This window comes from Rufibacter immobilis, assembly GCF_003721565.1.
Classification (GTDB): domain Bacteria; phylum Bacteroidota; class Bacteroidia; order Cytophagales; family Hymenobacteraceae; genus Nibribacter; species Nibribacter immobilis.
This window is the reverse complement of record NZ_RJJE01000009.1, coordinates 230,687-343,420: the sequence shown is the minus strand read 5'-3', so window position 1 is coordinate 343,420 and position 112,734 is coordinate 230,687. Positions and strand designations below refer to the sequence as shown.

The following is a 112,734-nucleotide window of genomic DNA, read 5'->3' as shown; positions in this document are numbered from 1 at the left end:
TTTGCAGCTGGGTTTCGGGACAGACGAGCGCGACTATGGGGTGGGCGCGCAGATTCTGCGCGACCTGGGCGTCACCAAAATGCGCTTGCTCTCCAACAATCCGCGCAAGCGCACCGGCCTCATTGGCTACGGGCTGCAGATTGTGGAGCAGGTGCCCATTGAGATTGCCCCCAACGCCCATAACCAACGTTACCTTACCACCAAACGGGATAAACTGGGGCACCAGATCCTGAAAAAATAAAAGCAGAAAGGCGGAAGAACTTCTTCCGCCTTTCTGCTTTTAACACCTCCTGAACCATTGGCAGCCGGCTTCTAAAAACACTATTTTTCTGTACTGTTGGGCCGATGAAAAGAAGAATTGAGTTAAAGCCATAGCGGGCGGGCAGGGGCACAAGAAAAAGTGGTTCCAAACGTTATAAAGTCCTGAAGAATAGACAACCTTCTATGTTTATTTGAAGTATATTTTTTTTAGAAAGTAGTATAAATTTACTCAGGCAACTTTAAGGATGAAGAAGATGGTAAGAAAAGCGATCGGGCTTTTGGTGCTGGGGTTTCTGTGGGCCGCCAACACCATGGCGCAGTCTTCCGGTCTGGTGGACGAATGGCCGGCGGGAAGGGTCTACTTAGCCACCGGCGACTCAGTGAGCGGTAAAATCACCTACCACCGCACAGAGGATTTAATCAGGATCAACAAAGCAGACGGAACCACGGTGGCGTACTCGCCGGTGGCGGTGCGCGGGTTTGAGGCCATTGACAATGATGGGCGTTACCGCCGGGTGTTTGTGACCCAACGCTGGAATTTCGGGAATGACTACAGTGATTTTCTGGCTCCGGCGTTTTTTGAACAGATCGTGATTGGCAAATATGGCCTGCTGAAACGTGAGACCATGACCCGCCGCGACGTGAGCCGTGACCCCATGTACCGGAACAGCTACTACCCGTATGGCTACGGGTACAGAGGCTACCCGGTGGGTGGCCCCATGTACGTAGACCAGCGCCTGGACAGCTTCTTTATTCTTCTGCCCAACGGTAAGGTGAAGGAACTGCGCAACGTGAAGAAAGACATGGAAGTGATCTACGGCAAGAAAGGCAGCGTGATGAAAGAGTACATCAAGCAGAACAAACTCAAGTACACCAGCCTACCGGATTTGGCTAAGATTGTGAGTTACTTCGGGGCTATTTCCCAACCAGAAGTCAAAACCTCCTCCCTGGATATGTAATATATCTACTAACCGCTTGCAATCTAAACGCTTGCAATTCACTATAAAAGCAGAAGGCCGCGCCGCATGTACTTGCGGCGCGGCCTTCTGCTTTTATGTTTTAGAGCCTTTTTTGGAAAAAGAGCCGCTAAACGCCTACAAGTCCCGCATTCTCAATATTTGGTAGCTCAGGAAGCAGAAAAGAGATACATACAAGACTACCGGCACCGTGGCCTGCAAGGGGGTAAGGAAATCTGATGCGCCCAATACCATCTGCTCCAGCTCCTTATGCGGATTTTGCACCAGCGCGCCCATCGCTTTCATAGGAAAATACTTGTCAATGGAATCAGGCATCTGCCATTGGATGAGCCGCTCAATGATCAGGCTGTAGGCCATAAAAGCCAAGATGGCCAGCCCGGTTTTGCGGAGCAGAAACGCCACCAGCATGGCCATAGACATGTAGCCCACCAACTGCACCAGATAATATAAAATACTCTGCGCCTCTGTGAACATACTGCCCCCGCCCGAAGACGGGGAGAAGTACAGCCCGAAGCCCAGGCCCAGCAGCAGCAGGTACAGGCTCAGCAAGACCGCCACCAGCAGCACTACCGCATATTTGCCCTGTACCAGGTTGGCCCGCGAGAACCCGTCAATGACCTGTTGGCGCAGGGTCCGGAAGGTGTATTCATCGGTGACCAGGATGATGATCAGAATAGCCGGAATCAGGTTCAGGAAACTGGAGACGTAGGTGAGGTGCATCCAGAGTTTAGGAAACTGGTACAAGGTAGCGCCGGCCATCTGCCCGTTCACCTGCACGTGGCCCCGGGCGTAGAAAAAGATGAACAGCAGGCTGCACTGGAGCGCCAGCAAGATCCAGAACGTGGAATAGGTCAACAGTTTCCGGAGTTCAATACGAAAGAGGGAGGTCATACTTGGTCTGCTTTAATGATTTCCATGAACTGGCTTTCCAGGCTCTTTTTGCGCACCACCAGCTGCCCCAGCGCGATGCCCTGCGCAAAGAAGGCGCGGTTCACCGCGGAACCGTCTGTGTTGGGGTGGAGGGTGAGCTGTATCTGTTGGTGCACGGCGCGGGCATCGGACACGAAGGGAAGGGTGCGCGCCACCTGGAGCAGTTGTTCCAGAGGAGCCCCACCGTTGATGAACACCAGGTCATTGGTGGCCATGATGGAAGAGACGGGTCCCTGCACTTTGAGTTTGCCGCTGCGCAGAACGGCCATGTGGGTGCAGACTTTCTCCACTTCGTCCAGCAAGTGACTGGCCAGAATAATGGTTTTCCCCTGCGCAGAAATATCCAGGATAAGTTGCCGCACCTCGGCAATGCCCTCGGGGTCCAAGCCGTTGGTGGGCTCATCCAGCACCAGTACCTCGGGGTCGCCCAAGAGGGCGGCGGCAATGGCGAGCCGCTGCTTCATGCCCAAAGAATAGCCTTTGAACTTGCTGTGCTTGCGCCCGGCCAGCCCCACGGTTTCCAGCACCGCCGGAATGCGGCTATGGTCTATTCGTTTCACGTCGGCGGTGATGCGCAGGTTTTCCTCGCCGGTGAGGTACGGGTAGAAGTTGGGCGTTTCCAGGAGCGCGCCAATGCGGCGTTTGGTACTTTTGGACAAAGGCTGCCCAAACCATTGGAACGATCCGCCGGTGGCGTTGAGCACATCCAGCACAATGCCCAGCGTAGTAGTTTTGCCGCTCCCGTTGGGGCCCAATAAGCCGTAAATGCTGCCTTGGGGCACACTAATGCTCAGCTGGTCCAGGGCCTGCACGCTGCCGTAGCGCTTGCTCAAGCCTTGTATGTTTAGAATGTCTGCCAAATCAGTTGTGAATTGAAAAATGGTGTCTTACAAAGCTAGAAGGATTTAGGTGAAATGCTAGAATCTCTTGTGGCTTGGGCAAAAGAAAAGCCTCCTGTAAGGGAGGCTTCTCTTTTGCTGCGTTTAGGGCTGTTTTTGGAAAAAGAGCCTCTAAACAGCTCTTTACTGTACAGGCAGATCTCCACCCTGCCACCGAGCTACTGGGTACCGCATATGGGTATTCTCATAGTGGGGCGTGTTGCGGTAGATGAACGTGAGCTGGGCCTGGGCGCTCTTGGTCAGATTGGGGTCTTTGGCTTTGGCTTCCTCCAGAGCGGCTTTCAGCTTAGGGTCTTTCTTGAGGTATTCGGCGGCCAGGTCTTCAAACACATACGCTGAGAAATATTCTTTCTGCCCAAGAATGGAGTCAAAGAAGTTCCAGGCGAAATACGAATCTGGGGCCTGGGGCTCCAGGGTCTCCACCAGAAAGCGGTTGGCGGTCTGGTTCAGGTACACCACGTAATCGCCGGCAAAGTACCGGATGGGCTGCTGCACTTTCTTCACCTGTACCTCAGAGTGCAGGTAATGCCCCTCGTACGGGCGCGGACTGGTTTTATAGTCGGTGATGTAGTAGGTTTCCGGGGTTAAGACGGTGTCTTTGCTCAGGCGTTTCAGCTCCACCTGGTTTTGTTGCAGCCGCTCAATCACCTCGGTCCAGGCCTGCGGAATAAGATAGGCCACGGGTTTGAAAACGGTAAGCGTGGGGCGGAACGTGTCAAAGAACTTCACGGGGCGGGTGAACGGGGCTTTGCGGTCATAGTACAGGCGCTCCAGGCCGCTCACCTCGCTGGATTTGTATTTGGCTTCGTAGCCCCTGAACTGGATGGTTTCTACCTGCGTGGTGTCAGGCGCCCAGTTCAGCACAAATTCCTGCTGCGTGAGCAGGGCAGCGCGGTCTTTCTGCCGGGCAGCCTGAATGGCTTTCCCGTTTTTGGCAGTGTAGTCCAGGAACTCCAGCATGAGGTCATAGGTAGAGGCCACGCGCTTGTCAAACGGCTTGAGCATGTGGGTCTCCGGGATAAAGCCCAGCGTCTGGAACAGCGTGGTGTAGCCGCTGGCGTAGCGGGGCAAATCACTGAACCCGAAGATGCCGGTCTCCGGGGTTTCGCCGCGCGAGTTCACGTACGGCACCAGCGGCCATTTGCGTTTCTCCATGCCTTTGTACAGCGCCGGAATCATTTGTTGCTTAAGCAGTGTGCCTAATGCGCCGCCCAATTTGTTGTGCTGCGTGGGAATGAGCGTCATGGTGTACTGGTAATCGGCGCCGTTGCTGGTGTGGTTGTCCACGAACACCTCGGGGTCCCAGGTCCGGAAAATGGTGGCGAAGGTTTTGGCGTTCTTGGAGTCTTCCTTGATGAAATCGCGGTTAAGGTCCAGGTGGCGGGCGTTGCCCCTGAAGCCGTAGCTCTCGGGCCCGTTCTGGTTCGTGCGGGTGTGGCTGTTGCGGTTGAGGGCACCACCGATGTTATAGACCGGGATGATGACCAATACCACGTTGTCCAGCTGCTTCTTTAGTTTCTTGTCCTGCATGAGGTTGCGGGTGAGCATCATGGTGGCGTCAATGCCTTCGGGCTCGCCCGGATGGATGCCGTTCTGCACCAGTAGCACGGTTTTCCCTTTCCGGTGGATAGACGCGGGGTCAAAATCACCATCGGTAGACACCACCACGGTGTGCAGGGGTTTGCCTACATCGGTCATGCCAATGGCGGTCATTTTGATCTCGGGATAGGCCTGGTCCAGGCGCTGATAATAGTCTATGCACTCGTAGTACGTGGCGGTTTGGGTGCCTTTGCTTTTTTCATAGGGCGTTTGCCAGTCTGAGGGCGGAGTGGTGGGCCACAGCGCGGCAAGCGTGGTGAGCAGGGTAAGCAGCATGGGGAGGATGGGTGTAAGATTGAGCTTGTAATGTTACTTATTCTGGCGGGAAATGAAAAACAGCGTGGTGGTTGCCGTTGGCTGATGCCTTGGCTTAGCTGTTTGTCTATAGCTTTATGGGCGGTGTGGTTTCATCTTTTCTGGTAAGCGCTCACGGCCGCGGGGCCTCGTCTTCCCCTCTCGTAAGCCCTTGCGGCGATGCTGTGCAGTTGGCGTTTAGTTTCTTTCTTACTTGGCCACAAGCGAGGCGCTCTAGGGAAAGACTGGAATAGGTGCGTTTAGCAGAGGCTGTTGCAGGTTGAGACCGAGCATGGCGCGAGTCTCCGGACTCGTGTCTTTGGATGAAGGGGAGTCTCCAGACTGCCCTCGCTGCCACGCAGCGAAACCGGGGCAGCAGAGAGAATCAGCGGCTAGAAGAGAATGAGCTGGTAAGCAAAATGCGTTTAGGGGCTGTTTTTCTGAAAACAGCCCCTAAACGCATTTAAATTAAAAATGTAAGCGAAGACTAAAGCCGGTTGAAGCTGCGGGACCCGAAGAAGTTGTTGTCCAGGCTGTAGCGGCCGGGGCCTATGAAGAACAAGCTGATAAAAAGAATGGCCGCTTCCAGGGCGTGGGAATAGCCGGCAAAGCCGTCGCCGGAGGTGTAATGCATGTAGGAGGCTACCAGCATGGTGAAGAACATGAGCAAAGTGGCCGGACGGAAGAACAAGCCCAGCAGCAGCAATAAACCGCCCCCTGCCTCCGCGAACGAAGCCATAAAGCCCCAGAAGGTAGCACCGAACGTGATGCCCAGCGTACCCATGGCACCCCCTACTTTCGCCCACATCTCGGGGCCGCCGGTGATCTTGGGCCAGCCGTGCAGAATAAACATAATCCCAATGCCTATGCGCAGAAGCAACAGGCCAGCGTCTTGGTAACGGTACGTGTTTCGGAAGAAGTCCATGGTTGTTCAGTTAGATTGGATGATTGTTATTGAGCCTTTTACGGATGCGGCTCCAAAATAATAGAAACTGGCATAGGTTGGTGCAACCTCTCCTGATTTACCGAGTCTTTCTGACAGAATCTCACCATAGGTCACTTTAATCCTAAACATAAACCTCTAGAAAGATGAAGAACAGAAGCATGCTTTTTCTCCTGCTTTGGCTGCTGCTGCCCGCCCTTGTCTGGGCGCAGACCAATGTGCCCGCCGCTGAGGTGATCGCTAAGATTAACCGGGGCGAGGCCGTTAGTTACCAGAACGTAACCATCACCGGTGATCTGGACCTGACCCAATTGGCCAACAAAACCCTGCAACCAGCTAAAGGCGGCCAGGGCAACTGGGAGAGCAAAGAATACGTGAGCACCGTTACCGCTCCGGTCTCTTTCATTAACTGCACCTTCAAGGGCAACGTGCTGGCCTATTTCAACCCTAACTATGAAGACGGCAAACCCAAAATCTCGCTAAAGTCTGAGCTGAATGAGGTCTACAACACCAACTTTGAGAAAGACGTGCGGTTTGAGGAATGCGTGTTTGAACGGCGCAGCGATTTCAAATACTCGCAGTTCAGAGGTATTGCTTCTTTCGCGGGTAGCACTTTCCAGGAGGAAGCCCTATTCAAGTACAGCAAATTCAGCAACGGGATTGATTTCAGCAAAGCCAGGTTTAGGGAGGAGGCCAATTTCAAATACGTGAAGTTCCCCAGCGCGGTGCAGTTCAAGGGAGCTTCCTTTGAGCGCGAAGCCAACTTCAAATACGCTGCCTTCCCAGAGGGAGCCGATTTCCAGAAAGCCACGTTTCTGGGCCTGGCTAACCTGAAGTACGCCAGACTCGCCGACCCGGTGCAGTGGAAAGGAGCAGTCTTCAAAGGCGGCCAAGACCTGAAATACGCCTCCATGAACAACAGCTCGTTCAGCAACTACGCCTTGCAGGAACTGACTAGATAACACATACCTGTTCTCGCTGGGCGGCAACAGCAAAGGCGTTTAGCGGCTCTTTTTCCTGAATTTGCCCCAAAACAACGCAGCTAAAAGGAGCCGTAACCTCGCTGGCCAAGAACACGCGCTTCTGCTCTATCTTCCCAAAACAACGCAGCTAAATGGAGCCGTAACCCAGCAGCGCCGGCATTTGCCGGCGCTGCTGGGTTAAAGTAGAAGCCAATCAGATTTAGTACACCAGAATCTCTGAGACGGGGGTGTTGTCTGGCACGTCTTTCACCTTCAGGCTGCCCCATTTCCCAGCGGGGATGCTGGTGGCGTTCAGGGCGAAGCTCATCTTGGCCTCCTGGGAAATGGCGTACAGTTTGCCTTCGCCGGCGCTGATGCTGGTAATGGGGAAAGACTTCTTCACATCTGCCAGGGTGCTGCCAATGCCTACGCCGCCCGGGGTTTTGAAGGCTGGGTTGATCACCTTGATCCGGAAGACTCTGCAATTGGTGCCGGTACATTCCTGCTCCACCACCATGTCGGTGCGGCGGCGTTCGCCCAGCACTTCAAAGGCTTTGGTTTCGGTGCCTTCCTGCAAGAGCGTGGTTTCCCTGAACTTGGTGTTGCCGTACTGTTTTCGGGCCTCGTCAATGGGCATTCCCACGCGCACGGCACCTACCTGCCCCGGCCGAAGGGTGAGGTTGAACAATGGATTAGCCGATGACGGCGGGGTAGAGGCGGTAGAAGTGGCGCCCGGCAAAGGCTCTTCGCTCATGGCCTCAGATTGGGAAGTGGACGGAGCGGCGCCATCCGGCGTCTGGGGAGTCTGCGCGTCCAGGGCTTCCTCGTCCATGGCGCCGGCGGCTTCCTCCAGTTGGGCTTCTTTGTTGTCTTGGGCGTCTGAACTGTTCTGCTTACAGGCGGCCAGGGCCAGAAGGCAGGAAAAGAGAAGGACGGTCTTTTTCATGTACGTAATGGTTTACAGGGGCATAGGTAGGAGTTCTTTGCGCATAACGCAACCCATAGGCACAAGTTGCCCTCCACATTTTTGGCGATGGTGCGTATTCAAGGTAATTTGGCAGCGCAAAATAACTTGAACTATGGAGAAGAAGCCCTTAATTTTAGTTTCAAACGATGACGGCATCACGGCCCCCGGTATTCACACGCTGGTGAAGGTGATGCAGCGCATAGGCGAAGTGGTGGTGGTAGCCCCAGACGGACCGCAGTCGGGTATGGGCCACGCCATCACCATCGGGAACACGCTCCGCCTGGACAAATCCCTGGCTTTCTCAGACGTGGAGTCCTATGAGTGCTCCGGCACCCCCGCCGACTGCGTGAAGCTGGCCAAACACCACGTGCTCAGAGACCGCAAACCTGATCTGGTGGTGAGCGGCATCAACCACGGCTCCAACTCCAGCATTAGTGTGCTGTACTCGGGCACCATGTCGGCGGCCATTGAGGCGGCCATTGAGGGCCTGCCCGCCATTGGATTCTCCCTCTGCGACTACGGCCATGACATTGACTTCTCCCACACCGAGGAATATGTGGAACGGATTACCCGTCAGGCGCTCGAATTCGGGATTCCGGCCGGGGTAGCCCTCAACGTCAATTTCCCCAAGAAATCTGAACAGCCCATTGCGGGCATCAAAGTGTGCCGCCAGGCCCGCGCCAAGTGGGAAGAGGAGTTTGACGAGCGCACAGACCCCCGCGGCCGAAGCTATTTCTGGCTCACCGGCAACTTCGTGAACTTTGACAAAGGCGAAGACACCGATGAAGCTGCCCTGGCCCAGAACTATGTGTCTGTGGTACCTTGTCAGTTTGATATGACCGCCAACCACGCCATCAGCCTGCTCAACAATGAGTGGAACCTCAACCCCGCCGCCAAACCCACGCCAGGCTCCAAAACCCCAGAAAGCGGCGCTGCCGAAGGATAAGCTGTTTTTAACCCGTTTTCAGAAAAAGAGCCCGGAAACGCAAAATGTTTCCGGGCTCTTTCATTTGGGGAAATATAAAGGAGAGTGACGGCTTTGGCTGTAGCAGTTTATTTTGACGCAATGGCAGACAATGGAAAGGCGTAGCCCAGGGTGAAACTGAGTACCCGGCTTTTTTGGTCGGCGTCTAGGTGAACGTTTGTGGTAAAGGGTTCTTCCCCCGGAATGTCAATAGAAATAGGGCCATCAAACTCTTTCACAAGGTGCGTTAAACCAAAGAAGTACCGCGCATCCAGAAGCAGAGTGCCGCTGCCCAAGGAGACCCCAAAACCTGCCCCTCCCTGCAAACTCAGCTCCAGACGGTTGCTCTGGCTAAAGTTATAGTCTGATTTTAGGTCCCCTGATTTGGATTTACCTGCCATGGCGTAGCCCAGCGAAGGTCCTGCATTAAGGTAAGTACACCATTTCGTTTTTTGAAGCGTGGCCTTAAGAAGAATGGGTACTTCCAAATAAGACAGCCTTCTCTTCTGCTTCATGAAGGCAACCTCTACCTCAGGCAAGAATGGGAGTGTCTCAAAAGTTTGATACCCATGCCTTTTATGAAGAAAATTGATTTCTGGCTAAACGGACAACCATGGCCATCTGGTGACGGGTATGTTCAGGGCCACGCCCGCCACAACGCCTGGCTCATACGTTTCCTCTACCCGCTGCTCAGGAAAGCGCCCAAATGTATAACTGGTAAATGTGACCCCGGCTTTAGGAAGAAGCGTGATTTGGGCATGAACAGCTCCAAAAGGTAAGAATAGAAAGAAGAAGAGGTACGTAATTTTTTTAATCATAAAAGGTTTAGGATAGAATGTAGAATAACCAAGCGCAAAGTTGGGGAATCTTGGCAAGCAAAACTATTGTATAACAGGCGTTTTGCCGTGTTTTCAGAAAAGGAGCCGCTAAACGCAAGCCCGGCCAGTTAAACGCAACAAGTCCTTCCTGTTTGTGCAGGAAGGACTTGCTGTTGTAAGGAAGAAGGGAGGCCGGAAATTAACCTACTGTCTGAATTTTTGACTTATCCAGATTCTCAATAGGTCCGAAGTGGGCTTTCTTTAGCGTGATGCCCGCCACGCGCAGTTGAACCTCCACCGGAGCCAGTTTTTTGGTGATGTCTGAGGAAATCACTTTGCCGTAAAACTCTTTCGCTTCTTTGGCGGCCCCTTTCTCAAAAGAATGGGTAGAGAGTTTCTTGGTGATAGGCAAACCAGGGATGATTTGGTAAGTGGTGCAAACTACCTGGTAGGATGGCAAGAAGGGCGTGATGGCCTTTTTTAGCAAACGTTTCATGTAAAAGTTATAGTATGGAAGGTCTATTTGGTAGGTTAGACAAATATAAACTATAATTTGTTCTTTTTTACACCAAATTAAATTTTCCTGCAAAACAGAACTTTTCAAATAAGCTTAGCCGTGGTAAAAACTGGATTAGGTGTAGCAGGAAGCCTTTTTTACAGCGGAAAACAATTCTTGCGAAGCCTGAATTGGCTGATATTTCTTTTGCGTTTAGCGGCTCTTTTTCTCAAAACAGGGCTAAAACGGCACCGCCCCTGGAGTTAGACCAGGGGCGGTGCCGTTTAGGAAACGGGAAGGAAACAGGAATTAACTTTTTGCCTTTTTAGCGCTTACCACTTTTTCTGCCAGCACCAAGGCATTGTAGGCATTCACCAGCCCCCCAGTAACCGACAGTTCAGAAAGCTTGATTTTCTTTCTGGCCTCGGGCTTGTCACTAGGGGAGAGGGCGGTTTCCTTGGGGTACGTGTTTACCGATTTCAGGAGGACGTCTTTCAGTTCGGCGGCGGTCAGTTCTGGGTAATGTGACCAAACCAGGGCCGCTACTCCGCTTACTACCGGGGTGGAGAAACTGGTACCGTCCATCTTGTTGTACTGGTTCTGCGGCGCCAAAGACACAATGTCTACGCCGGGCGCAAACAAGTCTACGGTCTGCTTTCCGTAGTTGGAGAAACTGCCCACCAGGTCTTTGCCCAGGGCTTTGGAAGTGGCGCCCACTTCAATCCAGCTTCTGATTTGGGAGCCGTTTTCCAGGGTTCTGGTGGGGTAGTGGGGCACCTCGTCATTGTTGGAGGCTTCGTTGCCGGCGGCGTGCACCAGCAGCACGTTCTTAGACTCGGCATATTTCACGGCTTCGTCCACAAACTGCTTCTGCGGCGAGAACCCCTTCCCGAAACTCATGTTGATGATATGGGCCCCGTTGTCTACCGCGTACCTGATGGCCAGGGCAATGTCTTTGTCCCGCTCATCGCCTTCGGGCACGGCCCGGAGCGCCATGATCTGCACGTCTTCGGCAATGCCGTCTATGCCCAGGTTGTTCCCGCGCACACCGGCAATAAGCCCCGAAACAGGCGTGCCGTGGTTAGGTCTGGGACCCGCCACATCATTGTTGCCGTACTTGCGGTCTGTGATAGACTCAGGATTGTCTGCGATGACCGCGCGGGGGTTGAACTCCAGGTTAAGGTGCTTGTCCAGGAACGTGTCTACGTGTTCTTTGTATTTGTAGAAGGCATCTGGGGTGAGGCCCTGGCTCTGGGTGCCCATCATCCATTGGCGGGCCCGCATCACGTTGGGGTCTTTAGACGAAATGCGCTTCACGTCTTCCAGCGTGAATTCCTTCGTCTTGAGGTGCTCGGCTAACACGGCCTGGACGGCCAGCAGGGACTGCTCAAAATCTGCGAGCGTGGCCCGGGTTTTCTGATAATTGGCCAGCTGTTTCTCGTAGGCCTCTTTGCTGCGCAGGTAGGTTTTATATTCCGGCTGCTGCGCCAGCGGGACTTCTGAGATAGAGCTTACATTTTGGTACGTGGGAGCCAGTTTGCGCAGCAGGCGCACGTATTCATAGGTTTCATAGCGGATGTTCTCGCCTTGGGCGTTTCCCAGAAAGCCCCAGCCGTGCACATCGTCTACGTAACCGTTGTTGTCATCGTCCTGTCCGTTGCCGGCTACCTCTTTGGTGTTGGTCCAGATCTTGCCTTTGAGGTCTTCATGGAAAATGTCTACGCCGCTGTCTATCACGGCCACTACAATGGTTTTCTTCGGTTTTTTATTAACGAGGAGTTCTTTGTAGGCTCTGTTCACGCTGGCACCCTGCACGTTGTCTTGCACGGGATCCAGGTTGTACCAGTTCAACAGGCTCTTGTCAAACGCCGAGACTGAGCTAACCGGGTCGTCCTGCGCCAACGCTGGGTGCAGGGTCACTCCCAGAAGGAGCAGACTCAATGACACCCCTGCTATTTTTTTCTTTGGAGTTTTCATGCTGTAGTTTGTATCAAATACCAAGCCTGTTTTGTGGAGCGGCAGGTTTCTGAGAAGTGGATTTATTCTTTCTGAAAAGGTACAAAGTTTCATAGAAACCCCCTTGTACGCAGGCGCCTTTATTTTAGGCCTGTTTTAGGAAAAAGAGCCGCTAAACGGGAGCAAAGCGGCCCGAAATGGTGTTGTCTGGCTTTCGGGATAGGAAATGTGCTTTTGCGGCGTGGCGGAGCCGCCTTAAACCGGAAATTTATATCGTATCTTTGTGTTCCTATTTTTATAACGCACCATGATTTCAGTTGATTCGGTCTCCGTTGAGTTCAACGGCGCGGCTTTGTTCAGTAACGTCACTTTTAACATCAATGAAACCGACCGTATCGCCCTCATGGGCAAGAACGGCGCCGGTAAATCTACCCTGCTCAAGATCATTGCGGGGGTAAACAAGCCTACCAAAGGCAAAGTGTCGGCGCCCAAAGATGCCGTGATCGCTTACCTGCCCCAGCACCTGCTCACCAAAGACGAGAGCACGGTGTTTGAGGAAGCCTCCAAAGCCTTCGGGAATATTCTGGAGATGAAAACCAGAATGGAGGAGCTCAACACCCAACTGGAAACCCGCACCGACTATGAGTCTGACGACTACATGAAGCTGATTGAGGAGGTTTCTGAACTGAGTGAGAAATACTACTCCATTGAGGAAATCAACTTCGATGCCGAGGTAGAGAAAACCCTCTTGGGCCTGGGCTTCCTGCGCCCCGATTTCACCCGCAACACCAGCGAGTTCAGCGGGGGCTGGCGCATGCGCATTGAGCTGGCCAAAATCCTGCTGCAGAAACCAGATTTGATCCTGCTGGATGAGCCCACCAACCACCTGGACATTGAATCTGTGCAGTGGCTGGAGGATTTCCTCATCAACAACGCCAAAGCCGTGATCGTTATTTCCCATGATAAAACCTTCGTGGACAACATCACCAACCGCACCATTGAGGTAACCATGGGCCGCATCTATGACTACAAGGTGCCGTACACCCAGTATTTACAGTTGCGCAAAGAGCGCCGCGAGCAACAGCAGCGCCAGTATGATGACCAGCAGAAAGAAATTGCCGACATCACGGCGTTTATTGAACGTTTCAAGGGTACGTACTCCAAAACCCTTCAGGTACAGTCCAGGGTGAAGATGCTGGAGAAAATGGAGCTGATTGAGGTAGACGAGGTAGATACCTCGGCGCTGAGCCTCAAATTCCCGCCCGCCCCGCGTTCCGGTAATTACCCGGTCATTGTGGAGGAACTCACCAAGAAATACGGCGACCACACGGTATTCAAAGATGCTTCTCTGACCATTGAGCGCGGCGAGAAAGTGGCCTTTGTGGGCAAGAACGGCGAGGGGAAATCTACGCTCATCAAAGCCATCATGGGCGAAATTGACTACGAAGGCAAGCTGCAACTGGGCCATAACTGCCTGGTGGGTTACTTCGCGCAGAACCAGGCATCCTTGCTGGACGAGGACCTGACCATCTTCCAGACCATTGACCAGATTGCCGTGGGCGAGGTGCGTACCAAGATCAAAGACATTCTGGGAGCCTTCATGTTCAGCGGCGATGCCGTGGAGAAGAAAGTGAAAATGCTGTCTGGCGGGGAGAAAACCCGTCTGGCCATGATCAAACTGCTCCTGCAACCCGTGAACCTCTTGATTCTGGATGAGCCCACCAACCACCTGGACATCAAAACCAAGGACATCCTGAAAGACGCGCTCAAAGCCTTTGACGGCACGTTGATTCTGGTTTCCCACGACCGTGACTTCCTGGACGGCCTGGCCGAAAAAGTATTTGAGTTCGGGAACAAGCGCATACGGGAGCACTTTGAAGACATCAACGGCTTCCTACGCAACAAGAAAATGGAAAATCTTAGAGAGATTGAAAGAAAGACTGTAGCCAGCTAAGCCTGAAACTGATTAGATATGAAAACTCCTCATCTGCCTTTGGCAGGTGAGGAGTTTTATATTTGATACAGTTGCACCGTAACGGCGTGTGTTTATGAAATAGAACCATCCCAACAGTGACTGTAAATTGTGCTTGCCGCATTTCAATTTCTGGCGTCTGTGTTGTAACTCGCGGTTCAGATTCTTACCTCACAACAAACATGCTTTATTCCCTCAGAAAGATCGCCTTGGCGGCGGCCATCAGTTTGCCACTGGCGGCCAGTGCCCAGAACCAGGACTCATTGCACATCCGGAAAATCTATGACATGGCCCTTAGCCAAGGACAGAGCTATGAACAGTTGCGCTACCTCACCAGCCGCATTGGGGCCCGGTTAAGCGGATCGCCGCAGGCTGCGGCCGCCGTGGAATGGGCGCGCCAGGAGATGGGTGAAATGGGGCTAGACCGTGTGTACCTGCAAGAAGTGATGGTGCCGCATTGGGTGCGCGGCGAGAAAGAATACGCGGCCATTGTGAACTCCAGAATTACGCCTACCCGTGAAGTGCAGGTGCTGGCGCTGGGTGGCTCCGTGGCCACGCCTGCCAACGGGCTTACCGCCGAGGTAGTGGAGGTGCAAAGCATAGACGAACTAAAAAAGCTGGGCAAGAAAAAGGTGCAGGGCAAGATTGTGTTCTTCGGGAGGGCCTTTGACCAAACCCATATCAATACCATGGATGCCTACCGCGGTGCCGTAGACCAGCGTTCCAGCGGCCCGTCTGAGGCAGGCCGTTTAGGGGCCGTGGGCGTGGTGGTGCGTTCCATGGCTTCCAATACCGACGATTTTCCGCACACAGGTGGTTTACGGTACGCCGAGGGAGCACCCAGGATTCCGGCCGTGGCCATCAGTCCCAAAGGTGCAGATCTGCTCAGCAAACTGCTCAAGGAAGACGACAAGTTGCAGTTCCATCTGCGCATGAACCCGCAGTGGCTCCCAGACGTGCTCAGCTACAACGTGATTGGCGAAATCAAAGGCACGGAAAAACCAGATGAGATCATTGTGGTAGGCGGCCACCTGGACAGCTGGGACATTGGCGAAGGCGCCCATGACGACGGCACCGGCTGTGTACAATCCATGGAGGTGCTGCGCCTCATGAAGGCCATGGGCTACAAACCCAAGCGCACCATTAGGGCCGTGATGTACATGAACGAGGAAAACGGTCTGCGCGGCGGTACCAAATACGCAGAGATAGCCAAGAAGCAGGGCGAGAAACACATTGCCGCCATTGAGTCAGACGAGGGAGGCTTTACACCGCGCGGGTTCGGGATTTCCGCTCCTACCCAGGCGGCTTTCCAGAAGGCCCTTTCCTGGAAGAATTTGCTGGCTCCCTACGGCCTCCACGACATTGAACCCAACGGCGGCGGTGCCGACATTGGCCCGCTGAAAGATGACCGCGTGGCCCTCATCGGGTTTCTGCCAGATTCCCAACGCTACTTTGACATCCACCACACCGCCAACGACACCTTTGACAAAGTGAACCGCCGCGAACTGGAACTAGGCGGCGCCTCCATGGCCGCGCTGGTTTATTTGATTGATCAATACGGGTTGTAAGTATTTTACCTCCTTAAGAGAAATGCGTTTAGGGGCTATTTTTGGAAAAAGAGCCCCTAAACGCATTTCTATCTTAGAATGGAAGCGTCAGGCGTTGATGGAAGTTGCGCAGAGAGAGACATAAGCCAGCGTAAGCAAATAACCCCAGAAAACCCGTACCTTTGCCCATGGTAAAAACGGAGTTCGCTTGAAAAAAATCCTCATCATCCGGTTCTCGTCCATTGGCGATATTGTGCTCACCACCCCGGTCATCCGGTGCGTGAAGGAGCAGGTGCCGGGCGCCGAAGTGCATTTCTGCACCAAAGCCGCCTTCCGGAATATCATCGCCAGTAATCCGTACGTAGACAAAGTCTTCTGCCTGGAGAAGTCTTTGAAGGACCTGTTGGCGCAACTCAAGGCCGAGAACTATGATCTGGTACTGGATCTGCACAACAACCTGCGCACTCGCATCCTTAAAACCCGTCTGGGCCGCCCCGCCCGCAGTTTTGATAAGCTAAACTACCGCAAGTGGCTGCTGGTGAAGTTCAAAATCAACCGGATGCCAGACGTGCACATTGTGGACCGCTACCTAGCCACCGCGGCTCCGCTGGGCGTGAAAAATGACGGCAAAGGCCTGGATTATTTCATCCCGGAGCAAGACGAAATAGACCTGAACACGCTTCCCCAGACGCACCAGAACGGGTACTACGCCATGGCCATTGGGGCGCAGCACTACACCAAGCGCCTGCCCGTGGACCGACTCATTGAGCTCTGCGCGAAGATCAACGGACCTATTGTGTTGCTGGGCGGAAAGGAAGACCTGGAGGTGGGCAGAATGGTGGAGATGTATTTTTCCTCTGAGCCCTATAGCTCCCAGGCCTCTGAGGGAGGGAAGCAAACCTTCATCTATAACGCCTGCGGGAAATACAACCTCAACGGCTCGGCCTCTTTGGTGCGGCAGGCCCGCGCCGTGTTCAGCCATGACACGGGGCTCATGCACATTGCGGCAGCCTTCCAGAAGAAAATCTACAGCATCTGGGGGAATACCGTTCCGGCCTTCGGGATGTACCCCTACACGCAGGATTATGAGGTGATGGAGGTGAAGAATCTGTATTGCCGGCCATGCTCCAAGATTGGCTATTCCCAATGCCCCCAGCGGCATTTCCGCTGCATGCGCGAGATCAACTTTGACTTTACCTTGCCCGTGCCGGAACAGCAGCGCTAAGTGCAACCTCAGTTCCTGTTTTTTAGCCGGTTCCTCTTTTCGCACGTAAACAAAGGCAGAACAACAGAAACTGCTATGGCTGCCAAACCCATTCTGTACGGAGCCGATTGGTGCAAGAAGACCATCGCCATCCAGGACTACTTCAAAACCCATGACGTGGCCTACGACTACATCAACGTAGAGCAAACCGACGAAGCCATGCAGGCCATCAAAGACATGAACCGCGGCAAAGTCCGGTTCCCCATGGTGGTGGTAGGAGAGCAAGCTCCCCTGAAAAATCCCTCACCCGATGAACTGGACAAAGCCCTAACCACGGAGTAATCACGGCTGAAAATACCAAAGCACGTTTTGGCGCTAATTCAGGAAAAAGAGCCCCTCAACGCTTACTTACTGGCGGAAGCGGCCGCTCGTGTCGCTGTTCTTCATGGTGCTTTACCAAAACAAGCTAATTTAGAAATAGACATAGCCAGGCACAAGCGGTGCATGCACCATATAGAGTAAATCACAAAACGGCTCGCCTATCATGCTTTGAAGCGCGCAGTTTATTTCTGTATTAAAAGAACAGCTTTCTATCACGCTTCTGGGAGTGTTCATTGCGCTGAGTAAAGGTTTGCTGTTGGTGGTACGGCTTTGTCATCCCCCTACCCCCTTCAAAGGGGGACATAATGTGTGCAGGGAATCCGATCAGATCTTAGCGGAGGGAGAAGCGCAATGTTAAGCGACTGCTTATTGTCAATGTGTACACATTCTCTTGGCTGATGTGCGCAGCACGAGTGACTTAGGCTAGCGGAATGGAGATAATTACCTACTAAGCTTCCCACCCATATGAAGCCGCAACAGTAATGAAACCATTCCAGTCTTTCGGCCGAGCGCCTAGCACTCTTGCGGTGCCGCGGCAGCGGCAGGCCCGGAGGGGCCAGCTTGAGGGCACAGCGCGAGGGCGGAAGACGAGGCCCCGCGGCCGTGAGCGCTTACCGCCAAAGATGAAACAATACTGCTAGTAAAACCATAGAAAAGCGGCTCTTCCAAGGCAACAGCAAACTACATGCACAATAACTATCGGGAGACATCAAGACCTCTTCAAAACAAGAAAAGCGTTTAGGGGCTGTTTTTCCAAAAACAGCCCCTAAACGCTTTAGCAGAAGCAGCGGGTAAAAGTTTACTTCGTGATCATCTCAAACCCAGTATAGGCATGCAAGGCCTTCGGCAACTTAATGCCTTCAGGTGTCTGGTTGTTCTCCAGCAAAGCCGCCACAATTCGCGGTAAGGCCAAAGCACTTCCGTTAAGCGTGTGCAGGAGTTGGGGCTTACCACCCTCGGTGCGTTGGCGCAGTTTCAATCTATTGGCTTGGTAGGTTTCAAAGTTAGAGACAGAGCTTACCTCCAGCCATCGGCCTTGGGCCGCAGAATACACTTCCATGTCATAGGTGAGGGCAGAGGTGAAACCCATGTCGCCACCGCAGAGACGGAGCACGCGGTATGGCAGTTCCAGTTTCTGGAGCAGGTTCTGGATGTATTGGCTCATTTCCTCCAGGGCCTCATAAGACTTCTCCGGGGTTTGAATCTGCACAATCTCCACTTTGTCAAACTGGTGCAGGCGGTTGAGGCCGCGCACATCGGCCCCCCAGGAACCGGCCTCTCTTCTAAAACAGGGCGTGTAGCCTACGTTCTTGATGGGCAGTTTGCCTTCAGCGATGATCTCATCGCGGTAAAGGTTCGTGATGGGTACCTCAGCGGTGGGGATGAGGTAGAGGTTGTCGGCGGTGGCATGGTACATCTGGCCTTCCTTGTCGGGGAGCTGGCCGGTGCCGTAGCCAGAGGCTTCGTTCACCATAATGGGCGGCTGCACTTCGGTGTAACCGGCTTTGAGGGCTTCCTCTAAGAAGAAGTTAATGAGCGCGCGCTGTAGACGGGCTCCCTGGCCTTTGTACACCGGAAACCCGGCCCCGGTGATTTTATTGCCCAGGTCAAAGTCTATGATGTCATACTGCTTGATGAGGTCCCAATGCGGGTGGGCGCCTTGCGGCAAAGCAGGGATGGTGCCGTGTTCCAGTACTACCTCGTTGTCTTCAGAAGAGCGGCCGGCGGGTACGCTGCTGTGCGGGATGTTAGGCAGTTTGTAGAGAGCCTGCTGCACGGCCTGTTCCAGGTGCTGTACCTCGTCGTCCAGAGATTTAGTGCGCAGTTTCAGCTCGGCAGTTTCGGCTTTCAGGGCTTCGGCCTGCTCTTTCTGGCCGCTTTTCATGAGGCCGCCTATCTCTTTGGCCAGGGCGTTGGCGCGGCCCAGCAGTTCATCGCGCTCGGTTTGCAATGTGCGGCGCTGTTGGTCCAGGTCTAGCAGAGTTTGTACTTCCTGGGCGGCATTGGGGAAATTCCTTTTCTGTAAGCCGGCAAGGACCAGGTCAGTTTGTTCGCGTAAAACGGGTATCTGTAGCATGGTGCGTCTATTTATGAGTATGCAAAAATAGAATATTTTGAATAGGCTACGCCAAAGGGCACTTTTTTATGGGAATTTGTGTAACATTATATATAAAACTTCTCGTACTGCTTGTAAATTAGAACGAGGCTGTCTAACATTGCAGTACATTTTCTGAACAACCGCCATCCTGGTTCTTCATTATTTCTTACACACCAATTTTTTCCTGTTTATCCGTCTGCCCGTTGCGCTCTGCAACCGCTATGCATTTAAACCGAATAGCTAAATTATTCTATGTACAACATTGACGAGTTGAAAGATTCTCTTCTTTCAGAGCTCAAAGAAATTGCTGAAAACCTCGGCGTCACGAACTTCAAGAAGCTTAGCAAACAAGACCTGATTTATAAAATCCTTGATCAGCAAGCTGTTACTCCGGTTGAAAATCTCCCCAAAAAATATAAAAAAGCTTCTAAGAAAGCAGACGAGCAGGAAAATACTCCTGCCGTGGCGGTAGAGGCACCAGAAGTATCAGATGTACCCGTTGCGGCTCCGGCACCGATGGCAGAAGTCCCCGCGCCAGAAGCCGAGGCCGCCGCACCCGCCAGACCGGCCAGAACCCAGGCAGAGCGTCCCGTTCGCAGCGAGCGCGGTCCGGCTACGGTACGGGAGGAGCGCCCACGGTTAGCAAGAGCGCCGCGGGAAGAAGCGCCCCGTGAGCCCAGAGAGCAGGCACCAGCCCGCCCAGAAGCCCGTGAGCCACGTGAGAACCGGATGGAAGCCTCCCGCGAGAACCGTCCGCAGCAGAACCGGGAGTTCCAGCCCCGTGAACCACGCGAGAATGCCCCCAGGGAAAACCGTGAGCCCAGAGAGCAGCGCGAACCAAGGGAGTTCCAGGCGCGTGAGCCCCGTGAAAACCGCGAGAATAATCCTAATTGGCAGAACCGCCGGGAGCAGAACCAGAATCCTAATCAGAACCGCCCACAGCAGCAGAACAACGCCAATAACCCCAATTTCAGAGAGTTTGACGGCGTGATTGCCAATGAAGGTGTTCTGGAATTGATGCAAGATGGCTACGGTTTCCTGCGCTCTGCCCATTACCACTACCTGGCCAGCCCAGATGATATTTATGTGTCTCCCTCGCAGATTAAGCTGTTCGGCTTAAAAACCGGCGACACGGTGAAAGGAACAGTACGGGCTCCTAAAGAAGGAGAAAAGTACTTTGCCTTGTTAAAAGTGGATTCTGTGAATGGACGTACTACCGAAGAGATTCGGGACCGCATCCCTTTCCAGCACTTGACACCGCTTTTCCCTGAAGAGCGCCTGAAATTAACTACCCGTTCCAGCCAATACTCTACCCGCATCATGGACCTGTTCGCGCCAATAGGGAAAGGACAGCGTGGATTGATTGTGGCCCAGCCGAAGACGGGTAAAACAGTTCTCCTGAAGGAGATCGCAAACGCCATCACGGAGAACCACCCCGAGGTGTACCTCATGATCTTGTTGATTGATGAACGCCCCGAGGAGGTAACGGACATGGCCCGCAGCGTGAAAGCCGAGGTTATTGCCTCTACCTTTGACGAACAGGCCGACCGCCACGTGAAGATCTCCAGCATTGTCCTGGACAAAGCCAAGCGCATGGTAGAGTGCGGCCATGACGTGGTGATCCTCCTGGATTCCATTACCCGTCTGGCCCGGGCCTATAACACCGTGGTGCCGTCTTCCGGTAAAATCCTGTCTGGGGGGGTAGATGCCAACGCGCTGCACAAGCCTAAGCGTTTCTTTGGCGCGGCCCGTAACGTGGAGAACGGCGGTTCATTGACCATCATAGCCACCGCCCTCATTGAGACCGGTTCTAAGATGGATGAGGTGATCTTTGAAGAATTCAAAGGAACCGGTAACATGGAGCTTCAGCTGGACCGTAAACTGGCCAACAAGCGCGTGTACCCAGCCATTGACGTGCCCGCCTCCGGTACCCGCCGCGAAGACCTGCTCATGGACCGCGACGAGCTCAGCCGCGTTTGGATCCTGCGCAAATTCATGTCTGACATGAACTCTGTAGAAGCCATGGAGTTTCTGAAAGACCGTATGAAAGGCACCAAAGACAACGAGGAGTTCCTGATTTCCATGAACGGTTAAGTAACCAGACTATATTTTAGCAAAACGAAGGCCAGCAGAGAAATCTGTTGGCCTTTGCTTTTTAGCTAATCTCCCGTTTAGGGGCTGTTTTTAGAAAAAGAGGCTCTAAACGGAAAGGAACTTCTTTAAGCGGTTAGGATATAGTATCTTACCTCACAGACATGCGTTTATATGCCGCTACAGGATGTAAACTGTATGTTTTGGTATAGATATATTGGGGATAAATGCACTGGTGCATTTATCTAGATGTTAGCGCCAATGTAAAAATGATAGAAAACGATATTCCGTATTTTGAAATTAAGGGCAGCGGCGATTTCATTAGAGTTGAACTAGCTCATCTTTCGCATCCAAATGCTGGACATGAATGGGATAAAAATTGGGTTAAATCCAATGTAACTGTTAAAGCAGGTGGATTCTCTGGGAAATTTACCTGCGACTTAATGACGACCGACTTTGCAAGGTTCCAAGAACAGGTCTCTAGGCTTTACAACGAGTTGGATGGGGCAGCGGTTTTTGACACAATTGAAGAACAGGTAAATATCAAAATAAAAGGGGACGGGTTCGGCCATTTTGAAGCTGATTGTGTTGTGATGGATTTTGCCGGTACTGGCAACACTCTAGAATTCCTTATAAACTTCGACCAAACAATAATTCCACAGGTCGTAAGGCAATTAGCTAACATAGCAAAGGACTTTCCAGTAACGGGGACTTAGAAACTTAATAAGAATAAAAAAACACAGGCGCTAACACTGTATAAAAATCATGCTTCGGCCGACGGCCTCACACGTTTTTTATACTAACCGTTGCCTGTAATTTAAATTATTATAAAGCTCAATTAAAATTCTATATGATTTAATTAATTGAATATGGATTTGTTTGTAATAATTATTGTAATCCTTTTTTTTAATCTTGCCTTCTTAGCGATGCTGTTTAGGTTGTCGACTTGGTATAACATTAGAAAAGAGGGTTACGGTTATCATTTGGTCTGTTTAAATTTTGCGGCCTTGCTAATTTTTATAAATGAACAGATAAGCTTTTTTATTGATTACCCATTCATAATTAAGGTGATTGTTGCTTTGTCCATCCCTTACTTAGCATTAGGTCTTTTCAAGAAAAGATTAACCGACTTTGTAAATAGTTTATTAGGAGACTCAAGAAAGTAAAGAATGAATTTGGCTCGACTATTACAATAAGCTTAAGAGAACTTAAAACGTTTTCGAGCAGATTTTGGGAAAACACGCCGGAAATAAGAAAAAACCGCAATGCTTAAAAGAAAAACAAGAACTAACACTGTATAAACGTTACCTCAGCCGGCGGCCTCGCACGTTGTTTATACTAACCGTTCTAACAAAAATTGGTTTTATTAATTCAAAGCTTCAGGTATGACCAATCATTGCCCTAGTTCGGGTAAGCTTTCCTCAATCCCTGACAAGTCCATTGAACAAATAGAAGTCACTTATAGAGTTATAAAAGACATCGCATACGGTTTAGATAATGACCAAACGATGGATATGTATATCTCCGCAGATGCCAAAAACCTAGGAGGTGAAAATTTTACTGTCGTTTTCCTGCATGGTGGCGCTTTTTATCTCAGTGATAAATCTCTTGAGGAAAAGTACATTCAACCTTATCTCAGCAAAGGGATGCATGTGGTAAATGTGAATTACCGGCTTAAGCAAGGGATACCTAAAGCAACAGAAGATTTAGCAATTGCTCTCAATTTTCTAGAAGCTACTAATGCCAAGAATACTTTAAACTTAAGCAACGTTATTCTGGCAGGCTTTTCAGCGGGAGCACATATTGCCAGCACGGTAGGGCTTTCAGTTAATCATCCTGAGTCTCCTTATAAGTTAAATGAAGGAATCAGGATTGCTGGAATCATTAATTTCTCTGGGTTAGTAGATGGATTAGACCTGGTGGAAAGAAGGTTCATGGACCATGGAGACCAGTGGATGAAAGATATTGGAGAGGCTCTGTTTCCTTTGAGCCACGGATATACCCCTAAAGAGATTATTTCCAGGTATGAGCCTATTACCTACTTTGATCAAGATGACCCGCCCTTCTTTTTGTGGTACGGTGGAAAAGACGACCAAATTCCACCTAGTACGTTTGAGCAATTTGTGCAATTGCTTTATGAGAATAAGGAAAAGAATGTAGTTATGTATTCACCAGAAAGTAGCCACTTCCCCAATGCAACGGAACGGAAAGATATCTACAATAGAATTTTTGATTTTCTGGATAAACTAGGGCAAGCCACCTCCTGATAAGACCATACTTATAAGTGCATCCGTTACGTTTTACAAACCCGGCTAATGCGTGAAGGAATTAGTTTACCATCATCCCCTAAAAATGAGGCTGCGGCCTATCAATAAATTGTTGAGCGCCCACTAAAACATACCTACTCCTTGCATGAGAAAACGTAACACTATTTTACTGGCAGTTTTCGCTGTTGTTTTCTCATCGTGTCAGCAACAGAAGTCCTATTCCTTTAAAGACATTCCTTGTCCTTATGCAGAGACACCAACCTGGAGCGGGGGCAAAATCTCTTCCTTAGATAATCTGGCGGGTAAGGCCAAAGTGAATGCCTTGCGGGAAGAGGAGGTCAGACCGCATCTTCAAGCCCTGCCGACAATACATCTACAGGGCCCTCTTTAAAGCTCCAGACGGCACGCTTCTCTCAGACAGCAGAGTATGGCTGATGGCTACCGGAAGAGCATGGCCTGCCCAACCAGAGGTACAGGATGAGGTTGCGCAACAGTTTGAAGTGCGGGACGAGGAGCTGGTAGAACTTAGAAAGCACTTTGTCAATAGAAAACTTGCTGCGCTTGACGTGATTACTACCCAGGAAACCACCGGTGTTATTGAAAACAGCGAAGAGGTCTGGATGCACCCGTTCAGGTCCAATCAGTTTGATTTCACGGAGGTGGCCGGCTTTCCGGAGGTGCAGTTGCCGCTGGAGATAGGCAAAACCTGGACCAGTTACATCCATCCCGGCAAGGGGTGGGGAGATTGGGAAAATACTACCGTCACCAGTGTCTACCGCGTGAAAAAACAGGAGAAACTTAAAACTGCTTTCAGGGAGTTTGAGAACTGCTGGAAAATAGCCTGTGTAAGCACCGCTCCCTTCGGTGATTCCAAGCATGACTTCTGGTTTGACGCCCACTACGGGTTTGTGCGCATGGAATACACCAACTACCAAGGCCAGACCCTCACGTTTGATCTGGAAGAAGTGATTGAGAAATAGGGTTGCCTGTTGTTGGCTTACTAATCCCTTGTTAAACATTCTCCTTTAGCTTCAATAAAATGGAAAACCGGTTTCAAGAATTCTTGTAAGACCAATTTCCTGACGCTGAGAAGAAGCACAGGATGCACTCGTTTGTGCAGCCAATCCAGCCCCTCGGAAAAATAATCTTCCTCTGCTTGTGATTTTCCCGGAGCTTCAGATACTAATTGGTTGAAGTTCGATTTCTGATGGATATACAAAGCAGATTTACCAAAGTTATCAAAGAGAATGACGGCCTTATTTTCAAAGTCGCCACGCTTTACACCAACAGCCACCAAGACAGAAAAGACCTGTACCAGGAAATTGTCTATCAGCTTTGGAAATCCTTTGGCTCCTTCAACGGACAGGCGAAACTCAGCACCTGGATGTACAGAGTAGCTCTTAACACGGCCATTTATTCCCTAAAGCAAGCCAAAAGGAGAATTGACACCATTCCTTTTGACGTAGAAAAAGATCAGTTTCCTGAGGAACTGGATAAGACCGAGGAGGAACGGATCAAAATGCTTCATGAGCACATCCAACGGCTAAATCTCCTGGAGAGAGGGATTATTCTTCTGTATCTGGAAGGGAAAAGCTATGAAGAGATTGCCACTATTATAGGGATTACCACCAGCAACGTGGGTACCAGAATTTCAAGAATCAAAGAGAAACTAAAATCTAACATTACAAAAAACCAATAGCCATGGAATTAGAAGAAATGGAAAGAGCCTGGGGTGACCTCAGCAAGAGAATAGAAAAACAGGAGCAACGCATAGACAGTGCCGTAAACACGATGATTCAGCAAAAATACCGCTCCAGGTTAGATAAAATAAGGTATGCAGAATCTATAGGCACTTTTATCTGCTATGCAGGAGCAGCCTATGTAAGCCTGAATTTGACCAAGATAGAGGGAGTGATGATGCAATTAGCAGCGGCCCTTTCTATTATGCTGCTGCTGTTGCTTCCGGTTATTTCTCTTCAATCAGTAAGGGCAATCAAGAGTGCAGATATCTTGTCTAAAACGTACCTAGAGGCAATCCAGGATTTTTCCAAGCAGAAGATCAAGTTTCAGCAGCTGCAGAAAATAAACGTCTGCTTAGGTTTGGTGCTCATGCTGCTGGCTTTACCGGTGCTGGCAGCCATTCAGGGGAAGAGCCTCACGCAAATTCCGTACTTTCTGACGCTTATTTTCCCTCTCTTGGTGGTATTCGTGCTGGTCTTTGCCTTTTGGGTATTGAGACACTATAACAAAGTGCTGCGGGAAGCTGAGAGAATGTTAGATGAAACCAATCCTGTCTCATCTTTCTAAGGGGCGCTCCTTCCACCCATCAACCGCCAAAACTCCCGTATCGCACGGCTTTTTTCTGCTCTGGGTCATACACCAGCAGCCGTCCGTCTTCCTTGCCCAGCAGGTACTTGAACCCAACCGCCTTGTGGTTGGCCTGAATCTTTTTCCAAGCGGTTTCGCTTACAAACGAGGTTTGCGCCGGTGTATTGGGCGCTATGGCCGGGGAGATAAAATCCTTAGGCTCCACAAATTCCTCCATGCGCTTCAGGATATAGGCAGCGCGCTGCTCCTGGGTAACGGTTGAGCCCTCCATCTCATATACCAGGCTGGCTTCCAGGTCAGCGGCCGGAAAATGTTCTTCATGGATCAGGCGGCCATCTTGGGTGGTAATGGTGAAGTGCACCTGCCCTTGCGTGATGGAATCTCCGCGCAAAACCAGCCGGAAATAGTCTGGGCTTTGGGGAGAGGAGAAAAGGTGGGTCCGTTGCACAATGTGCTGGATCTGTCTGGGTTGCCCCAATGCCGGTTGTCCTTTCTCCTGGCCTGCGGAAGCGGAAGAGGTGGCCGCGGTTTCTTCCTGCGTAGAAGACTGGCAACTGGCCAAAGCCGCCAATAGTACCACAAAATACGTTTTGCGCATGTTTTTAGAAAAATAGCCTCTAAACGTGTACGTGCGGTGCGCTTAGTGGTTTGTGTAGAGCTGCCACAGCAGGATAAGCCCAAACGCGAAGCTCATGCTCAGGGAAGAGACTTTGTTCATGCGCATGGTATTCTCAAAGTTAGCCTCGCGGGCATTTCGCCGCACCTTCCAGAGCCATTGCCCAAATACCCAAACCACCGGTCCAGTACCCACCAGAAACAGGACACCGTGCAGCAACTCGGCGCGCCGCCAGTAGGTGTAGAAGAGTACTGCGGTGGCCGTGAGCAGGCTGGCCGCCGCAAAGTAAAAAGTCCCCCACAACCCTAAGAGCAAGCTCAGGGTCTGGTCGCCGCGGCGGGCATCTTCCTCGTGCTGGTATACTTGCGTGAGCGGGTAGGAACCGCACAGAAACAGCGAGCTCACCAGCGCCAGCAACAGGTTGTTGGTGTGCAACAGATCTTGTTCGGCGTAGCCGATGCCCACCTGCACCATCAGATACGTGAACGCCCCTTGGAACACCACCACCACCGCCGTGCTTATCAGCGGGTACTTCTTGAGCCGGATGCCTTTGTAACTGTAGGCCTTGGATACGAGCAGGTACAGCAGCACCATGGCGGCAAAAGTCACGGAGAGGAACAGGGAAAACAGCACAGCCAGTCCGTCAAAAAGCAGCACGAGCCAGTACAGGGACTGCGTCACTTTGGGCGGATGCTTGAGGCCGCCAATGCTGCCTTCGTCGCGGTCATAGTAGGAGTTGTAGCCGTTGCTGGCGGGGTACACCAGCAGGTGCAAAATCAGGAACACAGCCAAGGCTTTCCAGAAGGAGATCTCTGGGGCGGCGGCACTCAGCGCGAACCAGTAAATGGGCATCAGGAAGAGCGAGAACGGGATGCGGAGCAAACGCCAGGCATCTGACCAGGATGAATTCATGCCCACAGTTTACGAAGGATAACCTATTAAATACAAGACCCCGGTGCCGCTCCAGTGCCGTGCCCGCCCAATGTGCCAGGTGTAGTTCGGGGCATCTAAGCTGGCAACCATGCGGTGCAGGTGCGCGGGCGTGTACAGGCGCAGCAGGGAAACGGTACCGTCCCAGACGGTGCCCAGCGGAATGAGCGGGACAAGGTACGTGAAGAAAAGCCGGCTCCAGGTAAAGGGCCTGATGAACGGAGTGATGAGCAGAATGAGCCACGGAAACACCAGCCACACCAGCAAGAGCTCGTGCCAACGCTTGCCAGCTCCTTCAAACACACCAATGCCCTGGTTCTGGCGCACGGCATCAGCTAAGATGGCGGTGGCCGTCTGGGGCTGGAAATGGTGGAACGCCGAGAAAACCGTCCGGAAACCGGGCATGTCCGCGGGCACGGCGGTGGCGTCTATAGGCTGTGTTTCAAAAGTGAGCGCCCCTTTGGTTTGCTCCGCCAGAAAACGGTAGGCCTCCAGGTTGGGGTATTTATCGGTGAGGGTGATGCGGTAAGGCTGGCTGCCCTGTTTTTCCAGCTCCTGCCAGATCTGTTTGATGCCGCCGCCCGCGCCGGAGCAAAGATCCACCAACTGGGTTTGTTTGGTTTTCTCCAGAGCCTCGCGCAGCAGCGGCACCACCGGTTTGTAAATGCCCAATGCCGTAATGAGAAACCGGAGCACGTCCATCATGCCCTGGCGCACCGCGTGCGGAAACCAAGCCTGGTCTTCCAGTTCAAACAGCTGCCAACGGATTTTCAAAGTCTTCGGGTAAAGGTGAACGGTGGGTATAGTACGGGTAGTGCCAACTTGCGTTTAGCGCCTGATTTCGGAAAAACGGCCCCTAAACGCACTGGGGCTGTTGGTTTGTCAATGAAGTTTGAAATGATAGATGGGTAAGGTGCTTAAAATCAGACTTTCATAGCGTTTGTCCTAGGAGGCATTCAAGGAGTAAGCTACCCTTAAGAAACAGGAACTACAAGCTTAGAAGACATAAAAAAGCTCACCCAACGTGTATGGGTGAGCTTGTGCGGTCTTGAAACAACTACTCTGCCTTCAAGGTGAGGGTAGAGCCGTCTGGGGCCTGCAGTTTCATGTCATCTTCGCTCAACTCGGCTACCTTGAAGTTCTCGCTCACGTTGTTGTTGGCGTAAGTGAGGCTCAGGTTTTTGTTGGCGGCGTCATACATCCAGGTGCCGTTGGCCGACTGGCTTTCTGAGGTCTGGGTGAAGTTGCCGTTGGCGAAGAACTGGATTTGCTCCTGTTTCTCCTCTGAGGTGAGTTTATCTTTATCGCCGGAGGCGGTGGTTTCTTTGCTGGCTTTCCAGACTTTGCTGTTGGCGCCCGAAATCATCTGGGAGTTGCCGCCTTCAGACTTCTTGCCGCAGCTGCTAAAGGTGAAGGCGCTTAGCCAAACCAGGCACACAAGCGTGAATAGACGGTTGGCCGGAGATGCAATTTTCATTTTCATAGTGGTAGGTGTTAGTACGGTGTAAAGTAGGGTCTATTAGGTGGTAAACCCGTGTTTCATACGTGGCATTTTTTACACAGTTCTATGAAAATAAACAAACTTATGAAAGGGTGCCTCGTAAGAACTAGCTTGTAAACCAGTTGTATACTACAGCTAGGGCACAGACACGAACTTAAAAATACAACTATGGGATTATTTGATTTTTTAAAGAAAGGGGAGGAGAAGCCGGTGCAGAAACCAGTGGCCCAACCGGCCGTGAAAGCGCCGGTAGCCGCCCAGCCCGCCCCGGCGGCGGCACCGCAGCAACCCGCCTATGACACCTACACCGTGAAAAGCGGCGACTCCCTCTCTAAAATAGCGAAGAACTTCTACGGCGATGCCCAGCAGTGGCACAAGATACACCAGGCCAACCTGGACAAGATCAAAGACCCCAACCTTATTGATGTGGGCTGGCAGTTGAAGATCCCAAAAGCATAAATAAAGAATTAGGTTTGTTTGTAGAGAGAAAAGAGTCTGGGCTTGAGCGCAGGCTCTTTTTCTGTTTAGGGGCTCTTTTTCTAAAAACGGCCCCTAAACAGAAAAGGCAGGCGTTGGTGCCTGCCTTTTCTGTTTGTTTCTATGGTGGGTTAAAGCGGGTGTCTTTCCAGGTATCGGGCCACGGCCGGGCAAGAGGCTCTCACCTCCAACCCTTTGGAGGTGGCATAGTCAATGCCGTGCTTGATGAGCTGGTCGGCCAGCCCTTTGCCCCGGTACTCTTCCTCCAGAAACGTGTGCTGGAAGTCAATGGTCTCAGGGTCTGGCAAGGCATAAGCCAACTCCCCAATGTCTTCGTTTTCCATGAGCGCCGTGAACTGCTGCGCTTCCTCGTCGTGGCGAATGTCTAGTTTCATAAGATAAAGGATTCAGATACAAACCAATGGCTCCGGAAAACGAAGCCCTTCCTAATACCTGATCCTGGAGCAAAAGGTTAGCGCCTTCTGCTGGGTTGGTCGTTTTTTACGGTATTCGGCACCGCGCGGGCAGATAAAAAAAGGGAGCCTATAAGGCTCCCTGAATAATCTCATCCACCACCGGTGGGTCTAGCAACGTACTGGTGTCGCCCAGGTTAGAGGTGTCTCCTTCGGCCACTTTACGCAGAATGCGGCGCATGATCTTGCCGGAACGGGTCTTGGGCAGGCCGCTCACAATCTGGATTTTATCTGGCTTCGCGATTTTTCCAATCTGGTCTACCACGGTTTCAATGACTTCGGCCCGCAGGTTCTCCGGGTTTTCGGGGGCTTCCTCGCCGCAGACCACAAAAGCATAGATGCCCTGGCCCTTCACGTCATGCGGATACCCCACCACGGCGCTTTCCACAATGTGGCGGTTCTGGTTAATGGCGTTCTCAATCTCGGCGGTGCCGAAGCGGTGACCAGACACGTTGATCACGTCATCTACGCGGCCAATGATGCGCCACAGGCCGTCTTTGTCGCGCTTGGCACCGTCGCCGGTAAAGTACAGGCCTTTGTAGGAACTGAAATAGCTCTGGCGGCAGCGCTCATGGTCGCCGTAAGTGGTGCGTATGATGCCCGGCCACGGATATTTCACGCACAGGTAGCCTTCCACCTCGTTCTCCGTGATTTCTTTGCCTTCCTGGTCTACCAGCAGGGGCTGGATGCCCGGCAGCGCAAAGCCGGCGTGGCTGGGTTTCATGGGCGTGACACCGGCCAGGGAGCTGAGCATGATGCCCCCGGTTTCAGTTTGCCACCAGGTGTCAACTACCGGACAGCGCTCTTTGCCCACGTGGATGTGGTACCAGTGCCAGGCTTCTTCATTGATGGGCTCCCCTACAGAACCCAGCACTTTGAGCGAGTCCAGGCTGTAAGAAAGCACGTGGTCCAGCCCGGCGCCCATGAGCGACCGGATGGCGGTGGGGGCGGTGTAGAAGATGTTCACCCCAAATTTGTCTACCACTTGCCAGAACCTACCGGCGTCTGGGAAGGTAGGTACGCCCTCAAACATAAGGGTGGTGGCCCCGGAGAGAAGCGGCCCGTAAAGCAGATAAGAGTGACCGGTAATCCAGCCAATGTCGGCGGTGCACCAGTAAATGTCACTTTCCTCGTACTGGAAGACGTTCCGGAAGGTATAGTCTGTGTACACCATGTAGCCGCCGCAGGTATGCACCACGCCCTTGGGTTTGCCGGTAGAGCCCGAGGTGTACAGGATGAAGAGCATGTCTTCAGCGTCCATTTCCTCGGCGGGGCAGTTTTTGTCTACGTGCTCCAGTTCCTCGTGGTACCACACGTCACGGCCTTCCACCATGTTCACGGCCCAGCCTACGCGGTCTACCACAATCACTTTCTCCACGCTGGGGCAGGTTTCTAGGGCTTCGTCTACCACGCGCTTCACCGGAATCTGCTTGGGTCCGCGGTTGAGTCCGTCTGAGGTGATGACTACTTTGGCCTGGGCGTCATTGATTCTATCGGCCATGGCCGTGTGGGAAAACCCGGCGAAGATCACCGAATGCACCGCCCCAATGCGGGCGCAGGCCAGCACACTGAAGGCCAGCTCCGGGATCATGGGCATATAAATACAGACGCGGTCGCCTTTCTTTACGCCATTGCGCTTAAGGATATTGGCCATCTGGCACACTTTCTCGTGCAGTTCACGGTACGTGAACCGGATGAAGCGTTCTTTGGGGTCGTTGGGTTCCCAGATCAGCGCCAGTTTGTTACCCCGTTTCTCCAGGTGGCGGTCCAGGCAGTTCTCCGTGATGTTGAGTTTGCCGTTCACAAACCATTTCACGTTGGGTTCCTCAAAGTTCCAGTCCACTACCTTGTCCCACTTCTTCCGCCAGGTGAAGTTCTCGGCAATACTGCCCCAGAATTCCTCGGGCTGCTCCACACTTCGCTGGTAGGCGTCCTGGTACTCCTCAAAAGATTTTATGCGGTACTCCATTTTGTTTGTTTGGTGGGTTTGAGGGGCTAAATATAGAAGTTCTGCCGGAGGAGGCAAGAAACTGGGGGAAAGAGTGGCGTTTAGGGGCTCTTTTTTGGAAAAATGACACAAAATAGAGTGGTTTTGTGCACTTTTTTGAATCAGAAGGTTGAAGTGGTTTTGGCCTTGGACTTGGCGGTTTGTCTAAGAGTTTACGGGCCGTGTTGTTTCATCTTTGGCGGTAAGCGCTCACGGCCGCGGGGCCCCGTCTTCCCCTCTCGCACTGCCCTTGCGGCCATGTCAAAGCAGCTTATTCTTAGCTTCTGCCTATCTGTGGCCACAAGCGAGGCGCTCTAGGGAAAGACTGGAAAGGGTGCGGGTAGTAAAGGCTGTTGCAGGATGAGGCTGAAGTTCTAAAGGTGTAAACCCACCCCTGCCCCTCCCAGGAGGGGAGTTTTGTCGCATAGCTAAAGCTAAAGGTTAGCACTAAGTTTAGCTTTTGTCTTAACAGCTAGATAAATTACTTCCCACTCTAGCAGATACTCCCCTCCTCGGAGGGGTAGGGGTGGGTTCTTCCGCCTGCCGCCGCTTTACCGTTTGCTCCAAAAGGCCTCGCAGCGTCTGGAGGACCTGCGAGTGTCTGAGTCAATTCCGTTAAGGGGGCTTTTTCCAGAATTAAGCTAAAACCAGAATGCCCGGCTATCCCATGGAGAGAGCCGGGCATTGAGAATGGATTTGCGTTTAGGGGCTGTTTTTGGAAAAACGGCCCCTAAACGCTTTTATGAGTAAGACGATAGCTGTATCTATTCAGCGCCCACACCCAGATAGGTCCGTAGCTTTTCGCTCTCGAATTTGGCGGCGGCCCCTTGTTCCGGTTGCAATAGAGAAACAATGATGCCCATCAGGAAAGCGCCGGACATAGACACCAGAGCCGGGTTTTTAAGCGGGAAGATGGCTTCGGGGTAACCCATGATGTCTACCATGATGGTAGGGCTGAGCACAATCAACACCAATGACAGCAGCGCGCCGGTGGCGATGCTCCAGACCGCTCCTTTGGTGGTGAACCGTTTCCAGATAATGGACATGAGCAGCGCCGGGAAGTTGGCGCTGGCGGCAATAGAAAACGCCAGGCCTACCATGAATGCCACGTTCTGGCCCTTGAACACCAGCCCCAGTAACACAGACAGAATGCCCAGGCCCACCGTGGCGCGTTTGGCCACTTTCATCTCGCCTTTCTCATTGGAAACCCCATTCTTGAACACGTGCACGTAAAGGTCGTGCGAGATGCTGGAAGCCCCAGATAAGGTTAAACCTGCCACCACGGCCAGAATGGTGGCAAAGGCTACCGCGGCAATGAAGCCCAGGAAAGCCGTACCGCCGGTTTGTTCCGCTAACAGCAGTGCCGCCATGTTACCGCCTTTGTCTATGCCTTCAATGGCGGGTTTGCCCACCAGCGCCATTGCCGAAAACCCGATCAGGAAGGTGAGCAGGTAGAAATACCCGATAAAACCGGTAGCCACAAACACAGATTTACGGGCGGCTTTGGCGTCTGGCACGGTGTAGAAGCGCATGAGAATGTGCGGCAGACCGGCTGTGCCCAGCATGAGGGCCAGACCCAATGAAAGCGCATCAAACGGGTTGCTGATGTAACCGCCCGGGGCCAGCATTTCCTGCCCGTAGTTGGTGCTCACAGATTCCAGTAAATTGCCCGGGCTAAAGCCGAATTTCGCCAATGACAGCAGCACCAGCACCGTGGCCCCGCTCAGCAGCAGCACGGCTTTTATAATCTGCACCCAGGTAGTGGCAATCATGCCCCCGAAGAGCACGTACAGCGTCATGACAACGCCCACCACCACTACGGCAATCTCATATTCCAGCCCGAAGAGCGTTTTAATAAGGCCGCCCGCCCCCACCATCTGGGCAATAAGGTAAAAGGCGATGGTCATGAGCGAACCCACCGAAGAAACAATCCGGATGGGGCGCTGCCGTAGCCGGAACGCCACTACATCGGCGAAGGTGTATTTGCCCAGATTACGGAGCGGCTCGGCAATGAGGAACATAATGAGGGGCCAGCCCACCAGAAACCCGATGGAGTAGATAAGGCCGTCATAGCCTTTGGTGGCCACCATGCCCGCAATGCCCAGAAAAGACGCGGCACTCATATAGTCGCCGGCCAGGGCCAGGCCGTTCTGGAAACCGGAGATACTTCGGCCTGCGGCATAGAATTCTGAGCCGGTCTTGGTTTTCTTGGCGGCCCAGTACGTGATGTACAGCGTGACCGCCACAAAAAGGAAGAACATGCCAATAGACACTGGGTTGGCCGTGCCCAGCGTAGAAGCGGTAGGGCTGGCCTGAAGAAGGAGCAAATGCATAAACCTGTACTGTTTGTTAGGAGGGGAGAAGGTTAGGAAAGCTTGTTTTTCAGTTCTTCCACTGATTTGTCATACCGGGAGTTGGCCCAGAAAACATAGATGCCCGTCAGGACCCAGGCAAAGAGAATGATGCCCAATCCTACGGGAATGGCCAGGGTAGTGTAGTCGCCAATCTTGGTGGCCAACGCTTGTTTGTTGAAGGCCACCGTGAGCAGAAACCCGAAATACACCAGCAACATGGTAAACGTGAGCACCAGGGAGACAGACCAGCGCTGTTTCACCAGTTTTTTGAAGGCAGGGCTAGCTAGTAGCTCATGGGGGGAAGAGGAAAGCGGTTTCATCTAGATTTGCTGTTAGTGAAGGTAGAAAGAACAAATGCCCCAAAACAGCTGCTACCACCTGTTTTGTAATATTTTGGCTCCTGAATATAAGAAGATAATCCTGGATGACGCTGCCCGGGAAATAAATTTATGAGCGGCCTCTTCTCCTGTTCCTGCTGGTTTTCTGCTACGGCAGGAAAACAGCAGGAACGGGAGTGTAGATCAGGTACTTTGTTTAAGCTGTTAAAGCAAGAAGTAAAGCAAGACCGTTGGAAGGGGGGAGTAGTTAATTTCAGGAAAAGGAGTACCTTGCTTATGAATTCCTCGGTCAGTTTTATGCTGTATGTCCCATCCCGTTCATAAGAAGTTCCTGGTTTGTCCTAACTGCCGCCATGAACTACAGGAGGCAGATAATTACTGCGCCTCCTGCGGTCAGGAAAACCATGACTATCGGCTGCCTGCCGGTCATCTGTTCCTGGAACTGTTGGAAAACACGCTGCACTTTGATACCAAGTTTTTCAGCACGGTCAACTATCTGCTGCTAAAGCCCGGCAAACTCACCCAGGAATTCATCCTGAACCGGCGCGCTTCCTACGTTCCGCCTTTCCGGCTGTATGTGTTCATCAGTTTCTTTTTCTTCCTGATCTTATCCTTCGCCGTAGGGCACTCAGAAAACAATACTCCCGCCAATCCGTCCGTTTCCTCTGGCCAAACTCTGGATACCAACGGGAAAAAAACGCGCTCCATGTTTTTCGGACTGATCACCTATGACCTGGAGACCCAAAAAGACAGTACCGCTGGCCCTGACAAGCAAGAGTCAAAAAGTAGATATACTCTGTTCATGGAGCGGCAGGAAACCAAGTGGTTACAGAAAAGTGATCACGAGATAGACCAGAAGATATTGAAAACAGTCTCTATGCTCATGTTCTTCCTGATGCCCCTCTTTGCCCTCATCCTCAAAGTGTTTCACCTCCGGCAGAGGCGGTTTTACATAGAGCACCTTATCTTCTCCATCCATTTCCATTGTTTTGTCTTTGTGCTCCTTTCTGTGGTGGCGCTACTGTCTAATGTAGTGCAGGCAGAATGGCTCGTTAAGGGAACATTTGCGGTGGTCTTCATCTACCTGTTTATGGCCCTGCGGCGGGTTTTCCAGGAAAAGGTGTTCACCGCTTTCCTCAAAGATCTGCTCATCCATGCCTCTTATCTGGTGGTGCTGATACTCTTCTTGTTCCTGGCGTTATTTGTGAATTACACCCTCGCCTGATTTGGGGCTAGGAATTTTTAACCCAGTTATAGCACGCCGAGAAAGGGTAAGAAAGAATTATTTCAGTTCTTTGCCTGTTTCAGGACAGGATTAGCTAAATAAGTACCAACATGCTCATTGCAAACCACAGCGGCAACGTACTGGAGGCCGGTCTGGACGAAGCCGGGCGCGGCTGCCTGGCCGGGCCGGTGGTGGCCGGTGCCGTCATCTTACCGCCCGATTATTTTCACCCTTTACTCACAGACTCCAAGCAATTGAGCGCGAAGCAGCGGGAGCAACTGCGCGAGGAAGTTTGCCGCGAGGCCGTCCATTGGGCCGTGGCCGAGGTGAGTCCGGAGGAAATAGACCAGATCAACATCCTCAACGCTTCTTTTCTGGCCATGCACCGGGCACTGGACCAGTTTACGGTAACTCCTGAGTTCCTTTTGGTGGACGGTAACCGGTTCAAAGCGTACAGAGACGTTCCGCACGCCTGCATGGTTAAAGGCGATAGCCGTTTCTACAGCATCGCAGCCGCCTCTATTCTAGCCAAAACCCACCGCGACGACCTCATGACTGCTCTGGGCCAGACCCTCCCACACTATAATTGGCAGCAAAACGCCGGCTACCCCACCAAAGCCCACCGCACCGCCATTGCCCTGCACGGGGTATCACCGCACCACCGGTTAACCTTCCGGCTTCTGCCCGCCGCAGATTCCCTGGTGCTGGAAGGGTAGAACAGTACTAGTCTATACCAGAAAAGCTTGGGGCGTTTAGGGGCCGTTTTTTGGAAAAACGGCCCCTAAACGCCCCAAGGCTTTTTAAATGCGGAAAAGGTTGCCGCAGACTACTGTGGCTTCAGTTTGAGTAGGTCCAGGAAAAGGCTGAAACTGTCCAGGCTGGAGGCTCCGTCATTGAAGGTGTCAAAGGTGAGAGGCTTCACAATATAGCCATTCACGCGCAGGTTCTGGGCGGCGTGGCGGTCAGAGTCTTCGTTGGAGGTAGTCATGATGAAGACATTAAGGTGCGAAAGGAACGGGTCTCGGCGGATTTCTTCCAGAAACTCAATCCCGTTCATCTTAGGCATGTTAATGTCCAGCAGGATAATAGTAGGCAGTGGGTTTAACTTAGGAGTACCAGGCTCCCCGCGTAGCATCGCCAGGGCCTCGCGTCCATTCTTGGCTTTGTGTAGGGGCACCATCACCTTGATTTTTCTTAACTCACGTTCCACGCTCATGGCGTCAAGGTAATCGTCTTCCACTAACAAAATGCTTGGCTGCGAATCACTCATAGTTACTTGTTTTGGTACTGGTAAAGTTCAAAGATAACAGGAAATCAGGCTTTGGGCAATTTTACTTTAGGCCAGGTAAAGGTAAACGTAGAGCCTTTGCCCACAGTAGAAGAGACCCTGATAGTGCCGCCGCGGTGCTCAATGATCTTTTTCACGATAGCCAGCCCCACTCCAGTACTTTCTACCGCATCGCGCTCCTGTAGGGTCTGGAAAAGCACGAAAATGCGATCGTGGTACTCTTTTTCAATGCCCGGGCCGTCATCTATCACGGAGAATTCATGCATCTCGGGCAGTTCCTGGTAGAAGATGGTCACGTTGCCCTTGGTATCATGGTGGTACTTAAGGGCGTTGCTGATGAGGTTGGAGAACACCTGCTGCAACTCTACCCGGGCCGCCTGTAGCACCGGCAACTTGTCTGGTATATGGAATCGGAAGCCGGCCGGCGGGTTGAGCATGTCTACGATCTCATACAGCAGGGTCTGCACGTCTACCATTTCTTCCTGCAAGGCAGAACGCCCAATGCGGGCCAGGGCCAGAATACCGTTAATGAGGTTTTCCATGCGGTGCACGCGTATGCGCATCATCATGAGGTATTCCTGGATGTGCTCCGGCAGCTCCTTGCCCATGTCTTCCTCCACCCAGCGCGAGGCGTTCTCTATGCCGCGCAGGGGGGCTTTGAGGTCATGTGACACCACGTAGGCGAATTGGTCCAGTTCCTTGTTCTTGCTCTCCAGCTCCGTAAAGGTCTTGTCAATGGTGGAAGACATGCGGTTGAGGGAGTCGGTGAGGCGAGTGAGTTCGTCATTGGCATCGTCCTCAATCTGGGTTTTGTATTCGCCGTGGGAAATGCGGTCTGCCAGGTTCACCATTTTCATGATGCGGCGCGAGATGAGGCGGGTAATGTAATAGGCCCAGCCCAACCCCAGCAGCACTGAGATAATAGTTAAGGTGGTGGAAATGCGGCGGGTGTTTTCAATACTTTTCTCCAGGCGGGCTTTTCTTACCTCACGCACCCGGTACTCAATGCTGTTGAAGTCTTTGAAGTAGATGCGCATCTGGTCAGTCATGCGCTTGCCCTCCTCGTTCAGGATCATGATGCCGTGGTCCAGGGAGAGCAGGTTGCGGGTGGTGCTGTCTTTCTCAATAGACTTTTCTTTCTCGGCAATCAGGAGCTCCGCAAACTCATACTGCCACTTCCGGTGCATGTCCTGGATTTCCTTGATTCTCCTGAGCTGGTCAGGCTTTTCCTTCATGTATTCCTTGAGCAGGTTGAACTGGCTGGGCAGAAGCTCGGCCGCCGTGTAATAGGGCTCCAGAAACGTCTTGTTACCCGTGAGCAGATAGCCCCGCATACCGGTTTCCATGTCAATGAGGCTCCTGTGCAGGGTGGCGGAGGTACGGGTGATGTTCTGGGAATCGGTCACGAAGTTGGAGTTCGCGATCACGTCCTCAGACAGGCGGTAATTCACAATGGCCACCGCGGTGAACAGAAACGAGATGAGAACGAAGCCAGCGAAGAGCTTGGTTGAAAGATTCATGTAGGGAGCGCTAGGAACCGCGAAAACCGCCGTTCAAGGTACAAAACAGAGTGCCGGCGCAGGGCCAGCTTCACAAAAATAGCCTTTTTACGGTAGTTCCATAATTTGGCTGCCTGGTTCAGGCAAAGAAGGCAGGGCGGTGGCTAGATTGCGCAGACGCTGCCCTGGGTTTAGAAACCCATCCAAATTTTATACTTTTGCCTATCCTTACACGCTACTTCCTAAATAGAACATACATGGAATTAAAGAAAATAGCCCTCAATGATGTGCACGAGGCGCTGGGCGCTAAAATGGTGCCTTTTGCCGGTTACAACATGCCGGTACGCTACAGCTCAGACCTGGACGAGCACCACACCGTACGCAAGGCGGTGGGCATCTTTGATGTGTCGCACATGGGCGAGTTCCTGGTGTCTGGTCCCAAAGCCCTGGACCTGATCCAGCGCGTGACCACCAATGACGCCTCCAAGCTTACCCCGGGCAAAATCCAGTATTCCTGCCTGCCCAACCAGGAAGGCGGGATTGTGGACGACCTGCTGGTGTACTGTCTGGCCCCCGAAGAATACATGCTGGTGGTAAACGCCTCCAACATTGAGAAAGACTGGAACTGGATCAGTCAGTTTAACACTGAGGGCGCTGAACTGAGAAATATCTCTGATGAGATGTCATTGTTTGCCGTGCAGGGCCCTAAAGCCGCCGAGGCCTTACAGTCTTTGACCCCCGTTGACCTCAAGAACATGGTGTACTACACCTTTGACAAAGGCACTTTTGCCGGTCAGCCAGACGTGATCATCTCCGCTACGGGCTATACCGGTGCGGGCGGCTTTGAGATTTACGTGCCCAACGAGAGCGCCAAAGAGGTGTTTGAGCAAATCATGCAGGCTGGCGCCGAGTTCGGGATTAAGCCTATTGGCCTGGGTGCCCGTGATACCCTGCGTCTGGAGATGGGCTACTGCCTCTACGGCAACGACATCACCGATTCCACTTCTCCATTAGAAGCCGGGCTGGGCTGGATCACCAAGTTCAACAAAGACTTCACCAACGCTGATAACCTCAAAGCCCAGAAAGAGCAGGGGGTAAGCCGCAAGCTTATTGGGTTTGAGATGATGGAGCAGGGCATTCCGCGCAGCCACTATGAGATTGTGAACGCGGAGGGAGCCACTATTGGCGAAGTAACCTCCGGCACCATGTCGCCTTCGTTGGGCAAAGGCGTGGGCTTGGGCTACCTCCAGACGGAGTACACCGCTCCCGGCACCGAGGTTTTCATCAAAGTGCGCAACAAGCAACTCAAAGCCCAGGTGGTGAAACTGCCGTTCTACAAACCAACTGTATAAGTTCTGATTCTTGAGTCCAAAGTCCTGAGTTGAAAACTTTAAGATTCAAGATCCAGAACCATCATTGGCGTTTAGGGGCTGTTTTTCCAAAAACAGCCCCTAAACGCCAACTTTTTTAATCCAACTCAGGACTCAGTACTCAAGACTCAGAACTAAAAGAATGCCTTCCATAGACGTTTGCTTCAGCCCAGAGCTGTTGCCTTTGTATAATTTAACTGGCAAGATTGCCGTGGCGGTAGATGTGCTGCGGGCAACCTCCAGCATGGTCACGGCCCTGGCCAACGGCATCACCCACATTGCCCCGGTAAGCGAGTTGGAAACCTGCTTAGCGTACCGTGAGCAGAATTACCTGGTGGCCGCCGAGCGGGACGGTGTCAAGGCCGAGGGGTTTGATTTGGGTAACTCGCCGTTCCATTACCTGGAGGAAGACCGCACGGGCCGCATGCTGGCCATTACCACCACCAACGGTACCCAGGCCATCCGGCTGTCCCGCGCCGCCGATGAGGTCTTGGTAGGTGCTTTCCTCAACGTGGGCGCCGTGGCCGACTATCTGCGCCGCGCCGGGAAAGACGTGGTGGTGGTGTGCGCCGGCTGGAAAGGCCTGTTCAATCTGGAAGACACGCTCTTTGCCGGCGCCCTGGCCGAGCGGTTGGAAGGAGATTTCACCCTCAACCATGACGCCACCCTGGCCGCGTACCATCTGTACCAAACCGCCAAAGCAGATAAACTGGCCTTCCTCTCCAAGTCTTCGCACGTGCAGCGGCTGGAGCGCCTGCACATCCTTAAAGATATAGAGTTCTGCCTGCAGGAAGACACCTACACCGTAGTTCCTGTCTTGCAGGGCGATTTTCTGGTGGCCGCCCAATAGGGTAACCCCGATGATCTTCTTAAGCAAAAGCCGTTTAGGGGCCGTTTTTCCAAAAACAGCGCCTAAACGGCTTTTGAATTGTAACACGCTTGTAGCCCTCTGGACGAGGAAACGTTACTGGTACCCAGACAAACATTCCTTTACCGCAGCTTGGGGTTGTTCTGGTGGCGGTCTTTGTCGCGGGAGGTGCGTTTTTCCATGCCTTTGGCGAAGGCCTCCGTCAGGTTCACACCGGTCTGGTTCGCCAGCGCGATGAGCACGAACAGCACATCGGCCATCTCGGCGCCCAGGTCCACCTCCTCATCGCTTTTCTTAAACGACTGATCGCCGTAGCGGCGGGAGATGATGCGGGCTACTTCGCCCACTTCCTCGGTGAGAATGGCCAGGTTGGTGAGTTCAGAGAAATACCGCACCCCCACGTCTTTGATCCAGGTGTCTACGGCTTGTTGCGCTTCTTCTAAGGTCATTGCTTTCTTGTTGATTGTCAATTGTTGTTGGGTAGCGGTCAGGACTAAAACAGGTAATGCGGCTGTGGCTGTTTAGAGGCTCTTTTTCTGAAAATAAGCGAAAATCAGAGCAAAAAAAATAATCAACCATCAGCAACCAGCAACCAATTTACTCCCGGTTCTGCGAGTCTATGGTGATAGTGACGGGACCGTCGTTGACCAGCGCCACTTTCATGTCTGCCCCGAAGATACCAGTAGGCACCGGTTGGCCCAGCTCTTTCTCCAGCACCTGGTGGAACTGCTCATACAGCGGAATGGCCACGGCGGGCGGCGCCGCGTTCATGTATGAGGGGCGGTTGCCTTTCTTGGTGAGGGCATACAGCGTGAATTGGCTAATGAGCAGAATGCCGCCGCGCACGTCCTGCACGCTCAGGTTCATCTTGTCTTCGGCATCAGAGAAAATCCGGAGCTGCACCAGCTTTTTGGCGGTCCAGGTTAAGTCTTCGGGCGTGTCTGAGGAGGTGAAGCCCGCCAGCACCAGCAGCCCCTGTTCAATCTGACCATGCACGGCTCCGTCAATGGTCACCGAAGCCGCAGACACCCGCTGTATCACAACGCGCATATAAGTTGAGTTTAAAAGCCTTTGGCCGAGCAGGGGGGAATAATTCAAATAAATATTTCCTTCTTTACACGGCTTAGCCAAGGCTTGTCCTAGAAAAGGCAAGTTAGGAAGAAATGCGGCAGGGAAAGCGCCTGAGCAGACATTCTTCAATTTCTGCGGGCCAAACGCTGAAGCGGTGGTTTTTCCGTTATTTTTGTGATTCCTAACCCTTCAAGGATGCCGAAAAAGACGATTTACTGGCTGTGCGGTGTGGTAGTGCTGTTGGCGCTGGGCTTCTATGGGTTCTCAAAATGGACAGAGGCGCGCGAAAAAGTGAGCCTCTGGACGCTGGTACCCGACAATGCCGTTTTTGTGGCGGAAACCAACAACGCCCCTCGTTTCCTGGACCACCTGCGGGAGACCGATATGTGGGCCACGGTGTCACAGATGCCGTACGTGCTGCGCCTGGACGACCAGATCACCCTCATTGACAGCCTCTCTAACGGGCGCACTCCCTTGCGTAGCTTCCTCACCAACAAAAACGTGCTGATGTCTATGCACGTGATGGGCCGCACGGAGTACGAGATGATTTATTATGTGCCCGTGAGCACGGTGGCCCAGCACCGCTACATCCGGACGCTGGTGGAGAACCTGGGCAAGACCGGTCTTTACCACCAGGAGGTGCGCGATTACCAGGGCTTCCAGATCACCGACATCACCCACCGGGACAACAACGATAATTTCTCCTTTTTCAGTTTCCATAACAACCTGGTCATCAGCCCCAGCCCGGTGCTGGTGGAGGAGATCATAAGGAAGATCAACCGGGGGCAGCTGGAGTCGCCGGCCAAAGATTACAAGAACACCAATTACCTGAGCCAGCCAGAGGTGTATGCCAACGTCTTCATCAATTACCAGCACCTGCCAGACCTGCTGGGCATTTTCCTGAAGAAAGACCTGCATGATGACGTGAACCTGCTCAGCAGTCTCTGCCGAAACAGCATGCTGGAGCTGAAGCTGGAAAAAAACCGCCTGTTCCTGAACGGATTTTCGTACCCAGAAACCCTGGAAGGCTCTCTGTACAGCAGAATAAAAGGACATCCGGCCAAGTCTTTCAACTTGCGCGAGGTGCTGCCGGTACGGGCCGCGGTGGTGTTGCACATGGGCCTGAACCAGATGGGCAGCCTCCGGAAACAGCCCGGCCAACCCGAGGCCACTTATCTGGATTCGCTCTCCGGCTCCTTTGCCGGCGAACTGGGCTTGTGTTACCTGGAGGCTTATGACACCAAAACCAGTCCCGAGAAAATCCTGTTCGCGCAGACCTCCAACCCGGGCTTAACCCAAATGCTGCTCAACCGCCTGCAACCCGGCCGTACTGCGGGCACGGAGGAAAAGCACGGCAAGAACATCATCCGGTTGTTAACCACCAGAGAATTGCCGCAGCAGCTGTTTGGGGAGGTGTTCAAGGGTTTTGAGCAAACTTATTATACCACGCTGGGCAATTACATCCTGTTCACCGATGACGTGGCCACCATCCGGACCCTGCTCTCTGATGTGGAAGCCGGTAAGGTCTGGAGCAAGTCTGAGGCGCTGGAGCCCTTGCTCACGCAGTCGCAGCAGGAAGATAACATAGGTCTGTTCATTAACACCACCCACGCCTGGAACCTGCTATTGCGCGCCATGAGCCCACAGCAACAGGCCAGCCTCATCCGCAACGCCTCCGTCATTAAGAAGTTCAATTACCTGAGCGTGCAGTTCAGCGCGGCCAAAGACCAGTATTATACCAGTTACCTGTTTCGGCACCAGGAAGAATCCTCGGTACGGGCCGTGATCGCCAATGAGGGCATCAGGCAGGAGAGAACCTTTGACTTCAACAGCCGGCTCATTTCTACGCCCTTCCTCACCCAGTTTCCGGTAGACAACAGCCAGGAGGTGGTGGTGCAGGACTCGGCGTTGGTGCTGCACGGGATTGGGACCGAACAGGGCCGCCGCAACTGGACCGATACGCTTTCCTCACGGGTGATGGGGCCGGTGCTGCAATTGCCCTACGGGAGAGACAAGCGCCAGAAATACTTCTTCGCCACGGCCAACAACATCCACTGCATAGACAAGAACGGCAAAGAGGAAGAGAATTTCCCATTCACCTTGGGAGATTCCCTGCGCCTGCAACGCCTCACGGTGTTTGACTATGACAAGACCGGCGCGTATCGGCTGGTAGCCGATGATAATTTAGGCAATATCTTCATGCTGGACATGCAGGGCAATGTGCAGCCGGGGTGGGGGCCAATGCGCTTAGACGGAAGGCTGGCGGCCCCGCCGCAGCACGTGAAGGTGAATGGCCGCAACGTGATTATAGCGGTGCTGGAAAACGGGTTTATCTATGCTTTCAGCGAGCAGGGGGAGCCCTACCCTGGTTTCCCTTTGAACCTGGGGGCCAATTTAAAGTCCGGTCTGTTTCCGCAGGTGGGCATTTCGTTCCGGCGTTCGCTTTTCACTACTGTGACCCAGAGCGGCGAGGTAGTATCCTTTGACCTTACCGGCGAGATTACCCAACGCAAACAACTCCTGCGCCCCGACCGCCGCAGCACCTTCAAACTAGTGCCCGAAGCCACGGGTAAATCCTTCATCATTGCCCGTTCAGACCCGGGACGCGTGGCTTTGTTTGCACAGGACAGCAAACTGCTGCTGGACCGCAGGTTTGTTACATCGTCGGCCAAAGAGGTGCAGTACTTCCATTTTGGGGGAGACCGCAAGCTGTATGTGATCTGGGAAACCGGTCCGCGAAAGGCCTATCTGTTTGACGTGCAGGCGCAGCCGCTGGGGCAGCAGCCTATCAACACCAGCTATCCGGTAAGTGTGCAGTACAATGAGGTGGAGAACCAGTACACGGTCTACTCCTCGTTCAACAAACTGCTGCAAAAGACAGTGGTACAAGGACGTAATTAAGGCCGGGAGCGTTTCCTGCGTTTAGGGGCTGTTTTTCCAAAAACAGCCCCTAAACGCAGGAAACGCTTTTTTGCTGGGTTGCTTCAAAGAGCGGGAGAGAAGCTCATTTTGAGGAGGAGAAAAATTTTATCGCTAACATATGTATATACATTATTTGTTTATACATTTGCATCACTTAACCATAAGTAAAAGCAAAAATGAAACTAAGAAACACTGTCCTGGCAGCGCTGGTAGCGTTGGTGACATTTGCCTTCGCGGGCAAAGGAGTAGACTACAAAGTAGTGAACAATCAGTCTAAGGTGACCTGGAAAGGTACTAAGGTAGCGGGTGAGCACACCGGGCTTATCAGCATTGCTAACGGTAAACTGAACAGCGATGGCAAGAACATCCTGGGCGGCTACTTTGAGATTGACATGAACTCCATTACCTGCACAGACATCACCGATGCTAAATACAACCAGCAGTTGGTGGGCCACCTGAAAAACGATGATTTCTTCGGCACGGACAAATTCCCTAAGTCTACCCTGCAAATCACGAAAGTAACGCCTACTAAAACCAAAGGCCAATACCTGGTGAACGGTGATTTGACCATCAAAGGCATTAAGAAACCAGTACAATTCCCGGCTACCGTTACTTTTGCCGGTAACCAAATCAAAGCCAAAGCCAACATCAAAGTAGACAGAACCAAATATGACATCAAATACGGTTCAGGTTCTTTCTTTGACAACTTAGGCGACAAAGCCATCAGCAACGAGTTTGACCTGAACGTTGATTTAGTCGCTCAGAAATAAGCGTACCTTTTTTTACATGAAAAACCCCTGCAGTGAAGGCGAAAGCTTTCTGCAGGGGTTTTTTCATGTAGAAGCTAAGAGTATCTGTGCCTGATTAAACAGCCCATAGTTGGTGTATTCATGGATTGTCCAGTTTCTGCGTTTAGGGGCTGTTTTCAGAAAAACAGCCCCTAAACGCAGAAATAAGGCTGGTTCTCTTGTGGAACACTTCAATTGGCATAAACCAATGCGCACGTAGTCTCTTGCATACAACCGGATGAACTATAGAAGTGAAAGTAATGTTTATGATAGTATTGCTATTATATGTAATTACATTAGTATATTTGCTGCAAGTATTACGGTAATTGAACTTCATGAGCGCTACTATAAGGATTGAGTTAAACGGGAAGCTCTTCTTGCGGGATCCGGAACAGACGGAACTAGGCAGAACCATTGTGAGAGAGAGCATTAGGTTGATTGATGAACTGGGCTTTGAGCATTTCACCTTCAAAAAGCTGGCGCAGCACATCACGTCCACAGAGGCATCGGTGTACCGGTATTTTGAGAACAAGCACAAACTGCTGCTCTACCTAGTGTCGTGGTACTGGAACTGGCTCGATTACCGGATTAGTTACCACACCCATCATGTGGCCGATGCTGCTGAAAAGCTCAGGACGTTCATCCGGATTCTGGCCGGGAGCCATGGCAGTGAGCCGCTGGAAGCGAATGTAGATGTACAGGCGCTGGGCAGAATAGTGGTGCTTGAGGCCTCTAAAGCCTATCTCACCAAAGAGGTAGACACCGACAACAAAGCCGGTTTGTTCCAGGACTACAAGAACCTTTGCCATAAGATTTCTCTGGTGGTGCTGGAGATAAATCCGGTCTATCCTTTTCCGCATGCGTTGGTGAGCACGCTGTTTGAAGCCGCGCGCAAGCACCTGTTCTTCGCGCAGCACCTGCCTTCCCTCACAGAAGTGAGACTGGAGAGCACCGGTGAGAACACCTTAGTGGGTTTCCTCAATCATCTGGCGTTTAGTTCCCTTTCAAAAGAAGCCTCTACGGTAGGCGCTAGTCTTTAACACACATGGCACAACAAGCATCTGGTAAGCCCAGTCCCTTCAGGAGGTTTGTGGAATTACTGTCCTCTGAGCGGAAAGTGATTGGCTACATCTATCTGTACGCTATTTTTTCAGGCATCGTGAACCTGTCGTTGCCGCTGGGTATTCAGAGCCTCATCGGGTTTGTCTCCGGGGGGCAGTTGGTTACCTCCGTTTCGGTACTTATTTTTTTCATAGTGGTAGGCGTGCTGGTAGTGGGAGGGTTGCAGGTGATGCAGCTTTCGCTGGTGGAGCATATCCAACAGCGCATCTTCGCCACCAAAGCCTTTCAGTTTGCCACGCACCTCACCAAGATCAAGAGCAATCAACTGGGGGCCCACAACCTGCCCGAGATGATGAACCGGTTCTTTGACGTGATCTCGCTCCAGAAAGGGTTGGCCAAGATGCTCACCGATTTCTCGGCGGCCGCCATCCAGATTTTGTTCGGGCTAATCCTGCTTTCCTTCTACCATTCCTACTTTATCTTCTTTGGTCTGGTGCTCATTCTGCTGCTCTTCCTGATCCTGCGGCTCACCAGCCCCAAAGGCATGCGCACCAGTCTGGAGGAATCTAAATACAAGTACCGGCTGGTGCACTGGCTGGAAGAGATGGCCCGTAACATAATGGTGTTCAAATCGGCCTCCAATGAAAAACTGTCGCTGGAAAAGACCGACTATTATACCTCTGGTTACATAAAGGCCAGGGAGGCGCATTTTAAAGTGTTGATTACCCAGTACATTGGGTTTGTAGGCTTTAAAACCGTGATCACGGCTGGTCTGTTGCTCATGGGTAGTTTGCTCCTGGTAAACCAGGAAATTAACCTGGGGCAGTTTGTGGCCTCAGAGATCATCATCATCCTGATCATAAATGCGGTGGAGAAACTGCTGGTGAAACTGGATGTGGTATATGATGTCTTAACCAGCCTGGAAAAACTGGGTGGCGTCACAGACCTGCCCATGGAAGAGAACAAGGGGCTGTCAAGAGAGCTTCCGGCCCAGCACCAGGCAATTTCCGTGCAGCTGAAAGACGTGGCCTTCCGGTACGCCGGCGCTAAGAAACCGGCCTTGCAGGGCGTGAATCTTTCCATCTTGGCCGGCGACAAGATTTGCCTAGCGGGTTCTGAGGAAGCCGGTAGGTCTACCTTGCTCCAGATTATGGCCGGTATCCATACTGAGTTCGAAGGAACGGTAGTATTCAATGGTCTTTCGCTGCGCGATTATGACCCTGAGGTTGTGCATGAGCAGATTGGCTTTTACCTCTTGCCGGGCCGCCTGTTTGAAGGAACTATCCTGGAGAACATCACTATGGGGCAGCCTGACGTGAAACTGGATGATGTGCTGTGGGCGCTGGAGATGGTGGAACTCTCCAATTATATCCAAGCGCAGCCGGAAGGACTTCATACGGTGATCCATAGCTACTCCCCCGGAGTGCCCGAAGGCGTTCTGCAGCGACTGGCCTTGGCCCGCAGCATCGCCCGCAAACCCAAGCTGCTGCTGCTGGACAATTTCCTGTCCTCGGTGAAGAATACCCTCCGGGAACGGATTGCCAAACGTCTGGTCAATTCTGAAATAGCCTGGACCGTGATTCTCATCTCCAATGACCCAAGTATCATGCGTCTCTGCAACTGGGTGGCCCTGTTGCAAGATGGGAGGGTGGTAAAGGAATTAGTAAGTGAAAGAGCAACTCCAGAGGAGCTAAACAATATTGTGTAATGGCAAAGCAAACTTCTAACCATCCGCTCCCGCACACCTGGGAGCAGTTCAACTCCTTCCAATTGGTGAGCAAACCCCGTCTGGCCAAGGTGATGGCCTACTGGAGCGTGGCGTTGTTTGGGTTACTGTTCATCTTCTCCCTGTTCCCCTGGACGCAGAACATCCGTTCCGCAGGGTCGGTCACCACTCTGCAGCCGCAGGACCGTCCGCAGACGGTGCATAGCACCATTGCCGGCCGCATTGAGCAATGGCAGGTGCAGGAAGGCCAGAAAGTGAAGAAAGGCGATACGCTGGTGGTGTTGTCTGAGGTGAAGGAGAAGTACTTTGACCCACAGTTGCTCAACCGGATGCAGGAACAGTTGCAGGCAAAGGGAGGAAGCATGTCGGCCACCCAAGCCAAGGCGGAAGCACTGACCAATCAGATTAAGGCGCTGCAGGAAGGGTTGCAGTTCAGTTTGCAGAAGGCCCGCAACAAAACCCGCCAGGCTTACCTGAAAGTGCAGAGCGACAGCGCTGACCTGGTGGCCATCAACGCCGAGTACGAGGTGGCCCAGGCGCAGTACGCCCGCCAGGAGAAACTCTATGAGCAGGGGCTGAAGTCCTTAACCGAGCTGGAAAGCCGCCGGCTTAAGTTCCAGGAAGTGCAGGCAAAGCGTCTGAGCACGCAGAACAAACTCAACATCAGCCGAAATGAGCAGCAAAACGCCCGTATTGAGCTGTCTTCGCTGGAAGCGGAATACCAGGACAAAATCTCCAAGGCACGCTCAGATCTCAACTCCACGCAGGCCTACATCAATGATACCAAAGGGGAAATCTCCAAGATGGAGAATGAATACGCCAATACCCAGATCCGGAATTCCTTTTACCAAGTAACTGCACCGCAGGACGGGTATGTGGTGCGGGCGCTCAAGGCAGGGATTGGCGAAACCATCAAAGAAGGGGAGGCCATCTGTAGCATTATGCCGGCCAATCCGGAGTTGGCGGTGCAGCTGTACGTAGATCCTATTGACATCCCGCTGCTGGAGGTGGGGCGCAAGGTGCGTCTTCAGTTTGAAGGGTGGCCCGCGCTGGTGTTCTCCGGATGGCCTAATGTGGGCTTCGGGACGTTTGGGGCTAAGGTGGCCGTGATTGACAACATAGACAGCCAGGGCAAATACCGCATTCTGGTAGTGCCGGACCCTAGCAGCAACCCGTGGCCCGAAGCCATTCGGGTAGGTTCGGGGGCCTATGGCTGGGCCATGCTCAATGACGTGCCCATCTGGTATGAACTATGGCGGCAGCTGAACGCCTTCCCGCCAGATTACGTGATGCCCATGAACAGTGAGCCGAAAGAAGGAAGCAAAGACAAAGGAACAGGAGGCGAGAAATGAGACGGAGGCACTTTTGCTACGGGCTGGTGACAGGTTTGCTGCTGTTGCTGGCCGGTAGGGCAACCCAGGCGGCAGACTCCACCGCGGTCTTCACCATCCAGGACCTGATGGGCCAGATGGCGGTGCACCACCCCGTGGCCCGACAGGCGCAGCAACTCTCTGAGCAGGCCTTGCAGGAGATACGCATGGCCCGCGGGGCCTTTGACCCGGTGCTGGCTTCCAAATTCTACAACAAGGAGCTGGGCGGAAAAAATTACTTCACCCTCTGGGATAACGTCCTGAAGGTGCCGCTCTGGGTGGGAGAACTCAAAGCCGGGCATGAGCGCAATGTGGGGGCAAACGTCAATCCGGAGAACGTAACCTCGCGGGACGGCCTAAGTTATGTCGGGATTTCGGTTCCACTGGGGCAGGGCCTCCTGATAGACGAACGACGGGCAACGCTGCAGCAGGCGAGACAGGCCCAGGAACTAGCGGAGGCTGACCGCGTGAAGAGTATCAACAAACTGCTGCTGGAGGCCGCCAAAGCGTACTGGGACTGGGCGTATGCCCACCAGCGATGGCAGTTGCTGGAGCAAGGTTACCAATTGGCCCAGGTGCGGCTGCAGGCGGTGAAAGAGCGGGTGCGCCAAGGCGATCTGGCAGCCATTGACTCCGTGGAAGCCGCCATAGAAGCGCAGAACCGGTTGGCTATGCTGGGGCAGGCCCGCGTGGAGAGCCAAAACTCCGCGCTCATGGTCTCTAATTTCCTGTGGGGGGAAAACAACACGCCTTTGGAAATACCAGCTGGAGTGGCCCCCTCCCTGGCGGGCACCGACCTTGAGCCCATCTCGCCCGGTGAACTGACCGACCTGCTGGCAAACGCTCAGGAACGGCATCCAGAGGTAATCAAGCTACAGGTGAAGTTGAGGCAGTTGGAGGTGGACCGGCGGTTTTCACAGAACAAGTTGCTGCCCAAGCTGAATGTGGAGTATAACTTGATTGGCAAGGGCGGCACGGCAGGTACCCAATGGCTGGAAGGGAGTTATGCCACCAATAACTATAAACTGGGTGCCAGTTTCAGTTTGCCTCTTTTCCTGCGGCAGGAACGGGGGAAACTGCAGGTGACTCGCCTCAAGATCAACGCGGCGCAGATGCAGTTGCAGCAGACGTCGCGGGAGAACCAGAACCAGGTGCAGGCGGCCTATAATGAGCGGCAACAGCTGGAAGAACAGATTGTGCTGCAGGAGCAGATTATTGTTAATAACACCCTCATGCGTAATGGGGAGCAGCAGCGGTTTGAGAACGGGGAGAGTTCCCTCTTCCTGATCAATACCCGGGAGATGAACCTGCTGACCCAACAGATCAAACTCCTGGAGCTCAGAAGCAAGTACGGCAAAGCTAAATACAACCTGCTGTGGGCCGCCGGAAATCTGGCCGCCAGCACTACAGAGGGGGCTTTGTAAACTTTTGCCTTCGGCTTAATAAGTGCACAAAGCACAGTGAGCCTCATTGGCCGCATGAAAGGGGGAAAGGAAAGTAGGCGGGGTTAATCTTTGGAAAGCCAGCCCTTGCGGTAGAAGTAATAAACCATGCCCGCCACCACCAGCGCCATAAAGCCCAGCAGCGTCACGTAACCGTAGGGCTGGTACAGTTCTGGCATGTTCAAGGGATTGAGGCTGCCGTCTGGGTTCTCACGGGAAAAGTTCATGCCGTACAGACCCACAATAAAGCTTAAGGGGATGAACACCGTAGAGATGATGGTCAATACCTTCATGACCTCGTTCATGCGGTTGCTCACGTTGGAAAGGTACAGATCGGTGAGGCTGCTGGTGGTCTCGCGGTAGTTGTCTATGAGGTCTATGAGCTGGATGGCGTGGTCATAAAGATCTTTGAAGTAGATCTTGAGGTCCTGGGGCACCACGCTCTCGTCCAGGCGCAGAATTTCGTTGATCTTGTCGCGCTCGGGCCAGACAATGCGCCTGATCTTGACTACCACGCGCTTCAGGTCCAGAATCTGGCTCAGGAGCTGCTTGCTAGGTTGCTCAAACAGACAGTCTTCCAGTTCCTCGGCGTATTCGCCCAGTTGGGCCATGGCCGGAAAATAGTAGTCCAGGGTAACGTCCAGCATGGCGTAGGCCAGGTACATGACGGGTTTCTTCCTGATGGAGCCTTTGCCCACTCGTATCCGCTCGCGCAGGCTGTCCAGGCAGTCTTCGTAATCGCTTTGGAAAGTGAGCACGTAGTTGTCTCCGGTGAAGATGGAGAGCTGGTCATCGTCCAGGGTATGGTCAGGCAGGAACGCGATCATGCGGGAGACAATGAACAGTCCGTTGGGACCTTCCTCCACCTTGGGCCGCTGGTAATCATTGATCACGTCTTCCATCTGCAGCGGGTGGATCTGGAAATCGGCCATGATGCGTTCCAGCAGGGGCACGTTGCCGTAACCGCGCACGTCTATCCAGTGGCGGGCCTGCGGAGCGCTCCGGAAAGCCTCCATCAACAAATCATAGTCCGTGAACTCCAGCGCCTCATAATAGTCCTGGTCAAAGGAAACAAGGAACAGTCTAGGTGTGAGCGCATCCGCTGACACGGAGAGCGAACCGGGCTTCTGGCCCACGCTTCGGTCTAAGATGCTTTTGGAAGGTAGTTTGGGCGAAGGAGTGAGGCGCATGTAACGGTACGGAGATTGGATGGATTAAACTTGCGGAATGGGCCTATTACGTAAACCGGCCGCTGAACGATGAACTTGTTTTGGCCCTGTTTCCGGAAAAAGAGCCGCTAAACGCACTACGCCTCCAGCGCGGCACCCGCTTTCTGGAACATAACCTCGGCCTGTGGGGCCAGGCTGGTGCGCACCTCCACCGTGAGGCGGCACGCCAGGTTGAAATCCTGCTGGCGCACGGGCAGGTCCAGGTCTTTCACAACTTTCATGACCTCGTTCATCTGCTCGTAGCCGAAGTGCACCGTAAGCAAGGTAGTCTCGTGGCGTTCTTCCACCTGGGCTTGTTCCAGGGCCTCAGTGGTGGCGGTTTTGTAGGCATGGATGAGCCCGCCCACGCCCAGCTTCACGCCCCCGAAGTACCGAATCACCACCACCAGCACGTTGCTGAGGCCCAGGGACCTGATCTGCCCCAGAATAGGATCTCCGGCCGAGTGGTTGGGTTCGCCGTCATCATTGGCTCTATAAGTGGCCCGGTCGGCACCCAGCAGGTAGGCGTAGCAGTGGTGGCGGGCGTCAAAATACTCTTTCCGGAGGGCCTGCAGAATCTCCTTGATCTCCTCCTCAGAGCGTACGGGGTATGCCTTGGAAATGAACTTGCTGCCCTTCTCTTTGTACAACCCCTCCACGGGTGCGGCTATGGTGCGGTAGGTGTCCTCCCTCATGGAAGGCAAAAGTACGAAACTGTTTAGAATAGCCACTGGTGCTGGTTTAAGCCAAATTCCGGAAAAAGAGCCGCTAAACGTACCATCTGCGGAGAAAACGGAATTCACTGCGTTTGCGTACCTTCGCCGGTAATGACGACCCCAGAACCTCAGTTGCTCCCGTTGCGGCACTTGCCCGATGCCGCCGGTACCCTTGTCTCTACCCAAGATACTACGGGGCTGCCGTTTGCCGTGCAGCGGGTTTTCTGGGTTTTTGCCTCTGCCCAGGGGACCCAGCGGGGTGGGCACGCGCACCGCACCACACAGGAGTTGTTGGTGGTGGTACAGGGCACGGTTCGGGTAGAGACGCAAACCGCCCAAGGGCGAAAGACCTTTGAACTGACCGGCCCCACGCAGAGCCTGTACATTCCGCCGCTTTGCTGGATTACGGTCCATCCCTCGGCGAACGCCGTGCTCTGCTGCATGACCTCCACGGTGTTCAATGAAGCCGATTACATCCGGGAGCATGCCGTCTTCCAAAACGAGATAAACTAACAACATGGCGGGTTGGGAAACAGAATCAGGCTATGAGCTACGCTGCCTCACCACCCCGGCGGAGCGGCAGGCCCTGCCGCCTTTCTCCTTTGATGTGTTCCTGTTTCTCCAGCCCGCGCACGTAGCCTTGCAGGCCGGCCCTGATTGGCAGATGTTCGTGCTGGTGAACCGGCGCACTGGTTTGGTAGACGGCGTGGCGCATTTTTTCCAGGAGGAACGTAATGTCTTTTCGCCCTGGCGCGCGCCTTTTGGGGGCGTACAGCTGAACCTCACCGTTCCCGAAGAGGCAGTCCATCACTTTCTCCAGAATCTTCACCAACAGCTGCGGCACAAAGGGCTAAGGGAAGTGAAATGGCTCCAGTGCCCAGATGCGTATGCCCCCCAGACGAACCAATTACTCCGCGCTACGCTGCCTGCCTTCGGGTATACCACGCGGTACGACCAGCGTAACCACCATGTCCCGGTCTCAGCGGTGCCCTTTGCCGCCCAGGCGCATCCTTCTATCAAAAGACGGCTGATGAAATGCCAACAAGCTGGCTTTACCTTCCAGCAGGAAACCCTGGCGGAACTCCCCGAAGCCTATGCATTCCTGAAACAGTGCCGTGAAGAGAAGCAGAAGCCGCTTTCTTTGTCCTTGCCCCAACTGACCCGCTATTTTGAGCTGTTCCCGGAGCGCTATTTCCTGTTCACCGTCCGGAGGGAAGGGGAACTGGCGGCCGTGGGCGTGGCGGTGCTGGTGAGCAACCACATCCTGAACCATCTTTACCCGGCCAGCCCGAGGCGGTTCAATGCCTATAGCCCCAGTGTGTTGCTGAACGCCGGGCTGTACCAGTTTTGCCAGCAGCGCCAGATTCCAATGTTGGATTTGGGGGTGTCGGCGCCGGTGCAGGAGGACGAGGCTGAGTATGCCGGGCTGTTCACGTTCAAGGAGCGCCTGGGCGGGGTAGAATCCCTTAAACCTACCTTTGTGCGTAGTGCCGAAGAAGATGCACCACCGAAGACCACCTCAGTTTAGCGCTGATTTTGAAAAAAGCGCCCCTAAACGCAAATTAGGGTTTAACTTGCTGCTCCGTTATCTGTTGGTTTATGCGTTCAAGGCTTATGCACGTTCCTTTCTTCACATTCAGAGATTTTCCCCTTGGGCTGGAGGCACAGGTAGAGGCAGCGTTGGTGCAGGAATGGCGCAATAAACAGTTCATTCTGGGGCCAACCGTTAGCCGATTTGAACAGGCGTTCGGGCAGTACCTGGGTGGCCCCGAAGTGATTGGCGTAGGCAATGGCTATGATGCGCTGGTGCTCAGCCTGAAGGCCTTGGGCATAGGGCCTGGTCATGAAGTCATTGTGCCGTCCAACGGGTACATTGCCACCATCAACGCGGTGCAGCAGGTAGGCGCGAAACCGGTGTTCGCGGAACCAGACCCGCAGTCCTATAACCTCACTGCCGCCACGGTGGCGCCAAAGCTCACGCCCCAGACCAGAGCCGTGTTGCCCATTCACCTCTACGGCCAAAGCTGTGAGCTGGACCCTTTGCTGCAACTCTGCCAGGAACACGGCCTGCATCTGGTGGAAGACTGCGCCCAGGCCCACGGCGTGCGCTACAAAGATCAATTGGTAGGCACTTTTGGGGCGGCCAACGCCTTCAGTTTTTATCCCACCAAGAACTTAGGAGCCCTTGGCGATGGCGGAGCGGTGGTTACCCAAGATACCGCAGTGGCAACTTGGCTGCGGCAGTACCACAACTACGGGCAGTCCAAACGATACCAATACGCGCAGGTAGGGGTGAACTCCCGCTTAGATTCTATTCAGGCCGCGGTGCTGCACGTGAAGCTCCTTCACCTGGAGACCCTGAACGCTGAGCGGCAGCGGCTGGGCCGACAGTATCATGCGCTTCTGGACGGAGTAGGGGATTTGGTGTTGCCTAAAGTTGCCTCATCGGCCACGGGCCACGTGTACCACCTGTACGTGGTGCGCACGCGGCACCGCGATGCCCTGCAACAGTACCTGGCCCGGCAGAACGTGCAGACGCTGGTGCATTATCCGGTGCCGCCCCATTTCCAACCGGCCTACCAGCACCTGGGCTACCAGAAAGGCGATTTGCCGGTGGCCGAGGCGTTGGCGGCCACCAGCCTCAGCCTGCCTTTGTTCCCCGATCTTACTCAACCCGAGCAGGCGTATGTAGTGGAACAAATCAAAAGGTTCTTCTCCTGAACTCTGCTTGCCCTGCATGCGTTTAGCGGCTCTTTTTCCCGAATTAGGCTCAAAACAGCTTGCGAAAAGAAGCGGGGATACCCCTGCCTAGGGCTCTATTGCAGGATTTTCTTCGTAGTTTGCACCATGGCGCGAAAGCAGCACTTGCGGCAATTTTTGGGTAACTCTCTCTGGTCTGGTCTCTCCACGGTGGCCCGGGCGGTGAGCGGATTGGCGGTGAACAAGCTGTTTGCGGTGTACTACGGGCCGCAGGGCATCACGCTGTTGGCGCATTTCCAGAACCTCATCGCCTTGCTTACCCAGCTTCCCAACGGGGGCGTCAATATAGGGCTTATCAGGCACCTGGCGCAACCTTCCCCCGTGAGCCAGCAATACCGTGCCTACTTCTGGGCGGGCTTTTTCCTCAATGTGCTTACGTTTATAGGCGGCGCGGTGGCCGTGATGCTGTTCCCGGGCTTTTTCTTAGAGCGTTTTGGAGAGATGCTGCTGTTTCAGGGTGGCCCTGTGCGGGTGTGGCTTCTGCTGGGTTTGTTTGTGCTGTTGCTGCTGCATTTGTTCTGGCTCTCTTTGCTGCTGGCGCGGCAGGCCTTAAACTGGTACGTGTGGCTGAGCCTGCTCAGCAGTTTGGTGAGCGTGAGTGCCACCTGGTGGGCGGTAGGCCGATTAGACCTGCCACTGGCGTTGGTGCTGTACCTGACCGGGCAGGCCATTGGCGGTCTGGCCGGACTGGCCGTGGTGCTGTACAAAGGACTGATCCCGACCTGGCGCTTTAAACTACCCGCCACGGTGGTGCACGACCTGGGCAAGTACCTAGTCATGGCCATGGCCACGCTGGTAGGAGCCAAGCTGGTGGATTTTGTGGTGCGTGAGATGGCCATCCGGGAGTTTTCTGTGCTGGAGACGGGGCTGTGGCAGTCAGCAGTGAAGATTTCTGATAGTTATACCATGGTGTACATCTCCGTTTTGGGCATGGTGTATTACCCTAAGATTGCGTCTCTGTTGCCCCAGCCGCAGGCGTTAAGGGAATACGTGCGCAGCATTTTCTTCCTGCTGTCACCGGCGGTGGCTTTGGCGTTGCTGGTGTTCTGGTGGCAGCGCGATTTCTTTATCCAGCTCCTGTTTCACCGCGATTTTCTGGCCGCCCGTGACCTCATGGACTACCAGTTGCTAGGCGATTTCCTGAAGATGACCGCTTGGGTGCTTTCCTATATTGTGACGGTGCAGGCGCGGGTGAAACTCTACATCCTCACGCAGCTTGTCTCTGGTGTTGTGTATGTGGCTCTGGTGGCCTGGCTTATGCCGCTGCTGGGGCTGGATGGATTGCCCATGGCCCATGCGCTGCGGTACGGGCTGTACCTGGTGTTTCACCTGATCTTGTTCCGGTCTTACTTCACTGCCTCATGACCCCACCGCTGGTTTCCATTATCTGCCTCTGTTATAACCACGCGCCATTTCTGCATGAGGCGCTGGATTCTGTGCTGGCGCAAACCTATCCTAATGTGGAGGTGCTGGTGGTGGATGATTGCAGCACAGACCAGAGTGTGTCCATCATAGAAACGTACGTGCAGCGGCATCCGCAGATCAAGTTTATCCGGCACGCCCAAAACCAGGGCAATTGCGCGTCATTCAATGAAGTCCTGCAACTGAGCCAGGGGGAATTCATCATTGATTTCGCCACCGATGACGTGCTGCACCCGGAGCGCGTGACCCGGCAAGTGGAAGCCTTTCTGCAACTGCCTGCTTCCTACGGTGTGGTCTACACCGATGCTGAGCTGATAGACGAACAAGGCGTTTCGCTGGGCTTTTTCTATAAACGGGCTAGTTCTGGAAAACTAAGCCCAAAACCCGCTACCGGCGATGTCTTCGCGGAGGTGCTGGGCCGTTATTTCATTTGTCCGCCTACCATGATGATGCGCCGCCGGGTGCTGGAGGAGTTGCAGGGCTACGATCCAGACTTGGCTTATGAGGACTTCGATTTCTGGGTAAGATCTGCCCGCCATTGGCAGTATCATTTTCTGGACGAAGTGCTTTGCCAACGCCGGATGCACCCACATTCGCTTTCCAGAAAGGTTTACCAGCAAGGCGACAAGCAGCTGGCCTCTACCGTGAAGGTGATTCAGAAAGCCCAAAAGCTGGTGAGGACGCCGCTGGAGAAAGAGGCCCTGAAAGCCAGAATCAGGTACGAGGCGCGGCACGCCTATTTCACCGCTAATTATTCAGAGGCTACGGAGCTTTTGAAGGTGCTGGAGCAGGAGCAGGGTATGACATCGGTTTACCGAATCCTGCAAGTGCTTACCCGCCAGAAGGTGCCGCTGCAGTTTCTGCGCCGGTGGTACCACCGCTGGAAGTACGGGCATATCGCTGCATAAAGTTCTCCAGGATTTTAGTGAACACGTTATCGGTCCCCAGCCCCGAACCGCTCTGGATAGACCCGGTGTTGAGCACTGCGTGCTGCGCAGACAGCTCTGTGAAGGTGATTTCGCCGCCGCCTGCGCCATTCCAGGCTGGGTCATGTTCCGTGTACCTGTCGATAAGATGCTCTGATTTGGCTTTGTTGAGGCCTTTGGCCAGCACCACGGTGTGGGGAGGAGAACTCCAGGTGGTTTTATCGGTTTCGTCGCCGCAGATGGGCAAATTATCCAGGCCGTGCTCCCCAAACATATCATCGGCTTTCAAGCCCGTTCCCGCCAGGAGCCAGTGTTGGGGTATTAGCACTTGATAAGGAGCGTAGGTGTTCATGCCAGCTTCTGAGAACTGAGCGCCCAGCAACTGTGCCTCGGGGTGTGGCGTGTGCCGCCAGAGGCTGCCCCGTTTTGCTTCGTTTTGGAAAAAAGAGCCGCTTTTGCGGCATTCCAGCTGGGTGAAGTTCTGATGCCAGCGCACCTGCCAATACACCTGATTCCCGCCCAAAGCCACCAGTGATTTCTGCTGGTTCCGGACCAGGTCTCGGAGGGCCGTGTACATGCACTCAGAGAAATACTCAGCGTGGTAGGCTAATACGATAACCTGATGCTTCTGGAATATTTCCGGATGAGCTTCCAGATAATAATCGGGGTAGAGGGCTGCCTGGTAGTGCCGCGAAAACCAATGGAAAATGTTGGCCTCAATGCGGAGGTTGTGCTGGAGCGGATGCGTGCAGGAGTACGTGAGGGCGGTGTTCGGCCGAAGGGCAGAGAGAAAGGAAGCCTCGCCTTCGCCCAGTGCGTTGCGGTAGAAAGACTGTCCGGCGTAGGCATTGTAGGCCAGCCAGGTGGTGACGGGGGCCAGTACGGCTACCTGTGAGGTGGGGGAGGAAGCGCCCACCAGGAAATGGATCTCGGCGGCTTTCTCCAGGGCGGGATTGGTCAACAAGGCCCGGTAATAGCCGGGAAGCGCTGTCGTCGGCAAAGGGTACTGCCACCCGATGGTCCAGTGGCAACCTTCCTGTGTTTCGTTTAGCGCCTCTTTTTGCGAAATCGCCCCGAAAACGTATTCCGTGATCTCTTCCCATTCCTGATCGGCCACGCTGCGCTGTAACCGGAGGTGGTTCTGGGGCAATTCTGCTTTGAGGTGGAAAGAAATCGTCTCACCTGGGGTGTAGAAAAGTTTGTCGGTGTATCCTTCCAGGGGCTGGGGGAGCATGTCTGGGGTGACCAGGGCAATTGGAACTGGCTTTTTAGGGAGAAGCAGGCGGAGAAAATGCTTGGTGGGGCCAATGGCTTTCAGCAACAGCGGCCTGAGCTGCTGGAGCAGTCGGGTTCCTCTCCGGTACGTCATGGGTGCAGTTGCCGGAGGTTAGAACGCAGGGAGAGGAAGGCGAGCATTTTCTTGGGCTGGGGCATGTAGGGCAAAGCTTCTGCCCAAAGATAAAGATTGCAGGGTAATTCTCCCCGCCCAGATAAATACTGACACCCTCGCTTGCTTTTTTACGTAGTACCTAGTTGAGAAGTATCCGGGGGAAGGTCTGCGGCGGCTAGTTTTAGAGGAAACGAGCGGGTGCCGGGCTTTCTGTTTTAAATGTGATATATTTGCTCTTCCATATCTAAAAGAACTTATGTTAGAAAAGGCCATAGCCACCCGTACGGAGGTGATGAAATACTTAGAGAACTTCCTGGACACAGCCCTGCCGGAGTTCCTTAAATCTGTGGAGGATAGCTGGCAACCTGCCGACTTTCTGCCAGATGCCCGTTTGGATTCGTTCTTTGATGAGATCCGGGAGCTGAAAGAGCGTGCCCGTGAATTGTCTTATGACCTGTTGGCGGTTCTTATTGGTGACACCATCACCGAGGAGGCCCTGCCTACCTATGAGAGCTGGATCATGAGCATCAAAGATGTGAACCGTAACCCTGATTCTTCCTGGATGAAATGGAACCGCGGCTGGACCTCTGAGGAAAACCGCCACGGCGACCTGCTCAACCGCTATCTGTACCTGACCGGCCGCATTGACATGCGCCAGATGGAAGCTTCCACCCAGTACCTCATCGCCGACGGCATGGACATCCAGACTGATGACGACCCGTACCGTAGCTTCGTGTATACTTCTTTCCAGGAAACGGCTACCAACGTGTCGCACCGCCGTGTGGGCGCTTTGGCCAAGAAAGCCGGAGAGACCACCTTGTCCCGTATCTGTAACTTTATTGCCGCCGATGAAGGACGTCACGCCAAGGCGTACAAAACCTTCGTGAAAAAAATCTTTGAGGTAGACCCCTCTGAGATGATGATCGCCTTTGAAGACATGATGCGCAAGAAGATTGTGATGCCGGCGCACTACCTGCGCGAACTGGGCATTGACCAGGGGCAGACCTTCGGCCACTTCACAGATGCCGCCCAGCGTATTGGTGTCTATACCTCCTCAGATTACGTGGAGATCATGGAAACCCTCATCAGGGAGTGGAAAATCTCCAGCATGACCGGTCTTAATGAAGCCGGCGAGCGCGCCCGCGACTATTTAATGGCCCTGCCCAACCGCCTGCGCCGCGTGGCAGACCGTCTGCGCGTACCAGAACTGCAGTACAAATTCAAGTGGATTGACTCCTAGCACCTAAAGCCGTTTAGCGGCTCTTTTTCCAGGATTAACGCGAAAACGCCCGGCAGATACTTTTGCCGGGCGTTTTACATTCAACGCTAACCTTTTATATGAACTATGGGTAAGTGGCCGTGATGGTCAATCCCTAATTCTTGCCTACTACCTGCACCCCTTTCCAGAAAGCGATAAAACCCTCAATCTCCTTTACTTTTTCCTCCTGGGGCTTGGGGTAAGTCCAGGCGGCGTCCTGGTTTTCGAAATGGCCTACCTGTACTGAGTAATAAGAAGCCTCTCCCTTGCGGGAGCATACGGAGTGTCTGGTACTGGGCTTAAAGAACTCCCAGCGCAGAGAGGAAGGCGGGAAATAATGGTTTCCGTCTACCTCAATGGTAGTATCACTCTCCGCTAGAATCGTATTTTTCCAGATAGCACGCATAAGTAAGATTGGAATGGTATTAAAGTAATAATTTCATTGCATTATTTGCTAGTGTTTACTCATTTTTTACCAGAAGGTTACCTTTCTGAGAACATTTGCGTTAACACGTTGTTAGCTAAAGACACAAGATACAGGACGTAAGACCTCAGATTCTTGAATATCCCTCATTAAGAAAGTTCCATTAGAAGGAGGAGAGGCGGTGTGCAAAAGCATACTACTCTGTGAACTGTCTTGTGTCTTACGTCTTGTATCTTGTGTCTTTTTAAAAACCAGAAACATGGCAGCCGGATATAGATTCACAGATTATGTGCCGGAGGAACCCAAAGACCAGGGATTTGAATCTTTGCTCCAGATTTTCCTCCAATTGATTACCCTCACCGCCGGAGACGTGGCCGAAGCCATGTCCTGGATGAGTGAGTTAGACAAGCGTTACAACCTCACCAATGACTCCTATGGCTTGGGCGATTTCTTTGAAGACCTCAAGAAGAACGGCTACATAGATGACAAAGGCCCAGACGGTAAGTTTAACCTGCAGGCCAAAGGCGAGCAGAAGATCAGGAAAAGCGCGCTGGAAGAAATCTTCGGGAAACTGAAGAAAGGCGGCCGCGGCAACCACACCACGCCCAAAGCCGGTATTGGTGATGAGCCTTCGGCCGATAGGCGGGAGTTCCGTTTTGGTGATGCGCCCGAGCAGATTGAGCTCACGGAGTCCATCCGCAACGCGCAGATCCAGCACGGCATCGCAGATGATTTCTTTCTCACGGAGCAGGACCTGGAGGTAACCGAACGCGAGCACAAGACGCAGACCAGCACCGTGCTCATGATTGACATCTCGCACTCCATGATTCTGTACGGCGAAGACCGCATCACGCCCGCTAAAAAAGTAGCCATGGCCCTGGCCGAACTGGTCAAGATCAAGTACCCCAAAGACAACCTGGACATTATTGTGTTTGGCAACGATGCCTGGCAGATCAGCGTGAAAGACCTGCCCTACCTCATGGTGGGGCCGTACCACACCAACACCGTTGCCGGGCTGGAACTGGCCATGGACCTGCTGCGCCGCCGCAAAACCAGCAACAAGCAGATTTTCATGATCACAGACGGCAAGCCCACCTGCTTAAAAGAGGGCCTCAAGTACTATAAAAACAGTTTCGGGCTGGATAGGAGAGTGGTGAACAAAACCCTGAACCTGGCAGCGCAGTGCCGTAGGCTGGGCATTCCCATCACCACGTTCATGATTGCCTCAGATCCGTACCTGCAGCAGTTTGTGGAAGAATTCACCCAGGTAAACAACGGGCAGGCGTATTACAGCAGCCTCAAAGGTCTGGGTGATCTGGTGTTTAGAGACTACGGCCGTAACCGGAAGAAGAGAATGTGAGGCCATTGCGTTTAGAGGCTCTTTTTCAGAAAACAGCCCCTAAACGCCATTACTCATGCTCTTTCTTTAGGGCCTTCTTCTTGAAAGAGCCGGCCACAAAAGACAAGATAATGCTAATCCCGAAAATGAGATAGAATACTGGCCGCTCAATCACATGCGTCATGCGTAAAGCGGCGGCGGCTACCACAAGAACCGTGGCCAATAGATACAGGAGCGAATAATTCTTCATAGTAGTACAAGATAAGGGCTACAATACAAACTTTTGCGTTTAGGGGCTGTTTTTCCAAAAAGAGGCGCTAAACGCAAAACATCAGGAGAGGAGACGTTTTCTTATCCAGGGAGCCAAGTTCAACAATCCGCCGGTGAAAATAAGGCTTAAGGCAAGGTAGACGTTGTCATCCTTGGTCAGGATCATGAAAAGACCGGCAAACGTGAGCAGACGGGCCAACACCGAAAGTAAAAACGAACGTGACTTGAAGCGCATCATAACCTTGTTGTGCTAGAGTTTTTTCTTCAAGATACGTACTTTAAAAATCAATCAGCAATCAATCAACCAGCAATAGAAAAATGCTTTATTCTGATATACCCGCAGAGCAACTGCAAAAGATCAAGACCCTGGGCCAACTGAAGGCCGCCGGCTATGAGCCCCGGAGCGTGAAAGAAGAACTGCGCGCCAACCTCATTAAAAAACTGAGCAGCGGCGAAGAAGTGTTTCCCGGCATTTATGGTTACGAAGAGACCGTGATCCCAGACCTGCAACGCGCTATCCTGAGCCGCCACCACATTAACCTGCTGGGCTTGCGTGGGCAGGCCAAAACCCGCATTGCGCGCCTCATGGTGCAGCTCCTGGACGAGTACGTGCCCGTGGTGGTTGGTTCTGAGCTGAACGATGACCCCTTTCAGCCGCTTTCGCGCTACGCCGTAGACCAGATCGCCCACCACGGCGATGATACCCCTATTACTTGGCTGCACCGCGACGAGCGCTACACCGAGAAACTCGCCACCCCAGACGTGTCGGTGGCGGACCTCATCGGAGACGCCGACCCCATCAAAGCCGCCACGCTCAAACTGCCGTACTCAGACGAACGGGTCATTCATTTCGGGCTGATCCCAAGGGCGCACCGCGGTATTTTTGTGATCAATGAGTTACCAGATTTGCAGGCGCGTATCCAGGTGTCTCTGTTCAATATCTTGCAGGAAGGCGATATCCAGATCAGGGGTTTCAAGATCAGGCTTCCGCTGGACATCCAGTTTGTGTTTACCGCCAACCCAGAGGACTACACCAACCGCGGTTCTATTGTGACACCGCTCAAAGACCGCATAGACTCACAGATCATCACGCACTATCCTAAGAGCATTGAAGTAGGCAAGCGCATCACCAAGCAGGAAGCCCGCATCACAGAGGCCCAGCAGGAGCGCGTGAAAGGCCATGAGCTTATCCATGACCTGGTGGAACAGATCGCCTTTGAAGCCCGCGAGAGCGAGTACGTAGATGCCAAAAGCGGGGTGTCGGCGCGTCTCACCATCTCGGCGTATGAAAGCGTGATCAGTGCCGCCGAACTGCGGGTGCTCACCAACGCTGAGGCCCAGACCCACGTGCGTGTGTCAGACTTTCTGGCGGCGGTTCCGGCCGTGACCGGCAAGGTGGAGCTGGTGTACGAGGGCGAGCAGGAGGGAGCCGGCGGCGTGGCCTACCGCTTAATGGGCAAAGCCATCAGAACGCAGTTCCTGAACTATTTCCCAGACCCAGACAAATTCAAGAAGCAGAAAGACAAAGACCCATACAAGAAAGTGACCGCCTGGTTCTCAGACGGCCATACCCTTGATCTGTTAACCGATGCCTCAGACGCCGAGTACAAGCGGGTGCTCAACCAGGTGCCGGGCCTTTCAGACGTGGTGGATAAATATCAGCCCAAGGCCAAAGACGAAGCCGAGCACCTCTTCTTCATGGAGTTCTGCCTGCACGGCCTGGCCGAGTACAGCCTCATTTCCCGCAACCGCCTCACCGCCGGGCTTCAGTTCAAAGATTTATTGAGCAGCATGTTCTCCGGCGGCGGCTTCAGCCTGAGTGATGACGAGGACGAAGACGAGGATGATAACGACCGTTTCTAAGCCGTTTTTCTGAAAACAGGCCCAAAACGTATTCCAAAGCCGAAGCCGCACAGCTTCGGCTTTTGTTTTTTTAAGGCTCGTCTGCCACTCCTGTTTTAGCCCCGATTTTAGAAAAACGGCTCTTAAACGGAAACACATCTGCCCGCGGAGATCTTCCGTTCGTTCAGCATTGGGGACGAAGATTATATGTTTCAGAAAAGGCGGTTACCGGCAAAGCTAAAAGTAGATTCAGCTTTGAGAACTGGTCATGAATAGAGGGAAATAGCAGAAATCCTTTTAATATTAGGCCAAATCAAAAATCATGAAGCAAGAGCTGGTAGAAAAGTATATTGAAGCCTATAACGCCTTTGATGTAGACGGAATGGTGTCTGATCTGCACGCGGAGGTACATTTCCAGAACATTGCCGCCGGTGCGGTAAACCTTGAATTGCACGGCGTGCAGGCGTTCAGAGAGCAGGCGGAGAAAGCGAAGGCGCTGTTTATTCAGCGGGAGCAGCGTATTACTAGCCTGAAGGAAACCGCCGCCGATGAAGTAACCGTTGCCATTGACTATACCGGAGTTCTGGCAGTAGATCTTCCCAGCGGGCTTCGGGCGGGGGACAAACTGGAATTGACCGGAACCTCTGTCTTCCGCTTCCAGGACGGGAAAATCATTTCCATCCAGGACATCAGCTGATGTAGTGCCGGAACTGCCTGCAGCAGAAGAATAATCCCCCAGCGTGCAGGGCGCTGGCCCGATAACCTGGCGGGGTAAGAGGCGTAGAAAGCTGAGCCGCTTGCCCCTGGTAAGTGGGCTTTTGTTCACCTGAAGACAGCCATTATGCCAATTTGGTTACAAGCTACCCTCTGGGGATTATTGGGCGGAGCCGCCTTGCTCATTGGTGCAGCCGTGGGGTACTACGCAAAAGTTTCGGCCAAGGTGTCTTCCAGCGTGATGGCGTTTGGGGCGGGGGTATTGATCTCGGCGCTGGCGTTTGAACTCATGGACGAAGCCTACGAACAGGGCGGTTTTGATGCCACGGCTATTGGGTTTCTGGGCGGCGCGGTGGTGTACACAGGGGCCAATTGGCTCCTGAAAAAAAGAGGCGGCCATAACCGCAAACGCTCCGGCGACCAGCAAACCTCTGAGGCCGAGACCGAGGGCAGCGGCTTGGCGCTGGCCATTGGCGCACTCATAGACGGCGTGCCGGAGTCCATCGCCATTGGCATCAGCATGATCTCGGGTAGCAACGTGAGCCTGGCGGTAGTGGCGGCGGTGTTTCTGTCTAACGTACCCGAAGGTTTGTCCAGCGCCGTGGGCATGAAGAAAGCCAACCGCAGCAAAATATATATTTTTGGCGTGTGGGGCGCTATTGCCGTGATTTCTGGGGTGGCGGCGCTGTTGGGGTACACCGTCTTCAGTGGGCTCTCGCCCGATGTGATCGCGGCTACCACGGCGTTGGCGGCGGGTGCCATTCTGGCCATGATCTCAGACACCATGATCCCAGAGGCGTTTGAAGTAACCCATGATTTCACCGGACTCATCACGGTACTGGGTTTTCTCACGGCCTTCCTGCTGAGCCACGCCGGCGGTTGAATTTGCGTTTAGCGGCTCTTTTTCCAAAAACAGACTTAAAACAGAAAAGCCGGAAGAGGTAAATCTTCCGGCTTTCTGATAGTATTGAAGTAAGTTGCGATTTACGCCTCGTTTACTACAATTTTCTCAATTCTGTCGCCCGCTTTGATTTGGTCAATCACGTCCAAACCTTCTACCACTTTCCCGAAGCAGGTGTGGTTGCGGTCTAAGTGCGCGGTGTTGTTGCGGCTGTGGCAGATGAAGAACTGCGAACCGCCGGTGTTGCGGCCTGCGTGCGCCATAGACAACACGCCACGGTCGTGGTACTGGTTGCCGCCGGTTAACTCACAGTCAATTTTATAGCCGGGTCCGCCGGTGCCGGGCATGCCTTTGGCGCCTTCGCGGGTGTTTGGGCAACCGCCCTGGATCACGAAGTCTGGCAGCACGCGGTGAAACGTAAGGCCGTCATAGAAACCTTCTTTGGCCAGTTTAGTGAAGTTGGCAACGGTTTTAGGGGCATCCTGCTCGTAGAACTCTACTTTCATCACGCCCTTAGGGGTATGGATTTCTGCGGTTTTCATAAGAAGTCTATTTCTGTTTTAACTATTCTAATTTGTTGCCGCCGCATAAGCGCAGCAACCTGAACGCAAAGGTACGTATTTTTTACGGCCTGCCGGAAAGCGGGGCGAAGGAACCCTCTGCACACATTGTTTTGCCCCTCTTTTCTGAAAAACAGCCCCTAAACGCAACTTAAAACTCAGTACTCAAGACTCAGAACTCAGGACTATACTTTTACCGGTGCGAATCATCGTTCTGAAGCAGGCTGAGGTAGCTCTCGTAGCGCGGCAGGGCGATTTTGCCTTTCTTCACGGCCTCCTGAATGGCGCAACCCGGTTCATTCACGTGGATGCAGTTGTCAAAACGGCATTTGTTCAGGCGGGCGCGCATCTCCGGGAAATAATGACTGATCTCTTCGCGCTGCATCTCCACCACGCCCAGTTCCTTGATGCCGGGCGTATCAATCAGGAAGGTGTTGGGACCAACCTCAAACATCTCCGCGAAGGTGGTGGTGTGCACGCCTTTGTCTGAGAACGCGGAGATTTCTGAGGTTTTGATGTCCAGATCAGGTACCAGCGTGTTCACCAGCGTACTTTTGCCCACCCCCGAGTGGCCGGTAAACAGGGTTACTTTACCGGCAAGGAGCTCCTGGATTTCCTGAATTCCCTGGCCGGTGTGGGCCGAGCAGGGGTAACACGGGTAGCCAATGTTGCGGTACAGCTGCATCACCTGCTCCAGGTACTGCTGGGCCTCTTGGTCATACAGATCCAGTTTGTTGAACAGCAGCGTGGCCGGAATGTCATAGGCCTCAGCGGTGACCAGGAAACGGTCAATGAACCCAAAAGACGTGCGCGGCGACACCAGCGTGACCACCAGAAAAGCCTGGTCCAGGTTGGAGGCCACAATGTGCGCGTGGTGCGCCTTGTGCGTAGACTTCCGGATGATGTAGTTGCGGCGCGGGGTAATATCTGTGATGACGCCCTGTTTTTCCTCCCCTTCGGGCTCCAGCTTCACCTCATCGCCCACGGCAATGGGGTTGCTTACTTTGAGTCCTTTGTTTTTGAATTTTCCGCGTAGGCGGCATTTGTACAGCTCCCCTTGCGCGTGGGTGCGTACCAAATACCAAGAGCCGGTCGATTTTACTACAGTGCCTGTCATTCCTGCCGCGAAGGTAACCAATATTCCAAAGAAGTTAAGATACGCTCTGTGGCGCCGGCCTGTTTCTCTAAGTAGGCCTGGGTAGCCACCTTTATGTTCTTGCGCCGGGCAGGGTTTTCCTGAAGCGCAGTAAACGCCTTGCTCAGCTCCTGGGTAGACCGCACCGAGAACGCCACGCCCGCCTCAATGAGGTCTATGGCTTCCTGAAACTTGCTGTATTTGGGCCCGAAGAAAATAGGCGGACCAAAAGCGGCGGGCTCCAGCGTGTTGTGCAAGCCCTTCCCGAAGGCTCCGCCCACGTAGGCGTAATCGGCGTACTGGTAGAGGCTGGAGAGCATGCCAATGTTGTCAATGAGCAGAATCCGCGCCGAGGCCACGGAAGCCGCATCGGCGCGGGAAAACCGGATGGCCTGGCCCGGGAACTGCTCTTCTATTTGGGCTAGTTCTTTGTCTTTGATTTCGTGCGGCGCCAGGATGAATTTAAGGGAAGGCAGTTGCTCCTGCATAAAGGGGAGTAGCACTTCTAAGTCCTGGGGCCAGCTGCTGCCAATGACCATGACGGGAGAATCTGCTTTGAAGGCCTGGGCTACCGGAATGGGCGCCGCGTTCTGGGCCGTCTGCAACACCCGGTCTACCCGCGTATCGCCGGCCATGCTCACGTTGCTCAGGTTGAGGCTGGCCAACAACTGCGCCGATTCCTGGTTCTGGGTGAAAATGTACGTGAAACGCTCCAGAATGCGCCGGTAAAAGCCTCCGTTCTTTTTAAAGTAGATCTGGTTGGGCCTGAAAATAGCCGAAATGGAGATGAGCGGCACATGGCGCTTGCGCAGCGCCTTGGTGTAATGGTGCCAGAACTCATACTTCACAAAAACGGCCAGTTTAGGCTTGACCAGGGCAAGGAAGCGCCGGGCGTTTACGGCAGTATCCAGGGGCAGGTAGAAGATGAAATCGGCGTGGGCGTAGTTCTTCCGGACCTCATAGCCCGAGGGGGAGAAAAACGTGAGCACAATCTTGTAGTCTGGGAACTTCTGCCGGAAGGCCTCAATGAGCGGGCGGCCCTGCTCAAACTCGCCCAGGCTGGCGCAGTGGAACCAGGCCACGGGAGCCGTGTTCTGCTGGAGCTTCTGGTGGATCTCGGCAAAAACCTCTTTACGTCCGTTTACCCATTGGGCTGCTTTCTGGTGGAAGGGAGCCGCCAGGCGCACGCCCAGGCCATAGGCCCGTACACCCACTTCATACAGGATCTTTGACATTTCTGACAGGGTTTTTTATCAACAATAGGTTGGGGGACTGTTGCCGGCAAGGTTCTCAAGAGATGCCGTGCCATTTCGGTAAAGATACTGGGTTCTCCTTAGGAAGGTACAGTTGTAGCGCTAAAATACTCCGCTAGGGCATGTGCCAGTCCTTTTCATGGGGCTGCGTTTAGGGCCTCTTTTTTGGAAATTAGCCCCTAAACGCAAAGGATACTAGGGACCGGCCAGATATGCAGGCGGCCTGAAAACAGAAACGCCCCCGTCTGTGGCGGGGGCGTTTCCAGATATTGGAAAGAGTGGGGCTTAGTGGCTGGCCAGGTAGTTGGAAACTCCCTCGTGGGTAGCTTGCATTCCTTCTTTGCCTTCTTCCCAGTTAGCTGGGCAAACTTCGCCTTTTTCTTCAAAGTACTGCAGGGCGTCTACCATTCTGAGCGCCTCGTCAATGCTGCGGCCAAGTGGCATGTCGTTCACCACTTGGTGGCGCACCACACCTTCTTTGTCAATCAGGAACAGACCGCGGTAAGCTACCGGCTCGCCCACGAAGATCATCTCGCCTTGGTCGTTGTAGTCATAGTGACCCGCCAATACGTCATAGTTCGCAGAGATTGTCTTAGTAGCGTCAGCTACCAGCGGATAGGCCACGCCCTGGATACCGCCTTTTTCGCGGGGGGTGTTCAACCAAGCCCAGTGCGACTGGTGCGTGTCTGTAGAGCAACCTACCACCGCAACGTTCTTACGCTTGAACTCTTCCATACGCTCCTGGAAAGCGATGATTTCAGTAGGGCATACAAACGTGAAGTCCATTGGGTAAAAGAAGAATACCACATGTTGTTTGCCTACATATTGGTCAAGAGAGAAATCCTCTTCAAACTCACCGTCTACAACAGCGGTGGCTTTGAAAGAAGGTGCTTTTTTACCTACTAATACTGCCATGATAAGGTTAAATATTTTAGAATTGATGATACAAAACGCCTTGAGGAGAGCTATGGGCCTACCTTGCGCTTTGCGGCCACAAAGGTACGGCACAAGCGTTTACCCTGCAACCCCGGCGTAAAAGAGAGCTTTTGGCCTGTGCCTCTTTTATTCCCTGAGAGGTAAATGTTTGCGTTTAGGGGCTGTTTTTGGAAAAATAGCCCCTAAACGCAAACCAGTGAACACGTTACAGCGGAAATTCTTGGGTAGGGCGGCACACGAACTGGAACGTCTGGCGGCTGCGTTGCTCCAGCAGGATCTCTTTGCCGTGGGTGAGTTTCTCCAGACTGGGCTGGTCATAGTTCTTGATGGTGAACAGGTGCAGCGGCTGGTTGTATAGAATCACAAACTCCTGGGCCAGCTCTGCTTTAAGCGCCTCCACGCGGGTTTCATCTGCGTCTACGCACGTAGAAAAAGAGATAGCCGAATTCTGCATCATGTTGATCTTGAGGCGGTGCTGGCTCAAGGCTTTGAAAATAGTGCTCAGGTGCTGCTCAGAGATAAACCCGAAATCTTTGGTATGGAAAGACAGCAGGCACTGGTTCTGCTTCAGGATAAACGACGGGGCGATGCGCTCGTGCTGGCAGTTCCAGATCACGGTGCCGGGCTCACTTGGGTGCAGAAACGACTTTACGTACAGCGGAATGCAACGCTGGGCCAGAGGCTGCACCGTTTTAGGGTGAATGACCGAAGCCCCGTAATACGCCATCTCAATGGCCTCCTGATAGGCGATTTCCTCATACCTGGTGGTCTCCTTGAACAGTTTAGGGTCAGCGTTCAGCAGTCCGGGTACGTCTTTCCAGATGGTGAGCGACTCTGCCCGCAGGCAATAGGCGAAAATGGCTGCACTGAAGTCTGAGCCTTCCCGGCCCAGCGTGGTGGTTTCGCCGCTGGCGGAGCGGCCAATGAAGCCCTGCGTGATGATAGGCTGTTGTTCCAGGACTGCCGGTAAGTGCTGCCTGATCTGCTTTTCGGTCCAGGTCCAGTCTAGGCGGGCTTCGCGCCAGGTGGCATCGGTGCGCAGGTAGTCGCGGCAGTCAATCCATTGGTTTGGGTAGCCTTGGCTGGCCAGGAAGTGGTGCAGCATGAGGCTAGACAACAGTTCGCCCACACTAATGATCTGGTCATACTGGCGATCAAAATCTACGGGCTGCAGGTGTTCCAGAAGGAGCTCCAGGTAGTTGAATTGCTGCTGAAGGGCGGCATGAATGGGGTGATTGGAGCCGGCAAACAGCTCCTGCGCAATTTGAAGGTGATACTGCCGGGTTTCCTGCAAGGCGGCGGAATAATCAAGTTTCTGAAAAGCCAACCGGTACACCTTCTCCAGCGCATTGGTGGTTTTGCCCATGGCTGAAACCACCACCAATGGTTTTTGCGTATGGTCAAGCCCAGACAGAATCCGGAGTATATTCCTGAAAGCCGCCGCGTCTTTCACAGAGGCGCCTCCAAATTTAAAAACTATCATTCAAAAGTTATTATTGTGTAAAGTTGGCAAACAAGCTTTAGTTTTTGTCTTGTTTATTGTTATTTTTGTAATTATTTAAAAACCTAATCATCTGTTCCGTCCACTTATTTTACCTACTCCTATGACACTAAAAGAAGATTTGGCCCTGCCGGTGGGTACTACCCTAGACCGGTTCATTATGCGGAAACAAGAAGATTTTCCCTACGCTACCGGAGAGCTCTCCCAGCTGCTGCGCGATATTGCGTTGGCCGCAAAAATAGTAAATAGAGCCATCAACCACGCGGGCCTCACCGACATTGGCGGTGCCTATGGCAAGCAGAACGTGCAGGGAGAAGACCAGCAGAAACTGGATGTGGTGGCTAATATCCGTTTCATTCGCGCCCTGCGTAACGGGGGAGAGGTCTGTGCCATTATTTCTGAGGAAGAGGATGAAATGATTTTAACGGGCAACCACAAAGGGAAATACATTGTAGCCATTGACCCCTTAGACGGTTCTTCCAACATTGACGTGAACGTGTCTATTGGTACTATCTTCTCTATTTACCGCCGGGTAACGGAGTTAGGTACAGAGGCAACTTTGGAAGATTGTTTCCAGAAAGGAACGGAACAAGTGGCTGCCGGATACATTATCTACGGGTCTAGCACCATGTTGGTATACACCACCGGTAACGGCGTGAACGGCTTCACCTATGAAACTTCACTAGGTGAGTTCTTCCTGTCGCACCCCAACATCACCATTCCGCGCACCGGCAATATCTACTCAGTAAACGAAGGCGGGTTTAACCACTTCCCGGAAAGAATTAAGCATTACGTAGAACTTTGCCGGGTACGCAACTATGCCGCCCGCTACATAGGCTCCCTGGTGGCAGATTTCCACCGCAACCTGTTGAAAGGAGGAATTTATCTGTACCCTAATACCTTAAAAGCCCCAGGCGGAAAACTAAGACTCCTGTATGAGTGTAACGCACTATCCTTTATAGTGGAGCAGGCCGGTGGGAAAGCCTCAGACGGACGGCAGCGCATTCTGGAAATACAGCCGTCTGATCTGCACCAGCGGTGTACTTTTTACATAGGCTCCACTGAAATGGTGGAAGAGGTGGAATCTTTATTGGTTGCCAGAGAGAGACCGGCAAGAGCTTCTTTGCTGGCTTAAACTTCTTGCTTAACCGGCCTAAACGCACTGCGGCCCCTGCTCAAACAGGGGCCGCAGTGCGTTTAGGCCGGTTCTGGTGCTTATAAGATTACTCGGCAGAGGCAGTGTCTTCTTTCTCTTCAGCAGTGTCAGCGCTAGAAGCAGCAGCTTCTTCTGCGTAAGGCACAAACTGATTTACCAGTTGGTACCACTGCACTAACTTCTTCATGTCTGAAGCATATACCCGGTCCTGGTCATAGTCTGGAAGAACCGACTCCACAAACGCCCCCAGTTCCTGCGTGCTTGATTTTGCGCTTACCGGCAGGTTGTCGCCGTATTGGTTTCTGATCCTGTCAAAGATCTCCGCCAACGGAACTGTATGTTCTTCGTCATTGGTGTACATAGAGATTTCATGCAGGATAGAAACGCGGTTGCGGGCCTGTGCCACACTCCGTACTGGTTTATCGGCGAGGCTTTCTACAATGATTCCATTGCGGGTGGGCGCTATAATCTTGTAAAGGCCGGGCATACCGGAAATAGAAGCGATCTCTCTCAGGTCAAATGGCATAGAGATAATTAAGGTTATATAGGTTGGTTATAATTTGAAGTTCACGGGTACGCTGTACTCCTGGCTGTATCCTGGGGCATTGAATTTAAGCAACTGAACCACCCGCAGGGCCTCCTGTCCGGTGCCGCCGCCTACTTCCTTCAGAATTTTTGCATTGGTGATAGCACCGTCTTCTTTTAAAGTGAAATGGATAATGCAGGTGCCCATCACGCGGTTGCGTTTAGCCATGGCTGGGTACTGGATGCTGCGTTGCAGATGCGCCACCAGAGAGTCTTGGCCACCAGGGTAATGTTCTGCCACCGGCAATTTTCCGGTTTGGGCGGCGGTTGCCTTGGGGGCGGTTTGCGCGGCACAGGTACCTGCGGTAAAGAAGGCCAGGGAGGCTGCTACCAGAACGTGTTTTACTTTCATCTCAGAAATAATAATTAAGCAGTGAATAGATTTTAGGCTTTTCGCTCTTCCTCATACCGTTGGTTTACGTCACTTATGAACTGGAGGATCTCGTCGCGTCCTTCTTTGGTGGCAGACGAACTCTTCATGTACATAGGCAACTCTTCCCAGGTATCTTGCAGCGTTTTAAGATAGAAAGCAATGTTAGCATCAGTTTTCGTGCCAGACTGCTTGTCTGTCTTTGTGAAAATAAGCACAAAGGGAACACCCATGGTTCCCAAAAGCTCCATAAAATCCAAATCTACTTTCTGAGGGGGTAGCCGGGAGTCTATCAATACAAAAACACAGGCCAGGTTGGGGCGGTTTTTGAGGTAATACATAATCATCTTACGCCACTGCTCTCTAGAATCTTTGCTTACCTTGGCCCAACCGTACCCTGGTAAATCTACCAGATACCAGTTGTCATTGATAAGGAAATGGTTGATGAGCTGGGTTTTGCCCGGAAAAGAGGAAGTCTTCGCCAGTTTCAGCCGGTTGGTGAGCATGTTGATGAGCGATGACTTCCCTACGTTAGATCGCCCAATAAACGCATATTCCGGGAGCTCTGTCTGGGGGCACAGATCGGCGCGGGTATTGCTGGTAATAAACTTTGCTTCTTTGATGACCATATTCTCTACACGCGTTTATTGACAAACACAAAGGTACCAAATAAACGGCTAACGCTTAAAAAATCTCTCCTGGGCCTACGGCTTAATATATTCTTTTTATATTTTTAGTAACCATCTGGGTCATTTTGGAGTATCGTAGGGCGAATAAGCGATGCTGGAATTCGTCTCAGATAAGATAGTTTTTCTATATTGCGGCACTTTACTAATATTTACATGGTAATAAATTTGTATAGAGGAGAAGCTATCTTAGATTTTTTGAATATTATTGTAACTTCTCTAAACCGCATCTGCCAAAGAGAACGTAAACCACAGAATTGATACAAATACACTTTTCGCTTAAGCGCCCACTAGTAGCTACTATATCTAAACCTTTACACTATGAATCACTTAGACAAGCGGTTGTTTAGAACATCATTATTATTTCTGACACTGTTTCTCATGGTTTCAACGGCCATGGCCCAGAGTACGCGTAAGCTTATCCGGAGTGGGGACAAACTTTTCAACCAGGCAAATTTCCGGGCGGCCTTGCCTTACTATGAGAGGGCGTTGGAGCGTGATCCTGACAATGCAAAGGCAATGTACCGGGCCGGGATTAGCTTAATCGCCTTTGACAAAGAAAAGGCGAGCGAATACATTTACAAAGCCTACAGAATGAAACCCAAGGTTGGGGATGACGTGCTGTATTGGTTAGGACGGGTTGATCTGGTAAACTACGAGTTTGACAACGCCATCAAAAACGCGCAGGCCTACCAGGCTACACTAGGCAAGCGAGATGATGAAGGCAAAGAACAAGCGGCTCTTTTGTTGCAGCACGCCCGTAACGCGAAGAGAGAGGTTGCCAACCCTAAAGACGTCTTCGTGAAAAACTTGGGGCCAACAGTAAATACGCCTTATTCTGAGCACAGCCCAGTGATTTCCTCCGATAACAACTATCTTTTATTCACCTCGCGTAGTGCCGGGGTTACCGGCGGGAAAGCTGCCGAAGACGGTGAATACTTTGAAGATATCTTTGAAACCCGCCGCCTTGGACCAGATTCATGGGAAACTCCTCGTTCTTTGAGCGGTCGTTTGAACGGTACTGGCCACGATGCCTCCATTCAGTTGTTTGACAACGACACTAAAATGCTGATGTACCGTCAGGATGAAGGTGGAGATATCTTTATGACCAGCCGAGACGGGGGTGATTGGGGGCAGCCGCAGAAGTTAGGCAAAAACATCAACTCAAAAGGTTTTGAAAGCGATGCGTTCATCACCAGAGATGGTTCAACGCTTTACTTCTCTACAAGCCAGTTCTCTCAGAACGGTGACTTAGATATCTATTACTCAAAGCGCCAGCCCAACGGTGAGTGGGGTGCCCCTAAGAACTTCGGTAACGGTGTAAACACTCCTTTTGATGAAGATAGCCCTTATTTTACGGCAGATGGCTTGACCATGTACTTCAGCTCACGTGGCCACAATACCATGGGGGGTTATGATATCTTTGTGACTAGATTTGATACTGTTGCCCGCCGCTGGAGCAGACCTGAGAACATGGGCTATCCTGTGAACACGCCAGACGATGATACATACTACCGTTTAAGCCCAGATGCTTCTTACGCGTACCTGTCTTCTTACCGCATGGGTGGTTACGGTGAAAAAGACATTTACACCATCAACTACATCCGCAATGCCATTGTAAGAGGCCACGTGTACAGCTTGCGTGATAGCACTATTATTCCAGGTGTAGAGTTAGTATTCTCCGGTAAAACTGCCAATAACACGCCGCTTGAGTACCGTGATGTTACCAAGCCAGATTCAGGGAACTACCAGGTATCTGTGCTTTCTGCGCGTCCTTACCAGGTAACCTTGTCTAAAGACGGAAGAACGATTGCCACAGAGCAGTATGAAGTGCCTATGTCTTTGAACGACACTACCGTGTTTGAGAAAGACTTTTACATTGCCTTTGAAGATACTACTGGTATTGGGGTAGGAGCATTCGCCTTCAAGCGCATCTACTATGACACTGACAAATATAACCTGCGTCCTGAGTCTATCTCAGAACTGGATAACATTGCCCGTGTCCTGAAAGCCAACCCAACCCTGCGTATCTCCATTGACGGCCACACCGACTCCCGTGCCTCAGATGCCTACAACATTACCTTAGGTGAGAATCGCGCCATGGCTGCTTACAACTACCTGATTCAGCAAGGTATTCCTAGCAACCGCATGATTACCGTTTCTTATGGTGAGCGTCGTCCGGCTGCACCGAACAACTCTGCTGAGAACATGCAGTTGAACCGCCGTACAGAGTTTAACGTGATCAAAGGGCAAGACCAGAAATAACCGTTTCTGAGGTGTTTCCTAGAAAACACCATAAAGACAAAGCCCCGGCCATTGGCCGGGGCTTTGTCTTTATGGGTAACATGTACACAACATAATGCAGGAAATGTAGTTAAAGCATAGTAGCTTTGCTCTCTTTAATCAAACTGAGTACATGTCCATAGTTCCATACAAAGACCAGGAAGAAGGTAAGAAAACACAGGTGGCAAACATGTTTAACAGCATTGCCAAACGGTATGATTTTCTGAACCACTTCCTTAGTGCAGGAGTAGACATCTACTGGCGCAAAAGAGCAGTAAAACTGCTGGAACAGTCTAAGCCGCAGATGATCCTGGATATTGCCACCGGCACCGGAGATTTTGCCCTGGAGACGCTTCGGCTCAAGCCTAAACAGATCATCGGGATAGACATCTCTGAGGGAATGCTCCAGGTAGGCCGGGAAAAGATTAGCAAGCGTGGCTTAGACCATCTGGTGCAGTTGCAGCTGGGTGACTCTGAGAACATCCAGTTCCCCGACAATTATTTTGATGCCATTACGGTGGCGTTCGGAGTCCGGAATTTTGAGAATCTGGAGAAAGGTTTGTCAGAGATGTTCAGGGTGCTCAAACCGGGTGGCAGGGCCGTGATTCTGGAGTTTTCAAAGCCGCAGCAGTTTCCATTTAAGCAGGGCTATAACTTTTACTTCAAACACATCTTGCCAGTTTTTGGGAAAATGATCTCTAAAGACAATGCTGCGTACACGTACCTGCCAGAGTCTGTGCAGGCGTTCCCAGACGGAAATGATTTTCTGGCAATTTTTAAGAAAATAGGGTATAAGAATACAGAATGGCACTCACTTACCTTCGGCATCAGCTCCATTTACACCGGTACAAAATAATAGCGTCTCTGGTACTGGCGTTGTTGTCCATCAGTCAGCAAAGCCAGGCACAAGGCAACCTGAAAGGGGAGAATCTGCCCGGCTATGAATTCAAGAGACTCCGCTGGGGCTTCTCGTTGGGCGTGAACGGTTCCTGGTACCAACTGGAGCATTCACAGTCCTATGTAGACCAAATTGCTGCGCAGGACCCAGAAGGAAACCGAAACACCACCTTTTCAGTGAATGAGAAGACGAACGTAGGTTTCAACGTCAACTTCATCACCTCCCTGCGCCTGTCGCCCGATTTCGTGCTGAGAGCGCAACCAGGCGTAGGCTATTACAGCAGAGCCATTGAATACAAAGGTGTACCGGCAGACCCTACCAATGGAATTGAGGGCGGTGACATCTTGCAGGAGATCAATACTTTTTCCGGCGAATTGCCTTTGCTGGTGAAATATGAGTCTAAGCGCCGCAAGAACACCCAAATGTATTTCATTGCCGGGGTGAAGCCTTCCTACGTGGTGGGCGGACAGAAAAAAGGCAATGATGTGCTGCAGGTGAGAAACTTTGATTTTGCCATTGAATATGGCGTGGGGCTGGACATGTTCTACCCATTCTTCAAGTTTGCTCCTGAGCTTCGGTTTTCCAGAGGTATCACCAACATTCATGAGCCTGCCAACAGTGTGTTCAACAACAGCATCCAGCAGCTCAACACCAACACCGTCACCCTTTATCTCAACTTTGAATAGCCGCTTTCTATGACGCAGAAAATAGCTTTGGTCACCGGTGCCACATCCGGGATCGGAAAAGCCACCGCCATCGCGTTCGTCCAACAAGGATTCAAGGTAATTATTGCCGGTAGGCGCACCGAGCGTTTGCAGGAACTAATTTCCCAATTTGGAACCGAGCAGATTTATCCGCTGGAATTTGACGTGCGGGACAAGGAAGCGGTGCACAACGCCATTGCCGCACTGCCGGCTGAGTGGCGCGCAGTAGATATCTTGGTGAACAACGCCGGCAATGCCCACGGGCTGGCCCCCATCCAAAGCGGCAACGTAGACGATTGGGACGCTATGCTGGACATCAACGTGAAAGGTCTGTTGTACGTGACCAAAGAGGTGCTGCCCATCATGGTGGAGCGAAAAGCCGGTCATATCATCAACATTGGTTCTATTGCCGGCAAAGAAGCCTATGCCAACGGGAACGTGTACTGCGCCAGCAAATTTGCGGTAGACGCCCTTTCCAAAGCCATGCGCATTGATTTGGTGCATGAAGGAGTGAAGGTGTCTGAGGTAAACCCCGGAGCCGTGGAGACTGAGTTCTCTGAAGTGCGCTTCAAAGGCGATAAAGAACGGGCGGCCAGCGTTTATCAGGGCTTTGAGCCTTTGACCGCCGAAGACATAGCCGATATCATTCTCTTTATGGTTACCCGCCCCAAGCATGTGAACATTGCCGAAGTACTGGTACTGCCCTCGGCGCAGGCTTCAGCTACTGTCATTCATAAACAGTAATTATTTTCCATTGACAATTGAAAGCCTCACCTGTTCTGCCACGGGTGAGGCTTTCTGTTTAGGGGCCGTTTTTTCAGAATCAGGCCTGAAACAAGACATCTATCCTAGGCGCTTTTCCGTTGCAGGAGAGAAAAATGGCGCCCATGACGTTCAGGCAAATAAAAGAGACCTGCCTCTATGTGCAGGATTTAGACCGTACCACTCAATTCTATACCCAGGTATTAGAGCTTGAGGTGATTGGGCAAGTGGCCGACCGGCACGTGTTCTTCAGGGTAGGGAATTCTGTGTTGCTGTGCTTTAACGCGCAGGCTACCAAGGAGAGCAAAGACTTGCCACCGCATTTTGGGCAAGGGCAGCTGCACCTGGCGTTTGAGTGCGAACCTGAAGAATACGAGCCTTGGAAGGACAAACTAAGGCAAGCGGCAATAGCCATAGAGCACGAGCAGCCATGGCCCCACGGCCGAAAGTCCTGCTACTTCCGGGACCCCGACCAGCATTTACTGGAGATTGTGATGCCGGGCATGTGGGACAAATAAGCGTTGCTTTATCTCTGCTGCTGCTTCAGGTGGGTCAACACATCGCGGTTAAGTTCATGTTTTCCAGCAAAGGTCAGGATGGTAGGTTCCAGTCCTGCCTGGCGTACCCGCGCCAACTGTTCCTGTACCTTGTCATCGGCTACAAATGGATCTTGTAATCCGTACACATAGGTAAGACGAGCTTGCGCCAGCGCTTGCCGGGCAGCGGCCATTTCCATGTCTTCGGGGAAGACCCCGGCCCAGAGCACCAGTTCGTGTACCGGCCATTGCGCCTGGGCCAGCCAACGGCAGGCGGTGGCGGCTCCCTGAGAGAAACCCAAAATGTGTAATTGGGCATTAGGAGCCTCCTGTAGAGCTGTTTCCCGTACCAGATTCAAATAGTGGATGTAATCCTGTATCTCATACAGGCGCTGCTCTTTGGTCATCCAGGTGGCGCCAACCCGGCCTGAGAAACCTTCCAGGTAAAAGCGGGAGAGTCCCTCCGGGGCTAGTACGGCTGTCTGGGTATCGGCTAGCGTTTCAAAGTGCCGGATGAAATACTGCGCCAACTGGCCATAGCCGTGCAGGGCAATCCAAACATGGCGGGTTTCTGGGGTAAGGGTGCCCAATTGGTGCAGGTGGGCCGTGCGCGGTACGGCAATGGTTCTGTGTATGGCGGCCAACTTACAGCTGATCTTTGGTAAACATAAACGGCAACAGGTCATTGACAGACTGCAGGCGGGTTACTTTACCGTCTTCGGCCTGTAACAGGAGCCTGATAGGGGAACCTTGACGGTTCTGGTACTCGGCCATTACTTGTCTACAGGCACCGCAGGGACAGGCTTTCAGGAAATGGTCTTCATGTCTGCGCCGTACAGTTACTGCCATCACTTCAATTTTCTCATTTGGGTAGTTGGAGCCCACGCCAAACAGTAGGGTGCGTTCGGCGCAGAGGCCGGAAGGGTACGCCGCGTTTTCCTGGTTGGTGCCCTGGTGGGTGCTGCCGTCTGAAAGCATCAGCGCGGCGCCTACTAAATAGTTGGAGTAAGGAGCGTAGGCATTGCCGGTGGCCAGTTGGGCCAGGTGGAGCACCTGCCTTTCCTGCTCAGTTAATTCTTCAGAAGAAGACACTACCTCATAGGTAATGTGGAGTTGTACTTGTTCAGTCATAAGGTGCGTTTTCCGCACGAGCACGTACGGGAGTCAAAGTTAACAAGTTGCCCTTAAAATGCAAGAAGAGGTTGCCTGTGCCATATAAAATGCCCATTTTAAGGCGACCATCTATACCTCACTATGAAAAAGATCCTGTTGCTGGGGGCCGGCCGCTCTGCCACGGTGCTGATAGACTATCTCCTTGCCCACACTACTTCCCATAACTGGCAGCTTTCCATTGCCGATGTGGCCGTACACCATCTGGAGGAGAAGCTGCGCCCGTTCCCGCAGGCGCGGGCTCTGGTGTTCAACGTGGAGGACGAGGCCCAGCGCAGTTCAGAAATAGACGCCGCCGATGTGGTCATTTCTATGTTACCGGCTCTGTTTCACCCCTTGGTAGCCCAAAGCTGCCTGGCCCTAGGAAAACATCTGGTCACCGCCTCCTATGTGCCGCCCCAGATCAAAACCCTAGATGCTGAGGCAAAAGCCAAAGGATTGACGTTCCTGATGGAGTGCGGCCTTGACCCCGGTATAGACCACATGTCTGCCCTCAAGATCATCCACCAGTTACAGCGGCAAGGCTGTGCCGTGACCTCCTTTAAATCGTTTACCGGCGGGTTGATGGCCCCTGCGTCTGACAATAACCCCTGGCACTACAAATTCACCTGGAACCCGCGTAACGTGGTTCTGGCAGGCCAAGGAACCGCTAAATTCATTGAGCAGGGTACTATTAAGTATATTCCGTACCCGCAGTTGTTCAAACGTACTGAAACGTTCACAGTGGAGGGCTTTGGTGAATTTGATGGGTATGCTAACCGTGATTCGCTCAGTTACCGTGAGCCCTACGGCCTGCAGAACATTCCCACCATGCTGCGCGGCACCCTCCGCCGACCAGGCTACTGCCAGGCGTGGCAAGTACTGGTCCAACTGGGCCTCACCGATGACTCCTATTCCCTGGAAGACGCTACTGAACTGACCTACCGTCAACTGGTGGAAAGCTATTTGCCTGCCGCAGACCCGGGCAAGCCCTTGCGGCAACGGGTGGCGGAGTACGTGGGACTTCCGCCGCAGGCGAAAGAACTGGAGCTGGTGGAATGGACAGGGCTGTTTGACGAGCTGCCCATTGGATTGCCTAACGCCACCCCGGCGCAGGCGCTGGAGAAATTGCTGGTGCAGAAATGGAAACTGAGCCCCTCAGACAAAGACATGATTGTGATGCTGCACCAGTTTGAGTTTGAACGGGAGGGCACACGCCACAAACTCAGTTCCTCGCTAGTGGTCTTGGGCGAAGACGAAGTGCAGACCGCCATGGCAAAAACCGTGGGCCTGCCCGTGGGCATTGCCACCAAACTCTTACTGGAAGGAAAGCTGCAGCGCAGCGGTGTGCTGGTTCCGCTCCAGGAAGACCTTTACCTACCCATTCTGGAAGAGCTGGAACAATACGGAATCCGGTTCGAGGAACGGGAAGTGCAGATGTAGCCAAGTGCCTTTTGCGTTTAGGGGCTCTTTCTCTAAAAACGGCCCCTAAACGCAAAAGGCACCCCCATACACAGAAAAGCCCCGGCTACTGCCGGGGCTTTTCTGTGTATGGCTTTAAGGCAATTACTCGCCCCGTACCAATTTGTAGTTGTATACTTTGGAAGAAGTGATCAGGCGGATGTGGAAGAGGTTGCCGTTCCAGTTGGCGGTGTTGGCTTTGAATTCATACGTCTGTTGGGCGCTCACCTTGCCTTCAAACAGGCGGGTAACTTTGTTGCCGAACAGGTCATACACCTCCAGACTCACTTTCTTCTCGGTCTCCTCTAAACGGAAACTCACGGTCACCTCGCCGGTAAACGGGTTAGGATAGGCTTTCAGGGTAGAGGTTTCCTCGGTGGCCTCTTCGTTCTGGGCTACGGCGGCATTTCCGTTGCAGTTACCCAGCGTGCTGCCTCTTCTCAGGTGAGCAGGCACCGCACTTGGGGCAATGCAAAGAGCATGATAGCCGTTTCCTATTTTCTGGCATACCAACACTTTGTCGTTTTTATTGCCGCAGCGCACATCAATCACTTCCACGGTAACGGTAATACTCTCTGAACAGCCGAATTCATTGGTGGCCACCACGGTGAAGGTATAGGTGCCGGCTGCGGTTGGGGTGAACTCTGTCACGGCAGAAGTGGTGCTGCTTAAGCCAAGGGCCGGGCTCCACTGGTAAGTGGTTTGGCCAGCGGCCGAGGTGCTGTTAGAAGCGGTGAGGGTTAAGGTTTGGGCACCGTATCCTAATGCAATGGTATTGGCTGGTAAACCGGTGTAGGTTTGGTCTGCGCGGCTCAGGCCGATGGCTGGGGCCGGTACTGCGCCCACAATAGTTACCACGGCAGTAGCCGAAGCCTCGTTGCCGCTGTTGTCTCTGGCCGTGAACGTGATCACATTGTCCCCAATATTGGCGCAGGTGAACGTGCTCTGCGACAGCATAAACGACTCTTCTTCTAGCGTGCAGTTGTCATAAGAACCATTGTTCACCTCGGCGGCGGTAATGGTAACGGTGCCGTTTTGTAGGGTGCGGGTAATGTTTTTCACCAATAGCACCGGAGCGGTGGCATCTACGGCATTCAGGGTAAGGTTCTTTTGGATGGTGTTGCCATTGCCGTCCTGGGCGGTCACGGTTACAATGTGTTTCTGGCCGTGGCCGGAGCTGATGACTTCCCCGGCGGCCGGACTCTGGGTAAACGTAACGGTACCGCAGGCATCGGTGCCCGTTAACCCTGAAATCAGATCAGGAACGATGATCTCACAGCCCGCCACCAGATTCACCGACTGCGTAGCGGCCAGCACGAAGGCAGGGGCGGTCACGTCTTTGCCTTCCACCGTGAAAGAGCAGGAAGTGGATTTGCCCGAGGCGTCTGTCACAGTTAACGTCACTACCAATTCCCCAACACCGTTCACGGTGGTACCAGCGGCCGGGCTTTGGGTAAGGGTAAGTGCATCGGCGGTAGAAACATCATCAGAGACGGTGGCCAGGCTGCGGTAATCAGGTAAAGTGGCGGTGCAGTTGGCTTCCAGGTTCAGCACTTGGTTAGGCACGCAGGCCAGGGTAGGGGCGAAATTATCGGTTACGTTAGACGGCGTGCTCTCATTGTGGAAGCGGTCCAGGGCCGTAACCAGATAGTAATAGCTCTTGCCGGGGTCCGGAACTTTGTCTCTGAAGGTAGTGCCGTTAGTAGTGGTAATGGCCAGCAGGTGGCTTACGTCTGTGGTGGAGATAGCCGGTGACTCAGAGCGGTATACGGCGTATTGGCGCACTTTGTCAAATTCATTGGCAGTTGCAGCCGGAGCAGACCACGTGAGGTACACAGAATCTGCGGTGGCTCTGTTGGCCAACAGCTGGGTAGGGGCGGCCGGTGGCGTGTTGTCTATCCAGGGCATGGTGGGTTGCAGGGCCGGTTTCCGGTAGAGGTCTAACCGCAACGAGTCTCTGAAACCCAGTTTGGTGCTGCTGCGCAGACTGCTGGTGTTGTAGATGGCTTGTCCTTTGATATTGGCATGGGCCTCCAGGCGGTTGTAGCGTACCTGGTTAGGGATTTGGGAAGGATTGGCCCAACTGGTTCCCTGGGCCGGATCATTTACCTTGTAACCGGCCATGCCGATGTAGATGTGTCTGCCGGCGGCATTGTTGTTCCACCACGGAATGATGACGCTGTAGTTGGCCGCGCTCTGGCCTATGAACCAGTACACCTGCGGCGCCAGGTAATCAATCCAGCCTTCCTGCAGCCATTTCTTGGAGTCGGCGTAGAGGGAGGTGTAGTGCTCCAGCCCCGACGTTGGCGTACCAATGGCCGGATTGGTGCTGTTGCGGTAAATCCCTGACGGAGACACCCCAAACTTCACCCAGGGCTTCAGGCCCTTCACGGTGGCGTTGGTCTGGGCTATGAGCAGGTTCACGTTGTCGCGGCGCCAGTCGGCCCGGTTGGTGAACCCGCGCGGATCAGCGTTGAAGGTGGCATCGTCATTGAAGGCGGCATTGGGGTAGAAGTAGTCATCGAAATGGATTCCGTCCACATCATAGCGTTGCACTACATCAGAGATCACGCTGTTGATGTAGTCGCGCACTCCCGGAATGCCTGGGTCCAGGGTACGGAGGTTGGCCGTGGCAATGAGCCACTCCGGGTGCTGTCTGGCCACGTGGCTGGGTGCAAAAGTAGACAGCTGGTTTACGTTGGCGATGGCCCGGTACGGGTTCATCCAGGCGTGGAGCTCCATGCCGCGCTTGTGGCATTCCTCAATGGCAAACTGCAACGGGTCCCAGAACGGAGAAGGTGCCTTGCCCTGCGTCGCCGTCAGGTCCGCCGACCACGGATCAATGGTACTCGCGTACAGCGCATCTGACTGGCTTCTGATCTGCAGAAAAATTGCATTGAGGCCCGTGGCTTTGTGATGATCCAGAATAGCGATAAGCGCGTTCTGCTGCTGTTGCGGGGTTTGGTTTCGGTTGGGCCAGTCAATGTTGGCGTACGTGGCAATCCAGGCGCCCCTGAACTCCCGCTTGGGAAGGTTCTGGGCAAACCCGAGGGTGATACACAAGCAGCTGAGGAGAAAGCTGAGTAGATGTTTTTTCATAAGCAATATTTTAGGGGATAATACAGCTAAAATAGAAATAAATTTATAAGAATAGGGCGCTTTGAGGATTAGTTTTTAAGAAAATGGCAAAATTGGGTTGGGTTAATGAAATAATAAGAGGAAGTACAGCCAAAGCTAATGGTGTAGCGGCGGCCCCTGTGCGTTTAGCGGCCGTTTTTTGAAAATTTGCGCCAAACCAGCCGCCTTAGAAAATAAGGTAATAATCCTGGAGCAGGTTCCGGAAGGATAGGGTATAGCTGTTGTCTTTCTCTCTTACCGGTAAGGTTTTCTGTGTGAGGGGCGTTGCCTGCTGGGCATACGTGTGAATGGCGCGCAGCAGTTTACCGCCGGGCGTTGCCTCTAACCACAGAATGTGCTGGGAATGAAAACCATGTGCCTGTGCTTCGGCTTCAAAGACCTTGGCTTCGTGCGGCGGCAGCAGAATGTGGAGTTTGCCTTCTGGAGCCAAAAACTGGTGGGCAAAGGAGATGATCTCAGAAAACGCGAGGGTCTCCGTATGCTTGGCCTGGTTCTTTATGGTATCCGTTGATTTCAGGGATGCCTGGAAGAAAGGCGGATTGCTGATGATCACATCATAGGGCGTGGGCTGGGTAGCGGCAAACTCCTGCAAACTCACCGGAAATAACTTCACCCGGTCGGCCCAGGGGCTTTGGGCGATGTTTTCCTGGGCTTGGGCCGCGGCGGCGGGATCAATCTCCACGGCTTCAATCTGCGCTTCTTCGGCGCGTTGCGCCACCATTAAACTCAGCAGCCCGGTGCCCGCACCAATGTCCAGAATGCGGCGGGCAGAGGCAACATGGGCGTACGCACCCAACACGCAGGAATCTGTGCACACTTTCATGGCGCACTGGTCCTGCTTGATGAGGAACTGCTTAAACCGGAAGTAAGAATTGGCCACGGAAGAGATGTGGAGATGAATGAATTTGGAAATTTAGTGATGCAAATGAGGAGGACTGAAAATGCATGCCAACTTCAAATTTGCGTATTTTCAAATCTTCTCATTAATTACTCGCTTCAAAACCTTTGTCGGGCGGTAGGTTGGGTTGCAGGGCGGCGGCTACGGCCAGTTGGTCGCAGCGCTCGTTTTCTGGGTGACCGTTATGGCCCCGCACCCAGACAAAGCGCACCTGGTGCTGGCGGTAAATCTTGAGGAAACGCTGCCACAGGTCTGGGTTGGCCTTGCCGCTGAAGCCTTTTTTCTCCCAGCCAAACACCCATTTCTTCTCCACGGCGTCTATCACGTACTTAGAGTCTGAGTACACCGTGATGGGAATGCCGGGGCGGGTGATCGACTCCAGCGCCACAATCACGGCCAGTAGTTCCATGCGGTTGTTGGTGGTCTTCCGGAAGCCTTCGCTCAGCTCCTTCACGTGGGGGCCATACCGCAAAATTACGCCGTAGCCGCCCGGGCCCGGATTGCCTCTGGAGGCGCCATCGGTAAAAATCTCAATCAAAACGCGTGGGATTAGTAAGCCGCAAAAATACCCATTACCCCGCTAGCGATTGCGTTACCCCCGCTAATTTTTTAGTTCATGGAGACCAGGCCTGGAAACAAAGGTGCGTTTAGGGGCTCTTTTTCCAAAAAGACCCCCTAAACGCACCGGCGCAAGGAGGTGAGACGTTCCTTACTTTGCATAGCTGACGGTGGCATTGAACCCGATGCCCAAAACTGGGATTTTGGTCCACTCGCCCTGGCTGGCTTTGCGGTAGTAGGAATCACTGTTGAACATGCCGCTGCTGAACCACAGACCGCCTTCGCCCAGGTCCCGCACCAGTTCCAGGGAGAGCAGCGCGTCAGACTCTAGATAGATATTGTGTTTGCGTACGTCCAGGGTAATGCCGTCTGTAATGGCTTCTTTGGTCACGTTGAGGTAGATGGGGGTGCGCAGCAGGTTCTGTTCTGGCCCGTCTTTGCCCATCTGGTAGATGTTCACGCGCAGGAAAAGCGTGTCATACTTGTTGTGGCCAATGTTGAAGGTGACCTGCTCCACAAAAGAAGGTTTCCCAATTTTGAGCAGCGTCCCGATTTCACTGCCCAGGCCGTTGCTCTTAAAACCCACCAGCATGGCTTTGGAGGTAGTTTCATTGCCCACCACTTTGGTCTTGAATTTCTGGGGCCGTACCACCACTTCTTTGAGCGCCACCGCCTGTTCCCTGAGTTGGATCACCGCCTGCTGCCCCGCAAACTGCCGCTTGAAATCTCCTACCTTGTACTGCACCGAGCCGTACCCGATAGCCGAGAAAAGAAGGGTCTGCTGATTGAGGGAATCTGGCAGGGTAAGCGCAAAGGTGCCATTGGCCGTGGAGACCGTGCCCACGTCTTTGCCCGCCACGCCCACATTCACGTAAGGCAGCGGTTGGCCATTTTGGTCTACGATTTTACCCTGAAAGCGCTGCGCCTGCGCATAAACAGAGATCAGCAAAAACAGGAGAAGGAGTGTCTTTTTCATGGAGAGAAGCGGTTACCTAACCGCTTAGATGCAGATGGCAGGGCAAGGGTTGCCTGGTCTCCGGAAAAAGTTCAGGTGCGTTTAGGGGCTGTTTTTCCAAAAAGAGCCCCTAAACAGGATCAGATGCTTACGTGCGTCTTGAACAGCTTAATGGCAATGGCCAGCAGGATAACCCCAAAAACCTTCCGGAGCACCTCCGTGCCGTTCTGGCCCAGCTTGCGCTCCAGCCAGTTAGAGCTCTTGAGCACAATGTACACAAACAGCAGGTTGAGCAGAATGCCCACCAGCACGTTGGGCAGGGCGTAGGCCGCGCGTAGAGAAAGCAGCGTGGTCATGGTGCCGGCGCCCACAATGAGCGGGAAAGCCAGCGGCACAATGGAACCAGTCTTCACCTCGGGGTTGGAGTGGAACAGGTGAATGCCCAGCACCATTTCCATTCCCATCAGGAAAATAATAATGGCCCCCGCAATGGCGAAGGAAGCGAAGTCAATCCCGAAGAGGCGCAGAATCCCGTCGCCCAGGAACAGGAACACAATCATGAGCACCCCGGCCACCAACGTCGCTTTCTCAGACTGGATCACTCCTTCGCGCTGGCGCAGCTGTATGATAATGGGAATGGAGCCCAGAATATCAATGATGGCGAACAGAATCAGGCTAACGGAAACAATCTCTTTGAAGCTGAATTGGAACATAGAACGGCAGTGTCAAAAGCGTGAACGACTATTGCGGCACGAAATTAACGATATTGGGTAGAAATAAAACTCCGCAGCGAAGCGTATTCCTGGTCGGCAATGGCCGGGAAGTTGGCAATGCGATACGTGTTCTTGGCCCAGGCGCCGTAGCCGTTGCCCAGCGTGATGCCCTGCTGCAAGGCCTGTCTCTTGATTTCCTGGATCCAGCGGTCCTGGCCTTTCACGGCAAGAACGGTATGGGAACGCACCTCGGGGTTTTCCACCAGCAGTGGCACGTCAGCGAATTCTTCAAAATAGGCATACAGCTCCTGCGCCCGCTGCACCAGGTGCTGGTCTATGGCTTTGATGAGCGGCCGGTGCTCCAGCACTTTCTTGAGCAGGTACAAACTGAGCACATTGGGCGTGAACGCGGTCTGGTAATTGAGCATTTTCTCGTGCAGAAATACCAGGCTGTTGTAGTGCTTGCGGTCATTGAGGGCTTTGGCCCGCTGAATGGTGCGCGGCGAGCACACCAGAATGCCCATGCCCGCCGGCAACCCGAAGCACTTCTGCACAGAGGCAAACCAGATATCGGCCCGGATGAACTTGAGGTTGAGCCCGGCCATGCTGGAGGTGGCGTCAATGGCCAGCAAGGGGTCTTTGAACTGGTTCTGCAAGCGCAGCAGCGTCTGCATGTTCACCTGGGTGCCGTTGGAGGTCTCGGTCTGGGTCACGCAGATCACATCGGTGTCATCTTCCACCGGAATGTTGGGCACGTCCAGCACGTCTTCCACCTCAAAAGACTGGCCGTAGGAATCTGGGCGCAGGCGCTTGGCGTACTGGCACCACTTCTCCCCGAAGGCCCCGTTGTAGAGGTGCAGGCTCTTGTGCGGCGTGAGGCTCTGGGCAATAATCTCCCAGCACTCGGTGGCCGAGGAGGTGAAGAAAATAAAGTAGTCCTGCGGAATGTTCAGCTTGGTGCGCAGCAACCCCACCAGCTCCCGCATCATCTGCACAAAGCGCTCGCCGCGGTGCGGAATACTGAGGATGCCCTCGTCATAGGCCATGGTCAGATAATCCCTCACCTCAGGATAGACTTTGGAGGGACCAGGATAGAAATTAAACATGGGCGGGAAGGATTGGGGGTGAAACGTAAGGGTGGTCAGCGGCAGAAGTACCGGTTAACACAGGGCAGGCTTCCGTTTAGGGGGTCTTTTTCTGAAATCAGGCCCAAAACGCAGCCGGTAGGATTACCACTGACATGTGCTACACGTGAAAAACGCCCGCTGGTTACGCTTTGGTGTAAGTAAATCCAACCTTATTGGGCTTCTGGCGCTCAAAGTACTGCAAGGCAAGCCGATAACTTTCCAGCCCGAACCCGCTGATGCTGCCCACGCAGCGCCCGCCAATGTAGGTGACGTGCCGGGTGGCCTCGCGCGCGAACACGTTGGAGATGTGCACCTCAATCACGGGTGTCTCAATGGCGGCAATGGCATCTGCCAGCGCCAGGCTGGAGTGGGTATAAGCCCCGGCGTTGAACACAATTCCCTGGTAGTGGAAACCCACTTCGTGCAGTTTGTCAATGAGCACGCCCTCCACGTTAGACTGGAAATACGCCAGCTCCAGGTCTGGGAACGCGGGTACCAGGTCTTTCTCATAGTAATCCTCAAAGGAGCGGGAGCCGTAGATAGACTTCTCGCGGCGGCCCAGCAGGTTCAGGTTGGGGCCGTTCAGAATCAGTATTTTCATAGGGAGCAGGCGTAAAGCAGCATTCTTCAAATTTGTGCGCAGGAAAGGGCACGTCCAAATGTACGGAATAAGTACCTTTGGATGGCTATGCTTTCCGGGGCGTTTTCGGCCGGTGGGCCATAGTTTTCACTTTCTTTTTACTTCATGAACTGGTCAACGGGTCTTACGCAATTCCAAGGTTATCTGCAGCTGGAAAAATCATTGTCTGGCCACTCCGTAGAGGCATACCTGCGCGATGTGCGCAAGCTGGTGCAGTATTTTGAAAGCCTGGGGCAGACTGTGGGGCCGTTGGCCGTGGAGCCGCCGCACCTGCAGGGCTTTCTGGAGTGGATCAATACGTTGGGCATGACCGCCCACTCGCAGGCGCGCACCATCTCGGGCATCAGGGCGTTCTATAAGTTCCTGATCATGGAAGACCTGCTAAACACCGACCCCACCGAGACCATTGAAGGCCCTAAACTGCAACGCAAGCTCCCAGATGTGCTCAGCTATGACGAAATCACCACGCTTTTTGACGCCATTGACGTGAGCACTCCCGAAGGCACCCGCAACAAGGCCATGCTGGAAACCCTCTACAGCTCCGGGCTGCGCGTCACAGAGCTGATTGAGCTCAAGATCAGCAACCTGTATGAAGATCTGGGTTTCCTGCGCATCATGGGCAAAGGCAGCAAGGAACGTTTAGTGCCCATTGGCCGAGATGCGCTCAAGTACATCAGGCTGTACTTAGACGGGGTACGCCGCCACCAGACCATTAAGAAGGGCTTTGAGGATTTTGTGTTCCTGAACCGGCGCGGTGCCAGCCTGAGCCGGGTTATGGTGTTCAACATCATCAAAGACCTGGCGGCCAGAGTGGGCATGCAGAAAAACATCAGCCCGCACACCTTCCGGCACTCCTTCGCCACACATTTGATTGAAGGCGGCGCCGATCTGCGGGCCGTGCAGGAAATGCTGGGCCATGAATCCATCACTACCACTGAGATTTACACCCACCTGGACCGAGACTACCTCAAACAGATCATCCAAGAGTTTCACCCCAGGAGTTAAGCGGGGGCAAATTTCAGCTAGCCTACATCTGTAATTATAGGAATACCAGTATCTCTCGCTCGCATCCCGCGAGTGTGAGATACTGGCGGCGTCGCGCCGCTTCGGGGAATTTTCGTTTCACATTCCACCACTCGGCCAGAGGCCGAAGGGAACCCACACTCGCGGGACGCGAGCGAGAGAAAAAGCGTTTAGCGGCCGTTTTTCCAAAAAGAGCCCCTAAACGCCATCAGGAAATGAGCTGGAAAAGTTCCGCTGAGGCGGCGAAGGGCGATTTTTGGCCCTGCGTGACTTGCCCGGCAATGGTTTGCCACTGGGCTTGAATGAGTGGGTGCTGGTAAAAGCGCTCTTCCAGTTGCTGCCGGATGCTGTGCTTGAGCCAGTGCAGGTTCTGTTCCTGGCGGCGCTGCTGAAAGTAGCCGTTGCCCTGCGTTAACGCCACGTACTCCGACACAGAATCCCAGATGGGTCCCAATCCTGACTTCTCGTAGGCCGAACAAACCGTGACCCGCGGGCTCCACTGCGAAGCGCCCAGCGGGAAAAGGTGCAGCGCGCCCTGGTATTCGGCTTGGGCGCTGGTGGCGGCGTTCAGGTTGGGTCCGTCGGCTTTGGTGATGGCGATGGCATCGGCCATTTCCATGATGCCTTTCTTGATGCCCTGCAGTTCATCGCCGGCGCCGGCCAGCATGAGGAGCAGGAAAAAATCCACCATCTCGTGCACTGCCGTCTCAGACTGGCCCACGCCCACGGTCTCCACAAAGATCACGTCAAACCCGGCGGCTTCGCAGAGCAGAATGCTCTCGCGGGTGCTGCGGGCCACGCCGCCCAGGGTATTGCCCGCCGGCGAAGGCCTAATGTATGCGTTGGGGTTGGCAGAGAGCGTCTCCATGCGGGTTTTGTCGCCTAGAATGCTGCCACCGGTGCGCTGGCTGGTGGGGTCAATGGCCAACACGGCCAGCTTCTTGCCGTGCTGCTCCAGCAGGTAATTCCCGAAGGCCTCAATAAACGTGCTTTTGCCCACGCCCGGCACCCCCGTAATGCCCACCCGCACCGACTTGCCCGCGTGCGGCAACACCTGTTCCATGACCTGGTGGGCCAGCGTCTGGTCAGAGGGCAGGGTGCTTTCTACTAAGGTGATGGCGCGGCTCAGGAGAACCCGGTTCCCGGATAACACTCCGGCGGCGTACTCGTCTGGGGTAAATCGTTTTGGCACTCGGGTAAGGGCTGGTGTCAGTTGAAGTACGCGAAAATTAGGAAATAAGTAGCAAGTACCGGCAACTGGGGCCAGAAATAGCCGTGCGTTTAGGGGCTGTTTTTCGAAAAACAGCCCCTAAACGCACATTAACTTCCCTACAGAGAAAATGCGTCTCTTTGTTTATTGCTTGGAAACGTCTGCGGAGGTGATGGTCTGGGGCAGGTTCTGGAAGTAGAAGCCCGGGAAATTGGGCAAGCCCAGCGTGCTTTTCTGCGTGTCTAGTTTTATGCCGCTGTCTTTGTAGTCACAGGCTATGCCCAGAGCGTTGGGGTTCCTGATCACGCCCAGCCAGTTGCTGCCGTTGCGGGCCACGTAAATACGTCCGTCGGGGCCCAGTTGCAGGGACCCGATCTTGCGGCTCACGCTTTTGGCCACCTGCTTGCCCGAGTGGATGATGGCATCTGGGGTGCCCGCCGCTAGATCAAACTGGAAGATGCGGGCCTCGCCGCCGGCAATGCCGTTTTTGCCTCCGTAGAGCTTGGTGCCGTCCGGGGAGAATTCCACGCCGTAGGCTTCGTCAAATTTGCCTAAATCTACCGCCAGTGCCAGCTTGCCGTTCTCATTGTTGAAATCAAAAACCTCAATCTTGTTCACGGCGGCCCAGGTGGCCACGGCCAGTTTATCGCCGGTAGGCGAGGCCTTCATGTACCCAATGGTAGCGCCGTTGTCGCCGGAATGGATGCTGCCCAGGTGGCTTTCCACGGGTTTGAACGTGATGCCGTCCGGCGAGATGAGGTAGGCGTAAAACGCCGAGCTGTTCCAGCGGTGCGTGATGACCCAGAAGTCGCGGCCGTTGCGGTGGCGGATGGCGGTGAGTTTCTCGGTGACGGGCGCGAAGATGAGATTGTTTTTAGAGACCACTTCGCCCAGGCCGCCGTTGCGGCTCATGTCCACCAGATGGTACTGCAAGCCGTGGCTCTGCCCCTGAAAATCGGTGGTGAAAAGGTAGTAGAGGTGCGGCGAACCAGGCTTGGGCAGAATGAGCGCCGACTGGGTAGACGATTCATGGCCTTTGAGGGAATCTCCGTTGGCCATGATCTTTCGGTTCCGGTTCCAGACTTGCATGCCGTTGGAGTAGAACAGCAGGTTGCCCAGGGCGTCTGACAGCACGGCGCAGCCTTCCTCACTGAACATGCCGCCGTCTTTGAGCGGTACCGGGTTGGCCGGGTCTGCAAAAGACATACCCGCATTCTGCCCGAAATACCAGTGGGTGGTTTCTTTCTGGGCCTGCGCCGCCTGGGAACAAAGGCCCAGAGGCAGCAGGAGCAAAAGTCTGAACAGTGTCTTCATCGCTTCAAATCGTTTCATACCGCGCAGGACGAATACAAAGAGTACGCCAACTCTGAAAACGCGGCCGCGGGCAGAATTCGTCTACGTGCCACGGTCAATTTTTGCGGTGCCTCCTTGGCGGACCACCCGTGCCAAATGCCAGTTTTGAACAGATTCAGGAAAAGCAGCCCCTAAACAGGAAGCATAAAAAAAGCTGCCCCAGATCTGGGGCAGCTTTTCCGGTTGTAAGAAAGGGTGATTAACCTCTGGGGTTAAGGGCTTCATTGATGCGGTCTGCGAGATCCTGCAAGTGGTAGTTGCTCAGGGAATCTGACTGCGACGCGGCCGCCGATTTGATCAGGTTGTTGATGTTGCGCAACTCGGCCTTGGCCACGGAAATCACATCGCTCTGCTGAATGTCCATGGTAGGAGCAGTAGGTCTTCTGGAGGCGCTGGCCGTGGCGCTGCTGGCCGCGGTGGCCGGAGCCGGTTTCACCAGGTCAATCAGCTGTTCCACGTAAATCTTCTGCAGGTTGCGGCGGTACACGTCAATGGCCTGTTTGTTTTTCACTTCCCTGAAGATGGAGTTGTTCAGGTCTGTGAAGAAATCAGTCACTTTGTAGGCCTTGGCGCCGTCCATGGCTTCGCCGGAGATGAGCTTGGTCAACGTGCTGTTGCTGATGAGGCGGTTGAGCACGGTTTGCTGGCTGCGGGAGAGTACAATCATGGGGTTGGAGCCAATGTTGTTCAGTACTGCGGGCGCGAGCATCCAGGTAGGGGTAGTGAACAATTGCTTGTCCAGGAACGCCATGGCTTCTTTCTGGGTAGCCGCCGGCGTGCGCTCATACACCGGGCCTTCCTGCTCTACCGTTTTAGGGTTCTCATAGATACCGCCAATGTTCTTGGCTACGTGGCCCATGTAGCGGTTGAACTGCGTGGTGAGCTGGCCGTACATGTTCTCTAGATTGTCATAACCCTCGTTTTCCTCACGGGTCCACTCCGGCAGTTTGGCCAGAATGCGCTGCAGGTTTTTGATGCCGTACTCAGAGGCTTTCATGGCGTTGTCGCTGAGGTCCTCGTTCTGCGAGTGCGGGTCGTCTGGGTTGGTCTCCGTCCCGAACCAGTGGCGGCGGTTCTTCAGCTTCTCCACGGTCATCTTGTTCAGGGTGGCTACTTCGGCCTGGGCGCTCTTGGCGTTAGGCAACACACGGTAACCCCACTCAATGGCCCATAGGTCATAGTCGCCAATTCTGGGGTAAATGCCCTTGGAGGTGATGTTGTCCTCAGGCTGGGCCACGTAGTTAAAGCGGGCGTAGTCCATGATAGACGGGGTGTGGCCGTTGGCTTCCACCCATTTCTTGTTGCGCAGGTTCTCTACCGGCACCGTTGAGCTGGAACCGTAGTTGTGGCGCAGCCCCAGGGTGTGGCCCACTTCGTGCGAAGACACGAAACGGATCAGGTCGCCCATGAGCTCATCTGAGAATTCCATTTTGCGGGCGCGTGGGTCAATGGCGGCCGCCTGGATGAAGTACCAGTCGCGCACCAGTTTCATCACGTTATGGTACCAGTTAATATGGCTTTCCATGATCTGGCCGCTGCGCGGATCCGCGATGCTGGGACCGCTGGCGTTGGGGATTTCTGAGGGCTTGTACACAATGGCGCTGTGGCGGGCATCGTCTAAGCTCCAGTTGGGGTTTTCCTTGGCGCTTGGCGCTTCTTTGCCTATGATGGCGTTCTTGAAACCGGCTTTCTCAAAGGCTTTCTGCCAGTCGTTTACCCCGGCAATCAGGTACGGCACCCATTTCTTCGGCGTAGCCGGGTCAATGTAGAACACGATGGGCTCTTTGGGCTCCACCAGTTCGCCGCGTTTGTACTTGGCCATGTCTTTCTCCTTGGGCTCCAGTCTCCAGCGTTTCACCATCTGGATTTCCTTTACGCCCTGCGGATTGGCGTCAAAATCTGTGTAGCCAACCGTGAAATATCCCACTCGAGGATCAAAGTAACGGGGCTGCATGGGCTTCTTGGGCAGCACCACCATAGAGGAATTGACCTCAATGGTAGCCGAGCCATTCAAAGACGAAGAACCGCTGCCGCCGCTGCTGGGGGTAGAGCGTCCGCTTTCGCCGCTGGAGGCAGGGGTGAGGGCGTAGGTTTTGACGGTGGTTACCTCCACGTTCTGCGGGAAGCTGCGCACATCCTGGATGTAGCTGCGGTCGCCCACGAAGTTGCCTAGCCGGAAACGGGTTTTGCCGGCCCCGGAGCTGAAGGAGAAAATCTCGTTCTCGCCTTTGAGGTAGTCGGTAAGGTCAATAACGGTGGTTTTGCCGTTGGAGCCATAGGCCGCCACGCTGAAGGAAGCTACAATGGCTTGGATGTTAGACCGCTGCACGGCCTGGTACATAGACTTGGTGCTGTCTGGGCTGTAGGTGGCATAGGAGATCTTGCGCAGGAAAATGCGGTCATCTGGACCTTTCTCAAACATGATCACGGCGCTGCCGATCTGGTCACCGGCGTAGCCCGAGGCGGCCCGCACCTCGGCCCCGGCTTTGGAGATACGGTTCACCACCAGAATCTCGCGGCCCAGCACAGAGTCTGCCAGCTCAAAGAAGTATTTGTCTTCTACTTTGTGGGTCTTGAAAAAACCGGACTTGGAAACGGCTTTGTCTGTGATGACCTGGTTGTACGGCTTGGGTTTGCCTTTCTGCTTGGAATCGCCTTCCAGCCCCGAGGCTCCGGCCACTCGCTTGGTGGAGTCGGCGGGTTGGGTTTTTCCCTGGGCCATGGCTACTCCTCCGGCCACGGAGGACACCAGACCCAGCGTCAATAAGAACTTCTTCATTTAAAGTTTGCTTGGTAGTGTGTAAAGGGAGTATCTGATACCCGCTTTAGACAAAGCCAGAGGGGGAAGGTTTAATGAGGGAGCGGAGAAATTTAGAGAATTTTAGGAAGCGAGTTTTTAGCTAATTTTGAAAATGAGTGGAGAAACATCAGCTGAGATTAGATTCTCTAAACAAAATAGGTTTAACTGTACTATATCAAGGCTTTACTTAATCTTTCTATGAATGTATTAAAGTAGGTGCATTTAGATTTTATTATTTCAATTTTTAAATGAGCAAAAATCTCAGGATTATGAGACTCATTATACTTCTTTCCTTTGGCTTTGTAGGTTGCTGACTTCAAAAATTCTTTTGGTTCACTTATGCTTTGAGGGGCAGTTGTAATAGAAATATTAGTTTTATATATAGAATTAAATGTTTCTATGTCTGCTAATATTAATGCTTCTATCTCATGGATATTTAATAATTTTATAGATTTGCCATCAGATATCCTATTAACTGCGATGAAAAACTCGTTTATTTTTTCTCTCTTATCATTGTCCTGCTCATGACTGTCTAAATCTCTTATGGCAATGACTAAGTCAGGTTTCTCAAATTCGATTTCCTTTCTTAATAAATGTTTTGTTTTCTGATTGTCAAGTTGGCTTCCATTGATTCTTTTTAATAAGGTGATGAATTTTATTTCTTTATGAAACTCAGGTGATAATAAATTAGTGATAGACTGAGTATCGTTCGGATCTTCCCCAATAAGACCAATTGTTATCATATATCCTTTATTCCTCTAATGTAGAATGTTTCCAATAATCGCTTAAGTGCTCATCTTCCATATATAGAGCTGCTTTTTCCTTTTCTCTATCAGTTAAATGTAAGAATTGTGAACCTGTCTCAATATTGTATCGTGAAATAATTATTTTATCAAGTTCGCCTTCTTCTATGAAGTCTAAAATTTGGGGTGCATGTGTAGTTAAAATTATTTGTTTGCTTTCAGCCTGTTCTCTGATAAATAACATCAACTTATGAAGTTGATGGGGATGCACTCCTAATTCTGGCTCTTCCAACAAGATAATTGATGGCTGAGACAAACTTGAGTATGTTCTTCCTCTCGAATAATAAAATGATCCTATTGAATGAATTTCACTAATAATATAGAAAATTCTTTTAGTTCCATCTGATAGTTGAGAAAATGGAAGCCAAGTATTGTTTATTTTAAATTCAATGAAAAGATTGTCAACAATAAGTTCTTCTTGTTCTCCTTTCTTAAATACATTATAGTTGTTGTTAAATCTGATCTCTTGAATAGGAGAGAAACGATTTAGTATATCAGATAAATTTATAAAATGTTTATTAAAAGATCCTATTATAGAATTTAGATTGCTTTCAGAACGGTTTTCAATATCAGTTAAGTTAGTCTCTATAAATAAACGAGTTAATATTGTTTTTAAGAAATGGTTTACTTTGCCTTCATATAAGAAGTGAAATATTTCATTCGATAACCCATCCTCTGCAATGCTAAATGAAAGTGGAGAGGTAATCAGTGGCTGGTCATTTTTTGGAGTTCCGTGTTGTATAAATATACTGCTATATGAAATATTTTTCTTGTCTAATGTTGTAAATATGCTTTCTTCTATTTTTATCTTTTTATTGTTTAGTCTAAGCTCAACTTCGTTTAATTTGTCACTTAATTTATGGTTTAATTTTGTTTGTTTGATAAAATTAATATCTTTTTTTAAACCCTTATAAATAATTTCAAATGTTGCATCTCCTTCTAAAATGAGATGTGCAGAATAGGGTGAATATTTGTCGCTTAATTCTAAAGCTCTGCTCAGAGAATGTAAGAAATTAGTTTTCCCAGACCCATTCTTTCCTATTATAATATTTAATCCAGGCCCAAAATATACATCAATATTTCTTATTGTGCGAAAATCCTCGATTTTTGCATTTTTTAAGAATAACCGATCTATCTTTTTAATAGTTTTTGTCATTGTGCTTAAATTGATGATACAAAAGTATATAAACCATCGTAAAAAGAAGATAAAATTTACCCCTTCATCAACTTCTCCAGAATCTCCTGCGCGGCCACGCTGATCACGGTGCCCGGTCCGAAAACGCCTGATACCCCGGCATCATACAGGAACTGATAATCTTGCGCCGGGATCACACCCCCGGCGATTACCAGAATGTCTTCGCGGCCCAGCTTTTTCAACTCAGTGATCAACGCGGGAATGAGGGTTTTGTGACCGGCGGCGAGGCTGCTCACGCCCACCACATGCACGTCGTTTTCGGCGGCTTGCAGGGCTACTTCTTCCGGGGTTTGGAAAAGCGGGCCCAAGTCCACGTCAAAGCCTAGGTCGGCAAAGGAAGTAGCAATTACTTTAGAGCCGCGGTCGTGGCCGTCCTGGCCCATCTTGGCGACCATAATGCGGGGTCTGCGGCCTTCCTGAAGGGCAAACTGATCGGCGAGCGTCTGGGCCTTGCCGAAGTTCTCATCGTCTGAAATCTCTGAACTGTACACGCCTGATATGGATCTGATGGTGGCCCGGTGACGGCCGAATACTTTTTCTAAGGCATAGGAAATCTCGCCCAAACTGCACCGCACGCGGGCGGCCTGTACGGCCAGTTCCAGCAAGTTGCCTTCGCCGGTCTCGGCGGCGTTGGTTAAAGCGTCCATGGCGGCGAAGACAGCGGCATCATCACGGTCTTCGCGCAGCTGAGCCAAACGTGCTAACTGAGATTCCCGCACAGCCGTGTTGTCAATGTCCAGGATTTCCAGCTGTTCTTCCTGCTCCGGACGGAATTTGTTCACACCCACAATCACATCTTTACCGGCATCAATACGTGCTTGTTTACGGGCGGCGGCTTCCTCAATGCGCATCTTGGGCAGACCGGTTTCGATGGCTTTGGCCATGCCGCCCAGGCGTTCCACTTCCTGAATCAGGTCCCAGGCGCGGTGCGCCAGCTGGTGGGTGAGGGCCTCCACGTAGTAAGATCCGCCCCACGGGTCCACGGTCTTGGTGATGTGCGTTTCCTGTTGCAGGTAAATCTGGGTGTTACGTGCAATGCGCGCCGAGAAATCGGTGGGCAGGGCAATGGCTTCGTCTAGGGCGTTAGTGTGCAAGCTTTGGGTTCCGCCCAGGGCGGCCGCCAAAGCTTCCACGGTAGTGCGGGCGACGTTGTTGAACGGGTCCTGCTCGGTGAGGCTCCAGCCACTGGTTTGACAGTGCGTGCGCAGGGCCAGGGATTTATCGCTCTTGGGGTTGAATTGTTTGATGAGTTTAGCCCAGAGCATCCGGGCGGCGCGCATCTTGGCAATCTCCATGAAGTGGTTCATCCCGATGGCCCAGAAAAACGACAGGCGCGGCGCGAAGGTGTCAATGTCCATGCCCGCCGCTAAGCCGGTGCGCACGTATTCCAAACCATCGGCCAGCGTGTAGGCCAACTCTAGGTCTGCCGTGGCCCCGGCTTCCTGCATGTGGTAACCCGAGATGGAGATGGAGTTGAACTTGGGCATGTGCCGGGAGGTGTACGCGAAGATATCCGCGATGATCTTCATGCTGGGCTCCGGCGGATAGATGTAGGTGTTGCGCACCATGAACTCCTTCAGGATGTCGTTCTGGATGGTGCCGCTCAGCTGCTCCGGTTTCACACCCTGTTCCTCGGCGGCCACAATGTAGAACGCCAGAATGGGCAGCACCGCGCCGTTCATGGTCATGGACACGCTCATCTGGTCCAGCGGAATCTGATCGAACAGAATCTTCATGTCCAGAATGGAGTCGATGGCCACACCGGCCTTGCCCACATCGCCTACCACGCGCGGGTGGTCAGAATCATAGCCCCGGTGCGTGGCCAAATCAAACGCCACCGACAACCCTTTCTGCCCGGCGGCCAGGTTGCGGCGGTAGAACGCGTTGGATTCCTCGGCGGTGCTGAAACCCGCGTACTGCCTAATGGTCCAGGGGTTTTTGACGTACATGGTGCTGTACGGCCCGCGCAGGAACGGCGGCAACCCGGCGGCGAAATCCAGGTGCTCAAAAGCCTGCGTGTCTTCCCGGGTGTAGAAGTTCTGCAGGGGCAGCCGCTCGGCGGTTTTCCAGGTCTTTGGTTCTGTTTTGGGGCCGTTTTTGGAAAAAGAGCCGCTAAACGTAAAAGGTATCTTGGTGAAATCTGGTTTCATGTGTTCGTATCAAGTAGCAGGTATCAAGTAGCAAGACTCCCTGCTGATTTTTCAAATATATGGCCTGCGTTTGCTCCTCAGTTCTAGCGCCTGCCTCTTTGTTCCAGCATCAACCCTTCGTGGCAACTCTTCATTTCCCTTGTTTGTCCTCCTGAAAGGACCTTGTGGGCAAGCTGTAACTCTGTCAGCTAAATGCAAAGCCTCTTTCTTTTCCTTCTGGGTTGTTGCCGATGCGTTTCTCCATCACTGGACACTTTAGAGCAAGGAATGCCTTCTCCTTGTCCCATCGCCCCAACCTTTCTAGTTCGCCCACACGATCTTTTTAGGAGGACAACAAGGGAGTGTGGCGGCTTCTTTCGTTTTTAACCTGTTTTCGGCAAAACAGGCCAAAAACGAAAGAGAGATAATTACAACTCATGACGCACGACTCAAGCCTCAGAACTCAGAACTAGCGCACTTTGTGCGCTTAGGCCCCTAGTCTCTCCTGAATGCGGGCTATGATTTCCTTCGTGTCGCAGCCCTGGAACAGGAACTCGTCAAAGCCGTGGTCGCGGAGTTCGTCTTTCAGGTGCAGCGGATCATCGGCGAGGATAAGGGCCGGACCCTGTTTGTGCTGGGCCCGCATGGCCTTGGCGAATTGCTCGGCAAACTCGTGGAACTGCTGGTCTGGGGCGGCCATCACAATGACCTGCGCCTCTACATCACGCACGGCGCTCTGGGCTTCGTTCACGGTTTTCACGCGCAGCACCTGGGTGGTGAAGCCGGAACAGGTGAAGAACTCCCGCGCGAAAGACGCATGGATGTGCTCCTGAATAGCGTTGCCCATGTGCACCACCACTGCCAACGGACGGCGCTGTTTCTTACGGAAGTGCAGTTCAGTGGCCAGGCGCATCACCTCATAAGGATAGGCGGCCCGGGTATTGTCAAACTCCCGGCTTTGAAGCAATTGCTCCGGGTTGTACTCGTGCTTCTCGTTGGTGTTCGGGAATTTATTGGTGCCCAACACTACTTCCTTGCCGCTGGCGATGTCCTTGAATTTACGTTCGCTGGTTTCTTTGAGCAGGTTCTGGATAAAGCCCGCGTTGGAGGCGGGGATGAAGCCGCCCAAGCCCTCAATCTCCTGGAAAAGAGCCCAGGCTTTCTCCGCGATCTGCTGGGTGAGGGACTCTATATAATAGGAGCCGGCCGCCGGGTCAATGGCTTTGTTCAGGTACGCCTCCTCTTTCAGGATGATGGAGAGGTTGCGGGCAATGCGCTCACTAAAGGGGTTGGCTTCTTTATAGGTGCTGTCAAACGGCTCCGCCTCTACAGAATCTGCGCCGCCAATAATGGCGCTCATGAGCTCTGTGGTGTGGCGCAGCAGGTTCGTGTGCGGGTCTAACGTAGCCTGGTGCCAATGCGAGGTAGAGGCATGGATGCGCAAGGCGCCGGCTGCCTGGGCAGGGGCACCGTAGGCTTCCACTACCTTGGCCCACAGCAGGCGCACCGCCCTAAACTTAGCAATCTCAAAGAAGTAATTGGTGCCCGCCGTGAGGTGGAGCTGCATGTTACGGAAGATGCTCTCCAAAGGCAAGCCAAGCTCAGTGAGCCCGTTGGTATAGCACACGGCAATGGCCAGGCTAATGGCAATTTCCTGCACCAGCGTGGCGCCCTTGTTACTGAAGTGCGAACCGTTGATGGTGAGGGCGTAAAAATTAGGAGCGTCCAGGCTTTGTTCCAGCAGGTGCAGGGCATGTTCCATGTCCAGCTGCTTGTAGCTCTCAGAATAGAGAATGGGCGAGCACTTGAGAAAGCCGCGCAACTGGCTTAACTGAATGTCTTTGCGGTACAGACCGGTGAGCAGGTGGTGCAGGAAATTAGCGGCCTCAGTGGAAACTGTGTAAGAAACCGGTACCTCGGCCACCGCAATGTTCTGCAGCAGGTAGTCAACGTCAAAGTCTACGCCGTGCTCTATAATGAAATGGATGCCGTCGGCTCCCCGGGTAAGGGCGTTGGCGGCTTTGTCAATGGCCTCATGGCCTTTGCCCCGGGCCCTGACCGGTTGTAGGTTAAGCCAGTCGTTCTGCCCGTTGGGGCTGGTACGCAGGGTTGGGTACAGGCTGGGACGAGCCGCCGATGGTAAGTTCTCTTTGGTATAGAAAGGGGCCACGTCAATTCCTTCATAGCTCTGCCAGTGCAGGTCAGCGGGATTGGCGCCTTTTAAGTCTTGTCTGATTTTTTCGTTCCACTGTTCGGGCGTGATGGGGCTGAACTCCGGGAACAAGGCATCAGAAGCGTTAGAATTCGTCATAGAACGAGGGTGTATGATGGGGTAAAGATAGTTTTTTGCCCACACACTTCTACGGCCCCCACCGGAAATCCGCCACCCGTTTTTGCCCTGATTTCAGGAAAAGAGACGCTAGATGGGAGTCCTGAGTTCTAAGTCCAGAGTTCTGAGTTATGGAAGAATAGGTCAGGAACGGGAATCGGCGCAGACGTTAGCAGGTCCTCCAGACGCTGTGAAGTATTTTGGGAGCAGGCGGTAATGCGGCAAGTGTAAACCCACCCCTACCCCTCCTAGGAGGGGTAGGGGTGGGTTTACACTTGCTGGATCACTGCATAAAGCCTCCAACAGCCTCTACTAAACGCACCAATTCCAGTCTTTCCTTCGAGCGCCTCGCTTGTGGCCAACGAAAAGCAGAAACTAAGAAAAAACGGCACTAACCTGGCCGCAAGGGCAGTGCGAGAGGGGAAGACGGGGCCTCGCGGCCGTGAGCGCTTACCGGAAGATATGAAACAACCCAGCACCAAAAGCCCTAGTCAAGCGGCAAAGCCATTGGCATCAGCCAAAGAAGCACTAAAAAGCGTTTAGCGCCTCTTTTTCCAGAATCAGCGCCAAAACAGGTAAAACGGCAGGCGAGCCAAGACATGTGCCCAAAGCATAAAAGTAGAGATCTCATGACTCCTCCGGCAAAGCCGATTACACACAACCCCAAAGCCCATCCTGCGTCTTAAGGCAAAACCCTAGAACATGGACATTGCAGAAAACCAACTCTACATAGGCACCTCCGGCTGGAGCTACGCCTGGCGCGGCATCTTTTACCCCGAGGACCTGAAATCAGTCGAGATGCTGCCGTACTACGCGCAGCATTTCAACTGCACCGAGGTCAACAGCAGCTTTTACCACTTCACCATGGAGAAGACTATTCTCAAGTGGCTGGAGCAAACACCGGTGCACTTTAAGTTCGCGCCGAAGTTGCACCGGAGCATCACGCATGAGAACCGCCTGCAGAACATAGAAGAACCGCTGCGCAAATGGATGGACCGTTTCCTGCTCATGGGCGACCGTCTGGGGCCGGTGCTGGTGCAGTTGCCGGGCAGTTTCCATTTCAATGAACTGGTGGCCAAACATTTCTTCACGCTTCTGCGGGAGCTGTACCCCCACACGGTGTTCGCGCTGGAGGTGCGGCACGCGTCCTGGCATACGGAGGAGGCGCTGGAACTGCTGGAGGAATTCAACATCACGCTGGTGGTGATCAGTGCCGGGAAGAAGTGGCCTGCGCTGGCGGCGTCTACCACCAATACGGTTTATCTGCGGCTGCACGGCCATGAACAGCTGTACCGCGGCGCTTACCCAGAGGAGGAAATGGAACGCTTCGCCTATATGGCGCAGGATTGGCTCCAGGACGGGAAAACCGTTTGGTGCTTCTTCAACAACACCATCGGCGGCAACGCCACGTCAGATGCCCAGCGGCTCAAGCAGGCCATCCTGAATCTGTAAATTTCCAGAATTGTGACAGAACGGAGTCGGCTTGCGTTTAGGGGCTGTTTTCAGAAAAACGGCCCCTAAACGAAAGCCGACTCCGGTAAGAAATAGCTCATTCAATCTTCCCTCTCCGGGAATGTGTACCGCAAGCAGAGAAATTTTACCTGAAGATCTCGGCCAGCATGCAGCGGGCGCTTCCGCCGCCGTGGGCTTCAATGGTGCGCAGGTCTGAACGGACCATTTTGGTGAGTTGGTTCAGTACCTCAAACTGGTCTTTGCGCAGGGCTTTGTAGGCTTTCTCAGACATCACCAGCACGGGCTCCCCAGCCTTGTTGCGCACCTGGAGCATGTTGCCGGCCATTTTCTTCACCTGCGCCAGACTGAGGTCAATGATCTCTTTGCCGCTTTCAATGAGAGCCTCCAGCAGAAAGCCTTGTTCCTCCTCGTCTGGGATAGCCTCCAGGCAAACCAAAGCAAAGTCGGCGCCCAGGCTCAGCATCACGTTGGTGTGGTAAATGGGCAGGCCGTTCTGGTCTACCGCATGGAACACAACCGGACGGTAGTCTAGTTGCCGGCAGAACTCCTGCAAAGGCTCCAGGTGGGTGCGGGCAGAGAGGCAGGCGTACGCGATGCGGTGCTGGCGGTCCAGGACAAGGCTGCCGGTGCCTTCCAGAAACTTGCCCTCGTTCTCAAAATGGGAGAGGTCAATGAGGTGGGTGAACGGCAGTTGGTGTTCCTGCTGCAGTTGGGTTAGCAGGTCTGGGTGGCGCTCCAGGCGGCGGGTGGGGGAGAACATGGGGTACAGCACCACTTTGCCGCCCTCGTGGAACGAAATCCAGTTGTTGGGGAAAATGGCGTCGGGGGTGGCGGGGTCTTCCACATCGTCCAGCACAAGGGCGTCTATGCGGGCGGCCCACAGCCGGAGCAGGAATTGGTTGAACTCGTCCAGCGCCTTCTGCTGCACCTTGGCCTCTGTGCCGGCCGGAACCTCCTGCTGGAAGGGGTTGGAGGCGGCGGTGTCTGGGTTGGCGCCGAAGCGGGCGGGGCGTACCAGTAATACCTGGGTGGCCAGCGGAGCGTTGGGGTGCGTGGGCAGTTTGTTTTCAGATTCCATGTAAGTGCCAGTTTAGTGGGCACCGCAAGATACGGCAAAATCAAGAACCTTACGGAAACGGGGAGAAGGCGTTCTTTGCGTTTAGGGGCCGTTTTTCCAAAAACAGGCCTAAAACAACATCCCCGTTCCTGGTCTGGGGGCAGAGTCAGGAACGGGGATGGCGGTTGAAGTATAGAATCCTGTTCAAGGAAAGCAGGTACAAGAAGGAGTGCTACTTTTTACTGGCTGCCGCGGCCGGACGGTTGCGCCAGAAATACCGGAAACACCGGCCCATAATGCCCCTGAAACGCTTGGGGAACGTGGCCCGGCACCAGCGCTTAAGTTCCCTGATCTCATGGATGAGCAGGAGGCGCAGGCATTTCCTAAATTCCTTTTCAAACAGCAGGGCATCAAAGCTTACTTTCAGGAGAATGAATTTACTGTACTGTAAATAGGATGTGCTCATGTTGTAGATGGTTTGGGGTGAAGTGATGGTGAACGGAACGCTGCTCTGGTAAGCAAGAAGCCTAAAAGCAACGCGAACTACAAGAAAGACCCAGTTTGGGCGGGGGAAATACAAGGTTCGTTGTCTTGGCCCGGCAATACGCGGCATAGATATGCCGGAAAGGGAGAATGCCCTTGAAGCGCTGTGCGGAAGCAGGCCAGGAAACAGGTTGCCTCCGCCGCTTTAACAGGAGGAAAAAGAGCGGGACGTTCTTTGCCATAGTAGCGGTATTACTAAACCTTATGCGACAGGTATAGAACCGATGTGAAACAATGATACATAAAAACTTATTCAATGTCAAGAGGTTAAGAGGCATGCGTAGAAACCGAAGAGACTGTGTTGTAGGCTGTTTTTGCCCTGAAACGAGCTAGATGCGCTGTAAAGGAGGTTGCTTTTATTGGGCCTGCTCCCGTATCTTTGGTAAAATCAGTAGTTAATCATGTCTCTATTTTCTCTCTTCCGGACCCGCGGACTTTCGCTGGGGCTTGGAATAACCTTGGCGCTGGCCGGGTGCCAGAAGGAATTAGTCCCTTCGGTCAGCCTGTCAGTCAACACAGATATTCCCGTCAATACCCAGATTACCCCAGACCCTACCGCTGAAAGCACCATCGCCCCCTTCCGTATCAAGGTAGACCAAACCATGAACGAAGTGATTGGGCAGGCGCCCGTGGCCCTGGAGAAAGGCGAATATGAGTCCTCGCTGGGCAATTTCGTGGCCGACCTGAGCCGTACCCAGGTCATGGCCGTGTATGGCAAACCCGTGGACATGGGAGGCATGACCAACGGCGGCCTGCGCAATCCTATTGACCAGGGTCCCATCACCGTGGGCGATGTCTTTGAACTGATGCCTTTTGAGAACGAGATGATGGTTCTTACCCTCTCTGGCGCCACCGTGCAGGAAATGTTTGACTTCGCGGCCCGCACCAAAATCCTGGTTATCGCCAATGCCGCCTACACCGTGCGCAACGGCAAAGCCGAGGCCATTTCCATTGGGGGGCAGCCCTTAGATATAAATAAGACCTACACGCTGGCTATCTCAGACTATCTGGCCAACGGCGGCGACAACATGGGCTTCCTGAAAAAGGCGCTCAAGTCAGAGAAAGCAGGTTTGTTGGCCCGTGATGCCATCATGAAAGAGATTCAGCAGCACACCGCCCAGGGCAAACCCGTGACCGCCCAGAAAGACGGCCGGGTGAAAGTGATTAAGTAAGTAGCACGAATCGCGTATCAGGTAGCAAGACTTAGCATGCTACAAACTGGTACAATACAGCCTCCTAACCAAAGAATTATTATTCAGACATCGTGCTACTTGCTACACGATACTTGATGCCAGAAAAGATGAATCGTCGCGATTTTATAAAGAATACAGTAGCCGGAGCGGCCGGTTTGGCGGTGTTGGGCTTGCCTACCTTGGGAACTGCCGCGGCGGCCCCTATCAAACTTACCATTCTGCACACCAATGACATGCACTCGCGCATAGATCCTTTCCCCAATGATGGGCGCAAGAACGGGGGCATGGGCGGTATGGCCCGCCGGGCCACGCTGGTAAAGCAGATCAGGGCGCAGGAACCTAATGTGCTGTTGCTGGACGCCGGCGACATCTGGCAGGGAACCCCTTATTTCAACTTCTTCGGGGGAGAGCTGGAGTACAAGCTCATGACCCAGATGGGCTACGATGCCGCCACCCTGGGCAACCACGATTTTGACAACGGGCTGGAAGGTTTGCAGAAACAGTTGCCCCATGCCGGGTTCCCGTTCCTCATTGCCAACTATGACTTCTCCAACACCATTTTAAAAGGAAGATTTGAGCCCTACAAGGTGTTTGTGAAAGAAGGCGTGCGCGTGGGCGTGTTCGGGTTGGGGATTGAACTGGCGGGCCTGGTAGCCGATAACCACTTTGCCGGCACCCAATACCTTGATCCCGTGGCTACCGCCCGGCAAATGGTGAAAACCCTGCGAGAACAGGAAAAAGTAGACCTGGTGATATGCCTTTCGCACCTTGGCTATGACTATAAGTACAACAAAATTGATGACCGGAAACTGGCCCGGCAGGTGAGCGGCATAGACCTCATCATTGGTGGACACACCCATACGTTCCTGGACGAGCCCGAGAAAATTACCCACGCAGACGGGCACGTGACCCTGGTGAATCAGGTGGGTTGGTCGGGGATTAACCTGGGCCGCATAGACTTTACCTTCCAGAGAAAAAACAAGTCAAAAACGGCCGCAACGGCTTCTGTGCTGCCTTTGAATGACCGTGTTATTATTTCGTAATCTTCAAGTTTTTTTCTCAGGAGTTTTTTTCCATTTTTGTAACCCCCTGAAAAATTCTACACTCAAATAAACGCGGGATTGGAAGAAGCGATGTTAATGGTAAAAGACTGTACAACCGTCTGGCATAACTGTTTACAAGTTATCAAAGACAACATTGGCGAGCAGAGCTACAAGACGTGGTTCGAGCCCATCGTGCCGTTGTCTTTGGCTAATAATGTGCTCACCATACAGGTGCCCAGCCAATTCTTCTATGAGTGGCTGGAAGAGCATTATGTAAGCCTCCTGAAGAAAGTGGTGTTCCAGGAACTGGGCTCTGAGGGCCGTTTGGAATACTCTATTATTGTAGACCAAGGCAACGACCACAGCAAGCCCCAGACGGTAAATATCCCCACTAAAAAAGTGCCCAGTGCGGTTGTCAATTCATACAGCCCGGAGCGGAGCTTCCTGAAGAACCCGTTTGAGTCCAAAGCCATTGACCGGCACTTTTTCAACTCCCAGCTAAACCAGAGCTACACCTTTGAGAATTATATTGAAGGAGACTGCAACCGTCTGGCGCGTTCAGCGGGGTATGCCGTGGCCAACAAGCCCGGTACCACTTCCTTTAATCCCTTAATGGTGTATGGCGGCGTAGGTTTGGGCAAGACCCACCTGGTGCAGGCCATTGGCAACCACATCAAAGGCAACAACCCAGACAAGTTTGTGCTGTACGTGTCTTCAGAGAAATTCGTGAACCAGTTCATTGAGTCCCTGAAAACCAATAACGTACAGGATTTCGCCAATTTCTACCTGCTGGTAGATATCCTCATCATTGACGACGTGCAGTTCCTGAGCGGGAAGGAGAAAACCCAGGAGATGTTCTTCCACATCTTTAACCACCTGCACCAGAGCGGCAAGCAGATTGTGATGACCTCAGACTGTCCGCCACGTGACCTCAAAGGTTTGGAAGAGCGTCTGTTATCGCGCTTCAAGTGGGGTCTCACCGCCGATTTGCAGAGCCCCGACTTTGAAACCCGTATGGCCATCATCCAGAAAAAGATGCAGAGTGACGGCATCCACATCCCAGACAACGTGATTGAATACCTGGCCTACAGCGTAGACACCAACGTGCGGGAACTGGAAGGGGTCTTGATTTCGTTGATAGCGCAGTCCTCCTTGAACCGCAAAGAGATTGACCTGGAACTAGCTAAAGCCGCGCTCAAGCACATTATTGAAGATGTGGAGACCGAGGTAAACCTGGATTTCATCCAGAAAACTGTGGCCGAGTATTTTCAGGTGAGTTTGGATTCGCTCAAAGCCAAAACCCGCAAGAAAGAGATTGTGACGGCGCGCCAGGTGGCCATGTATTTCGCGAAGGAATACACCAGCCATTCGCTTAAGTCCATTGGGTACCATTTTGGCGGCCGCGACCATTCCACGGTAATCCACTCAGTACAGACGGTGTCTGACCTGATTGACACCGACAAAAAATTCAAGGCTTCTATCCAGGAGCTGCAGAAGAAGTTCAAGGTGAAGGCGGTTTAACAACGCGTTTTCTCTACACCCTATGATTTCAAAAAAGGCCAAGTACGCGCTCAAAGCACTTCTTTATTTGGCGAAGCAGCATGACCGTGGTCTGGTGCTTATCTCTGAGATTGCCACCGCAGAGCGCATCCCGCGTAAGTTTCTGGAAGCCATTCTGGTAGACCTGAAAGTGCAGCAGATTGTGCAGAGCACCCGCGGCAAGAACGGCGGCTATACGTTGGTGAAAGACCCGGCGCAGATCTCAGTAGGCAACGTGATCAGGATGATTGACGGGCCTTTGGCCCCGGTGCACTGCGTGAGCCACCTGTACTACAAGAAATGTGATGAATGCGTAGACGAGTCTACCTGTGAGATACGCCTGCTCATGAAGCGCGTGCGCGATGCCACCTGTGACATACTGGACACCACCTACCTCGCCGATTTCTCCAAAGTGACCGCGTTGATGGTGGAAGAAGAGGCGAACCAGATTTAATTTTCCTCAACAGACATAATTGAGTTTTCCGTTTAGGGGCCGTTTTTCCAAAAACGGCCCCTAAACGTTTTAGGCACCTACAGGAACTGAGGCACTTTGCCTATTCAATATGCCTGAGTCTCAGGTTTAAATCCGCTCAGGAATGTCAACAGTTCTCTGTTTTTTCTGGCAGTTCCTCAACTTTTGACTTGGTTAGTTGGAATTCTGGCAATTGCTCTCTTTATTTGTCTACTTCATCTATAGAGATTTGAGGTTGGTGGCTTCCTTTGGGGAGATTGACTGACCGCAAGTAGATGAACTTAAACCCGCTCTTTCACCTGAAACTGAAATAAAACCATGGCATTAAGACTTGGCGATATCGCTCCTGATTTTACCGCAGAAACCTCTCAAGGCACCCTCCATTTCCATGAGTGGATTGGCGACGGTTGGGCCGTGCTGTTTTCGCACCCCCGTGATTATACCCCCGTTTGCACCACAGAACTGGGCGCAGTGGCTAAAATCAAAGATGAGTTTGACCGCCGAGGCGTGAAGGTGGCCGCATTGAGCGTAGACCCCATAGACTCACACCACGGCTGGATTGCCGACATCAACGAGACGCAGAACACCACGGTCAACTTCCCCATCATTGCGGACCCAGACCGTAAGGTTTCTGACCTGTATGACATGATTCACCCCAACGCCAGCGATACCTTTACGGTACGCTCTGTGTTCATCATTGGGCCAGACAAGAAAGTAAAACTGATTTTCACCTACCCCGCTTCCACGGGCCGTAACTTCGCTGAGATTCTGCGGGTGATTGATTCCCTGCAACTGACTGCCAATCACAGCGTGGCCACCCCGGCCAACTGGGAAAACGGCCAGGACTGCGTGATTCTGCCATCGGTGAAGCAGGAAGAAGTAGAGGCCAAGTTCCCCAAAGGCCACGTTGTGGTGAAACCGTACCTGCGGTTAACGCCCCAGCCTAACCTGGACTAAATTTCAGCCATAAAAACAGAGGCGGCCATTCTGCAAAGAATGGCCGCCTCTGTTTTAGACGAGTTTCTGGAAAAAGAGCCCCTAAACGGCTTATCTACGGCTGGTGCCAGAATTTTCAGTTACCGGGATGCCGTGCTTTTCCGCTACTTCCAGAATTTTCTCCTTGGCCACCCGCTGCCCTTTACGGGTACTGATGAGCTTGAGGCTCACCTGGCAACGGCTGCCGTCGCGCATGGAGAAGCGGGCCTGAGCGGGAGTTAAGTTTATTTCCGTCACATCCTGCAGGTGAACCGCGATTTTCTTCTTGAAATGTCCGCGTTTCTCCACCACGTAGGCGGGGGTGATCTCAAGGTAAGACTGACGCCCAAACACAGAAGTGTTCTGGGCCAGAATGAACACCAGGTACCCCAAGGCCAGAATCAGGAACACATAATGGATAAAATGCCGGTCATTGGTGGAGTTGCCCGGCTCCGTCATGATGAGGAACAGGCCGTACGCCAACCATAAAACAACCAGTGCCAACTGCACCCCGAAGGAAATTCTGTGGTCGCGTGACGGCCGCAACCCAACCCTAGCCAATGATTTCATGCATTAATTTGTATGGGGCAAAGATAGTGAAAATTCAATACCTGCCGGAGGGCCGGTTGTGGGGTTTACGCGCCCTTCAAGGTGGTCTTGAGCGTGATTTCGGGCACGGAGGCCAACGCGCGTGAAATAGGGCAGCCTTCTTTGGCTTTCTGGGCCAGTTGCTGCAAGTCATCGTTGGAGATGCCGGGCACGTCTGCCTCTGTGGTTAATTCAATCTTACTGATGAAAGGCCCGGTGTCGTCTTTGCCCAAGGTGATCTTGGCCTCGGTTCTCACAGAAGTGGCCGGGGTTCCCGCGTTTTCCAGCAGGCTGCTCAGGAACATGGAGAAACAGCCGGCGTGGGCTGCCCCAATCAATTCTTCGGGGTTGGTGCCGGTGGTGCCTTCCTCAAATCTAGACCCGAAGGAAAAACGTGCGTCTAGGGTGCCACTTTGGGTGGAAACGGTGCCTTTCCCGCTTTTAAGGCCGCCTTCCCAAGTAGCGGTGCCAGTGTTTGTAGCCATAGTTTTGGTTGATTTTAGTTTGTATGAGTATAAGTACTGTAAAATAAGAACTCTGGTTGTACAGGGCAAGGAGGGGCCAATGCTGTTTA

The 112,734-nt window shown here is 53.0% G+C and carries 106 protein-coding genes (1 of these 106 running past the window's edge); 51 read left to right on the top strand and 55 right to left on the bottom strand.

Annotated elements, in window-relative coordinates; genetic code table 11:
- Positions 1-241, top strand: partial view of a bifunctional 3,4-dihydroxy-2-butanone-4-phosphate synthase/GTP cyclohydrolase II gene (locus tag EFA69_RS08775; RefSeq protein WP_123132728.1) — the end only. It extends 962 nt beyond the left edge of the window; 241 of the gene's 1,203 nt are visible here — the last part of the coding sequence; its start codon lies off the left edge, out of view; it ends in the stop codon at positions 239-241.
- A 265-nt stretch (positions 242-506) separates the two neighbouring features.
- Positions 507-1,220, top strand: a complete 714-nt coding sequence (locus EFA69_RS08770) for a hypothetical protein (RefSeq protein ID WP_123132727.1) — start codon at positions 507-509, stop codon at positions 1,218-1,220.
- 135 nt (positions 1,221-1,355) lie between these two features.
- On the opposite strand, the gene EFA69_RS08765 is transcribed toward EFA69_RS08770, so the two are convergent.
- The 4 genes from EFA69_RS08765 to EFA69_RS08750 form a co-directional block, all read right to left on the bottom strand.
- Positions 1,356-2,129: an ABC transporter permease gene (locus tag EFA69_RS08765; RefSeq protein WP_123132726.1), complete on the bottom strand. Its 774-nt coding sequence runs from the start codon at positions 2,127-2,129 to the stop codon at positions 1,356-1,358.
- Positions 2,126-3,028: an ABC transporter ATP-binding protein gene (locus EFA69_RS08760; RefSeq protein WP_123132725.1), complete on the bottom strand. Its 903-nt coding sequence runs from the start codon at positions 3,026-3,028 to the stop codon at positions 2,126-2,128. The genes EFA69_RS08765 and EFA69_RS08760 overlap by 4 nt, the downstream gene beginning before the upstream one ends.
- Positions 3,029-3,190: 162 nt before the next feature.
- Positions 3,191-4,942 carry a M14 family metallopeptidase gene (locus EFA69_RS08755; RefSeq protein WP_123132724.1) on the bottom strand — a complete coding sequence of 584 codons (1,752 nt, stop codon included), beginning with the start codon at positions 4,940-4,942 and terminating at the stop codon, positions 3,191-3,193.
- 505 nt (positions 4,943-5,447) lie between these two features.
- Complete coding sequence (locus EFA69_RS08750; RefSeq protein WP_123132723.1) at positions 5,448-5,885, bottom strand: DoxX family protein; 438 nt, start codon at positions 5,883-5,885, stop codon at positions 5,448-5,450.
- Between the two features lie 164 nt (positions 5,886-6,049).
- Here EFA69_RS08750 and EFA69_RS08745 point away from each other — a divergent pair, with 164 nt between their 5' ends.
- Positions 6,050-6,865, top strand: coding sequence for a pentapeptide repeat-containing protein (locus EFA69_RS08745; protein WP_123132722.1), 816 nt, complete (start codon positions 6,050-6,052; stop codon positions 6,863-6,865).
- A gap of 220 nt (positions 6,866-7,085) precedes the next feature.
- Here EFA69_RS08745 and EFA69_RS08740 read toward each other — a convergent pair whose 3' ends face one another.
- The gene (locus EFA69_RS08740) at positions 7,086-7,811 is read right to left on the bottom strand and encodes a hypothetical protein (protein WP_123132721.1); all 726 of its coding nucleotides are present in this window, start codon (positions 7,809-7,811) and stop codon (positions 7,086-7,088) included.
- 133 nt (positions 7,812-7,944) lie between these two features.
- Here EFA69_RS08740 and surE point away from each other — a divergent pair, with 133 nt between their 5' ends.
- A complete protein-coding gene (gene surE, locus EFA69_RS08735; RefSeq protein WP_123132720.1) occupies positions 7,945-8,778 on the top strand; it encodes a 5'/3'-nucleotidase SurE in 834 nt (277 codons plus the stop codon).
- 107 nt (positions 8,779-8,885) lie between these two features.
- On the opposite strand, the gene EFA69_RS08730 is transcribed toward surE, so the two are convergent.
- A complete protein-coding gene (locus EFA69_RS08730; RefSeq protein WP_148041310.1) occupies positions 8,886-9,311 on the bottom strand; it encodes a porin family protein in 426 nt (141 codons plus the stop codon).
- Between the two features lie 63 nt (positions 9,312-9,374).
- On the opposite strand from EFA69_RS08730, the gene EFA69_RS20115 reads away from it, so the two are divergent.
- Entirely contained in the window at positions 9,375-9,575 is a 201-nt protein-coding gene (locus tag EFA69_RS20115; protein WP_148041309.1) for a hypothetical protein, read from the top strand.
- Between the two features lie 238 nt (positions 9,576-9,813).
- Here the strand turns inward: EFA69_RS20115 and EFA69_RS08720 are convergent, their stop codons facing one another.
- Positions 9,814-10,110 carry a hypothetical protein gene (locus EFA69_RS08720; protein ID WP_123132717.1) on the bottom strand — a complete coding sequence of 99 codons (297 nt, stop codon included), beginning with the start codon at positions 10,108-10,110 and terminating at the stop codon, positions 9,814-9,816.
- A gap of 309 nt (positions 10,111-10,419) precedes the next feature.
- Positions 10,420-12,087 (bottom strand): S8 family peptidase, encoded by a 1,668-nt coding sequence (locus tag EFA69_RS08715; protein ID WP_183906727.1) that lies wholly within the window; start codon positions 12,085-12,087, stop codon positions 10,420-10,422.
- Positions 12,088-12,373: 286 nt separating this feature from the next.
- On the opposite strand from EFA69_RS08715, the gene EFA69_RS08710 reads away from it, so the two are divergent.
- The 4 genes from EFA69_RS08710 to EFA69_RS08695 all read left to right on the top strand — a co-directional run bounded on the left by EFA69_RS08710 (position 12,374) and on the right by EFA69_RS08695 (position 17,131).
- A complete protein-coding gene (locus tag EFA69_RS08710) occupies positions 12,374-14,020 on the top strand; it encodes an ABC-F family ATP-binding cassette domain-containing protein (protein WP_123132715.1) in 1,647 nt (548 codons plus the stop codon).
- A gap of 200 nt (positions 14,021-14,220) precedes the next feature.
- Positions 14,221-15,606: a M28 family peptidase gene (locus tag EFA69_RS08705; protein ID WP_123132714.1), complete on the top strand. Its 1,386-nt coding sequence runs from the start codon at positions 14,221-14,223 to the stop codon at positions 15,604-15,606.
- Between the two features lie 187 nt (positions 15,607-15,793).
- The gene (locus EFA69_RS08700; protein WP_123132713.1) at positions 15,794-16,810 is read left to right on the top strand and encodes a glycosyltransferase family 9 protein; all 1,017 of its coding nucleotides are present in this window, start codon (positions 15,794-15,796) and stop codon (positions 16,808-16,810) included.
- 75 nt (positions 16,811-16,885) lie between these two features.
- Entirely contained in the window at positions 16,886-17,131 is a 246-nt protein-coding gene (locus tag EFA69_RS08695; RefSeq protein ID WP_148041308.1) for a glutaredoxin family protein, read from the top strand.
- Positions 17,132-17,969: 838 nt separating this feature from the next.
- On the opposite strand, the gene serS is transcribed toward EFA69_RS08695, so the two are convergent.
- Positions 17,970-19,247 carry a serine--tRNA ligase gene (serS, locus tag EFA69_RS08690; RefSeq protein WP_123132711.1) on the bottom strand — a complete coding sequence of 426 codons (1,278 nt, stop codon included), beginning with the start codon at positions 19,245-19,247 and terminating at the stop codon, positions 17,970-17,972.
- A 273-nt stretch (positions 19,248-19,520) separates the two neighbouring features.
- Here serS and rho point away from each other — a divergent pair, with 273 nt between their 5' ends.
- From rho to EFA69_RS08655, 7 genes are all read left to right on the top strand, one after another.
- Positions 19,521-21,362, top strand: a complete 1,842-nt coding sequence (rho, locus tag EFA69_RS08685; protein ID WP_123132710.1) for a transcription termination factor Rho — start codon at positions 19,521-19,523, stop codon at positions 21,360-21,362.
- Positions 21,363-21,628: 266 nt separating this feature from the next.
- Positions 21,629-22,075, top strand: coding sequence for a WapI family immunity protein (locus EFA69_RS08680; protein WP_148041307.1), 447 nt, complete (start codon positions 21,629-21,631; stop codon positions 22,073-22,075).
- Between the two features lie 669 nt (positions 22,076-22,744).
- Positions 22,745-23,626, top strand: a complete 882-nt coding sequence (locus tag EFA69_RS08670) for an alpha/beta hydrolase (protein WP_123132707.1) — start codon at positions 22,745-22,747, stop codon at positions 23,624-23,626.
- 145 nt (positions 23,627-23,771) lie between these two features.
- Positions 23,772-24,017 (top strand): hypothetical protein, encoded by a 246-nt coding sequence (locus EFA69_RS20110; RefSeq protein WP_148041306.1) that lies wholly within the window; start codon positions 23,772-23,774, stop codon positions 24,015-24,017.
- Positions 24,018-24,060: 43 nt separating this feature from the next.
- Entirely contained in the window at positions 24,061-24,606 is a 546-nt protein-coding gene (locus EFA69_RS08665) for a hypothetical protein (RefSeq protein ID WP_123132706.1), read from the top strand.
- A gap of 227 nt (positions 24,607-24,833) precedes the next feature.
- Positions 24,834-25,325 carry an RNA polymerase sigma factor gene (locus tag EFA69_RS08660; protein ID WP_123132705.1) on the top strand — a complete coding sequence of 164 codons (492 nt, stop codon included), beginning with the start codon at positions 24,834-24,836 and terminating at the stop codon, positions 25,323-25,325.
- Between the two features lie 2 nt (positions 25,326-25,327).
- Positions 25,328-25,933 (top strand): hypothetical protein, encoded by a 606-nt coding sequence (locus EFA69_RS08655; protein ID WP_123132704.1) that lies wholly within the window; start codon positions 25,328-25,330, stop codon positions 25,931-25,933.
- Positions 25,934-25,952: 19 nt separating this feature from the next.
- Here EFA69_RS08655 and EFA69_RS08650 read toward each other — a convergent pair whose 3' ends face one another.
- From EFA69_RS08650 to EFA69_RS08635, 4 genes are all read right to left on the bottom strand, one after another.
- Positions 25,953-26,552, bottom strand: coding sequence for a hypothetical protein (locus EFA69_RS08650; RefSeq protein WP_123132703.1), 600 nt, complete (start codon positions 26,550-26,552; stop codon positions 25,953-25,955).
- A gap of 42 nt (positions 26,553-26,594) precedes the next feature.
- Positions 26,595-27,482 carry a UbiA family prenyltransferase gene (locus EFA69_RS08645; protein ID WP_123132702.1) on the bottom strand — a complete coding sequence of 296 codons (888 nt, stop codon included), beginning with the start codon at positions 27,480-27,482 and terminating at the stop codon, positions 26,595-26,597.
- 9 nt (positions 27,483-27,491) lie between these two features.
- Positions 27,492-28,274 carry a class I SAM-dependent methyltransferase gene (locus EFA69_RS08640; protein ID WP_123132701.1) on the bottom strand — a complete coding sequence of 261 codons (783 nt, stop codon included), beginning with the start codon at positions 28,272-28,274 and terminating at the stop codon, positions 27,492-27,494.
- A 283-nt stretch (positions 28,275-28,557) separates the two neighbouring features.
- A complete protein-coding gene (locus EFA69_RS08635) occupies positions 28,558-28,977 on the bottom strand; it encodes a lipocalin-like domain-containing protein (protein WP_221175696.1) in 420 nt (139 codons plus the stop codon).
- Positions 28,978-29,169: 192 nt separating this feature from the next.
- Between EFA69_RS08635 and EFA69_RS08630 the strand changes: the two genes are divergently transcribed.
- Positions 29,170-29,460, top strand: coding sequence for a LysM peptidoglycan-binding domain-containing protein (locus EFA69_RS08630; protein WP_123132699.1), 291 nt, complete (start codon positions 29,170-29,172; stop codon positions 29,458-29,460).
- A gap of 149 nt (positions 29,461-29,609) precedes the next feature.
- Here EFA69_RS08630 and EFA69_RS08625 read toward each other — a convergent pair whose 3' ends face one another.
- The 4 genes from EFA69_RS08625 to EFA69_RS08610 all read right to left on the bottom strand — a co-directional run bounded on the left by EFA69_RS08625 (position 29,610) and on the right by EFA69_RS08610 (position 34,612).
- Positions 29,610-29,873 carry a GNAT family N-acetyltransferase gene (locus tag EFA69_RS08625; RefSeq protein WP_123132698.1) on the bottom strand — a complete coding sequence of 88 codons (264 nt, stop codon included), beginning with the start codon at positions 29,871-29,873 and terminating at the stop codon, positions 29,610-29,612.
- Between the two features lie 148 nt (positions 29,874-30,021).
- A complete protein-coding gene (gene acs / locus EFA69_RS08620; RefSeq protein ID WP_123132697.1) occupies positions 30,022-31,920 on the bottom strand; it encodes an acetate--CoA ligase in 1,899 nt (632 codons plus the stop codon).
- A gap of 782 nt (positions 31,921-32,702) precedes the next feature.
- Positions 32,703-34,271, bottom strand: coding sequence for a sodium:solute symporter family transporter (locus EFA69_RS08615; protein ID WP_123132696.1), 1,569 nt, complete (start codon positions 34,269-34,271; stop codon positions 32,703-32,705).
- 32 nt (positions 34,272-34,303) lie between these two features.
- Positions 34,304-34,612 carry a DUF485 domain-containing protein gene (locus EFA69_RS08610; RefSeq protein WP_123132695.1) on the bottom strand — a complete coding sequence of 103 codons (309 nt, stop codon included), beginning with the start codon at positions 34,610-34,612 and terminating at the stop codon, positions 34,304-34,306.
- A 322-nt stretch (positions 34,613-34,934) separates the two neighbouring features.
- Between EFA69_RS08610 and EFA69_RS08605 the strand changes: the two genes are divergently transcribed.
- Both EFA69_RS08605 and EFA69_RS08600 read left to right on the top strand, forming a co-directional pair.
- Entirely contained in the window at positions 34,935-35,855 is a 921-nt protein-coding gene (locus EFA69_RS08605) for a DUF3667 domain-containing protein (RefSeq protein WP_123132694.1), read from the top strand.
- Positions 35,856-35,965: 110 nt separating this feature from the next.
- On the top strand, positions 35,966-36,571 hold the full coding sequence (locus EFA69_RS08600) for a ribonuclease HII (RefSeq protein WP_123132693.1): 606 nt from the start codon (positions 35,966-35,968) through the stop codon (positions 36,569-36,571).
- Positions 36,572-36,681: 110 nt separating this feature from the next.
- On the opposite strand, the gene EFA69_RS08595 is transcribed toward EFA69_RS08600, so the two are convergent.
- Together EFA69_RS08595 and EFA69_RS08590 are read right to left on the bottom strand one after the other, a co-directional pair.
- Positions 36,682-37,125 carry a response regulator gene (locus EFA69_RS08595; RefSeq protein WP_123132692.1) on the bottom strand — a complete coding sequence of 148 codons (444 nt, stop codon included), beginning with the start codon at positions 37,123-37,125 and terminating at the stop codon, positions 36,682-36,684.
- 44 nt (positions 37,126-37,169) lie between these two features.
- Positions 37,170-38,663: a sensor histidine kinase gene (locus tag EFA69_RS08590; RefSeq protein ID WP_123132691.1), complete on the bottom strand. Its 1,494-nt coding sequence runs from the start codon at positions 38,661-38,663 to the stop codon at positions 37,170-37,172.
- A 236-nt stretch (positions 38,664-38,899) separates the two neighbouring features.
- Here EFA69_RS08590 and gcvT point away from each other — a divergent pair, with 236 nt between their 5' ends.
- Complete coding sequence (gene gcvT / locus EFA69_RS08585; protein ID WP_123132690.1) at positions 38,900-39,994, top strand: glycine cleavage system aminomethyltransferase GcvT; 1,095 nt, start codon at positions 38,900-38,902, stop codon at positions 39,992-39,994.
- A gap of 160 nt (positions 39,995-40,154) precedes the next feature.
- Positions 40,155-40,862 carry a 2-phosphosulfolactate phosphatase gene (locus tag EFA69_RS08580; RefSeq protein ID WP_123132689.1) on the top strand — a complete coding sequence of 236 codons (708 nt, stop codon included), beginning with the start codon at positions 40,155-40,157 and terminating at the stop codon, positions 40,860-40,862.
- A 140-nt stretch (positions 40,863-41,002) separates the two neighbouring features.
- Here the strand turns inward: EFA69_RS08580 and EFA69_RS08575 are convergent, their stop codons facing one another.
- Together EFA69_RS08575 and dtd are read right to left on the bottom strand one after the other, a co-directional pair.
- On the bottom strand, positions 41,003-41,329 hold the full coding sequence (locus tag EFA69_RS08575; protein WP_123132688.1) for a nucleotide pyrophosphohydrolase: 327 nt from the start codon (positions 41,327-41,329) through the stop codon (positions 41,003-41,005).
- 148 nt (positions 41,330-41,477) lie between these two features.
- Positions 41,478-41,930, bottom strand: a complete 453-nt coding sequence (gene dtd, locus EFA69_RS08570) for a D-aminoacyl-tRNA deacylase (RefSeq protein ID WP_123132687.1) — start codon at positions 41,928-41,930, stop codon at positions 41,478-41,480.
- Positions 41,931-42,146: 216 nt separating this feature from the next.
- Between dtd and EFA69_RS08565 the strand changes: the two genes are divergently transcribed.
- From EFA69_RS08565 to EFA69_RS08540, 6 genes are all read left to right on the top strand, one after another.
- Positions 42,147-44,852, top strand: coding sequence for a hypothetical protein (locus tag EFA69_RS08565; RefSeq protein WP_148041305.1), 2,706 nt, complete (start codon positions 42,147-42,149; stop codon positions 44,850-44,852).
- A 197-nt stretch (positions 44,853-45,049) separates the two neighbouring features.
- A complete protein-coding gene (locus tag EFA69_RS08560; RefSeq protein ID WP_123132685.1) occupies positions 45,050-45,643 on the top strand; it encodes a YceI family protein in 594 nt (197 codons plus the stop codon).
- A 353-nt stretch (positions 45,644-45,996) separates the two neighbouring features.
- Positions 45,997-46,701: a TetR/AcrR family transcriptional regulator gene (locus tag EFA69_RS08555; RefSeq protein WP_123133422.1), complete on the top strand. Its 705-nt coding sequence runs from the start codon at positions 45,997-45,999 to the stop codon at positions 46,699-46,701.
- A 5-nt stretch (positions 46,702-46,706) separates the two neighbouring features.
- On the top strand, positions 46,707-48,431 hold the full coding sequence (locus EFA69_RS08550) for a peptidase domain-containing ABC transporter (protein ID WP_123132684.1): 1,725 nt from the start codon (positions 46,707-46,709) through the stop codon (positions 48,429-48,431).
- Positions 48,431-49,801, top strand: a complete 1,371-nt coding sequence (locus EFA69_RS08545) for an HlyD family secretion protein (RefSeq protein ID WP_123132683.1) — start codon at positions 48,431-48,433, stop codon at positions 49,799-49,801. The genes EFA69_RS08550 and EFA69_RS08545 overlap by 1 nt, the downstream gene beginning before the upstream one ends.
- Positions 49,798-51,243: a TolC family protein gene (locus EFA69_RS08540; protein WP_123132682.1), complete on the top strand. Its 1,446-nt coding sequence runs from the start codon at positions 49,798-49,800 to the stop codon at positions 51,241-51,243. The genes EFA69_RS08545 and EFA69_RS08540 overlap by 4 nt, the downstream gene beginning before the upstream one ends.
- Positions 51,244-51,326: 83 nt before the next feature.
- Here the strand turns inward: EFA69_RS08540 and corA are convergent, their stop codons facing one another.
- Together corA and EFA69_RS08530 are read right to left on the bottom strand one after the other, a co-directional pair.
- Complete coding sequence (gene corA, locus EFA69_RS08535; protein ID WP_123132681.1) at positions 51,327-52,451, bottom strand: magnesium/cobalt transporter CorA; 1,125 nt, start codon at positions 52,449-52,451, stop codon at positions 51,327-51,329.
- A 116-nt stretch (positions 52,452-52,567) separates the two neighbouring features.
- Entirely contained in the window at positions 52,568-53,164 is a 597-nt protein-coding gene (locus tag EFA69_RS08530; RefSeq protein WP_123132680.1) for an IMPACT family protein, read from the bottom strand.
- Between the two features lie 132 nt (positions 53,165-53,296).
- Here EFA69_RS08530 and EFA69_RS08525 point away from each other — a divergent pair, with 132 nt between their 5' ends.
- The 5 genes from EFA69_RS08525 (at position 53,297) to EFA69_RS08505 (ending at position 58,275) form a co-directional block, all read left to right on the top strand.
- Positions 53,297-53,698 carry a sugar 3,4-ketoisomerase gene (locus EFA69_RS08525; RefSeq protein WP_123132679.1) on the top strand — a complete coding sequence of 134 codons (402 nt, stop codon included), beginning with the start codon at positions 53,297-53,299 and terminating at the stop codon, positions 53,696-53,698.
- Positions 53,699-53,702: 4 nt separating this feature from the next.
- Positions 53,703-54,713 carry a GNAT family N-acetyltransferase gene (locus EFA69_RS08520; protein WP_123132678.1) on the top strand — a complete coding sequence of 337 codons (1,011 nt, stop codon included), beginning with the start codon at positions 53,703-53,705 and terminating at the stop codon, positions 54,711-54,713.
- An 86-nt stretch (positions 54,714-54,799) separates the two neighbouring features.
- A complete protein-coding gene (locus EFA69_RS08515; RefSeq protein ID WP_123132677.1) occupies positions 54,800-55,906 on the top strand; it encodes a DegT/DnrJ/EryC1/StrS family aminotransferase in 1,107 nt (368 codons plus the stop codon).
- 126 nt (positions 55,907-56,032) lie between these two features.
- Positions 56,033-57,310 (top strand): MATE family efflux transporter, encoded by a 1,278-nt coding sequence (locus tag EFA69_RS08510; RefSeq protein WP_123132676.1) that lies wholly within the window; start codon positions 56,033-56,035, stop codon positions 57,308-57,310.
- Positions 57,307-58,275 (top strand): glycosyltransferase family 2 protein, encoded by a 969-nt coding sequence (locus EFA69_RS08505; RefSeq protein ID WP_123132675.1) that lies wholly within the window; start codon positions 57,307-57,309, stop codon positions 58,273-58,275. Before EFA69_RS08510 ends, EFA69_RS08505 begins: the two co-directional genes overlap by 4 nt.
- Here EFA69_RS08505 and EFA69_RS08500 read toward each other — a convergent pair.
- Positions 58,199-59,662, bottom strand: coding sequence for a N,N-dimethylformamidase beta subunit family domain-containing protein (locus EFA69_RS08500; RefSeq protein ID WP_123132674.1), 1,464 nt, complete (start codon positions 59,660-59,662; stop codon positions 58,199-58,201). The two genes, EFA69_RS08505 and EFA69_RS08500, sit on opposite strands and share 77 nt — an antisense overlap.
- Before the next feature lie 277 nt (positions 59,663-59,939).
- Here EFA69_RS08500 and EFA69_RS08495 point away from each other — a divergent pair, with 277 nt between their 5' ends.
- On the top strand, positions 59,940-60,923 hold the full coding sequence (locus EFA69_RS08495) for an acyl-ACP desaturase (protein ID WP_123132673.1): 984 nt from the start codon (positions 59,940-59,942) through the stop codon (positions 60,921-60,923).
- A 133-nt stretch (positions 60,924-61,056) separates the two neighbouring features.
- Here EFA69_RS08495 and EFA69_RS08490 read toward each other — a convergent pair whose 3' ends face one another.
- Positions 61,057-61,347: a DUF427 domain-containing protein gene (locus EFA69_RS08490; protein WP_123132672.1), complete on the bottom strand. Its 291-nt coding sequence runs from the start codon at positions 61,345-61,347 to the stop codon at positions 61,057-61,059.
- Positions 61,348-61,624: 277 nt separating this feature from the next.
- Here EFA69_RS08490 and EFA69_RS08485 point away from each other — a divergent pair, with 277 nt between their 5' ends.
- The gene (locus EFA69_RS08485; protein ID WP_123132671.1) at positions 61,625-62,725 is read left to right on the top strand and encodes a vWA domain-containing protein; all 1,101 of its coding nucleotides are present in this window, start codon (positions 61,625-61,627) and stop codon (positions 62,723-62,725) included.
- Positions 62,726-62,774: 49 nt separating this feature from the next.
- Here EFA69_RS08485 and EFA69_RS08480 read toward each other — a convergent pair whose 3' ends face one another.
- A complete protein-coding gene (locus tag EFA69_RS08480) occupies positions 62,775-62,954 on the bottom strand; it encodes a hypothetical protein (RefSeq protein ID WP_123132670.1) in 180 nt (59 codons plus the stop codon).
- Positions 62,955-63,035: 81 nt separating this feature from the next.
- Positions 63,036-63,212: a hypothetical protein gene (locus tag EFA69_RS20265; RefSeq protein WP_183906726.1), complete on the bottom strand. Its 177-nt coding sequence runs from the start codon at positions 63,210-63,212 to the stop codon at positions 63,036-63,038.
- 80 nt (positions 63,213-63,292) lie between these two features.
- On the opposite strand from EFA69_RS20265, the gene EFA69_RS08475 reads away from it, so the two are divergent.
- The 3 genes from EFA69_RS08475 to EFA69_RS08465 all read left to right on the top strand — a co-directional run bounded on the left by EFA69_RS08475 (position 63,293) and on the right by EFA69_RS08465 (position 66,413).
- Positions 63,293-64,837: a sigma 54-interacting transcriptional regulator gene (locus EFA69_RS08475; protein WP_123132669.1), complete on the top strand. Its 1,545-nt coding sequence runs from the start codon at positions 63,293-63,295 to the stop codon at positions 64,835-64,837.
- Positions 64,838-65,138: 301 nt separating this feature from the next.
- Positions 65,139-65,513 carry a nuclear transport factor 2 family protein gene (locus EFA69_RS08470; protein ID WP_123132668.1) on the top strand — a complete coding sequence of 125 codons (375 nt, stop codon included), beginning with the start codon at positions 65,139-65,141 and terminating at the stop codon, positions 65,511-65,513.
- A 144-nt stretch (positions 65,514-65,657) separates the two neighbouring features.
- Positions 65,658-66,413 carry a ZIP family metal transporter gene (locus EFA69_RS08465; protein WP_123132667.1) on the top strand — a complete coding sequence of 252 codons (756 nt, stop codon included), beginning with the start codon at positions 65,658-65,660 and terminating at the stop codon, positions 66,411-66,413.
- Between the two features lie 101 nt (positions 66,414-66,514).
- Here EFA69_RS08465 and EFA69_RS08460 read toward each other — a convergent pair whose 3' ends face one another.
- The 5 genes from EFA69_RS08460 to EFA69_RS08440 all read right to left on the bottom strand — a co-directional run bounded on the left by EFA69_RS08460 (position 66,515) and on the right by EFA69_RS08440 (position 71,798).
- Positions 66,515-66,973, bottom strand: a complete 459-nt coding sequence (locus EFA69_RS08460; protein ID WP_123132666.1) for a peptidylprolyl isomerase — start codon at positions 66,971-66,973, stop codon at positions 66,515-66,517.
- A 211-nt stretch (positions 66,974-67,184) separates the two neighbouring features.
- Entirely contained in the window at positions 67,185-68,108 is a 924-nt protein-coding gene (rsgA, locus tag EFA69_RS08455) for a ribosome small subunit-dependent GTPase A (protein WP_123132665.1), read from the bottom strand.
- Positions 68,105-69,361, bottom strand: coding sequence for a 3-deoxy-D-manno-octulosonic acid transferase (locus EFA69_RS08450; RefSeq protein ID WP_123132664.1), 1,257 nt, complete (start codon positions 69,359-69,361; stop codon positions 68,105-68,107). The genes rsgA and EFA69_RS08450 overlap by 4 nt, the downstream gene beginning before the upstream one ends.
- Positions 69,362-69,664: 303 nt before the next feature.
- The gene (locus tag EFA69_RS08445; RefSeq protein ID WP_123132663.1) at positions 69,665-70,294 is read right to left on the bottom strand and encodes a peroxiredoxin; all 630 of its coding nucleotides are present in this window, start codon (positions 70,292-70,294) and stop codon (positions 69,665-69,667) included.
- A 226-nt stretch (positions 70,295-70,520) separates the two neighbouring features.
- Complete coding sequence (locus tag EFA69_RS08440; protein WP_123132662.1) at positions 70,521-71,798, bottom strand: aspartate kinase; 1,278 nt, start codon at positions 71,796-71,798, stop codon at positions 70,521-70,523.
- Positions 71,799-71,919: 121 nt separating this feature from the next.
- Here EFA69_RS08440 and fbp point away from each other — a divergent pair, with 121 nt between their 5' ends.
- Complete coding sequence (gene fbp / locus EFA69_RS08435; protein ID WP_123132661.1) at positions 71,920-72,951, top strand: class 1 fructose-bisphosphatase; 1,032 nt, start codon at positions 71,920-71,922, stop codon at positions 72,949-72,951.
- 88 nt (positions 72,952-73,039) lie between these two features.
- Here the strand turns inward: fbp and EFA69_RS08430 are convergent, their stop codons facing one another.
- Genes EFA69_RS08430 through yihA form a run of 3 tightly spaced genes read right to left on the bottom strand, consistent with a single transcriptional unit; the run spans position 73,040 to position 74,556 of the window.
- Positions 73,040-73,498, bottom strand: coding sequence for a DUF5606 family protein (locus EFA69_RS08430; RefSeq protein ID WP_123132660.1), 459 nt, complete (start codon positions 73,496-73,498; stop codon positions 73,040-73,042).
- 27 nt (positions 73,499-73,525) lie between these two features.
- Positions 73,526-73,909: an energy transducer TonB gene (locus EFA69_RS08425; protein WP_123132659.1), complete on the bottom strand. Its 384-nt coding sequence runs from the start codon at positions 73,907-73,909 to the stop codon at positions 73,526-73,528.
- A 32-nt stretch (positions 73,910-73,941) separates the two neighbouring features.
- Positions 73,942-74,556: a ribosome biogenesis GTP-binding protein YihA/YsxC gene (gene yihA / locus EFA69_RS08420; RefSeq protein WP_123132658.1), complete on the bottom strand. Its 615-nt coding sequence runs from the start codon at positions 74,554-74,556 to the stop codon at positions 73,942-73,944.
- A gap of 378 nt (positions 74,557-74,934) precedes the next feature.
- Here yihA and EFA69_RS08415 point away from each other — a divergent pair, with 378 nt between their 5' ends.
- From EFA69_RS08415 to EFA69_RS08395, 5 genes are all read left to right on the top strand, one after another.
- The gene (locus EFA69_RS08415; RefSeq protein ID WP_123132657.1) at positions 74,935-76,878 is read left to right on the top strand and encodes an OmpA family protein; all 1,944 of its coding nucleotides are present in this window, start codon (positions 74,935-74,937) and stop codon (positions 76,876-76,878) included.
- A 151-nt stretch (positions 76,879-77,029) separates the two neighbouring features.
- Positions 77,030-77,752 carry a bifunctional demethylmenaquinone methyltransferase/2-methoxy-6-polyprenyl-1,4-benzoquinol methylase UbiE gene (gene ubiE, locus EFA69_RS08410; RefSeq protein WP_123132656.1) on the top strand — a complete coding sequence of 241 codons (723 nt, stop codon included), beginning with the start codon at positions 77,030-77,032 and terminating at the stop codon, positions 77,750-77,752.
- Positions 77,701-78,480 carry a type IX secretion/gliding motility protein PorT/SprT gene (gene porT, locus EFA69_RS08405; protein ID WP_123132655.1) on the top strand — a complete coding sequence of 260 codons (780 nt, stop codon included), beginning with the start codon at positions 77,701-77,703 and terminating at the stop codon, positions 78,478-78,480. The genes ubiE and porT overlap by 52 nt, the downstream gene beginning before the upstream one ends.
- 9 nt (positions 78,481-78,489) lie before the next feature.
- Positions 78,490-79,242, top strand: a complete 753-nt coding sequence (locus EFA69_RS08400; protein ID WP_123132654.1) for an SDR family NAD(P)-dependent oxidoreductase — start codon at positions 78,490-78,492, stop codon at positions 79,240-79,242.
- A 143-nt stretch (positions 79,243-79,385) separates the two neighbouring features.
- Positions 79,386-79,778 carry a VOC family protein gene (locus EFA69_RS08395; protein ID WP_123132653.1) on the top strand — a complete coding sequence of 131 codons (393 nt, stop codon included), beginning with the start codon at positions 79,386-79,388 and terminating at the stop codon, positions 79,776-79,778.
- Positions 79,779-79,786: 8 nt separating this feature from the next.
- On the opposite strand, the gene EFA69_RS08390 is transcribed toward EFA69_RS08395, so the two are convergent.
- Both EFA69_RS08390 and EFA69_RS08385 read right to left on the bottom strand, forming a co-directional pair.
- The gene (locus EFA69_RS08390; RefSeq protein WP_245964526.1) at positions 79,787-80,440 is read right to left on the bottom strand and encodes an alpha/beta hydrolase; all 654 of its coding nucleotides are present in this window, start codon (positions 80,438-80,440) and stop codon (positions 79,787-79,789) included.
- 1 nt (position 80,441) lies between these two features.
- Complete coding sequence (locus tag EFA69_RS08385; RefSeq protein WP_123132651.1) at positions 80,442-80,927, bottom strand: cytidine deaminase; 486 nt, start codon at positions 80,925-80,927, stop codon at positions 80,442-80,444.
- 123 nt (positions 80,928-81,050) lie between these two features.
- Here EFA69_RS08385 and EFA69_RS08375 point away from each other — a divergent pair, with 123 nt between their 5' ends.
- Positions 81,051-82,388 carry a saccharopine dehydrogenase family protein gene (locus EFA69_RS08375; RefSeq protein WP_123132650.1) on the top strand — a complete coding sequence of 446 codons (1,338 nt, stop codon included), beginning with the start codon at positions 81,051-81,053 and terminating at the stop codon, positions 82,386-82,388.
- A 123-nt stretch (positions 82,389-82,511) separates the two neighbouring features.
- Here EFA69_RS08375 and EFA69_RS08370 read toward each other — a convergent pair whose 3' ends face one another.
- The 7 genes from EFA69_RS08370 to EFA69_RS08340 all read right to left on the bottom strand — a co-directional run bounded on the left by EFA69_RS08370 (position 82,512) and on the right by EFA69_RS08340 (position 90,396).
- Complete coding sequence (locus EFA69_RS08370) at positions 82,512-85,505, bottom strand: family 10 glycosylhydrolase (protein ID WP_123132649.1); 2,994 nt, start codon at positions 85,503-85,505, stop codon at positions 82,512-82,514.
- Between the two features lie 205 nt (positions 85,506-85,710).
- Positions 85,711-86,424, bottom strand: coding sequence for a tRNA1(Val) (adenine(37)-N6)-methyltransferase (locus tag EFA69_RS08365; RefSeq protein WP_123132648.1), 714 nt, complete (start codon positions 86,422-86,424; stop codon positions 85,711-85,713).
- A 103-nt stretch (positions 86,425-86,527) separates the two neighbouring features.
- Positions 86,528-86,980 (bottom strand): ribonuclease HI, encoded by a 453-nt coding sequence (gene rnhA / locus EFA69_RS08360; protein ID WP_123132647.1) that lies wholly within the window; start codon positions 86,978-86,980, stop codon positions 86,528-86,530.
- Between the two features lie 171 nt (positions 86,981-87,151).
- Positions 87,152-87,976, bottom strand: a complete 825-nt coding sequence (locus EFA69_RS08355; RefSeq protein WP_123132646.1) for a carboxypeptidase-like regulatory domain-containing protein — start codon at positions 87,974-87,976, stop codon at positions 87,152-87,154.
- A gap of 119 nt (positions 87,977-88,095) precedes the next feature.
- The gene (locus EFA69_RS08350) at positions 88,096-88,668 is read right to left on the bottom strand and encodes a MarC family protein (protein WP_123132645.1); all 573 of its coding nucleotides are present in this window, start codon (positions 88,666-88,668) and stop codon (positions 88,096-88,098) included.
- Between the two features lie 44 nt (positions 88,669-88,712).
- Positions 88,713-89,774, bottom strand: a complete 1,062-nt coding sequence (locus EFA69_RS08345; protein WP_123132644.1) for an aminotransferase class V-fold PLP-dependent enzyme — start codon at positions 89,772-89,774, stop codon at positions 88,713-88,715.
- 163 nt (positions 89,775-89,937) lie between these two features.
- The gene (locus tag EFA69_RS08340; RefSeq protein WP_123132643.1) at positions 89,938-90,396 is read right to left on the bottom strand and encodes a type II 3-dehydroquinate dehydratase; all 459 of its coding nucleotides are present in this window, start codon (positions 90,394-90,396) and stop codon (positions 89,938-89,940) included.
- 144 nt (positions 90,397-90,540) lie between these two features.
- Between EFA69_RS08340 and xerD the strand changes: the two genes are divergently transcribed.
- Positions 90,541-91,440 (top strand): site-specific tyrosine recombinase XerD, encoded by a 900-nt coding sequence (gene xerD / locus EFA69_RS08335; RefSeq protein ID WP_123132642.1) that lies wholly within the window; start codon positions 90,541-90,543, stop codon positions 91,438-91,440.
- A 226-nt stretch (positions 91,441-91,666) separates the two neighbouring features.
- On the opposite strand, the gene meaB is transcribed toward xerD, so the two are convergent.
- From meaB to EFA69_RS08300, 7 genes are all read right to left on the bottom strand, one after another.
- Entirely contained in the window at positions 91,667-92,650 is a 984-nt protein-coding gene (meaB, locus tag EFA69_RS08330) for a methylmalonyl Co-A mutase-associated GTPase MeaB (protein WP_123132641.1), read from the bottom strand.
- Positions 92,651-92,812: 162 nt separating this feature from the next.
- Positions 92,813-94,000 carry a YncE family protein gene (locus EFA69_RS08325; RefSeq protein ID WP_245964525.1) on the bottom strand — a complete coding sequence of 396 codons (1,188 nt, stop codon included), beginning with the start codon at positions 93,998-94,000 and terminating at the stop codon, positions 92,813-92,815.
- Positions 94,001-94,220: 220 nt separating this feature from the next.
- Positions 94,221-96,800 (bottom strand): zinc-dependent metalloprotease, encoded by a 2,580-nt coding sequence (locus tag EFA69_RS08320; protein WP_123132639.1) that lies wholly within the window; start codon positions 96,798-96,800, stop codon positions 94,221-94,223.
- Positions 96,801-96,991: 191 nt separating this feature from the next.
- Positions 96,992-97,564: a DUF4276 family protein gene (locus EFA69_RS08315; RefSeq protein WP_123132638.1), complete on the bottom strand. Its 573-nt coding sequence runs from the start codon at positions 97,562-97,564 to the stop codon at positions 96,992-96,994.
- 7 nt (positions 97,565-97,571) lie between these two features.
- A complete protein-coding gene (locus EFA69_RS08310) occupies positions 97,572-98,780 on the bottom strand; it encodes an AAA family ATPase (RefSeq protein WP_123132637.1) in 1,209 nt (402 codons plus the stop codon).
- 56 nt (positions 98,781-98,836) lie between these two features.
- Positions 98,837-100,969, bottom strand: a complete 2,133-nt coding sequence (gene scpA / locus EFA69_RS08305) for a methylmalonyl-CoA mutase (protein ID WP_123132636.1) — start codon at positions 100,967-100,969, stop codon at positions 98,837-98,839.
- Positions 100,970-101,435: 466 nt separating this feature from the next.
- A complete protein-coding gene (locus tag EFA69_RS08300; protein ID WP_123132635.1) occupies positions 101,436-103,259 on the bottom strand; it encodes a methylmalonyl-CoA mutase family protein in 1,824 nt (607 codons plus the stop codon).
- A 720-nt stretch (positions 103,260-103,979) separates the two neighbouring features.
- Between EFA69_RS08300 and EFA69_RS08295 the strand changes: the two genes are divergently transcribed.
- A complete protein-coding gene (locus tag EFA69_RS08295; protein ID WP_123132634.1) occupies positions 103,980-104,729 on the top strand; it encodes a DUF72 domain-containing protein in 750 nt (249 codons plus the stop codon).
- Positions 104,730-104,874: 145 nt separating this feature from the next.
- Here the strand turns inward: EFA69_RS08295 and ctlX are convergent, their stop codons facing one another.
- Positions 104,875-105,828, bottom strand: coding sequence for a citrulline utilization hydrolase CtlX (ctlX, locus tag EFA69_RS08290; RefSeq protein ID WP_123132633.1), 954 nt, complete (start codon positions 105,826-105,828; stop codon positions 104,875-104,877).
- Positions 105,829-106,039: 211 nt separating this feature from the next.
- On the bottom strand, positions 106,040-106,273 hold the full coding sequence (locus tag EFA69_RS08285) for a hypothetical protein (RefSeq protein WP_123132632.1): 234 nt from the start codon (positions 106,271-106,273) through the stop codon (positions 106,040-106,042).
- Positions 106,274-106,751: 478 nt separating this feature from the next.
- Between EFA69_RS08285 and EFA69_RS08280 the strand changes: the two genes are divergently transcribed.
- The 5 genes from EFA69_RS08280 (at position 106,752) to EFA69_RS08260 (ending at position 111,554) form a co-directional block, all read left to right on the top strand.
- Positions 106,752-107,522 carry a 5'-nucleotidase C-terminal domain-containing protein gene (locus EFA69_RS08280; RefSeq protein WP_123132631.1) on the top strand — a complete coding sequence of 257 codons (771 nt, stop codon included), beginning with the start codon at positions 106,752-106,754 and terminating at the stop codon, positions 107,520-107,522.
- Positions 107,523-107,650: 128 nt separating this feature from the next.
- Entirely contained in the window at positions 107,651-108,586 is a 936-nt protein-coding gene (locus tag EFA69_RS08275) for a bifunctional metallophosphatase/5'-nucleotidase (RefSeq protein WP_123132630.1), read from the top strand.
- Positions 108,587-108,682: 96 nt separating this feature from the next.
- Entirely contained in the window at positions 108,683-110,107 is a 1,425-nt protein-coding gene (gene dnaA, locus EFA69_RS08270; protein WP_123132629.1) for a chromosomal replication initiator protein DnaA, read from the top strand.
- A gap of 22 nt (positions 110,108-110,129) precedes the next feature.
- Positions 110,130-110,579, top strand: coding sequence for an RrF2 family transcriptional regulator (locus EFA69_RS08265; RefSeq protein ID WP_123132628.1), 450 nt, complete (start codon positions 110,130-110,132; stop codon positions 110,577-110,579).
- Positions 110,580-110,915: 336 nt separating this feature from the next.
- Positions 110,916-111,554 carry a peroxiredoxin gene (locus EFA69_RS08260; RefSeq protein ID WP_123132627.1) on the top strand — a complete coding sequence of 213 codons (639 nt, stop codon included), beginning with the start codon at positions 110,916-110,918 and terminating at the stop codon, positions 111,552-111,554.
- Between the two features lie 90 nt (positions 111,555-111,644).
- On the opposite strand, the gene EFA69_RS08255 is transcribed toward EFA69_RS08260, so the two are convergent.
- Together EFA69_RS08255 and EFA69_RS08250 are read right to left on the bottom strand one after the other, a co-directional pair.
- Positions 111,645-112,142: a hypothetical protein gene (locus EFA69_RS08255; protein ID WP_148041304.1), complete on the bottom strand. Its 498-nt coding sequence runs from the start codon at positions 112,140-112,142 to the stop codon at positions 111,645-111,647.
- Positions 112,143-112,207: 65 nt separating this feature from the next.
- Positions 112,208-112,645 carry an OsmC family protein gene (locus tag EFA69_RS08250; protein ID WP_123132625.1) on the bottom strand — a complete coding sequence of 146 codons (438 nt, stop codon included), beginning with the start codon at positions 112,643-112,645 and terminating at the stop codon, positions 112,208-112,210.
- Between the last annotated feature and the right edge of the window lie 89 nt (positions 112,646-112,734).

What these genes read in the sequence shown, in the direction of transcription:
- EFA69_RS08770 (WP_123132727.1), top strand. Translation starts at nt 507, where the DNA reads ATGAAGAAGATGGTAAGAAAAGCGATCGGGCTTTTGGTGCTGGGGTTT.
- EFA69_RS08765 (WP_123132726.1), bottom strand. Translation starts at nt 2,129, where the DNA reads ATGACCTCCCTCTTTCGTATTGAACTCCGGAAACTGTTGACCTATTCC.
- EFA69_RS08755 (WP_123132724.1), bottom strand. Translation starts at nt 4,942, where the DNA reads ATGCTGCTTACCCTGCTCACCACGCTTGCCGCGCTGTGGCCCACCACT.
- EFA69_RS08750 (WP_123132723.1), bottom strand. Translation starts at nt 5,885, where the DNA reads ATGGACTTCTTCCGAAACACGTACCGTTACCAAGACGCTGGCCTGTTG.
- EFA69_RS08745 (WP_123132722.1), top strand. Translation starts at nt 6,050, where the DNA reads ATGAAGAACAGAAGCATGCTTTTTCTCCTGCTTTGGCTGCTGCTGCCC.
- EFA69_RS08740 (WP_123132721.1), bottom strand. Translation starts at nt 7,811, where the DNA reads ATGAAAAAGACCGTCCTTCTCTTTTCCTGCCTTCTGGCCCTGGCCGCC.
- surE (WP_123132720.1), top strand. Translation starts at nt 7,945, where the DNA reads ATGGAGAAGAAGCCCTTAATTTTAGTTTCAAACGATGACGGCATCACG.
- EFA69_RS08730 (WP_148041310.1), bottom strand. Translation starts at nt 9,311, where the DNA reads ATGAAGCAGAAGAGAAGGCTGTCTTATTTGGAAGTACCCATTCTTCTT.
- EFA69_RS20115 (WP_148041309.1), top strand. Translation starts at nt 9,375, where the DNA reads ATGAAGAAAATTGATTTCTGGCTAAACGGACAACCATGGCCATCTGGT.
- EFA69_RS08720 (WP_123132717.1), bottom strand. Translation starts at nt 10,110, where the DNA reads ATGAAACGTTTGCTAAAAAAGGCCATCACGCCCTTCTTGCCATCCTAC.
- EFA69_RS08715 (WP_183906727.1), bottom strand. Translation starts at nt 12,087, where the DNA reads ATGAAAACTCCAAAGAAAAAAATAGCAGGGGTGTCATTGAGTCTGCTC.
- EFA69_RS08710 (WP_123132715.1), top strand. Translation starts at nt 12,374, where the DNA reads ATGATTTCAGTTGATTCGGTCTCCGTTGAGTTCAACGGCGCGGCTTTG.
- EFA69_RS08705 (WP_123132714.1), top strand. Translation starts at nt 14,221, where the DNA reads ATGCTTTATTCCCTCAGAAAGATCGCCTTGGCGGCGGCCATCAGTTTG.
- EFA69_RS08695 (WP_148041308.1), top strand. Translation starts at nt 16,886, where the DNA reads ATGGCTGCCAAACCCATTCTGTACGGAGCCGATTGGTGCAAGAAGACC.
- serS (WP_123132711.1), bottom strand. Translation starts at nt 19,247, where the DNA reads ATGCTACAGATACCCGTTTTACGCGAACAAACTGACCTGGTCCTTGCC.
- rho (WP_123132710.1), top strand. Translation starts at nt 19,521, where the DNA reads ATGTACAACATTGACGAGTTGAAAGATTCTCTTCTTTCAGAGCTCAAA.
- EFA69_RS08680 (WP_148041307.1), top strand. Translation starts at nt 21,629, where the DNA reads ATGATAGAAAACGATATTCCGTATTTTGAAATTAAGGGCAGCGGCGAT.
- EFA69_RS08670 (WP_123132707.1), top strand. Translation starts at nt 22,745, where the DNA reads ATGACCAATCATTGCCCTAGTTCGGGTAAGCTTTCCTCAATCCCTGAC.
- EFA69_RS20110 (WP_148041306.1), top strand. Translation starts at nt 23,772, where the DNA reads ATGAGAAAACGTAACACTATTTTACTGGCAGTTTTCGCTGTTGTTTTC.
- EFA69_RS08665 (WP_123132706.1), top strand. Translation starts at nt 24,061, where the DNA reads ATGGCTACCGGAAGAGCATGGCCTGCCCAACCAGAGGTACAGGATGAG.
- EFA69_RS08660 (WP_123132705.1), top strand. Translation starts at nt 24,834, where the DNA reads ATGGATATACAAAGCAGATTTACCAAAGTTATCAAAGAGAATGACGGC.
- EFA69_RS08655 (WP_123132704.1), top strand. Translation starts at nt 25,328, where the DNA reads ATGGAATTAGAAGAAATGGAAAGAGCCTGGGGTGACCTCAGCAAGAGA.
- EFA69_RS08650 (WP_123132703.1), bottom strand. Translation starts at nt 26,552, where the DNA reads ATGCGCAAAACGTATTTTGTGGTACTATTGGCGGCTTTGGCCAGTTGC.
- EFA69_RS08645 (WP_123132702.1), bottom strand. Translation starts at nt 27,482, where the DNA reads ATGAATTCATCCTGGTCAGATGCCTGGCGTTTGCTCCGCATCCCGTTC.
- EFA69_RS08635 (WP_221175696.1), bottom strand. Translation starts at nt 28,977, where the DNA reads ATGAAAATTGCATCTCCGGCCAACCGTCTATTCACGCTTGTGTGCCTG.
- EFA69_RS08630 (WP_123132699.1), top strand. Translation starts at nt 29,170, where the DNA reads ATGGGATTATTTGATTTTTTAAAGAAAGGGGAGGAGAAGCCGGTGCAG.
- EFA69_RS08625 (WP_123132698.1), bottom strand. Translation starts at nt 29,873, where the DNA reads ATGAAACTAGACATTCGCCACGACGAGGAAGCGCAGCAGTTCACGGCG.
- acs (WP_123132697.1), bottom strand. Translation starts at nt 31,920, where the DNA reads ATGGAGTACCGCATAAAATCTTTTGAGGAGTACCAGGACGCCTACCAG.
- EFA69_RS08615 (WP_123132696.1), bottom strand. Translation starts at nt 34,271, where the DNA reads ATGCATTTGCTCCTTCTTCAGGCCAGCCCTACCGCTTCTACGCTGGGC.
- EFA69_RS08610 (WP_123132695.1), bottom strand. Translation starts at nt 34,612, where the DNA reads ATGAAACCGCTTTCCTCTTCCCCCCATGAGCTACTAGCTAGCCCTGCC.
- EFA69_RS08605 (WP_123132694.1), top strand. Translation starts at nt 34,935, where the DNA reads ATGTCCCATCCCGTTCATAAGAAGTTCCTGGTTTGTCCTAACTGCCGC.
- EFA69_RS08600 (WP_123132693.1), top strand. Translation starts at nt 35,966, where the DNA reads ATGCTCATTGCAAACCACAGCGGCAACGTACTGGAGGCCGGTCTGGAC.
- EFA69_RS08595 (WP_123132692.1), bottom strand. Translation starts at nt 37,125, where the DNA reads ATGAGTGATTCGCAGCCAAGCATTTTGTTAGTGGAAGACGATTACCTT.
- EFA69_RS08590 (WP_123132691.1), bottom strand. Translation starts at nt 38,663, where the DNA reads ATGAATCTTTCAACCAAGCTCTTCGCTGGCTTCGTTCTCATCTCGTTT.
- gcvT (WP_123132690.1), top strand. Translation starts at nt 38,900, where the DNA reads ATGGAATTAAAGAAAATAGCCCTCAATGATGTGCACGAGGCGCTGGGC.
- EFA69_RS08580 (WP_123132689.1), top strand. Translation starts at nt 40,155, where the DNA reads ATGCCTTCCATAGACGTTTGCTTCAGCCCAGAGCTGTTGCCTTTGTAT.
- EFA69_RS08575 (WP_123132688.1), bottom strand. Translation starts at nt 41,329, where the DNA reads ATGACCTTAGAAGAAGCGCAACAAGCCGTAGACACCTGGATCAAAGAC.
- dtd (WP_123132687.1), bottom strand. Translation starts at nt 41,930, where the DNA reads ATGCGCGTTGTGATACAGCGGGTGTCTGCGGCTTCGGTGACCATTGAC.
- EFA69_RS08565 (WP_148041305.1), top strand. Translation starts at nt 42,147, where the DNA reads ATGCCGAAAAAGACGATTTACTGGCTGTGCGGTGTGGTAGTGCTGTTG.
- EFA69_RS08560 (WP_123132685.1), top strand. Translation starts at nt 45,050, where the DNA reads ATGAAACTAAGAAACACTGTCCTGGCAGCGCTGGTAGCGTTGGTGACA.
- EFA69_RS08555 (WP_123133422.1), top strand. Translation starts at nt 45,997, where the DNA reads ATGAGCGCTACTATAAGGATTGAGTTAAACGGGAAGCTCTTCTTGCGG.
- EFA69_RS08550 (WP_123132684.1), top strand. Translation starts at nt 46,707, where the DNA reads ATGGCACAACAAGCATCTGGTAAGCCCAGTCCCTTCAGGAGGTTTGTG.
- EFA69_RS08545 (WP_123132683.1), top strand. Translation starts at nt 48,431, where the DNA reads ATGGCAAAGCAAACTTCTAACCATCCGCTCCCGCACACCTGGGAGCAG.
- EFA69_RS08540 (WP_123132682.1), top strand. Translation starts at nt 49,798, where the DNA reads ATGAGACGGAGGCACTTTTGCTACGGGCTGGTGACAGGTTTGCTGCTG.
- corA (WP_123132681.1), bottom strand. Translation starts at nt 52,451, where the DNA reads ATGCGCCTCACTCCTTCGCCCAAACTACCTTCCAAAAGCATCTTAGAC.
- EFA69_RS08530 (WP_123132680.1), bottom strand. Translation starts at nt 53,164, where the DNA reads ATGAGGGAGGACACCTACCGCACCATAGCCGCACCCGTGGAGGGGTTG.
- EFA69_RS08525 (WP_123132679.1), top strand. Translation starts at nt 53,297, where the DNA reads ATGACGACCCCAGAACCTCAGTTGCTCCCGTTGCGGCACTTGCCCGAT.
- EFA69_RS08520 (WP_123132678.1), top strand. Translation starts at nt 53,703, where the DNA reads ATGGCGGGTTGGGAAACAGAATCAGGCTATGAGCTACGCTGCCTCACC.
- EFA69_RS08515 (WP_123132677.1), top strand. Translation starts at nt 54,800, where the DNA reads ATGCACGTTCCTTTCTTCACATTCAGAGATTTTCCCCTTGGGCTGGAG.
- EFA69_RS08510 (WP_123132676.1), top strand. Translation starts at nt 56,033, where the DNA reads ATGGCGCGAAAGCAGCACTTGCGGCAATTTTTGGGTAACTCTCTCTGG.
- EFA69_RS08505 (WP_123132675.1), top strand. Translation starts at nt 57,307, where the DNA reads ATGACCCCACCGCTGGTTTCCATTATCTGCCTCTGTTATAACCACGCG.
- EFA69_RS08500 (WP_123132674.1), bottom strand. Translation starts at nt 59,662, where the DNA reads ATGACGTACCGGAGAGGAACCCGACTGCTCCAGCAGCTCAGGCCGCTG.
- EFA69_RS08495 (WP_123132673.1), top strand. Translation starts at nt 59,940, where the DNA reads ATGTTAGAAAAGGCCATAGCCACCCGTACGGAGGTGATGAAATACTTA.
- EFA69_RS08490 (WP_123132672.1), bottom strand. Translation starts at nt 61,347, where the DNA reads ATGCGTGCTATCTGGAAAAATACGATTCTAGCGGAGAGTGATACTACC.
- EFA69_RS08485 (WP_123132671.1), top strand. Translation starts at nt 61,625, where the DNA reads ATGGCAGCCGGATATAGATTCACAGATTATGTGCCGGAGGAACCCAAA.
- EFA69_RS08480 (WP_123132670.1), bottom strand. Translation starts at nt 62,954, where the DNA reads ATGAAGAATTATTCGCTCCTGTATCTATTGGCCACGGTTCTTGTGGTA.
- EFA69_RS20265 (WP_183906726.1), bottom strand. Translation starts at nt 63,212, where the DNA reads ATGATGCGCTTCAAGTCACGTTCGTTTTTACTTTCGGTGTTGGCCCGT.
- EFA69_RS08475 (WP_123132669.1), top strand. Translation starts at nt 63,293, where the DNA reads ATGCTTTATTCTGATATACCCGCAGAGCAACTGCAAAAGATCAAGACC.
- EFA69_RS08470 (WP_123132668.1), top strand. Translation starts at nt 65,139, where the DNA reads ATGAAGCAAGAGCTGGTAGAAAAGTATATTGAAGCCTATAACGCCTTT.
- EFA69_RS08465 (WP_123132667.1), top strand. Translation starts at nt 65,658, where the DNA reads ATGCCAATTTGGTTACAAGCTACCCTCTGGGGATTATTGGGCGGAGCC.
- EFA69_RS08460 (WP_123132666.1), bottom strand. Translation starts at nt 66,973, where the DNA reads ATGAAAACCGCAGAAATCCATACCCCTAAGGGCGTGATGAAAGTAGAG.
- rsgA (WP_123132665.1), bottom strand. Translation starts at nt 68,108, where the DNA reads ATGACAGGCACTGTAGTAAAATCGACCGGCTCTTGGTATTTGGTACGC.
- EFA69_RS08450 (WP_123132664.1), bottom strand. Translation starts at nt 69,361, where the DNA reads ATGTCAAAGATCCTGTATGAAGTGGGTGTACGGGCCTATGGCCTGGGC.
- EFA69_RS08445 (WP_123132663.1), bottom strand. Translation starts at nt 70,294, where the DNA reads ATGGCAGTATTAGTAGGTAAAAAAGCACCTTCTTTCAAAGCCACCGCT.
- EFA69_RS08440 (WP_123132662.1), bottom strand. Translation starts at nt 71,798, where the DNA reads ATGATAGTTTTTAAATTTGGAGGCGCCTCTGTGAAAGACGCGGCGGCT.
- fbp (WP_123132661.1), top strand. Translation starts at nt 71,920, where the DNA reads ATGACACTAAAAGAAGATTTGGCCCTGCCGGTGGGTACTACCCTAGAC.
- EFA69_RS08430 (WP_123132660.1), bottom strand. Translation starts at nt 73,498, where the DNA reads ATGCCATTTGACCTGAGAGAGATCGCTTCTATTTCCGGTATGCCCGGC.
- EFA69_RS08425 (WP_123132659.1), bottom strand. Translation starts at nt 73,909, where the DNA reads ATGAAAGTAAAACACGTTCTGGTAGCAGCCTCCCTGGCCTTCTTTACC.
- yihA (WP_123132658.1), bottom strand. Translation starts at nt 74,556, where the DNA reads ATGGTCATCAAAGAAGCAAAGTTTATTACCAGCAATACCCGCGCCGAT.
- EFA69_RS08415 (WP_123132657.1), top strand. Translation starts at nt 74,935, where the DNA reads ATGAATCACTTAGACAAGCGGTTGTTTAGAACATCATTATTATTTCTG.
- ubiE (WP_123132656.1), top strand. Translation starts at nt 77,030, where the DNA reads ATGTCCATAGTTCCATACAAAGACCAGGAAGAAGGTAAGAAAACACAG.
- porT (WP_123132655.1), top strand. Translation starts at nt 77,701, where the DNA reads ATGGCACTCACTTACCTTCGGCATCAGCTCCATTTACACCGGTACAAA.
- EFA69_RS08400 (WP_123132654.1), top strand. Translation starts at nt 78,490, where the DNA reads ATGACGCAGAAAATAGCTTTGGTCACCGGTGCCACATCCGGGATCGGA.
- EFA69_RS08395 (WP_123132653.1), top strand. Translation starts at nt 79,386, where the DNA reads ATGACGTTCAGGCAAATAAAAGAGACCTGCCTCTATGTGCAGGATTTA.
- EFA69_RS08385 (WP_123132651.1), bottom strand. Translation starts at nt 80,927, where the DNA reads ATGACTGAACAAGTACAACTCCACATTACCTATGAGGTAGTGTCTTCT.
- EFA69_RS08375 (WP_123132650.1), top strand. Translation starts at nt 81,051, where the DNA reads ATGAAAAAGATCCTGTTGCTGGGGGCCGGCCGCTCTGCCACGGTGCTG.
- EFA69_RS08370 (WP_123132649.1), bottom strand. Translation starts at nt 85,505, where the DNA reads ATGAAAAAACATCTACTCAGCTTTCTCCTCAGCTGCTTGTGTATCACC.
- EFA69_RS08355 (WP_123132646.1), bottom strand. Translation starts at nt 87,976, where the DNA reads ATGAAAAAGACACTCCTTCTCCTGTTTTTGCTGATCTCTGTTTATGCG.
- EFA69_RS08350 (WP_123132645.1), bottom strand. Translation starts at nt 88,668, where the DNA reads ATGTTCCAATTCAGCTTCAAAGAGATTGTTTCCGTTAGCCTGATTCTG.
- EFA69_RS08345 (WP_123132644.1), bottom strand. Translation starts at nt 89,774, where the DNA reads ATGTTTAATTTCTATCCTGGTCCCTCCAAAGTCTATCCTGAGGTGAGG.
- EFA69_RS08340 (WP_123132643.1), bottom strand. Translation starts at nt 90,396, where the DNA reads ATGAAAATACTGATTCTGAACGGCCCCAACCTGAACCTGCTGGGCCGC.
- xerD (WP_123132642.1), top strand. Translation starts at nt 90,541, where the DNA reads ATGAACTGGTCAACGGGTCTTACGCAATTCCAAGGTTATCTGCAGCTG.
- EFA69_RS08325 (WP_245964525.1), bottom strand. Translation starts at nt 94,000, where the DNA reads ATGAAACGATTTGAAGCGATGAAGACACTGTTCAGACTTTTGCTCCTG.
- EFA69_RS08320 (WP_123132639.1), bottom strand. Translation starts at nt 96,800, where the DNA reads ATGAAGAAGTTCTTATTGACGCTGGGTCTGGTGTCCTCCGTGGCCGGA.
- EFA69_RS08315 (WP_123132638.1), bottom strand. Translation starts at nt 97,564, where the DNA reads ATGATAACAATTGGTCTTATTGGGGAAGATCCGAACGATACTCAGTCT.
- EFA69_RS08310 (WP_123132637.1), bottom strand. Translation starts at nt 98,780, where the DNA reads ATGACAAAAACTATTAAAAAGATAGATCGGTTATTCTTAAAAAATGCA.
- scpA (WP_123132636.1), bottom strand. Translation starts at nt 100,969, where the DNA reads ATGAAACCAGATTTCACCAAGATACCTTTTACGTTTAGCGGCTCTTTT.
- EFA69_RS08300 (WP_123132635.1), bottom strand. Translation starts at nt 103,259, where the DNA reads ATGACGAATTCTAACGCTTCTGATGCCTTGTTCCCGGAGTTCAGCCCC.
- EFA69_RS08295 (WP_123132634.1), top strand. Translation starts at nt 103,980, where the DNA reads ATGGACATTGCAGAAAACCAACTCTACATAGGCACCTCCGGCTGGAGC.
- ctlX (WP_123132633.1), bottom strand. Translation starts at nt 105,828, where the DNA reads ATGGAATCTGAAAACAAACTGCCCACGCACCCCAACGCTCCGCTGGCC.
- EFA69_RS08285 (WP_123132632.1), bottom strand. Translation starts at nt 106,273, where the DNA reads ATGAGCACATCCTATTTACAGTACAGTAAATTCATTCTCCTGAAAGTA.
- EFA69_RS08280 (WP_123132631.1), top strand. Translation starts at nt 106,752, where the DNA reads ATGTCTCTATTTTCTCTCTTCCGGACCCGCGGACTTTCGCTGGGGCTT.
- EFA69_RS08275 (WP_123132630.1), top strand. Translation starts at nt 107,651, where the DNA reads ATGAATCGTCGCGATTTTATAAAGAATACAGTAGCCGGAGCGGCCGGT.
- dnaA (WP_123132629.1), top strand. Translation starts at nt 108,683, where the DNA reads ATGGTAAAAGACTGTACAACCGTCTGGCATAACTGTTTACAAGTTATC.
- EFA69_RS08265 (WP_123132628.1), top strand. Translation starts at nt 110,130, where the DNA reads ATGATTTCAAAAAAGGCCAAGTACGCGCTCAAAGCACTTCTTTATTTG.
- EFA69_RS08260 (WP_123132627.1), top strand. Translation starts at nt 110,916, where the DNA reads ATGGCATTAAGACTTGGCGATATCGCTCCTGATTTTACCGCAGAAACC.
- EFA69_RS08255 (WP_148041304.1), bottom strand. Translation starts at nt 112,142, where the DNA reads ATGAAATCATTGGCTAGGGTTGGGTTGCGGCCGTCACGCGACCACAGA.
- EFA69_RS08250 (WP_123132625.1), bottom strand. Translation starts at nt 112,645, where the DNA reads ATGGCTACAAACACTGGCACCGCTACTTGGGAAGGCGGCCTTAAAAGC.